Source organism: Niveispirillum irakense DSM 11586 (assembly GCF_000429645.1).
Lineage (GTDB): Bacteria > Pseudomonadota > Alphaproteobacteria > Azospirillales > Azospirillaceae > Niveispirillum > Niveispirillum irakense.
On sequence record NZ_KE386935.1, the window covers coordinates 120,946 to 236,288 of the forward strand.

At 63.3% G+C, this 115,343-nt stretch carries 100 protein-coding genes, 1 pseudogene and 1 riboswitch (1 of these 102 running past the window's edge); of the genes and pseudogenes, 44 read left to right on the top strand and 57 right to left on the bottom strand.

All coding sequences use genetic code 11. From position 1 onward, the window contains the following. Window positions 1-635 precede the first annotated feature (635 nt). Entirely contained in the window at window positions 636-2,888 is a 2,253-nt protein-coding gene (locus G473_RS0122560) for a helicase-related protein (protein WP_029014966.1), read from the bottom strand. A 172-nt stretch (window positions 2,889-3,060) separates the two neighbouring features. Between G473_RS0122560 and G473_RS28445 the strand changes: the two genes are divergently transcribed. Beyond that, window positions 3,061-3,681: a hypothetical protein gene (locus G473_RS28445; protein WP_051330616.1), complete on the top strand. Its 621-nt coding sequence runs from the start codon at window positions 3,061-3,063 to the stop codon at window positions 3,679-3,681. Between the two features lie 213 nt (window positions 3,682-3,894). Here the strand turns inward: G473_RS28445 and G473_RS0122570 are convergent, their stop codons facing one another. Further along, window positions 3,895-6,120 (bottom strand): TonB-dependent receptor domain-containing protein, encoded by a 2,226-nt coding sequence (locus G473_RS0122570; protein ID WP_029014967.1) that lies wholly within the window; start codon window positions 6,118-6,120, stop codon window positions 3,895-3,897. A gap of 483 nt (window positions 6,121-6,603) precedes the next feature. Between G473_RS0122570 and G473_RS0122575 the strand changes: the two genes are divergently transcribed. Both G473_RS0122575 and G473_RS0122580 read left to right on the top strand, forming a co-directional pair. Further along, window positions 6,604-10,200, top strand: a complete 3,597-nt coding sequence (locus G473_RS0122575; protein WP_035709015.1) for a DEAD/DEAH box helicase — start codon at window positions 6,604-6,606, stop codon at window positions 10,198-10,200. A gap of 306 nt (window positions 10,201-10,506) precedes the next feature. After that, complete coding sequence (locus G473_RS0122580; RefSeq protein ID WP_029014969.1) at window positions 10,507-11,817, top strand: cation:proton antiporter; 1,311 nt, start codon at window positions 10,507-10,509, stop codon at window positions 11,815-11,817. 174 nt (window positions 11,818-11,991) lie between these two features. Here G473_RS0122580 and G473_RS0122585 read toward each other — a convergent pair whose 3' ends face one another. The 4 genes from G473_RS0122585 to puuE all read right to left on the bottom strand — a co-directional run bounded on the left by G473_RS0122585 (window position 11,992) and on the right by puuE (window position 16,055). Then, window positions 11,992-13,173 carry an FtsX-like permease family protein gene (locus G473_RS0122585; protein WP_029014970.1) on the bottom strand — a complete coding sequence of 394 codons (1,182 nt, stop codon included), beginning with the start codon at window positions 13,171-13,173 and terminating at the stop codon, window positions 11,992-11,994. After that, window positions 13,170-14,234 carry an HlyD family secretion protein gene (locus G473_RS0122590; protein WP_029014971.1) on the bottom strand — a complete coding sequence of 355 codons (1,065 nt, stop codon included), beginning with the start codon at window positions 14,232-14,234 and terminating at the stop codon, window positions 13,170-13,172. The genes G473_RS0122585 and G473_RS0122590 overlap by 4 nt, the downstream gene beginning before the upstream one ends. 5 nt (window positions 14,235-14,239) lie before the next feature. After that, entirely contained in the window at window positions 14,240-14,914 is a 675-nt protein-coding gene (locus tag G473_RS0122595) for an ABC transporter ATP-binding protein (protein WP_029014972.1), read from the bottom strand. A gap of 214 nt (window positions 14,915-15,128) precedes the next feature. Further along, window positions 15,129-16,055 (bottom strand): allantoinase PuuE, encoded by a 927-nt coding sequence (gene puuE, locus G473_RS0122600; RefSeq protein ID WP_029014973.1) that lies wholly within the window; start codon window positions 16,053-16,055, stop codon window positions 15,129-15,131. Window positions 16,056-16,170: 115 nt separating this feature from the next. Here puuE and uraD point away from each other — a divergent pair, with 115 nt between their 5' ends. Genes uraD through uraH form a run of 3 tightly spaced genes read left to right on the top strand, consistent with a single transcriptional unit; the run spans window position 16,171 to window position 18,454 of the window. Continuing rightward, window positions 16,171-16,686: a 2-oxo-4-hydroxy-4-carboxy-5-ureidoimidazoline decarboxylase gene (uraD, locus tag G473_RS0122605; protein ID WP_029014974.1), complete on the top strand. Its 516-nt coding sequence runs from the start codon at window positions 16,171-16,173 to the stop codon at window positions 16,684-16,686. Further along, window positions 16,683-18,206 carry an NAD(P)-binding domain-containing protein gene (locus G473_RS28450; RefSeq protein WP_084438549.1) on the top strand — a complete coding sequence of 508 codons (1,524 nt, stop codon included), beginning with the start codon at window positions 16,683-16,685 and terminating at the stop codon, window positions 18,204-18,206. Before uraD ends, G473_RS28450 begins: the two co-directional genes overlap by 4 nt. Then, window positions 18,098-18,454, top strand: coding sequence for a hydroxyisourate hydrolase (uraH, locus tag G473_RS0122615; protein WP_029014975.1), 357 nt, complete (start codon window positions 18,098-18,100; stop codon window positions 18,452-18,454). The genes G473_RS28450 and uraH overlap by 109 nt, the downstream gene beginning before the upstream one ends. A gap of 40 nt (window positions 18,455-18,494) precedes the next feature. Here uraH and G473_RS0122620 read toward each other — a convergent pair whose 3' ends face one another. Genes G473_RS0122620 through G473_RS0122630 form a run of 3 tightly spaced genes read right to left on the bottom strand, consistent with a single transcriptional unit; the run spans window position 18,495 to window position 21,125 of the window. Beyond that, window positions 18,495-19,913, bottom strand: coding sequence for a helix-turn-helix domain-containing protein (locus tag G473_RS0122620; protein WP_029014976.1), 1,419 nt, complete (start codon window positions 19,911-19,913; stop codon window positions 18,495-18,497). Further along, window positions 19,910-20,083, bottom strand: a complete 174-nt coding sequence (locus G473_RS30930; protein ID WP_154667535.1) for an AbrB/MazE/SpoVT family DNA-binding domain-containing protein — start codon at window positions 20,081-20,083, stop codon at window positions 19,910-19,912. Before G473_RS30930 ends, G473_RS0122620 begins: the two co-directional genes overlap by 4 nt. 16 nt (window positions 20,084-20,099) lie before the next feature. Beyond that, window positions 20,100-21,125, bottom strand: a complete 1,026-nt coding sequence (locus tag G473_RS0122630; RefSeq protein WP_210163385.1) for a pentapeptide repeat-containing protein — start codon at window positions 21,123-21,125, stop codon at window positions 20,100-20,102. 612 nt (window positions 21,126-21,737) lie between these two features. On the opposite strand from G473_RS0122630, the gene G473_RS0122635 reads away from it, so the two are divergent. From G473_RS0122635 to scpA, 3 genes are all read left to right on the top strand, one after another. Then, window positions 21,738-23,270, top strand: coding sequence for an acyl-CoA carboxylase subunit beta (locus tag G473_RS0122635; RefSeq protein ID WP_029014978.1), 1,533 nt, complete (start codon window positions 21,738-21,740; stop codon window positions 23,268-23,270). Between the two features lie 193 nt (window positions 23,271-23,463). Further along, window positions 23,464-25,464 (top strand): acetyl-CoA carboxylase biotin carboxylase subunit, encoded by a 2,001-nt coding sequence (locus tag G473_RS0122640; RefSeq protein WP_029014979.1) that lies wholly within the window; start codon window positions 23,464-23,466, stop codon window positions 25,462-25,464. A gap of 219 nt (window positions 25,465-25,683) precedes the next feature. After that, entirely contained in the window at window positions 25,684-27,837 is a 2,154-nt protein-coding gene (gene scpA, locus G473_RS0122645) for a methylmalonyl-CoA mutase (RefSeq protein ID WP_029014980.1), read from the top strand. Between the two features lie 61 nt (window positions 27,838-27,898). On the opposite strand, the gene G473_RS0122650 is transcribed toward scpA, so the two are convergent. Both G473_RS0122650 and G473_RS0122655 read right to left on the bottom strand, forming a co-directional pair. Continuing rightward, the gene (locus tag G473_RS0122650) at window positions 27,899-28,474 is read right to left on the bottom strand and encodes a Fic/DOC family protein (RefSeq protein WP_029014981.1); all 576 of its coding nucleotides are present in this window, start codon (window positions 28,472-28,474) and stop codon (window positions 27,899-27,901) included. A 4-nt stretch (window positions 28,475-28,478) separates the two neighbouring features. After that, on the bottom strand, window positions 28,479-28,682 hold the full coding sequence (locus G473_RS0122655; RefSeq protein WP_035709019.1) for a hypothetical protein: 204 nt from the start codon (window positions 28,680-28,682) through the stop codon (window positions 28,479-28,481). A 227-nt stretch (window positions 28,683-28,909) separates the two neighbouring features. Between G473_RS0122655 and G473_RS0122660 the strand changes: the two genes are divergently transcribed. Then, window positions 28,910-29,131, top strand: coding sequence for a hypothetical protein (locus G473_RS0122660; protein WP_029014983.1), 222 nt, complete (start codon window positions 28,910-28,912; stop codon window positions 29,129-29,131). A 127-nt stretch (window positions 29,132-29,258) separates the two neighbouring features. On the opposite strand, the gene G473_RS30520 is transcribed toward G473_RS0122660, so the two are convergent. The 3 genes from G473_RS30520 to G473_RS31055 are packed head-to-tail and all read right to left on the bottom strand — an operon-like array spanning window position 29,259 to window position 29,757. Further along, window positions 29,259-29,441 (bottom strand): hypothetical protein, encoded by a 183-nt coding sequence (locus G473_RS30520; protein WP_154667536.1) that lies wholly within the window; start codon window positions 29,439-29,441, stop codon window positions 29,259-29,261. 12 nt (window positions 29,442-29,453) lie between these two features. Further along, window positions 29,454-29,603, bottom strand: coding sequence for a hypothetical protein (locus G473_RS30525; RefSeq protein ID WP_154667537.1), 150 nt, complete (start codon window positions 29,601-29,603; stop codon window positions 29,454-29,456). Window positions 29,604-29,640: 37 nt separating this feature from the next. Continuing rightward, window positions 29,641-29,757, bottom strand: a complete 117-nt coding sequence (locus G473_RS31055; RefSeq protein WP_245580275.1) for a nucleotidyltransferase substrate binding protein — start codon at window positions 29,755-29,757, stop codon at window positions 29,641-29,643. A gap of 406 nt (window positions 29,758-30,163) precedes the next feature. Between G473_RS31055 and G473_RS30535 the strand changes: the two genes are divergently transcribed. Further along, on the top strand, window positions 30,164-31,609 hold the full coding sequence (locus G473_RS30535) for a hypothetical protein (RefSeq protein WP_154667539.1): 1,446 nt from the start codon (window positions 30,164-30,166) through the stop codon (window positions 31,607-31,609). A gap of 5 nt (window positions 31,610-31,614) precedes the next feature. On the opposite strand, the pseudogene G473_RS31060 reads toward G473_RS30535, so the two are convergent. Further along, a pseudogene (locus tag G473_RS31060) lies at window positions 31,615-31,853 on the bottom strand (DUF29 domain-containing protein). A 638-nt stretch (window positions 31,854-32,491) separates the two neighbouring features. Between G473_RS31060 and G473_RS0122690 the strand changes: the two are divergent. From G473_RS0122690 to G473_RS0122715, 6 genes are all read left to right on the top strand, one after another. Then, a complete protein-coding gene (locus G473_RS0122690; protein WP_029014984.1) occupies window positions 32,492-33,610 on the top strand; it encodes a helix-turn-helix domain-containing protein in 1,119 nt (372 codons plus the stop codon). 335 nt (window positions 33,611-33,945) lie between these two features. Next, window positions 33,946-34,113: a hypothetical protein gene (locus tag G473_RS0122695; protein WP_154667540.1), complete on the top strand. Its 168-nt coding sequence runs from the start codon at window positions 33,946-33,948 to the stop codon at window positions 34,111-34,113. Window positions 34,114-34,192: 79 nt separating this feature from the next. Continuing rightward, window positions 34,193-34,408 (top strand): hypothetical protein, encoded by a 216-nt coding sequence (locus tag G473_RS0122700; protein WP_029014986.1) that lies wholly within the window; start codon window positions 34,193-34,195, stop codon window positions 34,406-34,408. 146 nt (window positions 34,409-34,554) lie between these two features. Then, window positions 34,555-35,835, top strand: a complete 1,281-nt coding sequence (locus G473_RS28465) for a diguanylate cyclase (RefSeq protein WP_051330617.1) — start codon at window positions 34,555-34,557, stop codon at window positions 35,833-35,835. Further along, window positions 35,835-36,674 (top strand): metallophosphoesterase family protein, encoded by an 840-nt coding sequence (locus tag G473_RS0122710; protein WP_029014987.1) that lies wholly within the window; start codon window positions 35,835-35,837, stop codon window positions 36,672-36,674. Before G473_RS28465 ends, G473_RS0122710 begins: the two co-directional genes overlap by 1 nt. A gap of 75 nt (window positions 36,675-36,749) precedes the next feature. After that, complete coding sequence (locus G473_RS0122715; RefSeq protein WP_029014988.1) at window positions 36,750-36,971, top strand: hypothetical protein; 222 nt, start codon at window positions 36,750-36,752, stop codon at window positions 36,969-36,971. Between the two features lie 5 nt (window positions 36,972-36,976). On the opposite strand, the gene G473_RS0122720 is transcribed toward G473_RS0122715, so the two are convergent. After that, window positions 36,977-37,459 (bottom strand): MarR family winged helix-turn-helix transcriptional regulator, encoded by a 483-nt coding sequence (locus G473_RS0122720; RefSeq protein WP_029014989.1) that lies wholly within the window; start codon window positions 37,457-37,459, stop codon window positions 36,977-36,979. A 263-nt stretch (window positions 37,460-37,722) separates the two neighbouring features. On the opposite strand from G473_RS0122720, the gene ectA reads away from it, so the two are divergent. From ectA to G473_RS0122750, 6 genes are all read left to right on the top strand, one after another. Next, window positions 37,723-38,286 (top strand): diaminobutyrate acetyltransferase, encoded by a 564-nt coding sequence (ectA, locus tag G473_RS0122725; protein ID WP_051330618.1) that lies wholly within the window; start codon window positions 37,723-37,725, stop codon window positions 38,284-38,286. A gap of 43 nt (window positions 38,287-38,329) precedes the next feature. Then, window positions 38,330-39,640, top strand: coding sequence for a diaminobutyrate--2-oxoglutarate transaminase (ectB, locus tag G473_RS0122730; RefSeq protein WP_029014991.1), 1,311 nt, complete (start codon window positions 38,330-38,332; stop codon window positions 39,638-39,640). A 141-nt stretch (window positions 39,641-39,781) separates the two neighbouring features. Continuing rightward, window positions 39,782-40,171 carry an ectoine synthase gene (locus tag G473_RS0122735; RefSeq protein WP_029014992.1) on the top strand — a complete coding sequence of 130 codons (390 nt, stop codon included), beginning with the start codon at window positions 39,782-39,784 and terminating at the stop codon, window positions 40,169-40,171. Between the two features lie 86 nt (window positions 40,172-40,257). Beyond that, complete coding sequence (thpD, locus tag G473_RS0122740; RefSeq protein WP_029014993.1) at window positions 40,258-41,175, top strand: ectoine hydroxylase; 918 nt, start codon at window positions 40,258-40,260, stop codon at window positions 41,173-41,175. Next, entirely contained in the window at window positions 41,172-42,632 is a 1,461-nt protein-coding gene (locus G473_RS0122745; RefSeq protein WP_029014994.1) for an aspartate kinase, read from the top strand. The genes thpD and G473_RS0122745 overlap by 4 nt, the downstream gene beginning before the upstream one ends. A 147-nt stretch (window positions 42,633-42,779) precedes the next feature. Next, complete coding sequence (locus G473_RS0122750; RefSeq protein WP_245580304.1) at window positions 42,780-44,018, top strand: MFS transporter; 1,239 nt, start codon at window positions 42,780-42,782, stop codon at window positions 44,016-44,018. Here the strand turns inward: G473_RS0122750 and G473_RS0122755 are convergent. The 8 genes from G473_RS0122755 to bioB all read right to left on the bottom strand — a co-directional run bounded on the left by G473_RS0122755 (window position 44,015) and on the right by bioB (window position 51,291). Then, window positions 44,015-44,281 carry a hypothetical protein gene (locus G473_RS0122755; RefSeq protein ID WP_029014996.1) on the bottom strand — a complete coding sequence of 89 codons (267 nt, stop codon included), beginning with the start codon at window positions 44,279-44,281 and terminating at the stop codon, window positions 44,015-44,017. The two genes, G473_RS0122750 and G473_RS0122755, sit on opposite strands and share 4 nt — an antisense overlap. Beyond that, window positions 44,278-45,081 carry an N-acetylmuramidase domain-containing protein gene (locus tag G473_RS28470; RefSeq protein WP_051330619.1) on the bottom strand — a complete coding sequence of 268 codons (804 nt, stop codon included), beginning with the start codon at window positions 45,079-45,081 and terminating at the stop codon, window positions 44,278-44,280. Before G473_RS28470 ends, G473_RS0122755 begins: the two co-directional genes overlap by 4 nt. Window positions 45,082-45,214: 133 nt before the next feature. After that, a complete protein-coding gene (locus G473_RS0122765; protein WP_029014997.1) occupies window positions 45,215-46,363 on the bottom strand; it encodes an EAL domain-containing protein in 1,149 nt (382 codons plus the stop codon). 57 nt (window positions 46,364-46,420) lie between these two features. Further along, complete coding sequence (locus G473_RS0122770; protein ID WP_051330620.1) at window positions 46,421-47,191, bottom strand: methyltransferase domain-containing protein; 771 nt, start codon at window positions 47,189-47,191, stop codon at window positions 46,421-46,423. Next, window positions 47,185-47,823, bottom strand: a complete 639-nt coding sequence (locus G473_RS28475) for an alpha/beta fold hydrolase (protein ID WP_051330621.1) — start codon at window positions 47,821-47,823, stop codon at window positions 47,185-47,187. Before G473_RS28475 ends, G473_RS0122770 begins: the two co-directional genes overlap by 7 nt. Further along, a complete protein-coding gene (locus G473_RS0122780) occupies window positions 47,823-49,016 on the bottom strand; it encodes an aminotransferase class I/II-fold pyridoxal phosphate-dependent enzyme (RefSeq protein WP_245580282.1) in 1,194 nt (397 codons plus the stop codon). Before G473_RS0122780 ends, G473_RS28475 begins: the two co-directional genes overlap by 1 nt. Then, the gene (locus G473_RS0122785; protein WP_029015000.1) at window positions 49,013-50,284 is read right to left on the bottom strand and encodes an adenosylmethionine--8-amino-7-oxononanoate transaminase; all 1,272 of its coding nucleotides are present in this window, start codon (window positions 50,282-50,284) and stop codon (window positions 49,013-49,015) included. The genes G473_RS0122780 and G473_RS0122785 overlap by 4 nt, the downstream gene beginning before the upstream one ends. Then, window positions 50,281-51,291 (bottom strand): biotin synthase BioB, encoded by a 1,011-nt coding sequence (gene bioB / locus G473_RS0122790; protein WP_029015001.1) that lies wholly within the window; start codon window positions 51,289-51,291, stop codon window positions 50,281-50,283. The genes G473_RS0122785 and bioB overlap by 4 nt, the downstream gene beginning before the upstream one ends. A gap of 99 nt (window positions 51,292-51,390) precedes the next feature. Between bioB and bioD the strand changes: the two genes are divergently transcribed. Next, window positions 51,391-52,062, top strand: coding sequence for a dethiobiotin synthase (bioD, locus tag G473_RS0122795; RefSeq protein ID WP_029015002.1), 672 nt, complete (start codon window positions 51,391-51,393; stop codon window positions 52,060-52,062). 15 nt (window positions 52,063-52,077) lie between these two features. On the opposite strand, the gene G473_RS0122800 is transcribed toward bioD, so the two are convergent. The 6 genes from G473_RS0122800 to xdhA form a co-directional block, all read right to left on the bottom strand. Further along, entirely contained in the window at window positions 52,078-52,728 is a 651-nt protein-coding gene (locus G473_RS0122800; protein WP_029015003.1) for a response regulator, read from the bottom strand. Window positions 52,729-52,906: 178 nt separating this feature from the next. Then, a complete protein-coding gene (locus G473_RS0122805) occupies window positions 52,907-54,625 on the bottom strand; it encodes an MFS transporter (protein WP_029015004.1) in 1,719 nt (572 codons plus the stop codon). A 587-nt stretch (window positions 54,626-55,212) separates the two neighbouring features. After that, window positions 55,213-55,599, bottom strand: coding sequence for a hypothetical protein (locus tag G473_RS0122810; RefSeq protein WP_029015005.1), 387 nt, complete (start codon window positions 55,597-55,599; stop codon window positions 55,213-55,215). 185 nt (window positions 55,600-55,784) lie between these two features. Further along, on the bottom strand, window positions 55,785-56,636 hold the full coding sequence (xdhC, locus tag G473_RS28480) for a xanthine dehydrogenase accessory protein XdhC (RefSeq protein WP_084438555.1): 852 nt from the start codon (window positions 56,634-56,636) through the stop codon (window positions 55,785-55,787). Then, window positions 56,633-58,981 (bottom strand): xanthine dehydrogenase molybdopterin binding subunit, encoded by a 2,349-nt coding sequence (gene xdhB, locus G473_RS0122820; RefSeq protein WP_084438557.1) that lies wholly within the window; start codon window positions 58,979-58,981, stop codon window positions 56,633-56,635. The genes xdhC and xdhB overlap by 4 nt, the downstream gene beginning before the upstream one ends. Further along, on the bottom strand, window positions 58,978-60,429 hold the full coding sequence (gene xdhA / locus G473_RS0122825) for a xanthine dehydrogenase small subunit (protein WP_029015007.1): 1,452 nt from the start codon (window positions 60,427-60,429) through the stop codon (window positions 58,978-58,980). The genes xdhB and xdhA overlap by 4 nt, the downstream gene beginning before the upstream one ends. A gap of 124 nt (window positions 60,430-60,553) precedes the next feature. Between xdhA and G473_RS0122830 the strand changes: the two genes are divergently transcribed. Next, on the top strand, window positions 60,554-61,813 hold the full coding sequence (locus G473_RS0122830) for a Zn-dependent hydrolase (protein WP_029015008.1): 1,260 nt from the start codon (window positions 60,554-60,556) through the stop codon (window positions 61,811-61,813). A 23-nt stretch (window positions 61,814-61,836) separates the two neighbouring features. After that, window positions 61,837-63,000 (top strand): M20 family metallopeptidase, encoded by a 1,164-nt coding sequence (locus G473_RS0122835; protein ID WP_029015009.1) that lies wholly within the window; start codon window positions 61,837-61,839, stop codon window positions 62,998-63,000. Between the two features lie 44 nt (window positions 63,001-63,044). Here the strand turns inward: G473_RS0122835 and G473_RS0122840 are convergent, their stop codons facing one another. Both G473_RS0122840 and G473_RS0122845 read right to left on the bottom strand, forming a co-directional pair. Next, window positions 63,045-63,332 carry a helix-turn-helix domain-containing protein gene (locus tag G473_RS0122840; RefSeq protein ID WP_029015010.1) on the bottom strand — a complete coding sequence of 96 codons (288 nt, stop codon included), beginning with the start codon at window positions 63,330-63,332 and terminating at the stop codon, window positions 63,045-63,047. Then, complete coding sequence (locus tag G473_RS0122845) at window positions 63,329-63,622, bottom strand: type II toxin-antitoxin system RelE/ParE family toxin (RefSeq protein WP_210163386.1); 294 nt, start codon at window positions 63,620-63,622, stop codon at window positions 63,329-63,331. Before G473_RS0122845 ends, G473_RS0122840 begins: the two co-directional genes overlap by 4 nt. A gap of 595 nt (window positions 63,623-64,217) precedes the next feature. On the opposite strand from G473_RS0122845, the gene G473_RS0122855 reads away from it, so the two are divergent. Then, a complete protein-coding gene (locus G473_RS0122855; RefSeq protein WP_029015013.1) occupies window positions 64,218-64,751 on the top strand; it encodes a hypothetical protein in 534 nt (177 codons plus the stop codon). 181 nt (window positions 64,752-64,932) lie between these two features. Here the strand turns inward: G473_RS0122855 and G473_RS0122860 are convergent, their stop codons facing one another. The 4 genes from G473_RS0122860 to G473_RS0122875 all read right to left on the bottom strand — a co-directional run bounded on the left by G473_RS0122860 (window position 64,933) and on the right by G473_RS0122875 (window position 70,235). After that, window positions 64,933-65,319, bottom strand: a complete 387-nt coding sequence (locus G473_RS0122860; protein WP_029015014.1) for a hypothetical protein — start codon at window positions 65,317-65,319, stop codon at window positions 64,933-64,935. A 179-nt stretch (window positions 65,320-65,498) separates the two neighbouring features. Continuing rightward, window positions 65,499-67,451 (bottom strand): ATP-binding protein, encoded by a 1,953-nt coding sequence (locus G473_RS28485; RefSeq protein WP_051330622.1) that lies wholly within the window; start codon window positions 67,449-67,451, stop codon window positions 65,499-65,501. A 258-nt stretch (window positions 67,452-67,709) separates the two neighbouring features. Next, complete coding sequence (locus G473_RS0122870) at window positions 67,710-69,086, bottom strand: L-serine ammonia-lyase (protein WP_029015015.1); 1,377 nt, start codon at window positions 69,084-69,086, stop codon at window positions 67,710-67,712. Between the two features lie 177 nt (window positions 69,087-69,263). Next, a complete protein-coding gene (locus G473_RS0122875; protein ID WP_245580285.1) occupies window positions 69,264-70,235 on the bottom strand; it encodes a KpsF/GutQ family sugar-phosphate isomerase in 972 nt (323 codons plus the stop codon). Between the two features lie 248 nt (window positions 70,236-70,483). Here G473_RS0122875 and G473_RS0122880 point away from each other — a divergent pair, with 248 nt between their 5' ends. The 6 genes from G473_RS0122880 to G473_RS0122905 all read left to right on the top strand — a co-directional run bounded on the left by G473_RS0122880 (window position 70,484) and on the right by G473_RS0122905 (window position 76,876). Continuing rightward, window positions 70,484-70,927, top strand: coding sequence for a hypothetical protein (locus G473_RS0122880; RefSeq protein ID WP_029015017.1), 444 nt, complete (start codon window positions 70,484-70,486; stop codon window positions 70,925-70,927). A 527-nt stretch (window positions 70,928-71,454) separates the two neighbouring features. Beyond that, window positions 71,455-73,062: a sigma-54-dependent transcriptional regulator gene (locus tag G473_RS0122885; RefSeq protein WP_084438559.1), complete on the top strand. Its 1,608-nt coding sequence runs from the start codon at window positions 71,455-71,457 to the stop codon at window positions 73,060-73,062. 22 nt (window positions 73,063-73,084) lie between these two features. Continuing rightward, a complete protein-coding gene (locus G473_RS0122890) occupies window positions 73,085-73,411 on the top strand; it encodes a hypothetical protein (protein WP_029015019.1) in 327 nt (108 codons plus the stop codon). 85 nt (window positions 73,412-73,496) lie between these two features. Continuing rightward, window positions 73,497-73,682 carry a hypothetical protein gene (locus tag G473_RS0122895; RefSeq protein ID WP_029015020.1) on the top strand — a complete coding sequence of 62 codons (186 nt, stop codon included), beginning with the start codon at window positions 73,497-73,499 and terminating at the stop codon, window positions 73,680-73,682. Window positions 73,683-73,820: 138 nt separating this feature from the next. Then, the gene (locus tag G473_RS28490; protein ID WP_051330623.1) at window positions 73,821-75,344 is read left to right on the top strand and encodes a tetratricopeptide repeat protein; all 1,524 of its coding nucleotides are present in this window, start codon (window positions 73,821-73,823) and stop codon (window positions 75,342-75,344) included. A gap of 98 nt (window positions 75,345-75,442) precedes the next feature. Beyond that, window positions 75,443-76,876, top strand: a complete 1,434-nt coding sequence (locus G473_RS0122905) for a mannose-1-phosphate guanylyltransferase/mannose-6-phosphate isomerase (protein WP_029015021.1) — start codon at window positions 75,443-75,445, stop codon at window positions 76,874-76,876. A gap of 66 nt (window positions 76,877-76,942) precedes the next feature. On the opposite strand, the gene G473_RS0122910 is transcribed toward G473_RS0122905, so the two are convergent. Together G473_RS0122910 and cobD are read right to left on the bottom strand one after the other, a co-directional pair. Next, window positions 76,943-78,184, bottom strand: a complete 1,242-nt coding sequence (locus G473_RS0122910; RefSeq protein ID WP_029015022.1) for an SGNH/GDSL hydrolase family protein — start codon at window positions 78,182-78,184, stop codon at window positions 76,943-76,945. 94 nt (window positions 78,185-78,278) lie between these two features. Next, entirely contained in the window at window positions 78,279-79,325 is a 1,047-nt protein-coding gene (gene cobD / locus G473_RS0122915) for a threonine-phosphate decarboxylase CobD (RefSeq protein ID WP_084438563.1), read from the bottom strand. On the opposite strand from cobD, the gene cbiB reads away from it, so the two are divergent. Continuing rightward, window positions 79,324-80,310: an adenosylcobinamide-phosphate synthase CbiB gene (gene cbiB / locus G473_RS0122920; RefSeq protein ID WP_245580287.1), complete on the top strand. Its 987-nt coding sequence runs from the start codon at window positions 79,324-79,326 to the stop codon at window positions 80,308-80,310. The two genes, cobD and cbiB, sit on opposite strands and share 2 nt — an antisense overlap. Here cbiB and G473_RS0122925 read toward each other — a convergent pair. The 7 genes from G473_RS0122925 to G473_RS0122955 are packed head-to-tail and all read right to left on the bottom strand — an operon-like array spanning window position 80,307 to window position 87,459. Then, window positions 80,307-81,794, bottom strand: coding sequence for a cobyric acid synthase (locus G473_RS0122925; protein WP_029015025.1), 1,488 nt, complete (start codon window positions 81,792-81,794; stop codon window positions 80,307-80,309). The genes cbiB and G473_RS0122925 overlap by 4 nt on opposite strands. A 22-nt stretch (window positions 81,795-81,816) precedes the next feature. Then, the gene (gene cobO / locus G473_RS0122930; protein ID WP_029015026.1) at window positions 81,817-82,434 is read right to left on the bottom strand and encodes a cob(I)yrinic acid a,c-diamide adenosyltransferase; all 618 of its coding nucleotides are present in this window, start codon (window positions 82,432-82,434) and stop codon (window positions 81,817-81,819) included. Continuing rightward, window positions 82,427-82,960, bottom strand: coding sequence for a bifunctional adenosylcobinamide kinase/adenosylcobinamide-phosphate guanylyltransferase (cobU, locus tag G473_RS0122935; protein ID WP_029015027.1), 534 nt, complete (start codon window positions 82,958-82,960; stop codon window positions 82,427-82,429). Before cobU ends, cobO begins: the two co-directional genes overlap by 8 nt. Further along, on the bottom strand, window positions 82,957-83,742 hold the full coding sequence (locus G473_RS0122940) for an ABC transporter ATP-binding protein (protein WP_029015028.1): 786 nt from the start codon (window positions 83,740-83,742) through the stop codon (window positions 82,957-82,959). The genes cobU and G473_RS0122940 overlap by 4 nt, the downstream gene beginning before the upstream one ends. After that, window positions 83,739-84,734 carry a FecCD family ABC transporter permease gene (locus tag G473_RS0122945; RefSeq protein WP_035709034.1) on the bottom strand — a complete coding sequence of 332 codons (996 nt, stop codon included), beginning with the start codon at window positions 84,732-84,734 and terminating at the stop codon, window positions 83,739-83,741. The genes G473_RS0122940 and G473_RS0122945 overlap by 4 nt, the downstream gene beginning before the upstream one ends. Next, the gene (locus tag G473_RS28495; RefSeq protein ID WP_051330625.1) at window positions 84,731-85,591 is read right to left on the bottom strand and encodes an ABC transporter substrate-binding protein; all 861 of its coding nucleotides are present in this window, start codon (window positions 85,589-85,591) and stop codon (window positions 84,731-84,733) included. The genes G473_RS0122945 and G473_RS28495 overlap by 4 nt, the downstream gene beginning before the upstream one ends. After that, complete coding sequence (locus G473_RS0122955) at window positions 85,591-87,459, bottom strand: TonB-dependent receptor plug domain-containing protein (RefSeq protein ID WP_161631032.1); 1,869 nt, start codon at window positions 87,457-87,459, stop codon at window positions 85,591-85,593. Before G473_RS0122955 ends, G473_RS28495 begins: the two co-directional genes overlap by 1 nt. A gap of 143 nt (window positions 87,460-87,602) precedes the next feature. Beyond that, window positions 87,603-87,808: riboswitch (cobalamin riboswitch) on the bottom strand. A 188-nt stretch (window positions 87,809-87,996) separates the two neighbouring features. Here G473_RS0122955 and G473_RS28500 point away from each other — a divergent pair. From G473_RS28500 to G473_RS0122975, 3 genes are all read left to right on the top strand, one after another. After that, window positions 87,997-90,072: a methyl-accepting chemotaxis protein gene (locus G473_RS28500; protein WP_084438569.1), complete on the top strand. Its 2,076-nt coding sequence runs from the start codon at window positions 87,997-87,999 to the stop codon at window positions 90,070-90,072. Between the two features lie 83 nt (window positions 90,073-90,155). Then, on the top strand, window positions 90,156-91,400 hold the full coding sequence (locus G473_RS0122970; RefSeq protein ID WP_029015031.1) for a metallophosphoesterase family protein: 1,245 nt from the start codon (window positions 90,156-90,158) through the stop codon (window positions 91,398-91,400). Further along, entirely contained in the window at window positions 91,400-94,918 is a 3,519-nt protein-coding gene (locus G473_RS0122975; RefSeq protein ID WP_029015032.1) for an ATP-binding protein, read from the top strand. Before G473_RS0122970 ends, G473_RS0122975 begins: the two co-directional genes overlap by 1 nt. A gap of 150 nt (window positions 94,919-95,068) precedes the next feature. Here the strand turns inward: G473_RS0122975 and G473_RS0122980 are convergent, their stop codons facing one another. Beyond that, a complete protein-coding gene (locus G473_RS0122980; RefSeq protein ID WP_029015033.1) occupies window positions 95,069-96,859 on the bottom strand; it encodes a gamma-glutamyltransferase family protein in 1,791 nt (596 codons plus the stop codon). Between the two features lie 168 nt (window positions 96,860-97,027). Between G473_RS0122980 and G473_RS0122985 the strand changes: the two genes are divergently transcribed. Further along, entirely contained in the window at window positions 97,028-98,026 is a 999-nt protein-coding gene (locus G473_RS0122985; RefSeq protein ID WP_029015034.1) for a bile acid:sodium symporter family protein, read from the top strand. Window positions 98,027-98,093: 67 nt separating this feature from the next. Here G473_RS0122985 and G473_RS0122990 read toward each other — a convergent pair whose 3' ends face one another. From G473_RS0122990 to G473_RS0123005, 4 genes are all read right to left on the bottom strand, one after another. Beyond that, complete coding sequence (locus tag G473_RS0122990; RefSeq protein WP_029015035.1) at window positions 98,094-98,621, bottom strand: cupin domain-containing protein; 528 nt, start codon at window positions 98,619-98,621, stop codon at window positions 98,094-98,096. A 125-nt stretch (window positions 98,622-98,746) separates the two neighbouring features. Then, complete coding sequence (locus G473_RS0122995; protein ID WP_029015036.1) at window positions 98,747-99,967, bottom strand: FAD-dependent oxidoreductase; 1,221 nt, start codon at window positions 99,965-99,967, stop codon at window positions 98,747-98,749. A gap of 88 nt (window positions 99,968-100,055) precedes the next feature. After that, a complete protein-coding gene (locus G473_RS0123000) occupies window positions 100,056-100,796 on the bottom strand; it encodes a GntR family transcriptional regulator (protein ID WP_210163387.1) in 741 nt (246 codons plus the stop codon). A 64-nt stretch (window positions 100,797-100,860) separates the two neighbouring features. Further along, window positions 100,861-101,667, bottom strand: coding sequence for an aspartate dehydrogenase (locus tag G473_RS0123005; protein ID WP_029015038.1), 807 nt, complete (start codon window positions 101,665-101,667; stop codon window positions 100,861-100,863). Between the two features lie 101 nt (window positions 101,668-101,768). Between G473_RS0123005 and G473_RS0123010 the strand changes: the two genes are divergently transcribed. The 5 genes from G473_RS0123010 to G473_RS0123035 all read left to right on the top strand — a co-directional run bounded on the left by G473_RS0123010 (window position 101,769) and on the right by G473_RS0123035 (window position 106,378). Further along, window positions 101,769-102,713, top strand: a complete 945-nt coding sequence (locus G473_RS0123010; protein ID WP_029015039.1) for an acetaldehyde dehydrogenase (acetylating) — start codon at window positions 101,769-101,771, stop codon at window positions 102,711-102,713. A 10-nt stretch (window positions 102,714-102,723) separates the two neighbouring features. Then, entirely contained in the window at window positions 102,724-103,752 is a 1,029-nt protein-coding gene (gene dmpG / locus G473_RS0123015) for a 4-hydroxy-2-oxovalerate aldolase (RefSeq protein ID WP_029015040.1), read from the top strand. A 194-nt stretch (window positions 103,753-103,946) separates the two neighbouring features. Then, window positions 103,947-104,684 (top strand): energy transducer TonB family protein, encoded by a 738-nt coding sequence (locus G473_RS29655; RefSeq protein WP_051330628.1) that lies wholly within the window; start codon window positions 103,947-103,949, stop codon window positions 104,682-104,684. A gap of 66 nt (window positions 104,685-104,750) precedes the next feature. Beyond that, window positions 104,751-105,638 (top strand): nucleotidyltransferase family protein, encoded by an 888-nt coding sequence (locus tag G473_RS28510; protein ID WP_154667541.1) that lies wholly within the window; start codon window positions 104,751-104,753, stop codon window positions 105,636-105,638. Continuing rightward, window positions 105,635-106,378, top strand: a complete 744-nt coding sequence (locus G473_RS0123035; protein WP_051330629.1) for a metallophosphoesterase family protein — start codon at window positions 105,635-105,637, stop codon at window positions 106,376-106,378. Before G473_RS28510 ends, G473_RS0123035 begins: the two co-directional genes overlap by 4 nt. 3 nt (window positions 106,379-106,381) lie before the next feature. On the opposite strand, the gene G473_RS0123040 is transcribed toward G473_RS0123035, so the two are convergent. The 5 genes from G473_RS0123040 to G473_RS0123060 form a co-directional block, all read right to left on the bottom strand. Further along, window positions 106,382-107,197, bottom strand: coding sequence for a DODA-type extradiol aromatic ring-opening family dioxygenase (locus G473_RS0123040; protein ID WP_029015042.1), 816 nt, complete (start codon window positions 107,195-107,197; stop codon window positions 106,382-106,384). Window positions 107,198-107,201: 4 nt separating this feature from the next. Next, complete coding sequence (locus G473_RS0123045; RefSeq protein ID WP_035709038.1) at window positions 107,202-107,474, bottom strand: hypothetical protein; 273 nt, start codon at window positions 107,472-107,474, stop codon at window positions 107,202-107,204. Window position 107,475: 1 nt separating this feature from the next. Beyond that, window positions 107,476-108,297 (bottom strand): alpha/beta fold hydrolase, encoded by an 822-nt coding sequence (locus G473_RS0123050; RefSeq protein ID WP_029015044.1) that lies wholly within the window; start codon window positions 108,295-108,297, stop codon window positions 107,476-107,478. A 160-nt stretch (window positions 108,298-108,457) separates the two neighbouring features. Beyond that, a complete protein-coding gene (locus G473_RS0123055; protein WP_029015045.1) occupies window positions 108,458-109,627 on the bottom strand; it encodes a Rieske 2Fe-2S domain-containing protein in 1,170 nt (389 codons plus the stop codon). 78 nt (window positions 109,628-109,705) lie between these two features. Continuing rightward, entirely contained in the window at window positions 109,706-110,494 is a 789-nt protein-coding gene (locus tag G473_RS0123060) for a 2-keto-4-pentenoate hydratase (RefSeq protein WP_029015046.1), read from the bottom strand. Window positions 110,495-110,567: 73 nt separating this feature from the next. Between G473_RS0123060 and G473_RS0123065 the strand changes: the two genes are divergently transcribed. Continuing rightward, a complete protein-coding gene (locus G473_RS0123065; RefSeq protein WP_035709041.1) occupies window positions 110,568-111,575 on the top strand; it encodes an FAD-binding oxidoreductase in 1,008 nt (335 codons plus the stop codon). Window positions 111,576-111,669: 94 nt separating this feature from the next. On the opposite strand, the gene G473_RS0123070 is transcribed toward G473_RS0123065, so the two are convergent. Both G473_RS0123070 and G473_RS0123075 read right to left on the bottom strand, forming a co-directional pair. After that, window positions 111,670-112,965, bottom strand: coding sequence for an MFS transporter (locus G473_RS0123070; protein ID WP_051330630.1), 1,296 nt, complete (start codon window positions 112,963-112,965; stop codon window positions 111,670-111,672). A 165-nt stretch (window positions 112,966-113,130) separates the two neighbouring features. After that, window positions 113,131-115,343 carry the 3' portion of a TonB-dependent receptor gene (locus G473_RS0123075; protein ID WP_029015049.1) on the bottom strand. The gene runs 49 nt beyond the window's last position, so only the last 2,213 of its 2,262 coding nucleotides appear in the window; the start codon falls outside the window, past its right edge; it ends in the stop codon at window positions 113,131-113,133.

Here is a 115,343-nt window from a genome sequence, read left to right on the forward strand (position 1 = left end):
GCTGCCCAACGCATTCCATTCTTTCCCCGGCTGAAACGCCGGGGCCTCATTGAAGCCCGTCATCGGCGGGGCGGGATCACCGTGGGATGCGTGCTTTCCCCGGCTGAAACGCCGGGGCCTCATTGAAGCCTGATAGGGGTGCGCATGTAGAGCCCCCCACCGGTGCTTTCCCCGGCTGAAATGCCGGGGCCTCTTTGAAGCGGGGGTACCACACCATGCACGAGCCCGACCTTACCCACCCTTTCCCCGGCTGAAATGCCGGGGCCTCATTGAAGCGTACGATGGGTGAATTTAACCATCGCGGCACCCTGCGCTTTCCCCGGCTGAAACGCCGGGGCCTCATTGAAGCATTCTGATATCTGGGTCGCGATCACGATGCACTTTCCCCGGCTGAAATGCCGGGGCCTCATTGAAACCGTCATAAACCCCGCTTTAGCGGGCTGCGGAGGCGATAGCACGGGCTGGTCTTCGCGAAACGGGGATCAATCGGCACGCAGTTGGGGATAGCGACCACGATACCGCCGGCAGACCGAAAGCCTGTGCGGGCCGGCTCGAAGACAGGATATGCCTATCCTCAATCCCGTTTCCGCACCCCTCCCGGACGCGGCAAACTTATCAACCGTCCGCCTCCCACCCTACCCCCGCTTCGGCCCATAGCGTTTGCGCGGTGCGCCACGGAATCCGGCAGGGGGTTTGGCGGGTTTGCCGCCGCCCCCGCCACCGGGGCGCGGGCCTTTACCCTGCTGGCGGCGGCGCGCCGTGCTGGCCAGCAGTTCCGACAGGCGGCCCGCCACCTGGGCGCGGCGTTCCTCCACCGCCTTGCGGTCGGGGAACAGGCGGGCGAATTTGCGGCTGGCCCAGTAATACAGGTCGCAGGACCGGGATAATTCCTCCAGCCCATAATCATCCAGCCGGTCCATGCGCAGCGGCACAACAAGGCCCAGCGGCACCGGCTCCCCGCTTTCCACCGCGCGCAGTATCTGCTGGAAGAAGCGGGCATCCACCTCCTTTTCCAGATCGCACGGCATGAACAGCAGGGACAGTTTCTCCTCAAAGCCGATATCCCGCTCGTCCAGCTCCTGCGCCAGCCGGCGTAAGGAAGACAGGTCGGACACGCGATAGGGGCTGCCCGCCGTCTTGGCGGCAGCGAAGCAATCCACCAGCAACTGCATATTATGGGTGCCGATGCGCCCGGCCAGCCGCGCCACCATGGCGCGGGTGGGCCGTACGGTCAGCGCCGTCTTGGCACCAAAGGCATTGTCCGGCCGGTTCCACAGCGCCTGCAGCCGGGCCGCCGTGCCCTTGCCGACAATGCCGAACTCGCCGGCCTCATGATGGCCATAGCGACCGGCACGGCCGGCAATCTGCTTCAATTCGGTCGGCAGCAATTCCCGCTGCTCCACCCCGTCATATTTTTCCAGCGTCGTGAACAGCACGCGGCGGATGGGCAGGTTCAGCCCCATGCCGATGGCATCGGTCGCCACCACCACCTGCGCCTCGCCACTGGTAAAGCGCTCGGCCTCCCGCCGCCGCACCTCCGGCGCCAGGGCACCATAGATCACGGCGGCTGTCAGGCCCTTGGCCTGCACAATATCGCGGACCAGATGCACATTGCGGCGGGAAAAGGCGATCAGCGCATCGCCCTTGCGCACATCCTCATATTCCAGCCGCTGTTCAATCATGTGCAGCGGCGATTTGCGTTCCAGCGTCACCACTTCCAGCGGTTCGTTCAGATGGTGCGCCACGCGCTTGATCAGGGGCAGCACCTCTGGTGCCCCCAGCAGATAGACGGTGCGCGCCGCCACGCCCATCAGCGCCGCCGTCCAGGCCCAGCCGCGATCCTTGTCGGCCAGCATCTGGATCTCGTCGATCACCGCCACATCGACGGGGATTTCCGGGTCCAGCATTTCGATGGTCGATGCCGTGTGCCGGGCGTCCGGCACACGGATTTCCTCCTCCCCCGTCAGCAGGGTGGTGGGCGTGCCCTCCCGGTTCAGCCGGTCCATCACTTCCAGCGCCAGCAGGCGCAGCGGTGCCAGATAGAACCCGGTTTCCGCCGCCCGCAAGGCCGCCATGGCCCGGTGCGTCTTGCCGGAATTGGTGGGGCCGATCACCAGCACCAGCTTGCGCCCCATGGTGCGGGCGCGCGGGAACAGCCGTTCAAACTTCGCGAAATCGAACTCGCTATTCACAAAATTGCGGCCGCGCGCCACGGCGCGTTCGCGCAGCCAGGTATCCGCCACCTCTTCCCAGCGGCGCAGAATATCGTTGGGCTGGTGGTTGTTGCGGCAGATGCGGTACAGCCGCTCCCCCAGATTCTCGAACGTCCAGCTATCGTCCGCCTCGCCCACCAGTTCGCGCAACTGCCACAGGCGCTGCGCCACGTCGCTGAGCGCCTGTTCCAGCGCCTGGGCCAGTTGCGGGTCACCCACCAGCCGGTCGCGCAGCTCCGCATCTTCCAGCCCGGTCAGCTCGTCAATATCCAGCGTCCGGCTGACCTCCAGCTTGATCGGGCCGGGCAGGTCGGGGAAATTCAGCTCATCCGCCGTGCGGGCGCGCACCCGCGTCTTGGCTTCCGCCGCCACCAGGGCGACGGGGGCACCATCCAGCGCGCGGCGGCCCTGTTCCAGCAATTCCCGCCGCCGGATCAGCCGGGCCACCTGGCCCTCAATCTCCAGCGCCACCGCCTCGCGCCGTTCCTCCATCACCACCAGATCGCGCTTGCCCTCTGGCAGCGGCAGGCCCAGCGGCACCATGCCATAGGCCAGCGCCTGCTCCACCCGGTCCAGCCCCAGCCGGCCGGCGGTGGTGATTTCAGGGTGATGGCGGGCAACAGCGAAAACCAGATCAGGGTCCAGAACATCCTGTTCCGGGGACGAAACATCCATTGGGCACCGGGCAAAGCGAACGATAACGATTTAGCAGGCGCACAATATGCGGCAGAAAGGCCGCTTTTCCCAGGGGGTGCGTTGGCATGGCTTGCTTGAATTCGCCAGCCCGCCCATGCCAGCCTATGCTGGACATCCCTTCCCGCCCCCTTGCTGCCGGTCCTGACACGCCATGGCGAAACCTGTCGTCCCCACCCATCTGGATGCGCCCCGCACCAACCTGCTGATGCGGTCGGGCCGCTGGGTGAACCTGTATGACCCCTCCCCCGCCGATATCATGCTGGAGGATTGGGTGACCGGCGCGTCGCGCGTGGCGCGCTGGGGCGGGCAGACGCGGGGCGACATCGCCTATAATGTGCTGCAACATTCGGTATTGGTGGAACAGGTGCTGGTCACCCTGCTGGCCCCCGATGCCCCGCCCACCCTGCGGCTTGCCGCCCTGATGCATGATCTGCATGAAGGGGGCGGCCTGGGCGATGTCGTCACCCCCTATGGCAAGCTGTTCGCCACGGCGGGGTTGAAGGAGGTGAAGGCACGGCTGGACCGGGCCCTGTTCCTGGCCGCCGGCCTGCCCTGGCCCCTGCCCGCCGAGGCGGAAGCCCTGATCAAGAAGGCCGACCGCATCATCGCAGTGTCGGAAGCCATCCAGTTGATGGGCTGGCCAGAAAAACTGGCCCGCCGCGACATTGGCGGCAATTATCGCGGCCGGCTCTGGACCGATCCCATCATCGTGCAGGATGAGGCCACGGCGCGGGCGGCCTGGTGGGAAAGGTATCAGGTGGTGAAGGGATAAGGTCCGTCGGGTTTAGACGGAATCGGGCATAGCTCTCATTCCCGTCACCCCGGCGAAGGCCGGGGTCCAGTTTCGTAGAGCAAACAGCCCGTGAGTCTGGACCCCGGCCTTCGCCGGGGTGACGGTACAGGTTGATCCAATCCAAACCTGAAAGACTCCAACCAAACGGGTGCGGGGGACCGCTGAAACCACAGCCCCGCCCGCCCCCTTGCATCAGAACCGCGACGTCACCTCGATGCCGTAGAACGGCGCTTCGGTGACAAAGCCGGTCAGGTTGTTGAAGTCGATGGCGCCTTCCAGTTCCTTGGCATTGGTGATGTTGCGGCCGAAAATGGCCACACCCAGCCGTTGATCCTCGGACTGATAGCCGATCTTCAACCCGCCCTCGATCTTCGGATCGCTGCGGAATTCCAGCGATTCATACAGGAAGAAATTCACCTTGGAGCGATAGTTCCAGTCGGTGAAGACATAGAATTCCCCCCCTTCCACCGGGATGCCATAGCGCGCCGTGGCGGTCATGATCCATTTCGGCGCGTTGGGGAACGGGTTACCGTTGATATCGGCCAGCCCGCCCGACACAGTGTCCGTCACGGTGCAGCCCCCGCCGCAGGGCGCGATGCGCAGGTTGGGATCTTTGATCTCGGTATGGTTATAGCTGCCGCCGGCGGTCAGCATCAGGTTCTCGGTCGCCAGCAATTCGGCTTCCACTTCAAACCCATAGCCTTCGCCCGCCTTGGCATTGACCAGGGTATTGTTGTTGCTGGCCCCGCCCACGGCGGTGAATTGCTGGTCCTCGATATCGGTGTAATAGGCGGTCACGTTCAACCGGGCACGCCGGTCCCACAGGTCGGACTTGATGCCCGCCTCGTAAGACATCAGCGTTTCCGCCGTGGCGATGGACAGGGCGTCGCGGTTGATATTATCGCCGAAATAGAACAGAGGCCGGCTTTGGATCGACGGCGCGCGATAGCCATTGGCCACACGGGCGAACAGGTTCACGTCCGGGGTGGCCTTGTAGGTCAGGCTGGCATCCCAGGTCACTTGCCCGTCCGACAGGTCGGCATCGCCATTGGTGGTGCCGGGCACGCTGGTCATCCAGCGCACCACGGTGAAATCCTTCTTCTCGTGGTTATAGCGGATGCCGCCGGTCAGGGTCAGTTGCTCGGTCAGGTCATAATTGGCCTGGCCGAAAAAGGCCCAGGTCTTGGTTTCCTGGTCGGTATCGGTCTGGATGGCGATGCCGCGCGGCTCCGTCGGGTCGCCATAGGAATAGCCCTGGGCGCTGACATCCTCGTTGAAATAGAACAGGCCGGTCTGCCAGCGGAAGCGGCTGTCGCCATTGCTGGACAGGCGGATTTCCTGCGTCCATTGCGAATGGCCGTCCAGCTCGTCCGCCGTTTCGCTGTCAAACGGCACAAAGCCGGGGCCCACGCCGGCCACCCCGCCATCAATATCGCCGCGCGTATAGACATAAACCGTCTCATAGCCGGTGATGGAGGTCAGCAGCACGCCGCCAAAATCATATTCCAGCTTCAGGCTGCCGCCCTTGCTGGTCAGGTCCAGCGCGTTGCGGCCATTATGGAAGATCTCGTTGCGGGAGAAATCCGGCGACAGATCATTGCCGCCGACCAGGATGGCATTGGCATGGTTCACCCGCGCCGTGCCGTTCAGGTCGCGGACATGGCCATTCAGCAGCGCCGTCAGCGGCCCGCCCTTATCATAAAGGAACTGTAGCCGCGCCGCAGTTTCATTATGCCCGCCCAGGGCGTCCTTCTCCCCAGTATAGGCATTGTCGATAAAATCATCCTTGCGGTCATGCATCAGCGACAGCCGCGCCGACAAGGCCCCTTCCACAACCGCCCCGCCCACAGCCCCTTCGGCCCGGATGGTATTCTTGCTGCCATAGGAGGCCTGGAGATAACCGTCGGTCTCTTCCGACGGTTTGACGGACACGAAGCTGATCGTGCCGGCCGGCGTATTGCGGCCGAACAGCGTGCCCTGCGGCCCGCGCAGCACCTCCACCCGCTCCATATCAAACACGGGGAAGCCACGCAGCAGCGGGTTTTCCTGCACCACCTCATCATAGACCAGCCCCACCGGCTGGGTGGAGGTCAGGTCGAAATCGCTATTGCCCAGGCCGCGAATGTAAAAGCGCGGGAAGGTGCGGGCAAAGGTGCTTTCGGCATAAAGGCTGGGCACCTGGCCGGACAAAGCCAGCAGATCAACCCCGCCCGACATGGCGACATCCAGCTTGTCACCGCTGATCGTGCCGACGGAGACCGGCACCTGCTGCTGGTTTTCCGCCCGCTTGGTGGCGGTAACGATAATCTCCTCCAGCATGGGCCCGGACTGGGCCAGGGCCGGCACGGCCCCCAACAAGGCCAGCGCACTGACGGCACCAGCCAGCATCCGCGATAAGGACGGATTGCTTACCTTCATTCTTTTTGCTCCTTCGGCCAGGGCGATTGATCGCTGTACCGCCGGGTGCTGATTCCCTGTTCACCGGCAGCCCCTCTTGACCGGGGGCCATCCGCACGTCACGCAACAAACGGCACCGGGTGGCGCGAAAGCCGCCCGGTGCCGTTCGTGCTGATGGGGTGGAGCATGGAAGAGGTGGGTGCGGCTGGCAAGATGGGGCGACAGCGGGCAGATGGGTTCCGGCGCGGTGGTGCAGTTTGGGCACAGGGGGCCTGAACGCTTTGTGTCTATCCGGTAAGCCTGCGTTTGCTGGACAGGGGCGGGAGAAAGAGACTTTCGGTGTGCGCCCGTCCCCAGCTTGTAAAAACTACTTATATCGCCTGAAGCGGACTCGGGCGGCTTTCTACCAGCTGATTGACATAAATTTCGGTCGTAGATTAAGGTGTATTACCTTTGAATATAATTAAGTCGCAATCACACCCAATAAGAAAAAAGGCGCTGGCAATGAACAACAAAAATGGACGCCAATACTTGAGCAAATCCGTAGAGCAATTAGAAATTTTATTTAGAGAAAACACCAGCAACATTGCCGTATTAAAATCTTTATATGACGAGTTAAATCACCGGACAACTGATAGGTCTGCGCGATTGCGTGTCCGTGTAGAAGAGGTGCTTGGACGAATTTCAGAAACACCGAAGAAGCCGGAACACAAATCAGCAGCGTCCCCCACGACGCCGAGACGGACAAATGAATCTGGCCATACCAGAGATTCTTTTGCAAGATGCACTCCCGCTTCCGGCCCCGCTCAGAAAGCTGCCGTCCCCTCAGCTATCGATCTGAATCGACTACAAACTGCGCAGCCACCTAACGGCACGAATCAGCCGACAGGAATTCTAGCCGCATGGATCGCCCTCGAAGCCCTCTCGCCACAGACCTACCGACGGCCTGAGGATCTGTCAGCAGGCGACAGGAGTTGCGTGGTAAGCCTGACTTCGGCCCCGTTACCCTGGGAGAAGGGGGAAAAATCCCGACCGAAGCGCCAACTCTACTATCAGGTCATCCTGGGCGCGATCCGTATGGATCAAGCGACCAATGAACTTGTGAAGGCATTTGGAGAAGATGAGGAGCGCGGTAGCCGCGCACGGGAGAAAGCTGCCATTGCCGCCATCCTTGTCGACAAGCATGGCGTGCCGGTGGAAGAGAACGGCATCGCCGTCTCCAGCTTCGCCTGGGCATTGCCGCTTGCACTTCAGCGCAAGCTGGAAGCGCTTGGGTCCTGGCCGAAGGTCGAGCCGAGAATCATCGAGAAACTGGACGAGATCGTGCGCCGACTGGACGATCAAGGCCAGCCGCTGCCGCTTGATCTGTCAACAATCCATAGGGCCCATTCATGGCTTATCAGCCAGTTCGGCCTACCTCCCCAACTGGTCGAGCCACCTGCGTTTGGCTTGCGCGTGTATCATTATTTCAAGGCACGGAATCCACCCGAAGCCACCCTCCTGAATTCGTTCTTCCTTGGGGACTTGGTTCTGGCGAATTCCATGATCGTTCAGGGAAAGGCACCTGTCGGTCTGCGGCGATATTTGGGCGCGGGAGGGCTTTCGCAAACCACCGACCTGTTTGCCGATCAGCAAGCCCTAGAGAAGGCAGTCGCGCCGGCCATGATGCCGGGGTCCAAATGGCCCAGCCCCGGCGGTCATCCATTGGTCCTGCTCCAGCAAGCGGCGGTCAACATCGCAAGATCGGAACTTGCTGGGGCCGAAGGCGTCGTGGCGGTGAACGGCCCTCCCGGTACCGGCAAAACAACCCTGTTACGCGATCTGGTCGCATCCTGTGTACTCGACCGTGCGATGGCGATGACCAGATACGACGATCCTGAAACGGCGTTCCGTCCTTCTGGGGAAAAGGTATCAGCCGGGGAGAAGGCGTTCTTCCATCTTTACTCCCTGGCACCGGAATTGAAGGGCCATGAAATTCTGGTCGCTTCCAGCAACAACAAGGCCGTGGAGAATGTGAGCCGTGAGTTGCCTGCCATGAAGGCGGTAGGCAGGGCCCCCTCGGAACTTAGCTACTTCAAATCCCTCGCCGATTTAGTTCATGGGCCGCGCGATGCTGACAACGAGGAACGGACGAAAGTCGAGCCATTGGAAACGTGGGGGCTGATCGCCGCCGTCCTCGGCAACGCGCGCAACCGGGCCGCGTTTCAGCAATCCTTTTGGTGGCATGATGATCGCGGCTTCCGGCTCTACCTCAAGGCAGCGAAGGGAGACCCGGTGGTTAGGGAGATAACGGACCCCGACACCGGAAAGATCATCGAGCGCCGGACGCCGGCGATTGTGCAGCTTGAACGTCCGCCCTCGCCAGCAGCCGCGAAGACCCAATGGAAGAAGGCCAGGGCACGCCTCATATTGCTGAAGCAGGAGATTGATGCCGAGCTGAAGGGATTGGAAGAGGTTCGACAACTCTGCTTCAGCCTGACGGACGCGAAGCGCGCTCTATCCGAAACGCAGGTCGCCCTTGAGCGGTTATATGCAAAGCGATTCGAGCCTGAGCAGCGCGTGTCCGAGTGCCAGTCCACCCTGGCGGGCGCAAGGGAAAGCCATGAACGAAGTGCTCGTGCGATGGCTGGTCACCGGGCCCTTCGTCCTGGGCTCTTCTCACGTCTCTTTCGGACACGCAGGTGGAAGGAATGGGCATCCTCGAATACACCGCTCGAAGTAGCGGCAAGGCGCGCACGGGAAGCAATGGGTTCAGCCGACCGCCAGTTGGCTGACGCTACCAAGGCCTTTGAGGCGCTGCTGTCGGCGATCCGAATGGCTGAACGGGACGCTGCTTCTGCATCCCGCAAGGTGGCTGACCTTTCCGGCCTTATTGAAAAGCATCGTGCGGTCATTGGTGGTGGCCTCATTGATGAGGCCTTTTTTAGTGCCGCACATGGGACACGCCACCTGACAGCGCCGTGGATTCCGGCGAGCCTGCATCGCAAGCGGGAGGACCTATTCATTGCCGCGCTTGCGGTGCATCGGGCCTTCATCGATGCGTCGGCACAGAAGGTGCTCCATAATCTAAGCATCCTCATGGATGTTTTCTCGGGGGGAGCGCCTCAGGATGAAGCCAAGCGCAAGCTGCTTGGCGACTTGTGGTCCACGCTCTTCATGGTCGTCCCGGTGCTATCCACGACGTTCGCATCGGTCGAGCGTATGCTGGGCGACCTACCGGAAGGCAGTATTGGCTGGCTTCTGGTGGACGAAGCCGGGCAGGCGTTACCGCAGGCCGCGGTGGGCGCGGTAATGCGGGCCAAGCGGTCGATCATTGTTGGGGACCCGCTCCAGATCCCGCCGGTGGTGACGTTGCCGGAACGGCTGAACACAGAAATCTGCCGATACTTCCGGGTTGAGAAATCCATTTGGGCAGCTCCCGAGGCCTCCTCGCAGTCTTTGGCGGATCGTGCCTCGGTATTCCAGGCTTCCTTCCGCTCTGACACCGGCCCGCGCCGCGTGGGCATTCCGCTTCTCGTTCACAGGCGGTGTCAGGACCCGATGTTCGGGATTTCCAACCGTATCGCTTATGACAGCCAGATGGTCCACGCCCCAGGCCCACGGAATCCTGGCGGGGTCGGTAAGGTCCTGGGACCCTCAGCCTGGTTCAATATCGATGGCGAGGCAAATTCCAAATGGAGCCCGGCCGAAGGCGAACTGGTGGTATCGATGCTAAGGAAGATTGCTGCATCCGGTGTCATCGAACCGGATGTCTTCATTATCACGCCATTTCGCATTGTTGCCCAGGAACTGCGGCGACGGCTGGAAGCCGAGGCTGCCCTTTTCGCCACGTTAAAGGTTGACCTCAATGAATGGATTGAGGATCGGGTCGGAACCATTCACACGGTCCAGGGTAGGGAAGCAGATACGGTTATCTTGGTCCTTGGGGCGCCAAAGGCCGCCCAGAATGGGGCCAGAAGCTGGGCAGCCGGGACTCCGAATATCTTCAATGTCGCGGTATCGCGGGCCAAGCAGAATCTCTACGTTGTCGGCTCACACGGCGCTTGGTCCGAAGTAGGAAATGGGCGGGAATTGGCGGTGATACCAAGACAATCTATTTAAAGATGTTCCGCTCTATGAGTAATTGATCGCTTAGCAAGCAGCTAAGCACAGTCTTCAGACAAAGTGAATGATTGCTAAAAGCCGCTGCTGCTAAAAGCCGCTGCTATTGATGACAGAAGCCATTATGTCGCTAGCGGCGACTAAAGCCGCGCCCCTGAGGGCGCTCACTGGATATGAGGTTGCCCCTTGCCCACCTATCCCCCTCCCCCTATCCCCCTCCCCCCACCTCTGCTATCCTCCGCCACCAAGGCCGGGCACTGATGACCCGCCAATAGACAACGTTGTCTGATCCGGGGGGATGGCTTTATGAGTGCGGCGCAGCTCAGCATCGTTTTCTTTCTGCAAATGGCCGTCATCATCGCGGCCTGCCGGCTGGTCGGCTGGGTGGCGAAGCGCTATCTGGGCCAGCCGCAGGTGGTGGGGGAGATGATTGCCGGGGTCATTCTCGGCCCCTCCCTGCTGGGCGCGCTGGCACCAGGGGTGCAGGGGATGTTGTTTCCGCCGGACAGTAAGAATGTGCTGTTCGTCGGGGCGCAGTTCGGGGTCGGGCTTTACATGTTCCTGGTCGGGCTGGGCTTTCAGGCAGGCCATTTCCGCGCCAATGCCGGCAGTGCGGCGGCGGTGTCCATCTCTGGCATGGCGGCCCCCTTCCTACTGGCCATCCTGGTCACCCCCTGGCTGATGGGCATGCCGGGCCTGTTCAACCCCGATCTGTCGCCCTATCAGGCCACCTTGTTCATGGGCGCCTGCATCGCCATCACCGCCTTTCCCATGCTGGCCCGCATCATCCATGAACGGGGGTTGAGCGGCACGCCGCTGGGCACCCTGTCACTGTCGGCCGGGGCCATTGATGATGCCGGGGCCTGGGTGGTGCTGGCCATCGTGCTGGCCACCTTTGGCGATGGGCCGATGGTGGCGGTGAAGGCGATTGTCGGCGGTGCGGCCTTCGCCCTGTTCATGCTGACCCTGGGGCCCCGGCTGCTGGCACCCTTGGGGCGGATGGCGGAACGTCAGGGCGGGGTGGGGCATGGGCTGCTGGCCATCACGCTGATCCTGTTCCTGCTCTCGGCCTTCGCCATGGACGCCATCGGCATCCATGCCGTGTTCGGCGGCTTCATCCTGGGCACGGTCATGCCGCGCGGCCTGTTCGCAACAGAGATCAAACGGCAGGTGGAACCGTTCGCCACCGTTATCCTGCTGCCCATGTTCTTCACCTATTCCGGCCTGCATACCCAACTGACGCTGGTGGATAATACCGGCCTGCTGCTGGCCACGCTGGTGATCCTGGCGGCTTCCATCCTCGCCAAAGGCGGGGCCTGCTGGGCCGCCGCCCGCCTGACGGGGCAGGATAATGCCACCGCCCTGGGGATCGGCGCGCTGATGAATGCGCGCGGGCTGATGGAGCTGATCATCATCAATATCGGGCTGCAGCGCGGCATTATCGGCCCGGCCTTGTTCGCCATGCTGGTGCTGATGGCGATCATCACCACGCTGATGGCCTCGCCCTTGTTTGAGCTTGTCCATGGCCGCAAGGCGCGGGCGCGGGGGGAACTGGGCGGGCTGACGGAGGCCGGCGACGATGCCGATACCGGGCTGAAACGGGCAACGTCGCCATAGAGATTATCGAGGTTACACTGAACCTTTCTTTCACGTCATTCCCGCGAAGGCGGGAATCCAAGCAATATAACGGATTATGGATTCCCGCCTTCGCGGGAATGACGGTAGGAAAACACCCCTGACTTTATCTCAGTCTGCCAAACTCTGAATGCACACCGCCCGGCGGCAGGCCCGTCAGGTGAACAGGTCCAGCGGGTTGCTGCGCCGCAATTTGCGCAAGGCCAGGACCACGGCAATGATGCTCATGATCAAGGTGGCCAGGAAGACGGTCAGGATCAGGCCGGGATTGAGGGCAAGGGTCAGGCCGGTGGCCGTGCTGGCCCATTGATATAACAGCATGGTCAGCAGCACAGAGGGTAGAAAGGCCATCACGGCCAGAACGGTTGCCACCTGCACCACCAACGCCAGGAAGAAATTGTCGCCATAGCCCATGGCGCGCAGCACGGCATATTCGGACAGGTTCGCCTCGATAATGCCGTGCAGCACCTGCAGCACGAACACGGCCCCGATCAACACCCCCACGCCAACGCCGAACATGAAGATGATGCCGATGGGCGTGCTGTGGGTGAAATAATCCCGCTCCGCCTGCATAAAAGCTTCCAGGGTGCGGACCTGCACTGCCTCGCCCAGCCGCGCCTGCAGCGCCGCCACCGCGCCCGCCTTGTCCACCCCCGGCGCCAGCGTCACCAGCCCCAGCGCCACCCGGTCCAGCGGCACGCCGAAGAACCGGTAATAATTCAGGTCGCTGGTGACAAAGGTGCCGGGCAGGGTGAAATCCGGCCCCAAGGCAAAGGTGCCGCGCACATCAAAGGCGGGCGCCAGATCGGCATTGGGGGTTTGCAGATAAACCCGCTGCATGCCGTCGCGCTGGTACAGCGCCAGCAATTGCTCAAAGCCCTGGCGGGACCGGCTGTCCATCAGCACGGCATCGGGCAGGCGCAATTCCGGCGTCTGGCGTTCAATCTCGGGGATGTTCAGGATGGGATATGCTGGATCAAACGCGATGAAGCGCGCTACCAGCGGGCGGCTATCGCTCACATCGCGGGTCTGCGCGATATAGATATAGGCCGGCAGGGCATCGCGCACCCCCTCCACCTCGCGCGCCGCATACAGGATATCGCGGGCAAACCAGGGTGGGGAATAGGCGATGGTTTCAAATTGCGGGCCGGTCAGCACGATATCGGCCTTCAGCGCGCGGCACAGGTTCAGCACACTGTTCACCAGCGCACCCTGAAAGCCCAGTTGCGCGAAGATCAGCACCACCGCCACGGCAATGCCGGCACAGGCGCCAATCAGGCCCCAGCCCTTGTACCGGATCTGCCGCAGGGCCAGACGGGTGGAAAAGGGCAGGTTCATGTGGCGGGCCGGGCCGCTTCGCGCACCAGCACCGTGGCTTCCGCCCCGATCAGCGGCGGCACGGACTGGCCGGGATCAAAGGCGATCTCCGCCTCCACAATCCGCGCATCCCGACCGTTCAGCACGTCCGATGTCGGGCGCCCTGCGCGGTTGATGCTGTTATAGATCTTGGTGACCTTGCCCGACAGGCTCTGGCCGTCGCTGCGCAGCGTCACCTCCACCGCCTGCCCCACCCGCACGCGCGGGGCCACCTGCTCATCAAACTCCCCGATCACGATCAGATTGTCCAGATTGCCCAACGCCAGCAGCCCTTCCCCGCCCAGCGTCTCGCCGGGGCGGGCATGGACGGCCAGCACCGTGCCCGCAACGGGGGCGGTGATGATCATCCGGTCGCGCTCCGCCCGGGCCTGATCCAGCCGGGCCTGGGCCTGGGCGATGCGCGCCTCGGCCACGGCGATGTCCGCGGGGCGGATTTCGGTCAAGGCCGCCAGCCGGGCGCGGGCTTCCAACAGGCTTTCCCGGCTACGGGCGGCCGCCAGTTCCTGCTCCTCCAGCGCGTCGGGGGACACAAACTTCCGGTCGCCCAACGTGCGGGCGCGGGCAAGCTGGCTTTCCGCGCGTTCCAGTTCGGCCTCACGGGTGGCGACGGCGGCGCGCTGGGCTTCAATCTCCGCCAGTTTGGCGCCGGCCTTCACCTGGCTCAGTTCCAGCCCCGCCAGTTCCAGGTCGCGCTCGGCCACCTGTACCGCCGCTTCCGCCTCCGGCAAGCGGTCCAGCACGGCCAGCCGGTCGCCTGCCGCCACGCGCGATCCTTCCCGGACCGCCAGCGTGGCGATGGTGCCGCCGCCGGTGGGGCCGCTGATGATATGCACCCGTTCCGCCGGCTCAATCCGGCCGCGCGCCAGGATGCGGTCGGTCCCGTCGGCCAGCACCGGTGCGGCCTCTGGCGCCGGCCATGCCCAGACCGCCAGCAGGGCCAACAAGCCCAGCAGCCCCACGGCACCGGCCGCCACCTGCCAGCCCCGGCCCGGCCCCGCCCATCCGTCGCGCAGCATGCCCATCGCCCTCACCCCACCTGCTCCAGCCGCCCGTCATTCATGTGCAACCGCCGGTCTGCGATATCGAACACGCGCTCATCATGGGTCGCGATCATCACCACGCAGCCCAGCTTGGTTGCCAGGTCGCGCATCGCCGCCATCACCAGCCGGCCCGATGCCGCGTCCAGGGACGCGGTCGGCTCATCCGCGATGATCAGGTCGGGCAGCCGGACCAGGGCGCGGGCCACGGCCACGCGCTGCTGTTCCCCGCCGGACATGGCGTCCGGATAGCCATGGCCGCGCCCTTCCAGCCCCACCGCCCGCAGCATGGCATGGGCACGGGGCCGGTTGGTTTCCTCAGAGGATTCCGGCAGCCCATGCAGGCTCGCCTCGACATTTTCGTAAACGGTCAGGGATTTCAGCAGGTTGTGTTTCTGGAACACAAAGCCGATCCGCTTGCGGATATCCAGCAGCCCCCTTGTGTCCAGCCCTTTCAGGTCAACGCCATGGATCTCCACCCGCCCCTGCGCGAAGGGGCGCAGCGCGCCGATGATGGTCAGCATGGTCGTCTTGCCCGACCCGGACGGGCCGGTGATGATCAGGACCTCCCCATCATTTGCCTGGAAGGAAACGCCTTTCAGCACCTGCCGGGACAGCGTGCCCTTGCCATAGGTATAGGTCAGATTATCAACAATTACAGGCATCAGCGGGAACCACCGCCCAGCGGCGCGCCCCGAAGGATGTCGCGATAACCGTCACCCATCATCAACGCCGTTGTTATGCGGTTTCAGGATGCGGGCCTGTAAGACCGCCTGGCGTCCCCAGTATCCTTGTAAGCTGATACCGAAGAATGGTCGTACTATTGCCATTAGATATTAAACAGGTAAAGAAGAAAGTCCGGCATATTTTAATCCCTCCTTAACCCTGCCACGGATGTAACTGCCGCCAATGGCGGGCAATATCCACCCGGCGGCATATCCATACCCTTTCATGCGCCATGACATGGTCCAGGAACCGTTCCAGCCCGCGCACCCGCCCCGGTCGGCCGATCAGTCTTGTATGCAGCCCGACCGACATCATTTTCGGTGCCGTTTCCCCTTCGGCGTAAAGCGCATCAAACGCATCGCGGGCATAGGTAAAAAAATCATCCCCCTGGTTGAAGCCCTGGGCCGTGCCGAACTTCATATCATTGACGTCCAGCGTATAGGGGATCACCAGATGCGGCGCTGATTGGCCCGGATAGGCACCGGGCGCGATCCAGTAGGGCAGGTCGTCATTATAAGCGTCGGCATCATAGAGGAAGCCGCCTTCCTCCACCACCAGCCGCCGCGTGTTGGGGCCTAAGCGTCCGGTGTACCAGCCCAGCGGCCGTTCCCCCGTCAGGTCGCGGATCGTGTCGATGGCGAGGCGCATATGCGCCCGCTCCACCTCTTCCGGCACGTTCTGGTAATCAATCCAGCGCCAGCCATGGGACGCCACCTCATGCCCCGCCGCCGCCAGCGCCTTGGCCGCATCGGGGTGGCGGGCCAGCGCCATGGCCACGGCATAGCAGGTGACCTTGATGCCATAGCGGTCGAACAGCCGCATCAGCCGCCAGAACCCGGCCCGGCTGCCATATTCATAAACGGATTCCACCGACAGGTTGCGCTGCCCCGCCAAAGGCTGGGTGCCCACCACCTCCTGCAGATAGGCTTCCGACTGGCCATCGCCATGCAGCAGGCAATTCTCGCCCCCCTCCTCATAGTTCATCACGATCTGCACCGCGATGCGGGCATCGCCCGGCCAGTGGGGATGTGGCGGGTGCGCGCCATAGCCGATCAGGTCGCGGGGATAGGGGGTATCCATGCCATCGCTCCAGCCGTGATAAACATGACAAGACAGCTTATGTCATTCATCCTTTCGCTTGCGCACAAAAAATTCCGTGACACACTGATTGCTGGTCGAACCTGTCACGGATGAGATGGAGAAACCGAGCCTCCCCCTGCTGAACGCCATGGATCGTGCCGCTTTCACAGCGGCGCTGGGCATGGTGTTCGAGGATAGTTCCTGGGTCGCCGATGGCGCCTGGGCCGCCCGCCCCTTCGCCAGCGTCACCGCACTGCACAATGCGATGGTGGCTGTGGTGGCACAGGCCGGGGAGGATCGGCAGCGGGCTTTGCTGTGCGCCCATCCCGATCTGGCGGGCAAGCTGGCCCGGGCCGGCACCCTGACCGCCCATTCCACGGCGGAACAGGCGGGCCTGGGGCTGGACCGGCTGGACGAAGGGGAATTCGCCTTTTTCGACCATCATAACCGCGCCTATCGGGAGCGGTTCGGCTTTCCCTTCATCATCGCGGTGAAGGAAAATACCAAGGCCTCCATCAAGGAAGCCATGACAAGAAGGCTGGCCCAGGATGCCGGCCAGGAAAGGGAAACCGCGCTGGGAGAAGTCGCCAAGATCGCCAAATACCGGTTGGAGGCCATGCTGGGATCATGAAACAGGATCGGCTTGCCGCATTGGAGGCATTGGAAGCCCAGGTCGCCCGCGATCTGGCCTATCTGGATTATCCGGCCCGCCCCTGGGTGCCGCCGCGTGCCCATCCCGACGCGCCCGTCTATGATGTGGTGATTGTTGGCGGCGGGCAGGCCGGCCTTGCCACCGCCTTCGGCCTGCTGCGGGAGAAGGTGGATAATATCCTGGTGGTGGACCGCAACCCCGCCGGCCAGGAAGGGCCCTGGACCACCTTTGCCCGCATGGTCACCCTGCGCACGCCCAAGCATCTGACCGGCCCGGATCTGGGCATCCCCTCCCTGACCCCCCGCGCCTGGTTTGAGGCACGGTTTGGCGAGGATGCCTGGATGGAGCTGGGCAAATGGCCCAAGGAGGTCTGGCAGGATTATCTGATCTGGTATCGCCGGGTGCTGGATATCCCGGTGCGCAATGAATGGGATCTGGTGGAGGTGCTGCCCGAAGGGCCGCTTCTGCGCCTGGCCATCGACACGCCCGCCGGCCCCCGCACCCTGATGGCGCGCAAGCTGGTGCTGGCCACCGGCATCGATGGCGCCGGCCGCTGGCATATACCGGATTTCATCCGCGGCGTGGTGCCGGAAAGCCGCTATGCCCACACGTCAGAATCCATTGATTTCAATCGGCTGCGCGGCAAGCGTATCGGCGTGCTGGGGGCTGGTGCCTCGGCGTTTGACAATGCCGGCACGGCGCTGGAAGCCGGCGTGGCCTCGGTTGATCTCTGCCTGCGCCGGGCGGATATCCCGCGCGTGAACCCCTATCGCTGGATGGAGTTCAGCGGCTTTCTCGGCCATTTCGCGGCGATGCCGGATATCGACCGCTGGCGTTTCATGAAACATATCCTGGACATGAACCAGCCGCCACCGCAGGACACGTTCCATCGCTGCGCCCGGCACCCCAATTTCGCCTTCCACACCGCCTGCCCGTGGGAATGGGTGCGGATGGAAGGGGACGGTATCCATGTCGCCACGCCGAAGGGCGTGATGATCTTTGACTTTCTGGTGGTCGGCACCGGCTTCCTGGTGGAAGCAGCCTATCGTCCGGAAGTGGCCGCCTTCGCCAATGTCATTGCGACCTGGGAGGATAAGTTCACCCCCCCACCGGGGGAGGCCAGCGCGGTGCTGGCCCGCTATCCCTATCTGGGCGATGCCTTCCAGTTCACGGAACGGCAGGCGGGCACGGCCCCCTACCTTGCCAACATCCATAATTTCACCTTCGGCGCCACGCTGTCCATGGGCCTGTCCGGTGCCTCGATCAGCGGCATGAAATATGGCGTGTCGCGGCTGGTCCAGGGCGTCGTGCGTGATCTCTGGATGGCGGATCGCCAGCATTTCCTGGATGATCTGCGCTGCTATGACCAGCCCGAGCTTGTGAGTACAGAATGGCCCGCCTCTCCACCCATATCCTCGACACCTGCCATGGCGGCCCCGCTGCCGGCGTCCATATCCAGCTTTTCCGCCTCCACCCCGATGGCACGCGCACGCCGCTGACGGAGCGGGTGAGCAACGCGGATGGCCGCACCGACCAGCCGCTTCTATCGGGGGCGGAGATGGCGGCCGGCCGGTACGAGCTTGTCTTCCATATCGGTGATTATTTCGCCGGCAGGGACGCCACCTTGGCCGAGCCCGCCTTTCTGACCGATGTGCCGGTGCGGTTCACGATCAGTGACCCCACCGGCCATTACCACATCCCCCTTCTGGCAACCCCCTGGTCCTACTCGACATATCGCGGCAGTTAGAAAGACGGCCAGTGACGGCAAAGGTTGCGGGCCGCCACCCTCACGTCACATTATACGGCACCGTCCGCCGTTCATGCGCATCCACGCGCAGCGCCTTGCCGATGGGCGGGAAGGCGCGGTGGCGGCAATCTTCCCGGTCGCAGACCTTGCAGTTGGACCCGATGGGCACCGCCGCATCGGCATCTTTCAAATCCAGCCCGGCGGAATAGACCAACTGGTCGGCAAAGCTGATCTCACAGCCCAATCCAACCGCCGCTTCCCGTGGACGCGACAGATAACCGCTGCCACCCGCCACCACCGTGCGGGCGATGCACAGATATGTGGCCCCATCCGGCATGCGCGCCTGCTGCACCAGAATGCGCCCCGGCTGGGCAAAGGCCTGATGCACATTCCACAAGGGGCAGGCCCCGCCGAACCGGGCGAACTGAAACCGGGTGGCGCTGGACCGTTTGGCGATATTGCCCGCCATATCCACCTTCATGAAGTAAAACGGCACGCCCGGCATCCCCGGCCGCTGCATGGTGGACAGCCGGTGACAGACCTGTTCGAAGCTGACCCCGAAATAGGCGCTCAACCGGTCAATATCATAGCGCATCCGTTGCGCCTCGGTCAGAAACCGGCGGTAAGGCAGGATCAATGCGCCTGCGAAATAATTGGCCAGCCCCACCCGGGCGATGGACCGTGCCTCCACACTGGAAAGGTTGGCCTCCGCCACCAGCCGCTCAATCTCCACCCCATAGGAGAGCAGGCCAATCTGGTGGGCGGCATAGAAAGTCCGGCTCTCCCGCGGGGCTGTTTCGGATACGAAAAGAATCCGTTCTTCCGGTTCATACCGCCACAGCACATCATGCCGGGCAAATCCCTGCGCCACCCGGATGGTCACGCCATGCCGGTCGGCCAGAAACTGCGCCAGATGTTCCAGCAGCCGGTCTTTTGAAAAGCCGGACGCCTCAAACAAATCCTCTGCCGCGTGATCCAGCCCTTCAAAATGGTTGCGCCGCGACTGCACGAAGTCGCGCACCTCATCATAGGGGAAGGCGGGGCCGTTCACCGTCTCCTCCCCCCCCACCCGATCCACCAGCGCCTGCTGTTCTTCCTCCAGCGAGCGATAGGCGCGGTAGAGTTTCAGGAAAGCGCCCATGATCTCCGGTGCCGCCCGCACCGCATCGCGGATGCCGGCAAACTTCACCTCCTGTTCGGCAAACAGCGGATCGCCCAGCGCCTCCCGCATCTCCGACGCCAGCCGCATATCCGCATCATCGGCGAAATGGCTGGGTTCAACGGAAAAGTATGACGACAGCCGGATCACCGCCGCCGCCGACAGCGGGCGCTGGTTATTCTCAATCTGGTTCAGATATGAGGTGGAAAGCCCCACCGCCGCCGCCAAGGCCGCCTGACTGATTCCGCGCACTTCCCGCAGGCGGCGGATACGTTCACCGGCGTAGATTTTGGTGCTCATGGGGGATTTTGCTCCGGCGTCACGTCGGGGGGTGTTGCCCTGAAATGCAGAATGCCGTTTGGGCGTTTTTCAATCCAAACAACACCGCCCTCTTCCAAGCCCAAATGGGCCAGCAGCTCGGCGGGCAAGGTTATTTCGCAATCGTCGGTCAGTGTCAGGCAATACCCCATGTTCGTCACCTGCGCCCTATTTCATCCGAAACCGGTTACGCAAACCCAAACCAATCAGAAATAACAGGATCAAACCGGCAACAGTCTGCGCCCCCGACACGATCAGGGCACCGGGGCCCAGATTGTCCAGAACCTTGCCCATCAATTCCTTGCGCATCCCCAACCCGGCCAGACAATTCACCGCACTCAACCCCACCGCCTTGCCCCACCCCAAATCGGGCTGCAGCAGCCACAGCGCCGGAACACCGATATCAAACAAGGCAACCATCCAGATCAGCGGCTTCACATAACTGCGCCCATAGCCGCAGAAACAGCCATAGGCTGCGATCGGCAACCCCTTGAACCATCCCGCCGCCACCCGGCGACATTCCAACTCCTTGGCAAAAAACATGAGCTCATCCTCATGCTTCTTCAACCGATCCATCTCCTGCTTCAACCGCTCATAGGCATCGGTGAACCGCCCGGCCTTACGTCGGTCCGCCGGTGCCGTTGGCCATTCCACCCCGCGCCACACCGTATCCTCATGCAGCTTGCCCCCATGAAAACGGGGCGGTTCCCCCTTAAACCGGCTACCCTCAAATTCGGTCGGGGCTTTTAACTCGCTGTTGGTAAAGCGTGCGGCCCCGTGGAACGTGGCGCTGCTGAAATTGGCGGACCCGGAGAACGTGGCGCGGCTGAAATCGGCGTACTCGGAGAACGTGACGCGTGGAAAAAGGACGACCCCGGAGAACGTGGCGCGGCTGAAATCGGCGAACCCGGAGAACGTGGCGCTAGGGAAAAGGGCGACCCCGGAGAACGTAGCACTGTTGAAAGAGGCGTACCCGGAGAACGTGGCACTGCTGAAATTGGTGCCCCCGGAGAAAGTGGCGCTCCTGAAATCGGCGTTCCCTAAAACATACTCAGAAAAGTGAACAGTTTGATCAAAGCGGCATTCGCTGAAGTCAACCCGCCGATAGGCCTCCGGCATCGCCGCCTGAACGTCCTTCGCCCTATCCTGGAACAGACGGCGTATTTCTATCAGCTCCGCATCATCAAACGGCACCAGCTCTGCCGCATCAACCCGCCCTTTCAGCGTCTCCCGCTGTTCATCCGTCCATGTCGACGCATAATACCGGTTCCACGCCACCCGGTTATTTGCCTGAAGCTCCTCATCACCCCACCCCGGCTCCCCATACAGCGTCGCCAGCAGATACCACGGGTTTTGCGCGGCTTGTTTCAGGGCGGGGGTGGCATTGCTGTCGGTCATGGGGTGGTTGCGTTTGGTTGTGGAACTAGCGGATGGTACGGAATAATGGGTCGTTGCGACAGAGTTGGTGTTGAGCGGCGGGGTCAAGATTGTGAACAGGTCCGAACATGGGCCTGAAAAGGCCGCTTGCTTCTGGGCTGCACCAATCCCAACCACGATGGCATCTCCCCGTCACCCCGGCGAAGGCCGGGGTCCAGGTTCGTAGAGCAAAGCGCCTGTGATTCTGGACCCCGGCCTTCGCCGGGGTGACGGTAGCAGGATACAGTATCAAGCCACCCTCTTGCAAATTTGCAAAATTTGCAATCCGCACCGATCCCCTTCGCATTTATGCACCTTTCCACGCCTGTTCACCACCCCGCATAATTTGCATAAACAACCCAACGAAACCGATCAGGGCGGGAACTTCCCATGCAGGATGTGCTGTTGAAGCTGGAACAGATGCGTGCCGGCGCCCGGCTGGGCGGCGGTGAAAAGCGGATCGCGGGCCAGCATGCCAAGGGCAAGCTGACAGCGCGGGAGCGCATCGACATTCTGCTGGACGAAGGTTCCTTCGAAGAATGGGACATGTTCGTCGAACATCGCTGCAGCGATTTCGGAATGGAAGGCCAGAAGGTGCCGGGTGACGGTGTGGTCACCGGCCATGGCACCATCAATGGCCGTCTGGTCTTCGTCTTCTCCCAGGATTTCACCGTCTTCGGCGGTTCGCTGTCAGAGGCGCATGCAGAGAAAATCTGCAAGATCATGGATCAGGCGATGAAGGTGGGTGCCCCCGTCATCGGCCTGAATGACAGCGGCGGGGCGCGCATCCAGGAAGGTGTCGCCAGCCTGGGCGGCTATGCCGAAGTGTTCCAGCGCAATGTGCTGGCATCCGGCGTGGTGCCGCAGATCAGCCTGATCATGGGGCCATGCGCCGGTGGGGCCGTCTATTCCCCCGCCATGACCGACTTCATCTTCATGGTGAAGGACTCATCTTACATGTTCGTCACCGGCCCCGATGTGGTGAAGACGGTGACGCATGAGGTGGTGACGGCGGAGGAACTGGGCGGGGCCGTGACCCATACGGCCAAATCCGGCGTGGCCGATCTGGCCTTTGAAAATGACGTGCAGGCCCTGCTGGAAACCCGCCGCTTCGTGGATTTCCTGCCTTTGTCGAACCGGGAAAAGCCGCCCGTGCGCCCCACGGCGGATGAGGCCGACCGCCCGGAAATGAGCCTGGATACCCTGATCCCGGCCAATCCCAATAAACCTTATGATATGAAGGAACTGATCTCGAAGATCGTCGATGAGGGCGATTTCTTCGAAATCCAGCCGGATTATGCGAAGAACATCATCACCGGCTTCGGCCGGATGCAGGGATCGACGGTTGGCTTTGTCGCCAACCAGCCGATGGTGCTGGCCGGGTGTCTGGATATTGACAGCGCCATCAAGGCCGCCCGCTTCGTGCGGTTCTGCGACGCCTTCAACATCCCCATCGTCACCCTGGTGGATGTGCCGGGCTTCCTGCCGGGCACCAGCCAGGAATTTAACGGCATCATCAAGCATGGCGCCAAGCTGCTGTTCGCCTATGCCGAGGCGACGGTGCCCAAGGTGACGCTGATCACCCGCAAGGCCTATGGCGGTGCCTATGACGTGATGGCGTCCAAGCATCTGCGTGGCGATGTGAACTATGCCTGGCCCTCGGCGGAAATCGCCGTGATGGGGCCGAAGGGGGCGGTGGAGATCATTTTCCGCGGCGATATCGGCGACCCGGCCAAGATTGAGGCGCGGACGGAAGAATATCGCCAGAAATTCGCCAACCCCTTCGTGGCGGCAGGCCGTGGCTATATCGACGACGTGATCATGCCCCACAACACCCGCCGCCGCCTGTGCAAGGCTCTGGCGATGCTGAAGAACAAGCAGCTCCAGAACCCCTGGAAGAAGCACGATAATCTGCCGTTGTGAGGGAAGGCGCTCACGGTTCCGATACCCCCCTGTCTCTCCCAATCCAACCGTCACCCCGGCGCAGGCCGGGGTCCAGGATCGTAGGGCGAGGCGCTGGTGAACTGGACCCCGGCCTGCGCCGGGGTGACGGTTGATGAAACGGAACCCTTGGCTCTCCCCCCCGTCTCGAACACGCCCCCAAGAGGCAGCACCCATGTTCAAGAAGATCCTCATCGCCAACCGTGGTGAAATCGCCTGCCGCGTCATCAAGACTGCCCGGCGCATGGGCATCAAGACGGTGGCGGTTTATTCCGATGCCGATGCCGGTGCCCTGCATGTGGAAATGGCGGATGAGGCGGTGCATATCGGCCCCGCCCCGTCCGCCCAATCCTATCTGCTGGCCGACAAGATCATTGAGGCCTGCCAGAAAACCGGGGCCGAGGCCGTCCACCCCGGCTATGGCTTCCTGTCGGAAAAGGCCGCCTTCTGCGAGGCGCTGAAGGCGGCGGGCATCACCTTCATCGGCCCCGACGTCCACGCCATCGGCGCGATGGGCGACAAGATCGAGAGCAAGAAGCTGGCCAAGGCTGCCGGCGTTTCCACCGTGCCGGGCTATCTGGGCGTCATCAAGGATGATGAGGAAGCCATCCGCATTGCGCGGGAAATCGGCTTCCCGGTGATGATCAAGGCATCGGCCGGCGGCGGCGGCAAGGGAATGCGCGTGGCCTGGAACGAAGGGGAGGTGGCCGACGGCTTCCGCTCCGCCACCAATGAGGCGCGTTCCAGCTTTGCCGATGACCGCGTGTTCATCGAAAAATACATTACCGAGCCGCGCCACATCGAAATCCAGTTGCTGGCCGACAGCCATGGCAACGCCGTCTACCTGAACGAACGTGAATGCTCCATCCAGCGTCGTCACCAGAAGGTGATCGAGGAAGCCCCCAGCCCCTTCCTGGATGAGGCCACCCGCCGCGCCATGGGCGAACAGTCGGTGGCGCTGGCCAAGGCGGTGCAATATCGCTCCGCCGGCACGGTGGAATTCATCGTCGACAAGGACCGGAATTTCTATTTCCTGGAGATGAACACCCGCCTTCAGGTGGAACATCCCGTTACCGAAATGATTACCGGCCTGGATCTGGTGGAACTGATGATCCGCGTGGCGGCTGGCGAAAAGCTGCCGCTGACCCAGGCGGATATCGGCATCCATGGCTGGTCGCTGGAAGCCCGTGTCTACGCCGAAGAACCCACCCGTGGCTTCCTGCCCTCCACCGGTCGCGTCACCCGCTACCGTCCCCCGGTGGAAGGCAAGCGTGATGATGGTGCCATCGTCCGCGTCGATACTGGCGTGTATGAGGGCGGTGAGATCAGCATGTATTACGATCCGATGATCGCCAAGCTGATCACCTGGGCCCCCACCCGTGACGCCGCCACCGACGCCATGTCGGATGCGCTGGACGGGTTCCAGATCCGGGGTGTCGGGCACAATATCTCCTTCCTCGCCTCCCTGATGCAGAAGCAGCGCTTCCGCGACGGTCGCCTGACCACCAACTTCATCGCGGAGGAGTATCCTGACGGCTTCCACGGCCTCACCCCGGATGAAGGTGCCCGGGACCGCCTGCTGGCGTTGGCCACCCTGTTCCAGCAGCGGGTGGCGGCCCGTGATGGCATGGTCTCCGGCCAGGTGCCCGCCCATGGCCGCCGCACCGCCCGCGATTGGGTGGCCCGTGCCGACCGCACCAACCACCCGGCCCATGTAACGCTGACCGATGACGGTGCCACCGTCACCCTGGGTGGCCGCGACCTTACCGTTATCGGCCCGTGGGAGATCGGCCAGTCCCTCTGGCAGGGCAGCATCGACGGCGTGGCGATGAGCGTGCAGGTCGATCGCAAGGGCCTGTCCTGGGTGCTGACCCATGGCGGGGCCGCCCTGGTGGTGGATGTGCTGACCGCGCGTGCGGCGGAACTGGCTGACCTGATGCCGGTGAAACTGCCGCCCGACATGTCCAAATACCTGCTGTCGCCCATGCCCGGCCTGCTGGTATCGGTGGCCGTGAAGGAAGGCGAGGCGGTGAAGGCCGGCCAGGAACTGGCCGTGGTGGAAGCGATGAAGATGGAAAACATCCTGCGCGCCGAAGCCGACGGCACAGTGAAGAAAATCCACGCCGCCAAGGGCGCCAGCCTCTCGGTGGATGAGAAGATTATTGAGTTTGATTGAGGGTTGTTTTCCTTTCCAGACTGATTCAACCCGCGCCCACCCCTTCCACCGTCATTCCCGCGCAGGCGGGAATCCAGACAACAGCGAAGCCTTCACTGACTTTCGAAGTTGAAGCGTTTCATGGATTCCCGCCTGCGCGGGAATGACGGTAGGGTGGGTAAGGCCGGGTGCCCATAATTGACCCAGTAAAAGCGTCCCCCCCTCCCCCGGAGACCCCCCATGACCCAGTTCCCCACCAAATCCCTCGCCGACTGGGAAGCCCTTGCCGCCAAGGATGTGGGGGCCGGTGCCTCTCTCTCCGACCTCACCCGCACCACGGCGGAGGGCCTGTCGGTCAAGCCGCTCTACACCGCCGAAGACCTCGAAGGCCTGGAAACCACCGGCACCCTGCCGGGTTTCGCACCCTTCACCCGTGGCCCCCGCGCCACCATGTATGCGGTGAAGCCCTGGACCATCCGCCAGTATGCCGGCTTCTCCACGGCGGAAGAGAGCAACCGCTTCTACCGCGCCAACCTCGCCGCCGGCCAGATGGGCCTGTCGGTGGCCTTCGATCTGGCCACCCATCGCGGCTATGACAGTGACCATCCCCGCGTGGTGGGCGATGTCGGCAAGGCCGGCGTGGCGATTGACAGCGTGGAGGATATGAAAATCCTCTTCGACGGCATCCCGCTGGATAAGATGTCCGTCTCCATGACCATGAACGGGGCCGTGCTGCCCATCCTGGCCATGTATATCGTGGCCGGTGAGGAACAGGGTGTGCCGACGGAGAAGCTCTCCGGCACCATTCAGAATGATATTCTGAAGGAGTTCATGGTCCGCAACACCTATATCTACCCGCCCGAACCCAGTATGCGGATCATCGCCGATATTATCGAATACACATCGGGCCACATGCCCAAGTTCAATTCCATCTCCATTTCCGGCTATCACATGCAGGAGGCGGGGGCCACGGCGGTGCAGGAACTGGCCTTCACCCTGGCCGATGGGCTGGAATATGTCCGCGCAGCGCTCGCCAAGGGCCTGAACGTGGACAAGTTCGCCCCGCGCCTGTCCTTCTTCTTCGCCATCGGCATGGATTTCTTTATGGAGGTGGCGAAGCTGCGCGCCGCCCGCCTGCTCTGGGCCAAGCTGATGGACAAGCATTTCCAGCCAAAGGACGCCCGCTCCCTGGCGCTGCGCACCCATTGCCAGACGTCGGGCGTCTCACTGACCGAGCAAGACCCCTATAACAACGTCATCCGCACAACGATTGAGGCGATGGCCGCCATCATGGGCGGCACCCAGTCCCTGCACACCAACAGCTTTGACGAGGCGTTGGGCCTGCCCACCCCGTTCAGCGCCCGCATCGCCCGCAACACCCAGTTGATCATCGCGGAGGAAACCCGCATCCCCCATGTGGTGGACCCGCTGGGCGGTTCCTATTACGTGGAACACCTGACCGCCTCCCTGGCCGAAGCGGCGGAAAAGCTGATCGATCAGGTTGAAGAAATGGGCGGCATGACCAAGGCCGTGGAAAGCGGCCTGCCCAAACTGATGATTGAGGAAGCCGCCGCAAGGCGTCAGGCCCGCATCGACCGGGGGGAGGAAGTCATTGTCGGCGTCAACAAGTACCGCCCGCAGAACCCGGAAAAGGTTGACGTTCTCGACATCGACAATACCGCCGTGCGCGAGGCCCAGGTCGCCCTGCTGCAGCGCATCCGCTCCACCCGCGACGATGCCAAGGTCCGCGAAACCCTGGCTGCCTTGACCAAGGCCGCGGCCGAGAAATCCGGCAACCTGCTGGCGCTGGCCGTGGATGCCGCCCGCGCCCGCGCCACCGTGGGGGAGATTTCCGACGCCATGGAAGAGGTTTTCACCCGTCACCGCGCCGTGATCCGCTCCGTCTCCGGCGTCTATGGTGCCGCTTACGAGGGGGACGAGGGCTTCAAACGCATCCAGCAGGATGTAGAAGCCTTCGCCGAGGCCGAAGGCCGCCGCCCGCGTATGCTGGTGGTAAAAATGGGCCAGGACGGGCACGACCGGGGTGCGAAGGTCATCGCCACCGCCTTTGCCGATATCGGCTTTGACGTCGATGTCGGCGCCCTGTTCCAAACACCGGAGGAAGCCGCCCGCCAGGCCATTGAAAACGACGTGCATGTCGTTGGCGTCTCCAGCCTCGCCGCCGGTCACAAGACCCTGGTGCCGCAACTGGCCGCCGCCCTGAAGGAACAGGGTGCCGGCGACATCCTGATCGTCTGCGGCGGCGTCATCCCGCCCCAGGATTATGATTTCCTGCTGAACGCGGGGGCATCGGCCATCTACGGGCCGGGCACCAACATCCCCAAGGCGGCGGCGGAGATCATGGAGATGATCAAGACGAAACGGGGGGCGTAACCGCCCCGTCCGGCGGGCGGATGGGGCAACGCCACCATCCGCATCCCCGCGTCGTCCCGGTTCAGCTGATATAGGCGAGGATAAGCGCCGCCAGCCTATCCTCCCGCCCGCCGAAGCTCTCGATCATGGCGGACAGAACCTCGGCGGGATCAAGCACCCCGTCATTGACCGCATAGCCCGCGTTGGCCGCGAGCAGCGTCAGAAAAGTCAGTTGGGTCCGCCCGTTCCCTTCACGGAAGGGGTGAACGGCATTGATCTCGGCCAGCAGATGCGCCGTGTGCCGCGCAAATTCGTCGGGCGGCAGTTCTGCAACCTTGTCCGGATCGCCATATTCCCGGAAGGCCCGCGCCAATTCGCCCGGTATATATTCCGGATAGCAAAACCAGTTGCCCGCCTTGCCCACGCGGATAGACCGGATTTCGCCCGCCCACGCATACACATCCTGGAACAGGTGGCGGTGGATACTCAGATAGTGCGCAACATCAAACTTGCCGGCTGGAAGCGGCTCATCGGCACGAATAAGGAACAGTGCCAGTTCCACCTCATCCAGCGTGTCCTGATCGGTGATCCCCAGCCGATTGCGAAGAACGGTCGTTCCCGGCAGCCAGAGCGGATCATCATCAGCGCTATAGAGCAACGCCCTACTTCCGTCGCAAAGTTTCCAGTACCATGGCCCGGCGCTGATCCCCGGAAAGCCCTTGTGCTGTTCCCTTGCTCAACAATGCCGCCATCCGGCCCGACAGGGTCAAGCCTTCGACAGCACTGATCTTCTCCCCCAGCGCGCTGGTGAGGATGAACTGGCCAGTCCGGGCCGCCCGGCGAAGGTCGGTGCGATGATCTTTCATGATGGGAAACTATCATAGTTGCTAGGTGGCCGCCATCCGTTCACCTCCGCCAGATGCCGATGCGCCGCCGCCGCCTTCAAAATGGCGACCGTGTCGACATTGGTCACGGATGGCAGGTCAGGCAGGGTGTAGGGCGGTTTTAATATGTCGCGCCCAATATGTTCGGAAACCCCGAATTTTTTAACACGTTTTCCCGGTCATGTTCGAGCTTTGAACGAGAGGCGAACATGTGGGATGGAAGCAGCCACAAGACCCTGGTGCCGCAACTGGCCGCCGCCTTGAAGGAACAGGGTGCCGGCGACATCCTGATCGTCTGCGGCGGCATCATCTCGCCCCAAGATTATGATTTCCTGCTGAACGCGGGAACGGCGGCCATCTACGGGCCGGGAACCAACATCCCCAAGGCGGCGGCGGAGATCATGGAGATGATCACGGCCAAGCGGGCGTAGCGCGGATAAAATCCGCGGGCGTCGCCCCCATCCGCCTCCCTGTCCCCCTTCCGCTGTCCCTTCACCTCGACGGAACGCGCAACCCGCCCTTATATGGTCCGTCCCTCAACGGGTGACCACGATACCCTCACGCCGCCGCTAGCATCTTACCCCGGTACAGCGGCCGCATCACCCGGTCGACATGCGCGCACAGCGGCGTGCCCACCAACTGGTCATAAAGGCAGACATCCACCCGTATCGGCAGATCGCTCTCCATGAACAAGGTGCGGATACGGTCGATATCGGCTTGCGTCAACGGTCCGTAGAGCACCAGATCGACATCCTATTCCGGCCGCCACGTCCCCGTCGCACGCGATCCGAACAGGCTGATCCGCCCGGCAAAGGGCATCAGCCCCCCCCGGATTACCACCACCTGCGCCGCGCTCAACCCATGGGGTGTCGGCGTGCGTAAGGCGCTTGGCTTGTCATCCATGTCCGGCCTCCAGCCCCGCCGCCACCCCCGTCATGCGCTAGCAAAACGCCTCCAGCACCGGGAAATAAAGCTCGGCGAGCTCTACCACCACCAGATCGAATTTGGACCGATCATAGGTATGGGCCATGTGGTTGCGCGCATCCAATGCCAGCATCCACAACCTCCCCATTCCCAATGATCCGTGCCGCGAAGCCCGCGCGGATGGTGGCCGCCGGTGTCACCGTGTCCAACACCAAGCCCGACTGTTACAGATAATCCTTCACCAACTTCCGGCTTAGCTCCCAGGTAAACGAGAACCGCTGGACCGCCTCCTTCTTCTCCAAGCCAACACTGGCACGCTAAACAGCAGCAGCCGCTTTTAAAGCCATAGCATCGGTCTATCATTCCCCCCCCAGCTCCTGCTGTAAGTAGCTCCTCCAGCCTGCTGGATTTCAATCCTGATCCATACTGTTTTATTCAAGATACAATATTCTCTGGCATGTGATTAGCAGTTCCTTGATCGACCAAAATTTATGCTAAGCTATCTTAAAATCTGATAAGCCGACGATCGGATATAAGAGATGAAAATCTTCTCAACAGAATTTCCCTTAGAAGCCAAGCCGAGCAACGCAGAAATTGTTAGTCGAGTGGTTGCGTGGCTTCGTGGCATGAGACGTAGCGTCGTACTAAGTGGTGATAATGAAGTTGACTTGGATAGCGACGCCCCGCTCTTAAAATCACCAAACGGTGAGGAGTTGCGATTCAGATTTCTGACTCTTGAGAATGGGGATCAAGCTATTGGATTTCGCCACGACATTCCAGATGATGATTCAAGGCTTTGGAGAACTGAAATGGTTCTCAAGAGAAAGCATGGCGACCAAGACATAGTTCGTCTACGAACACAATGCATTGCGCTGAATAGTGCCGCCAAGATAGAGACTCCAAAGAAGCCGTATTTAATTAAGTCAATACTACAGTCTAATTGGGGTGGAGATGATATTTTATTCAAAGTATCGGATGCGCCATTTTGGGCCAACGATACCAGCAAGGATCTTGAAATTGCGGAAGCAATTATAAATGGCAAATCTAGCAGTAAACTACCCGTTATTTATGTTTCTGCCGCTGGCAATAGAGCGTGGGATATTAAAGAAGACAGAATCGAAGACATGGCGTATCAGCTTGGAGGAATATCTCATGTATTTATAGAGCCGAGCCGATCATTTTCATATTTATTACGAGACAAAACATTCGGCAGAAATGTGTATGGCGGCGCCGTAGGTATATATCTACCGAATATAGGCCAATCGCGTCGATTTTATATTGGCGGATACATTAGAAATCAAGAAGAACTGATCGAGTCTGTTATAAATTATGCTGTTTTTATCAAAGGTCAGTTGCCGGCAGACGGCTGGGACTGGGCTGAACTCCAAGAACAGGCTCTTCGTCAGCAGCGAGAACATTCGAAAAGAAAACTTAAATTAAAAGAAATGCAATCTTTATACGAAGAAGAAATTTTTCATTTAAAAGAACAAATAGCGCAACTTAAAGACAAAGCATTTACCTCCACTTCTGCCGATGCACTTAATGACGATAAGTTGCATATCGATAGTGTTTTATTAAATTTCGCTGGGCCGGAGATATATCCAGGAGAGTTCATTGATCGCATTAGATTGGCATCACACCTAGCGATGAAACATAGTGAACACGAAGGACTTGACGCACGATCAATAGCAGTACTTGGATGTATTTCTAAAATAAACCCCACAACTGGTCTCAATGAGCTTTTACAAGATTTGGAAAGGTCAACAAAAGATCCGAATAGAATGGCTGGGCAACTGGTTAGCCTATTAAGCCGGCATGGATACCGCGAGAAGGATCAAAATAAACATATACGCTTAGAGTCTAAAACTGGATTTAAGGGGCTCCAAGCAATAACAATTGCGACTACCCCAAGCGACAATAGGGGTATAAAAAATGCAAGAAAGCAAATAGAACGAACCCTAGGGCTAACAAAACTTAAGGAATAAATAGGTCACCCCAGAACCTCCCACCACGGGCACACCTCCGGAAACCGTCCCTTCGACAGTCCGGTTTCCGCCACCGCCAGTAATACCGCCTTGCGATAGGCATCCCCCAACGCCGCCTCCAGCCCCACCCGCAGGCTGGGATTGTCCGCCAACAGATAGGCCAGATCGTCACGCTGGACGGCAATGGTAGCCTCCCAGTTTGCCCTCGCCGTTCCGGCTGATATTCCCATTTCAGCAAATGCATCAGCAGGACGGAGAGGCGGCTGATCAATTCCCGCTTTTCACGCCGCCCATGCTTTCAACTTCCTCGGTGAAATGGATTATATAGGCCTCGTCCAGTTTGCCGGCGCGCAGCAAGGCCACCTTTTACTGCGTCCAGGCGTAGAAGTCCCTCTCGTAGAGATCATGGAGCTTGCCATCCACGGCATCGCCCTCCGCTGGCTCGCCGATACCGCCAATCTGGCGCGAAAACCCGTTCCGTCCACCCCAGGTCGGGCCGATCTCGCCGCGCCTGCACCCTGACCAACACCTCTTTCACATCAAACAAGGCCCGTCCGCCACTCTCCTTACCCTCATTCCAGGCATCCTGGCGGTGGGCGCGTTTAAGCTACCAGTCGCGCACGATCTCGCTGGTGGTGGCGTAATCGCCGGTGGCCACGGCGTCGCGCATGGCCGAAAGCTGGTCACCCGTCACAGCGGTGCTGATCTTATGGATGTCCCGCATCGCCAGGGATTCTATGGTAGCAACAGGTAGTAAAATCTACGCCCACAAAGCACCTCCGTCGATCCCCAGCTTCAAAGCTCCTGCCCCACCCCGTCCTTGCCCTCCCCCACACACCATGATAGGATTAAATACCCCAAACCCAATCGCTGGAGCCTATCATGTCCTATAACCCCAACCTCCCGCCTCACCCGCTGGACCCTGCCACCATTGACCCCGCCTTTGCCGCCCTGTCGGAGCGGGAGAAGCGGGATGCGTGGTGGAAGGGGACGGGCGATCCGGAGGCGGAGCGGGCGGGGGATGATGTTAATTATGCTTATGACGATATGTTCATCGAAGGGCTGAACAGCCGCAACCGCACCGACCAGCAATGGGCGGAAGTGGCCTATTATCTGGCAACGGGCGCCACATTGACCGATGTGGCGCATTATTTCGGTATGGCGCGCAGCACCATCTGGCGGGCAATTCAGCGCTCCCCCGGCCTGCGTCGGCGCATCGTGGCGGAACGGGAAATGCTGCGGCGGGAAACGGACAGCCGCTTTGTCGCCCTGCGTCAGTCTGTGGTGGAAGGGCTGTATCAGGCCGTCAATGCCGGCAATATCCGCGCCATTCTCTGGGCCGCGAACCGGCTGGAACTGGGCGGCCCGCTGCTGCGGGGGGAAGAAGCGCCTGTTGAGAAGGAATTTCGGCCTATCCGCCGTCCCATCCCCCGCCCGGCACGCATCGCCCGGTGCCAGAAAAAGGCCACCCCGCCGGACGCCATCCCGGCCCCCCTGCCCGGCGAGGGCCTGCCGCCAATGCCGGCCTTCCTGTCGGACACGGTCATGCAACCCATGGCCACCGTGATGGCATCACCAATGGCCGAGACCTTGGCCCAAACCATGGCCCCGCCGGCCACCCCGCCCCATCCCGCGCATGCGCCCTCCCGCAGCATGGTGGATGGCGTGGGGAATGATCCGACCGAAGGTGCCGCCCCCGTACCCCCAACCGCCTCCTCCGCGGCTGACCCCTGCCCGCTTTCAGCCCCGGCGGCCCCTGCAGCACAGGGGGCGGATGAGGTCTCGGATCAGCCGCCCCCTCCCCCGGCCGGCGGGAAACCCCGGATGCCCGTCCGCCAGCTCTGTTTGCGGATACGCTGCCCGCTGGTGCTGGCGGATAAGCTGGCCGGCACATTAAACCCCTTCCCCAGCGCGGCCCATGTCCGCCTCACCCCGCCTTTGAAGCGGGATGGTGGGGAGGAATTGAATGTCTGGCGCCCCGCCACCCGCCGGTTCCGCTAAGGCGCATACGCAACAGAAACGAAAATCTGTTGCGTAGCGTTGCGTAAGCAGCGGAGGCCAGCCCGCCGCCCTTATGCCCCCTTGACCTTACACATCCCGTCAGATCGCCACCGCCTGCCCGGACCGGGAAAGGACGGGCGCTCCCCTGCGCCGCTGCTGGAAAATCAATTTTCCGACCACTCAAATCGCAAAATTCACCACACCCATATCCATTTTCACCACAGGACCGCCTGATATTTTCCAGAATATAGCAAAAATCCAGTTGGCACGCCCTTTGCTCTAATGGGTTCATCGGCGGATCACCCGCCAGCGACATTCCAAAGATGGAGATCACGATGACCCGCATGACCAGCACCGCCGCCGCCGACCGCTTCGCCGCTGAAGAAGGTTTCATGGGCCTGACCGCCGGCCTGATCCCGGCCAGCACGATGGAGCGGGTGGAAATGGCCCTGGTCCTGGGCTGCGGCATCATGATGACCCTGCTGCTGCACGCCTTCCTCTGATCCGACGGCCTGTGCCGGCGCTGCGCCGCCGCCCCTCGCCCCGGCCTTCCCCCCTCACCCCGACCCGACGGAACCTGCCATGTCCACCCTGTCCGCCCCGATGAACATCCCCACCGCCGCTGCCCGCACTGGGACCACCGGGACCACTGGCCTGTTCGCCAGCGGCTTCAGCTTCAATGGCCGCGCCCGCCTGCTGCGCACCATCATGCCGGCAGATGCGGTGGAGCGGGTGGAAATGGCGATGGTTCTGGGCTGCGCGCTGGCCATGACCTTGCTGTTGAACGCCCTGCTCTGATCCCAGCCTTCTATTCTCCCGCCAGCCAAGCCTGGAAAGACCACAGCACATCCCCATATCCGTTCGGCCCGGCTGCATTGGCTGTCCGTGCATGATATCAAGGCCCCCAGACTTTAAGGGCCTGTCACAATACGGACACGTGGTGGATGCAAAAGATTTATCTGCTGGATGAGGAAGCAGGTTCGGCAGAATCGCTTGCTGGCTATCTCCACCCCTATGGCTATGCGCTGCACCATTTCAGCCACCCGGTCGCCCTGCTGGAAGCCGTTGCCGCCGCCCCGCCGGATGCAGTGCTGATTGATCTGGAACTGGGCGGCAATGCCGATGGTGGTTTGGCGGTCGCGACCGCCCTGCCGCGGGGTGATGATGGCCGCCGGGCCTTCCCGCTGCTGTTCCTTTCCACCCGGCAGGATTTCGATGCCCGCCTGTTATCCGTGCGCGCCGGTGCCGACGCCTTCGTTGCGCGGCCGGTTGATGTGGCAAACCTGGTCGACCGGCTGGATCTTTTGACCCAGGTGAACCCGCCCGAGCCATTCCGCATCGTGTTGATCGAAGATGATCCGCTGATGGGGCAGCTTTATGAACATGTCCTGCACCGGGCGGGGATGGCGGTGTTCCGGCTGGCCGATCCCACCCGCGCCCTGGCCGCCATCCATGACCATGCGCCTGACCTGCTGATCACCGATCTCAACATGCCGCAATGCAGCGGGCTGGAACTGGCCGCCGTGCTGCGCGGGCATGAGGCGATGACGGCCCTGCCCATCGTCTTCCTGACCGCCGATGACCGTATCAGCAACCAGCGCAGCGCGATGAATGTCGGCGGCGATGCCTTTCTGATCAAGCCCGTCGCGCTGGCCGATCTGGTGGAAACCGTCCGGGCGCGGGCGCGGCGGGCCCGTCAACTCCGCTCCCTCATGGTGCGCGACAGCCTGACCGGTGCCTTGAACCACGCCATGATCAAGGAATTGCTGGCCTCGGAACTGGCGCGTTCCCAGCGCTCTACCCTGCCCGTCTCCTTCATCATGGTCGATATCGACCATTTCAAGCAGATCAATGATCGCTACGGCCATCCCGTGGGGGATCAGGTGATCAAGTCGCTGGCCCGGCTGCTGCAACAGCAGTTGCGCCGGACCGATTATATCGGCCGCTATGGCGGGGAGGAGTTCGCCGTCATCATGCCCCGCACATCGGCCGACGATGCCTATGAAAGGATGGAGGCGCTGCGCCAGGGCTTTGCCGCCCTCATCCATCATCATGAAGGCAAGGGCTTCAGCGCCACCTTCTCCTGCGGTATCGCCGACAGCGCCGGTGGCGCGGCGGAAGCCTTGTCCCAGGCCGCCGATCAGGCGCTTTATGCCGCCAAACATGGCGGCCGCAACCAGGTCCGCCTCTTTCTGTCGGAACAGCAGACCGGCAGCCTTTCCTGATGCGTCTGCTCGCCATCAGCGACCTGCACCTTGCCGCGGCGGAAAACCGTGCCGCGCTGGAACGGCTGCCCGCCGCCTCACCGGACTGGTTGATCCTGGCTGGTGATATCGCTGAACAGCCGGCGCATCTGGCACAGGCCTTCGCCTTTCTGGGCCAGCGCTTCGCCAAGCTGATATGGGTGCCGGGCAATCATGAATTATGGACCGTGCCCGGCGAGGAGGGCGCCTTGCGCGGGGGGGCGAAATATCAGGCGATGGTGGATGTCGCCCGGCGCCTGGGCGTCGTCACGCCGGAAGACCCGTTTCCCCTCTGGCCCGGTCCTGGCGGGCCTTTGGCCATCGTACCGCTGTTCCTGCTTTATGATTACAGTTTCCGCCCGGCGGATGTAGCGCTGGAACAGGTGCTGGGCTGGGCCTGGGAACACCGGCTGCGCTCAGCGGACGAGGTGCGCCTGTCGCCCACCCCGCATCGCTCCAGACAGGATTGGTGTGCTGCACGGCTGGCGGAAAGTGCAGCCCGCATGGAACGGGAATTGCCGCCCGGCCTGCCCACGGTACTGGTCAACCATTTCCCCTTGCGGGCCGATTTGCTGACCCTGCGCCGCATCCCCCGTTTCAGCCCCTGGTGCGGAACGACCGCAACGGAAGACTGGCACCGCCGTTTCAATGCCAGGGTCTGCGTGCATGGTCATCTGCATGTTCCCGGCACCTATTGGCGGGACGGGGTTCGGTTCGAGGAAGTGTCGCTGGGCTATCCAAGGCAATGGCAGCCTTTTGACCGCGGGCCGGAACGGGCCTTGCGCCAGATCTGGCCACCCCCGATGGTGGCGGAAGATTGATCGGACGCCGATCCTTATCCTATATCGGAAGGGACCGGGCCCCGCCCCGTCCGCCCCGCGACCGGAAAGCATGCCATGCGCGCGCCCCTTCTCATTGTGATCATCGCCGGCCTGCTGCTGTCGATCCTGGCCTATGCCACGTTCGGCCTGACCAGCGGGCTGGACCCGCTGCCTCTGGCGGCACGCGGGGCGATTGGCGCGGCAATTTTCGGCGCGTTCGGTCTTTTCGCCTTCTTCCTGTTCTTGCAGCACCGGCAGCGGCAACGCGACCGGCAGCACGATAGCAAGGACAGATAGTCCCCTCAGGACACCCGGTCGATCCGGCCCGTATCCAGCAGCGGCGCCGCGTCAATCTTTTCCGCATCCAGCAGGCTGCCCAACCGTTCCAGCATTGCGACAATCATGGCCTGTTCCCAATCCGGCAGGTTCTGAAACCGGCCAGAGAACTGGGCCTGCAGCATGTCAGGCGCCGTCTCCAGTATCTGTCGCCCCTTGGGTGTAATCGATACCCAGATCTGCCGCCGGTCCTGATCCCCGCGCCGCCGGGCGACCAGCCCCAGCGCCTCCAGCCGGTCCGCCAGATTGGTGACTGTGGCCTGACTGAACTGAACGGCGGCGGCCAGACTGCTGGGCGTCGCCTCCCCACGCCGCGCGACTTCCTGCAGCAAAAGTAATTGTGACGGGGTCAGCCCGGTTTCCGATGCCAGCCGGCGTTCCGCCATCTCTGCGGCGCGCATGATACGGCGAAGGCCGCGCAGGGCGGCGTCGGTACGCGGCTCAACCATGGACCTACCCTTACGGAATCCGGACTAGACGGTTGCTTTAGCCTGCTTCAGACAATGGTCGCAAGCTGGTTTATATTTTCATAAATAAAGTAATTTTGCGTCCCACCAGACAGGACGCTGCCCTGCAAATGCGTATTTTTTAGGCCGATAAGGTTGACTTATGAAGCATTTCTCACCAACCTTGAGCACCCAACCCGGCAGAGACCCGTCATGGATGCCTGCCATATGATTCGAGAGATAAAATATAAAGAGGGGGTGAAGACATGGTTCAACCAGACCACCGACCCGAAAGCGCCACCAGCGATGCCACCTCTTCCAAGGAGGATGCGACTACCATCACCCTTCGTCCGCCGGTGGCTGGCGATGGGACCGACATCCACCGGCTGATTGCCGCCTGCCCACCGCTGGACACCAATTCGCTGTACTGCAACCTGCTGCAGGCCACCCATTTCGCCCAGACCTGCATCCTGGCGGAACGGAATGGACAGCCCGTCGGCTGGATTTCCGGCTATGTGCCGCCAAACGATCCGCACACCCTGTTTGTCTGGCAGGTTGCCGTGCATGAGGTCGCGCGCGGCCAGGGGTTGGGACGGCGGATGCTGCAAGGTCTGCTGGACCGCCCGGCACTGGCGCGCGTGCGACATATCCAGACCACCATCACCCCCTCCAACCAGGCAAGCTGGGCCCTGTTCCAGGGCTTTGCCAAGGCGCGCGGCGCCAGCCTGAGCCACGAGGCCCATTTCCATCGCGACCGGCATTTCGATGGCGCGCACGAGACGGAACACATGGTCAGCATCACGCTGCCCAAAGCTGCCGTCGCCGCCTGATCCGGCCCCGCACCCTATCTGTAAATTTCCTTAGAGGAATCTCATGTCCATCATGCCGATGCCGACGGCCACCCCGCCGGACGTCTCCACTTTTGACCGTCTGGAATCACGGGTTCGCAGCTATTCCCGCTCCATGCCGCGCCTGTTCACCAAGGCAGAAGGTTCCTGGATGGAAGATGCCCAAGGCGGTCGCTATCTGGATTTCCTGTCCGGCTGTTCCAGCCTGAATTATGGTCATAATCACCCGGTCCTGAAGCAGGCACTGCTGGATTACATCGCCGCCGATGGCGTCACCCACAGCCTGGACCTGCACACCGAAGCCAAGGAAGAATTCCTGGCGGAGTTGGACAAGACCATCCTGAAGCCGCGTGGCCTTTCCTATCGCGCCATGTTCACGGGCCCCACCGGCACGAATGCTGTGGAAGCAGCCCTGAAGCTGGCACGCAAGGTGACCGGTCGGCAGAATGTCATCGCCTTCACCAATGGCTTCCATGGCATGACGCTGGGGGCACTGGCCTGCACCGGCAATGCCGGCAAGCGCGGCGGTGCCGGCGTGCCGCTGTCCCATGTCAGCCACGAACCGTTCGACGGCTATTTCGGCCCGGATGTCGATACGGCCGACCTGCTGGAACAGCGCCTGTCCGACCCATCCAGCGGGTTGGACAAGCCGGCCGCCATCCTGATTGAATCCGTGCAGGGTGAAGGCGGGTTGAACGTCGCCTCCACCCCCTGGCTGCGCAAGATCGCCGATCTGGCCAAGCGCCACGGCGCGCTGCTGATCCTGGATGATATCCAGGCCGGCTGTGGCCGGACGGGCAATTTCTTCAGCTTCGAGGAAGCCGGCATCAAGCCCGATATCGTCACCCTGGCAAAGTCCCTGTCCGGCATGGGGCTGCCTTTCGCGCTTACCCTGATCAAGCCGGAATTGGATCAATGGAAGCCCGGCGAACATAACGGCACGTTCCGGGGCAATAACCATGCCTTCATCACCGCTGCTGCCGCCATCCGCCATTTCTGGCGTGATGACAAGTTCGCCTCGGAAGTGAAGGCGAAGGGTGATTTCCTGGCTGAACGCCTGGCGGAAATCGCCGCCCCGTATGGCGATGAATTCCGGCTGAAAGGCAGGGGCATGATGCGCGGCATTGATGTCGGGTCCGGCGATCTGGCCGACCGCATCACCAGTGCCGCCTTCGCCCGCGGCCTGATCGTGGAAACCAGCGGCCCGCATGACGAGGTGGTGAAAATCCTGGCCCCGCTGACCATCAGCAGGGAAGAACTGGCCACCGGTCTGGACCTGCTGGAACAGTGCGTGACGGCGGCCATGTCGCGCCCCTATAGCGCCGCCGCTGAATAAACAAATCTCAAAGGGCGGAATGATCCGCCGCCCTTTTCATCCCATGCCCCAATGGCAGCGCCCCGCCCTTCTGGGGCGGGGCGGCAGACCGCCTCATGCGCTCATGGGGCCACTATCAAGAGCAATATCAGGAGATTTCACATGATCGTCCGCACGCTGGCCGACATTAAGGCTTCCGACAAGAACGTAGTTTCCAAAGGCTGGGAAAGCGCCCGCCTGCTGCTGAAGGATGATGGGGTCGGCTATTCCTTCCATATCACCACCATCTATGCCGGCGCCGAACTGCCGATGCATTACAAGAACCATCTGGAAACGGTCTACTGCATCAGCGGTGAAGGCAGCATTGAGGATCTGGCCACCGGTGAGATCCACGAGATCAAGCCCGGCACCATGTATTCCCTGAATAACCATGACCGCCACATCCTGCGCGGCAAGACCGAAATGATCATGGCCTGTGTCTTCAACCCGCCCGTGACGGGCCGCGAAGTCCATGACGATACCGGTGCCTATCCGGCCGACAAGGCGGCCTGATGCGCCGGCATGGCGGGGGAAAACTCCGCCATGCCCTGGCTGCTCTCCCCCCTTTTCTCCGAATGGCAACCCGATAGGAATGACCGATGACCGATCTATACCCGTCCCGATGTGAAGACCGCGCCCGGCTGCTGCCGCGCCAGGACCCCGTTGTGCATGGGCAGTGGGACGAAACGGCGCCGCTGTCCCGTGAACAGGCGGACCATTTCGACCAGAAAGGCTATCTGGTTCTGGAGGGCCTGTTCGGGGCCGACGAGATGGAAATCCTGCAATCGGAGGCGGCCTCGCTCCTGGCCCATCCGCAGGGTTTGAAGGATGAAACCGTCATAACCGAGCGTGGCAGCAACGAGGTGCGCTCCATCTTTGAAATCCACCGCCAGAACGCGATGATGGAACGGCTGGTGGCCGATGAAAGGCTGGCCGGCGTCGCCCGTTTCCTGCTGGGTGATGATGTCTATATCCACCAATCACGGCTGAATTATAAGCCCGGCTTCAAGGGCAAGGAATTCTACTGGCATTCCGATTTCGAAACCTGGCACGTGGAAGATGGCATGCCGCGCATGCGCGCCCTGTCCATGTCCATTCTGCTGGCCCGCAACACAGCCCATAATGGTCCGCTGATGCTGATCCCCGGCTCCCACAAGGAGTATCTGACCTGCGTTGGGGAAACGCCGGACAACCATTATAAAACCTCGCTGAAGAAGCAGGAATATGGCGTGCCGGATGATGACAGTCTGGCCGATCTGGCCAACCGCCATGGTATCGATGCCCCCACGGGTGAACCGGGCACAGTGGTGATCTTCGACTGCAACACCATGCACGGGTCGAACAGCAACATCACGCCCTTCCCGCGTGCCAACGCCTTTTTCGTGTTCAACGCCCTGTCCAACCGGCTGCAAAAGCCGTTCGGACCCGCCACACCGCGCCCGGAATTCATCGCCGCGCGGCAGGATATCCAGGCCATCCGGCCCGTATCCGGCCGTCTGACGCGGAGGGCGGCATGAGCACGGACATGACCAGCGCCAAGCCCTCCCATACGGTGGAAAAGATCGGCGGCACCTCCATCACCGCCACCAATACGGTGTTCGACAATGTGCTGATCGGTGGCCGCAGCGGCGCCGACCTTTATGGCCGCCTCTTCGTCGTCTCCGCCTATGCCGGCATCACCAACCTGTTGCTGGAACATAAGAAGACGGGCGAGCCCGGCGTCTATGCCAGCTTCATCGACGATACCGATGGCGAAGGCTGGATGGCCGCCCTGGCACGGGTGGAAGCGGCGATGTGCGAGCGCAATGGCACTGTCTTCGGGGACAGCCTGTCGCGCCGCATCGCAGATGCTTTCGTGGCCGAGCGCATCCAGGATGTGCGGGACTGCCTGTCCGACCTGCACCGGTTGCGTGGCCATGGCCATTTCCGGCTGGCGGAACCGCTGGCCGCCGTGCGGGAAATGCTGGCCGGGCTGGGGGAAGCGCACAGCGCCCATAATACCGCCCTGTTGCTGCGCGACAGGGGTGTGAATGGCCGCTTTGTCGACCTGACCGGCTGGCGTGATACCACCCAGCGCAGCCTGGATGAACGTATCCTGTCCGGGCTGGAAGGGATCGACCTTGCCACCTGCCTGCCCATCGTCACCGGCTATGCCCAATGCCGGGAAGGGATGGTCGCGCGTTATGATCGCGGCTATTCGGAGATGACCTTCTCCCGCGCTGCTGTGCTGACCGGTGCCGCCGAGGCCATCATCCACAAGGAATTCCACCTTTCCAGCGCCGATCCGCGCGTGGTGGGGGAGGAACAGGCCCGCAAGATCGGCCGCACCAATTATGACGTGGCCGACCAGCTCGCCAATCTGGGGATGGAGGCCATCCACCCCCGTGCCGGGCGCGGCCTGCGCCAGTCAAAAATCCCGCTGCGGGTGAAGAACACGTTCGATCCCGCCGATGATGGTACGCTGATCTGCGGTGATTATGTGTCCGACCGGCCAAAGGTGGAGATCGTCACCGGCCTGCGGAACTGCACGGCGCTGGAATTCTTTGAACAGGATATGGTGGGGGAAAAGGGCTACGATGCTGCCATCCTGGAAGCGCTGACCCGGCACAAGGTCTGGATCATCGCCAAATCCAGCAATGCCAATACCATCACCCATTATCTCTGGTCCGGCGGCACGCCGGTGCGCCGGGTGGTGGAGGAATTGGAAACCCGCTTCCCCAATGCGGATATCGCCACCCATGATGTCTCCATCGCGTCCATCATCGGCAGCGACCTGAACGAACCGGGGCTCGCGGCACAGGCCCTGTCCGCCCTTGGCGGGGCCGGCATCAATGTGCTGGGCATGCAGCATCAGGTCCGCACGGTTGATATCCAGTTCGTAGTCGCCCGCGACCAGTTCGACCGCGCCATCAAGGCCCTTCACCAGTCGCTGGTGGAACCGGCTGTCGATCAGCCGGCGGTGATGGCGGCATAAAGTCGGGGCCGGGCTAACCCGATCGAGGCCCGCAACCCGCCCGGTCCCGCCCTGGCCGGGTGGGACCGGCTTGCCTATGCTGGCCAGCCACCCCCCCGCCCGGCACCGCCGGGGTTCGGAGAAAGAAGGGAGTATATCCGCGTGATCATGGCATTGCGCCCGGTCCGCGCCCTGCTGGCCGCCATTTTCCTGGCCATGGCCGGCAGCGGCTTTGTCGCCACTTTACTGGCTTTGCGCCTGCAGGAGCAGGGTGCCAGTCCATCGCTGATCGGCATGATGGGCACGGCCTATTTTGTCGGGCTGGGGCTGGGCTCCGTTCTTTCCTTCCGGATTGTGCGGCGGGTGGGCCATATCAGGGGCTTTGCCGCCTTCGTGTCGCTGTTCTCAGCCACCATGCTTTCCTACGCGCTGGTGGAACAGCCGGCCCTATGGGCCGTGCTGCGCCTGCTGGACGGGCTGTGCATGGCCGGGATTTTTGTCTGTCTGGAAAGCTGGCTGAATGAACGTGCCCCGCCGGAAGGGCGCGGCAGCGTGCTGGCCTTTTATATGATCGCCCTTTATGTCGGCCAGGCGGTGGGCCAGCCGATCCTGACCCTTTCGGGCGAACAGGCGCTGCTGCCGCTGGCCGCCGGTTCCATCCTGATGTCGCTGGCCGTGCTGCCGGTGGCACTGACCCGAATGCCCCCGCCCGGCCTGCCGGAAGGCGGGGCGATGAAGCTGCGCGCCCTGTATGAAGCCTCACCGCTGGGCGTGATCGGGGCGCTTTCCACCGGCATCATGCTGGGGGCGTTCTATTCGCTGGGCGGGCTGTTCGCGGCCGGGATCGGCTTTGATCTCGCCCGCACCTCGGGCTTCATGAGTGCGGCGATTTTGGGCGGCGTCCTGCTGCAATGGCCTTTGGGCTGGATGTCCGACCGGTTTGACCGGCGGCAGATCATTGTCGGCTCGCTGGCCGCCGCCCTGGGCCTGTCGCTGTTGATCATCCTGGCGGCCCTGGCCCTGCCAGATTTGTTATTACCGGCAGTGGCGCTGTTCGGTGGGGTGGCCTTTGCGCTGTATCCGTTGTGCGTGGCCCATGCCAATGACCGGCTGCCATCGGAAAAGCGCGTCGGCGCCACTGGCGGGTTGGTACTGGTCTATTCCGGCGGGGCAATCCTGGGACCGCTGGCCGGGGCGGCAACCATGGAATTGCTGGGTGCCACCGGCCTGTTCGCCCTGATCGGAATGGTCGCCATCCTGACGCTGGGCTTTGCCTTGCGCCGTGTCCGCATCACCGATCCGGTGCCCGCCGACCAGCAGATGCCCTATCAGGTTCTGCCGCGCACCACACCCATGGCCGCCACCGTGCTGGAACCCGGCGACGGCCCGGTGGAGGAGCCAGTTTAGTCGGTTGGTGTCGCCCCCTTCCCCTGCCCCCGCAGGCTGAACCAGCCGCCAATCCGTTCCCCCGACGCGCCCAGGACGAAAACACCGGCCCCGGTCCAGATCAGGTCGGTGCCATGGCCGATCAACAAGGAAGCCCGGCCATCGGACAGCCACGGCGCCGTGGCGCACAGCACCATCAAGGCCCCGATGATCACCACCATCATCGGGGCCGCCCGGCGCAGGGGCGACCAGGCCGGCGTATCGGGAAGCGTGCCCATCATCATGCCTCCGCCAATGCCGTTATGGCCGCCTTGTCCAGATAATCGGACGCGGGCAAGCCGACCCGTTGGCGGAAGGACTGCACCGCGCGGGCCGTCATGCCGCCATAAACCCCATCCATCTGAATGGGGAACCCCGCCCGGACCAGATCCCGCTGCGCCCGCCGGACCATACTGCCCCGGTCCCCCGGCCCCAGCAGCCCATCATCGAAAGCCCGGATATTGCGCTGATATTCATCAGCCAACCGCTCGGCATACCGGTTCAACCGATAGGCCGAGCCGTTGTATCCACGGGCAAACCGGTCCCAGTCGCGGGCACGCAGCGGCACCATCAGACGGCTATGACGGATGAAAGCCAGGAACGCATCCAGGTGCCGTTCCTCACTTTCACACAAGGCCGCCACCATGGCATCCACGGTCTTGAACCCCGCCTGCCGGTGATTGCAGCCCAAAATCTGGCATCCGCCCCAACTGGCGGCCATCAGCGCTGCCGTGCGGTCCAGCGCCATGGCAGCCCCCAGCCGCTCATATTCCCCGGCCCGGCTGCCGCTATAAAGCGCGCGGTTCCAGGCATCGGCTGACAGGGTGGGATGGGAGCGGTTGAAGCGGCCATCGGTCAGGCGGCTGAAAATATGGGCCTCGAACAAAAGGGCCGGGCGCCCATCGGCCAGAAAAGGCTCACCACCACATTCGACATACCACACGGCCAGCAAGGCCTCCGGTTCAAGCCCGTTCAACAATCCGGCCACATCAAACCCACCCAAGGGCAGGCGCGCGGCACGGCCACGGAAATTTTCCGGGATCATGATCAACCTCCATCCAGGCAATAAAAAAGCCCGCCGGGAGGGCGGGCTGGGGGAGAGAGCGGAAGGGGGGAAGACACGTGCGGTCACACCCCTGGCTCTGACAGGCACAGGATGGAAGCTGTCTGGATCAAAATCAAGGATAATAATCCTTGTATGCGGAATTTTCTCCCCGCCCGATCGGCAGGGGACGCTCCTGCCGTTCCACAAGCTGGAAGCCCAAGGAGAGACAGGCCCGAAGCTGGTGCGGCGCTTCCGGACACAATGCCACCAGCTTGCCCAGGCCAAACCGGGCCATCCAGTCCGGCACACGCGGCAGGTCGGTGCCTTCCGCGCCCAGCCCGCCAATATCGATTTTCAGATAGTCAATCTCGTCCAGTGGCAGGAAGCCGGGATCGGCATGGCGCAGTGACAGATGGTCAATCGCCACCCGGCAATCCCACAGGCGCAGGGTTTCCAGCGCATCGTTCAGGCCCGCTTCCGTCAGGTCGGGGTCGGTGGCGGACAGTTCCACGATCAGGTTGCGGCGCTGGTCATAGGTCAGCTCGCGCACAAACTCATAAAAGGCCGGGTCCTGCACCGAGGCCGGCAGCAGGTTCATGCTGCGGGGGGAGGAAAGGCGCGACGGTTCATACTGGAAATGGCGGATGATCCGCCGATCCAGAATGGGGGTGATCTGCTGCAACAGCCAAGGGTCACGCCGCAGCGGCGTGCCAACGGCGCGTTCCAGATTATCCAGAGCGACGGTCACTTCACTGAATGCCGTTTGCCAGTGCCCGTCCTGCAACTGCCAGACCGGTGATTCACGCACCAGGGCGGAGACATCGGCGGTCAGCAGCACCCGTTCATATGTCGCCAGCTTGTGCAGGGAAGCCAGTTGCTGCATCTCCTCCGGCGAGAGCGTCGCCACAGGCGCAGGCGGTTCCGGCTCCGCCCCGGCATTGCGCAGCAATACCGCCAGCCGCCCACTTTCTGCCGGCAGGCGGAAGATGCTGACGCGCGGGGCTGTCACATGCTGTTCAGCGAAATTGGCGGCAACAGCCTGCAATTTCGCGACAAACCCCTCTGCCTTGTCACTTGAGAACAAAAACACCTGGGCATAGCGGCCGACATCCACCACCTCCGGCTCAAACTGCGCGGCGAACCGGTCAATCAGGTGGATGATGGATTGGCGGAACAGCGGGTTTTCGGCATGCGGCACGGCGCGCAGATCGACCAGCACGGCCACGCCGCTGATATCACCGGCATTCAGAAGCTGGATAAGACCCGTCGCACCCGTCAGCATCTGGAAATGTCCCGCCTTTCCACACCCGGCGTCCGCTGGTGGCGGTACCGCCCTCCCCTACGCATTATCAATAGCATCGGCGGCGGCATGAAGCCACGCCACCTGATAGGTGACTGCCACCGGTCCTGCCGCTTCCAGCGCGCGCATGGCCCGGCGCAACGTGCCGGCACCGGCATGGCGGGGGCTGTAATCAGCGCCGATCCGGCGCAACCCGTCCAGGAAGGCGCGGGCACTGGCATGACGTTCCCGCAAAGCCATCGGCTCCACCGACAGGCCGGGCAGCCAGCCGCGCATGGTTTCCACCGCCGCATAATCCGGGCCGACGGGCGTACCACCCGCCTGCCGCTGGGCATCATGCCATTCGGCAAAGGTGCCATCGGCCAGGGTGGCGACCAGCAACCGCCCGCCCGGCCGTAACAGGCGACGCCATGCCGCCAGGGCCGCCGCCGGATCGGGGAACCATTGCAGTGCCAGGCTGGAGCAAACAAGGTCGAACCCGCCGGCAAGCGCCGGCCGCTCCCCATCCATGGCCAGTACCAACAGCCGCGCATCGTCCGGCAGATGGCCCCGCGTGGCGGCCACCATGGAGGGCGAGAGGTCCGTCGCCAGCCACTGGCCGATATCCAGGGATGCCAGCGCCCCCCGCGTTACCAGCCCTGTACCACAGCCAATTTCCAGCACCCGCGCCGCTGGCGGCAGGCCAAGGGTCGCCAGCCGGGCGACCATCTGGGCGGCGACCTGTGCCTGGATATGGGCCGATCCATCATAAAGGGCGGCGGCCCGGCCAAATTGCCGGGCAATGGCCTGCTTGTCCAAGGGGCTCAGCACGATGACGCCGCTTCCAGTACCAGATCGGCGCAAAGGTCCGGGGCCGTCACGGGCAGGGCATGGCCACCGGGAACCAACCGCAGGGCCGGGCCGAAACAGGCAACCCCATGGGCGGGCGGGACAATCGCATCCTCCTGACCCGCCAGCGTCAGCAGCACAGGCGGGGCGGGATATGCCCGCACATCCACCCCATCCAACATCTCAAGCCCCGCTGCCAGCCGATCGGCCTGGATCGGCCCGTCAGGCAAAGGCAATCCTGCCCGCGTCGTAAAATCCGCCAGCACTGCTGCCGGCGTGACGGCGAAGCGGCGGCGCATCTGCGCCAGCAGGCGGGGGGGCGTCCCGGTCGGGCAATCCGCCGTTGCCGTGAAGCGGGTAAAGCCATTGATGGCAACCAGGGCCGCCAGATCGCCCCGCGGCCACAGCAACGGCACCCCTAGCGAATGGCCGATACCGATCACAGGCCGCCCCACTGGCAGGGCGGGCAGGGTGGCGGGGCCGAAATAGCCCTGGTCCCAGAAATAACAATCCGCCGGATCAACACCGCGCCCCGCCAGCACCACCACCAGCCCGGACCAGATGGAAGGACTGCCCGCCCAGCCATGGGCGAACAGAAAGACAGGGGCTGCCATCACGCCCCCCGCTGGGCAAGGGGGCCGGGCGGCAAGGTGGCAATGGCCGCCACCAGCCCTGCCACCTGGTCCGCCGACAGGGCGGAAGACAGGCTGATCCGCAGCCGCGCCGTGCCCGGCGGCACCGTCGGCGGCCGGATGGCAACCACCAGAAAGCCCGCTGCTTCCAGGCGCGCCGCCAGGGCCAGCGCATCGGCATCGGTCCCGGCGACCAACGGGATGATCTGGGTCGTGCTGTCCAGCACATCATACCCGGCAGCGGTAACAGCCGCGCGCACCTGATCGCCATAGGCGGACAGGCGGTCGCGGTCACTCTCCAGCGCCGGCATCAGGTCCAAAGCCGCATCCAGCGCCCCCACCACCGCCGGCGGCGGGGCGGTGGTATAGATGAAGCCGCCGCAGCGATTGACCAGATAATCAATCAACAGGCGCGATCCGGCGACATAGGCACCAAACCCACCAAAAGCCTTGCCCAGCGTGCCCATGGTCAGTGCCACACGACCGGGTGTGCCTGCTGCCAACCCCCGCCCACCCGGCCCCAGCGCGCCAATGGCGTGTGCCTCGTCCAAATAAAGCGGGGCGTTGAACCGGTCGCATAAATCCAGCAAGGCCGGCAGGTCGCAGCGGTCGCCATCCATTGAGAAAACCGTTTCCGTCACCACCAGTGACCGGTCACCCCGCCGTAGCAATTCTTCCAGATGGTTCAGGTCATTGTGGCGGAAGCGCCGTGCCTTGATGCCCTGGCCGAAACTGCCCTGCAGCAGGCTGGCATGGGCCAACCGGTCCACCAGCAATTCCGCCCCCGGCCCCATCAGTTCAGCCAATGCTGGCAGCAGCGTGGCATTGGCCTGGAAGCCCGTGCCCAGCAGCAGGGCCGCTTCCGTCCCCAGGAAAGCAGCCAACTTTTCTTCCACCGCACGGTGGATGGGCAGGGTACCGCAGACCAGCCGGGACGCACCGGAACCAGCCCCGTACCGGGCGGCGAAATCAGCCGCCCTGGCCATCACGCGCGGATCATGCGCCAGCCCCAGATAATCATTGGATGCCATATCCACCAGCACGCGGCCATCCGGCAAGGTCAGCATCACGCCATCGCGGGCCAGGGCGCGGGCGGCGCGGCGGCGATGGGCTGCCTCCAGCCCGGCCAGCGCCGCCGCCGCCATGCCATCCAGCATGGTCACCGGCCCGGTCATCCCGGCAGCCCCGGTACCACGGTGCGGATGGCGGCCATCAACCGTTCCAGATCCTCCTCCCCGATGGTGAAGGAAGGGGTCAGGTATAGGACACGGCCAAAGGGGCGCACCCACACACCCTGCGCGACCAGCTTTTCCTTCAAGGTCCGCAGGTCGGGTGCCTGTTTCAACTCCACCACACCGATGGCGCCCAGCACCCGCACATCGGCCACTGCCGGCATGTCGCGGCACGGCTCCAGCCCCCGATGCAGGGCGGCCGAAATGGCGGCCACCTGTTCCAGGCGCGGTTCCGTCTCAAACAGATCCAGCGAGGCATTGGCCACCGCACAGCCCAGCGCATGGCCCATATAGGTGGGGCCGTGCATCAGGGCGGCATTGGCATCTTCAGACCAGAAGGCATCAAATACGCGGGCACTGGCAATGGCGGCGGATAGCGGCAGCATGCCACCGGTCAGCGCCTTGGACAGGGTGACGATATCCGGCACAACGCCGGCAGCCTCGCACGCGAACATCGTGCCGGTGCGACCGAAACCGGTGAAAATCTCGTCAAAGATCAACAGAATGCCGTACCGGTCCGCCAGTTCCCGCAGCCGCCGCAGCACGGCGGCATCATGGAACAGCATGCCGCCAGCACCCTGGACCAGCGGTTCCACCAGCATGGCCGCCAGTTTGTGCCCATGCTGATCCAGGAACAGGTCCAGCGCCTCCAGGCTCTCCTCATCCCGCGGCAGGGGCAGCACCGGATGTTCAGGCAGCAGGCCGCGGAACTTGGCATGCATCCCTTCTTCCGGGTCGCAAACGGCCATGGTGGCGATGGTGTCGCCATGATAGCCGCCGGTGAAGGCCAGGATCTTGGACCGGCCCCGCTCCCCTTTGTTCAGCCAGTATTGCACCGCCATCTTCATGGCGACTTCCACGGAAACCGAACCGGATTCGGCCAGGAACACCCGTGTCAGGTCACCCGGCAGCAATGCTGCCAGCCTTGTTGCCAGCCGGTATGCCGGTTCATGCCCCAACCCGCCGAACATGACATGCGGCATGGCTTGGGCTTGGGCCTGCAGGGCCGCCAGCAGATGGGGGTGGTTATAGCCGTGGCAGGCCGTCCACCAGGAGGCAATGCCATCCACCAGTTCCCGCCCGTCGGCCAGACGGAGACGAGTGCCACTGGTGGAGACCACCGGCAAGGGGGTGCCGGCTGTGCGCATCTGGGTATAGGGCAACCAGATATGCCCCAACCCCTCCGTCAGCCAGCCGGGCTGACCGCTCATTCGCTGACTTCCACCTGCATCGGACGCAGGCCCAGCCGGCTGAACAGCTTCATGTCGCGTTCCTGCGCCGGGTTCACCGTGGTCAGCAGCCGCTCACCATAGAAAATGGAATTGGCACCGGCCAGGAAGCAGAGCGCCTGCATCTCATCGCTCATATCCTCGCGGCCCGCCGACAGGCGGACGGCGCTGGACGGCATGGTGATGCGGGCAACCGCGATGGTGCGGACGAACTCGATCGGATCGACCTCTTCCGCCTTGTCCAGCGAGGTGCCCTTGACCTTGACCAGCAGGTTGATCGGCACGCTTTCCGGATGCTTGGGCAGGCTGGCCAGGGTCTGGATCAGGCCCACCCGATCCTCCCGGTCTTCGCCCAGCCCCAGGATGCCGCCACAGCAGACATTGATGCCGGCATTGCGGACATTATCCAGCGTGTTCAGCCGCTCCTGGTAGGTGCGGGTGGTGATGATGTTGTTGTAATGCTCGGGCGAGGTGTCGAGGTTGTGATTGTAGTAATCCAGCCCCGCATCCTTCAGCTTTGTCGCCTGATCCGGGCGCAGCATGCCGAGCGTGACACAGCTTTCCATGCCCAGCGACTTCACGCCCTCAATCATGGCGCAAACCGTATCCAGGTCGTGATCCTTGGGCGAGCGCCAGGCGGCGCCCATGCAGAAGCGGCTGGCCCCGCGCTCCTTGGCGGCGCGCGCTTCTTCCAGCACCTTCTCCACTTCCATCAGCTTCGACGCCTTCAGGCCGGTATCGAAGCTGCTGCTCTGCGGGCAATAGCCGCAATCCTCCGGGCAGCCGCCCGTCTTGATCGACAGCAATGTAGAAATCTGCACTTCATTGGCGTCGAAATATTGGCGATGCAGCGTCTGCGCCTTGAACAACAGGTCCATGAAGGGCATGGCGAAAAGGGCCGCCACCTCTTCCCGGGTCCAGTCATTGCGGATGGCCGCCGGGGCGGATGCGGTGGTGATCGTATCCCCCAACAGAGCGGTATCGGGCATGGCGGTTCCTCACATGACGACTTAATGAACGTTGCTGTATGACTGGCCCTTACCACATAGCGGGTCAAGCGAAACTGCTTGGCATGCAAGGGATGGAAGATGACCGGCTTTTTCATAACCGCCACCGGCACCGATATCGGCAAGACCTTCGTCACCACCTCGCTGCTGCGGCACTGGCGAAATCAAGGGCTTGCGGCGGAAGCCTTCAAGCCGCTGGCCAGCGGGCTGGACCCCGGTAATCCCGCCGGGTCCGATCCGGCGGAAATCCTGGCCGCCCTGGGACAGGATGTCACGCCCGCCAGTCTGGACCAGATATCGCCCTGGCGATTCCGCGCACCCCTGGCCCCCAACATGGCCGCAGCATTGGAAGGCAAGGCGGTGGATTACGCCGCCATCATCGATGCCTGCCAGCAGAAGCTGGCCCAGGCGCCGGGACCGATGCTGGTGGAAGGGGTGGGCGGCCTGATGGCCCCGGTCGATGATGATCGCACGGTGCTGGACTGGCTGACGGCGCTCGACCTGCCATCCATCGTGGTTGCCGGCTCCTATCTTGGCAGCATCAGCCATACGCTGACGGCCTTGACGGTGCTGAAGGATCGGGGCCGTCCCATTGCGGCGTTGGCGGTCAGCGAAACGCCGGGGGCCACCGTGGCGCTGGAGGCGGTGGAAATGGCCGTGAAGCGGCATTTCCCCGACCTGCCCGTGGTCAACCTGCCCCGCGCAGACAGCCGGGCCGGGGTGGCGGCCCTAGCCGCTTTGTTGCTGGGTTAAACCGGGAAGCGGCGATCAGGCATCCGCCGTATCGCCACCATTGGACAGGGCCAGGCGGCTGGCGACAATGGCCGCCTGGGTCCGGCTGACCACGCCCAGCCGGCGCAGGATCACCGTGACATGGGCCTTCACCGTCGTCTCCACCACGCCCATTTCATAGGCGATCTGCTTGTTCAGCTTGCCTTCCGCGATGCCAGCCAGAACGCGCAATTGCTGCGGCGTCAGCCCGGCAACGCGGGACGCCATGTCAGCATCACCATCGGCCGCTGGCCCCTCGGTCGGGGGCAGCCAGATATGACCATCCATCACCGCCTGGATGGCTTCACCGATATGGGTGATGGGGGCGGATTTGGGCACAAAACCGGACGCGCCATAATCCATGGCACGCTGGATGGTGGTCGCATCCTCCATCGCAGAGACGACGATGACGGGGATGGCCGGGTGTTCGTTGCGCAGCAATGCCAACCCGATCAGCCCATTCATGCCCGGCATATGCAGGTCCAGCAGGATGGTGTCGATGGCGCCTTCCCGCTTCAACGCCGCCTCCACCTCCCCGAAATTGGAGGCTTCCACCGTGGTCAGGCCCGGCAAGGCGCCGGCGACGGACTGGCAGAGCGCCGCGCGCATCAGCGGATGGTCATCAGCGACCAGAATGCGAAACGCCATGCCCGTTCTAGCTCCCCGTCTGATCGATTTTTATTACCGGTGGCTGGAAAGGTGCCGCCGGGTTCGCCAGGATTGATGCGCAAAGCCGGCCCCGACGCAAGCATCCTGTTGCGAAAAAAGAAAGGGCGGGTCCACGCGGACCCGCCCGAGAGAGGCTTCAGGGGTTACTCAGAACCGGTCAATCATGCTCGTAAATGTCCACATCCTTGGTTTCGCGGACAAAGAGCAGGCCGATGACCAAGGTCACAGCGGCCACAATGATCGGGTACCAGAGGCCGGAATAGATGTCGCCGGTGGCTGCCACGATCGCCAGGCTGGTGGCCGGCAGGAACCCGCCGAACCAGCCATTACCGATATGGTAGGGCAACGACATGGAGGTATAGCGGATACGGGTGGGGAACATTTCCACCAGCATCGCGGCGATGGGGCCATAGACCAGGGTCACATAGACGACCAGGATCCAGAGCAGCACCACAACCATCACATGGTTGATCTTTTCCGGGTTGGCCTTGGCCGGGTAGCCGGCCTCGTTCAACGCCTGGCTCAACGACTTGTCGAAGGCAGCAGCGGCAGACGCCGGATCAGCCGGGGCGGCACTGCTATGGGCCGGGCCATGCAGCGACACTTCCGTCTTGGCCACCTGACCGGAGCCGTCATAGCTGGTGATGACCGTGCTACCGACCCGGATCTGGGCGACCGTACCGGCAGGGGCTTCCTCGTTGCTGTAGGGGATACCCTTCTTCACCAGCGCCGACTTCGCGATATCGCAGGAAGAGGTGAATTTAGAGGTACCGACCGGGTTGAACTGGAAGGAACATTCTTTGGGATCGGCGCTCACCACCACCGGGGAAGAGGCGACCGCCTGTTCCAATTCCGGATTGGCGAAGTGGGTGATGCCCTTGAAGATCGGGAAGTAGGTGATGATCGCCAGGATCAGGCCGGCCATGATGATCGGCTTGCGACCGATCTTATCCGACAGGGTACCGAAGATGACGAAGAAGGGGGTGCCCAGCAGCAGGGCCGCGGCAATCAGCAGGTTGGCGGTATAGGCGTCAACCTTCAGTGTCGTGGTCAGGAAGAACAGGGCATAGAACTGACCCGTGTACCAGACCACTGCCTGACCGGCGACCAGACCCAGCAGCGCCAGGATCACGATCTTCAGGTTTTTCCAGTTGCCGAAGGCTTCCGTCAGCGGGGCCTTGGAGTGCTTGCCCTCCTCCTTCATCTTCTTGAAGGCCGGGCTTTCGCTCAGCATCAAGCGAATCCAGACCGAAATGCCCAGCAGCACAATGGACAGCAGGAACGGGATACGCCAGCCCCAGGTATCGAACTGTTCCGGGGTCATGGACATGCGGCAGGCCAGGATGACCAGCAGGGACAGGAACAGACCCAGCGTCGCCGTGGTCTGGATCCAGGAGGTATAGTTGCCACGGCGGCCGTGCGGGGCATGTTCCGCCACATAAGTGGCAGCACCGCCATATTCACCACCCAGCGCCAGACCTTGCAGCATGCGCAGGCAGATCAGGATGATCGGGGCGGCAATACCGATGGTGGCGTAGTTGGGCAGAATACCGACGATGAAGGTCGATGCGCCCATGATCAGGATAGTGACAAGGAAGGTATATTTGCGGCCGATCATGTCGCCCAGCCGGCCAAACACAAGGGCGCCGAAGGGACGGACGAAGAAGCCGGCCGCGAATGCCAGCAGGGCGAAGATCATCGCCGCCGTCTCATTGACGCCGGAGAAGAACTGCTTGGCGATCACCGCCGCCAGCGAGCCGTATAGGTAGAAGTCGTACCATTCAAAGACGGTCCCAAGCGAAGAAGCGAAAATCACCTTCCGCTCTTCCTTGGTCATCGGCGGTGGATTCGCCGCGCCTGCTGCTACATTGGCCATATGCCCTCCCAGATTGGCGATAGGTCACCGATATGAGTCGCGTCGGCATCTTGATGGTGCCGTTCAAACGGCGGCGGAAACACCGTCGCCACGCCGCTCGATGCTCAACGATGGTCCAGCACAGCCCGGGAGGCAGCCCCGACCTTGGTAGCGGCAAGCCTTCTACATGTCATTGAGATGACAGGATTTTTTGATGCGCCGCAATAGAACACGGGGAAAAGGTGGCCCGGCGCCATGTCAAAGACCCGTATCGCGCGCAGGCCATAGCCGGACAAAACCGGGTATATCAACAAGATAGACCCATTGATGAATGGTGACGCCGGACCAGTTTGCAAGCCGCCGGGTATCAGGCTGCGCGAACGCCGGCTCTCCTTTATGTTGCAATGCAGCACAAGAAAGGTGCCTTCACAGGCATCACCGGTGGAGGTGCGACCGACGCTCAGCCCGAAAAGCAGGAAATCCCGTAACCTGAAAACAGAAAAGCCAGCCGCAATGGCTGGCCTGGGCCGGCTGATTCGCCGGGACCTGCGCCATGACGCATGCGGGTACCCGGTAAGGTCACCCGCATGCGATGGCGGCATCTGTCATCAGTTCGTGGCAGCAACCTGGGACTGCTGCGCCTTGAAAGCACGCAGTTCAGCATTGTAGCTGTTCACGGTGATTTCCAGGCGATCGGCAGCCTGGTCACGCATGGCGGCCATGGAAGCGCGATAAGCCGGCTGCGACAGGTAGCTGGAGGAAACCGGATGGCTGTCCAGGCAGGTCAGGTAGCCAATGGATTCCTTGGCGAAGCCACGGACCGAAGCAGCGGTGGAGCGCATGGCCTGCTCGCTGGCGGACTTGCCTTCGATCAGGGCCGGGGCCTGCGGAGCCTTACCGCAAGCGCGGTTGACAGCGGCCGGATTGGCCTGGGACTGACCAGCGGCGAGCAGGGCCAGGGCGGAAATGAACAGAGCGGAATAGAGCTTCTTCATAGCGATACTCACAAAGCTGAACGGGGCGGGATTGCCACCGATTTCGGGCCTTGTACGTTCGCTCCCCATGTAAATTCGGAACCGGCTTTAAGATGCGTCCCGTTGTTGTGCTTTGCACTATAGGGATGTTGCGTCGCAGCGAAAAGCAGATTCTGCATGTATAAACTCGGTAACCATATTACCGACTATGCACTATCTGCATGACAAGAATTAGAGTTACCGCAAGAATCACAGGCAGTTTTGTTTGTAACAATACTACTTTTCGCAGTCGCGGTAACTTCGAGAGGTCGGGTGACGATCTGGGCCGCAACCGCCAGCGCAATTTCACCCGGATGTTTGCCCTTTATCGCCGGCAATCCGATCGGGCAGATCAGCCGGCTGGTGTCGATTTTCTCCGCCGTCAGGCGACGGACAAAGCGCGCACGTTTGGTGGCCGATCCGATCAAGCCGACAAAAGCCGGACCAGGCCCCGCCAGCGCCGTTCGCACCAGCCGGTAATCCAGCGCATGATCATGGGTCATGACCAGGACATGGGTGAACCGGGCTTGCAATGTCACCTGCTCCTCCGGCTGGTCGCTGGCAAGGGCGGTTACATTGTCCGGCAGGGTGGTCGGGAACATGTCCGGGCGGTTATCCACCCAGACCACGCGGGCCGGCAGCGTGCCCAGGATGGTAACCAGCGCGCGGCCGACATGGCCGGCGCCGAACAGCAGCACCCGCAGCGGCGGCGGCAGGATCGGCTCCAGCATGACGCTGACCCGCCCGCCGCAACATTGCCCCAACGCGGGACCCAACGGCAGGGAATGTGTCTGCATCTCCCCCTCCCGCCGGTCCAGCATGGCGCGCGCCATCTCAATCGCGGTGAATTCCAACGCCCCGCCGCCGATGGTGCCATGCACGCTGTCCGCCCCCACCAGCATCTTGGTCCCCGCCGCACGGGGGGTGGAGCCTGCCGCCTCTGTCACCGTAACCAGCACGCACGCCTCCCCCCGCCGGTCGAAGCCGGCCAGGGCCTGTATCCAATCGCCGCCGCTCACGCCGTTCCCTCCGCCAAGGGGCCGGTTGCCTGCCGTTCCATCACCGCCATCAGCACCCGTTCCGGTGTCGCCGGCGCATCCAGTTGCACCGGCCCGCTGCCACCGGCAGCAGCCACCGCATCCTTCAATGCGTGCAGGACAGAAATTGCCAGCATCAGCGGCGGTTCCCCCACCGCCTTGGACCGATGGATCGTCTCCTCCCCATTGGGTTGGTCATAGAGCGTGACATTGAAATGGTCCGGCACGTCCCCGCAGCCGGGTATCTTATACGTAGAAGGGGCATGGGTGCGCAGATGACCCTGATCATCAAAGACCAGCTCTTCCATGGTCAGCCAGCCCATGCCCTGGATGAAACCACCCTCAATCTGGCCCTTGTCCAGGGCTGGGTTCAGCGAACGACCGCAATCATGCAGGATATCCACCGCCAGCAGCTTATGTTCCCCCGTCAGCGTGTCGATCACCACTTCTGACAAGGCCGCGCCATAGGCGAAGTAATAGAAGGGGCGACCGATCAGCGTCTCCTTATCCACGTCGATCTTGGGCGTGGCATAGAAACCGGTGGCAGACAGGGATATCCGCGCCAGATAGGCCTGACGGGCCAGATCGTCGAACGAAACCGTCTGCCCACCCGCCATGGCCATCCCGTCCACGAAACGGATATCCTTCGCCGCCACATCCCAGCGGTTGGCCAGGAAGGCGGCCAGCCGGTCCCGGATCGTGATGGCGGCATTATAGGCGGCCATGCCGTTAAGGTCGGTGCCGGCAGATGCCGCGGTGGCGGAGGTGTTGGGCACTTTATCCGTGCGCGTGGCGCTGATCCGCACCCGGTCCAGCCCAATGCCGAACGCATCGGCCACCACCTGCGCCACCTTGGTGTAAAGCCCCTGCCCCATCTCCGTACCGCCATGGTTCAGCAGCACAGACCCATCGGCATAAAGATGTACCAGCGCCCCACCCTGGTTCAGAAAAGACGTGGTGAAGGAGATACCGAATTTCACCGGTGTCAGTGCCAGCCCGCGCTTCAGCACCGGCGATGTGGCATTGAAGGCGGCGATGGCGGCCCGCCGCTCCGCATAGCGCGCTTCCGCCGCCAGCTTTTCAATGAGGGCGGGGGCGAGATTATCTTCCACCCGCATGCCATAAGGGGTCAGGTCACGCCCCGGCCCGCCATAAAGATTGACGCGCCGCACCGCCAGCGGGTCCAACCCCCGATGGCGGGCAATATCATCCATCACCTGTTCAATCCCCACCATCCCCTGCGGCCCGCCAAACCCCCGGAAGGCGGTGTTGGACACGGTATGGGTCTTGTAGCGGTAGGAAGTGATGCGGACGGAAGGAAGGAAATAGCAATTATCACTATGAAAGACGGCACGGTCATTGATGGCACCGGATAAATCCGTGGACATGCCACAGCGCGATTCCAGCGTGATGTCCAGCCCCAGGATATGGCCCTGATCATCGAAACCGACGCTGTAGCCGGTTTCGAAATCATGTCGCTTGCCGGTCATCACCATATCGTCATCGCGGTCCAGCCGCAGCTTGACTGGCCGACCCGTGCGGTCGGCCAGCAAGGCGGCGGCGGCGGCCACCAGACTGGCCTGGGTTTCCTTGCCGCCGAAGCCGCCACCCATGCGCCGCACCTCCACCACCACCGCATTGTCAGGGCGGCCCAGGGCGCGGGCGACCAGATGCTGCACTTCCGATGGATGCTGCGTGGAACAGAGCAGGTGCATATCCCCGCCCTCCCCCGGTATGGCCAGGCTGATCTGCCCTTCCAGATAGAAATGGTCCTGTCCGCCCATGGCGATATGGCCGGACAGGCGATAAGGGGCAGCGGCAATGGCAGCATCCGGGTCGCCCCGTTCCACCCGCTTGGGCGGCAGGATGTGGCTTTGCGCCGCCCGCGCTGCCGCGATGGTCACCAGGGGCGGCAACGGATCATATTTCACCTTGGCCAGCCGTGCCGCCGCCCGCGCCGCCTGCCGGCTGGTCGCCGCCACGGCGAACAGGCATTGGCCGGCATATTCCACCAGACTTTCGGCAAAGATCGGATCATCCGGTACCACGGGGCCGACATCATTCACCCCCGGCACATCCCCCGCCGCGATCACCGCCACCACGCCGGGATATGAGGCCACGGCAGACAGGTCCATGGACAGGATGCGGGCATGGGCATGGGCACTTTGCCCCAATGCCGCATGCAGGGTGCCAGCCGGTTCCGGCACATCATCAACATAGCGCGCCGTGCCCGTCACATGGGCCGCACCGCTTTCATGGCGGATATCGCGATGGGTGGCGGGAAAGGGCACCGGGTCGGGTGCGCGCAGGGGGCGGGCTGCACTCATACCTCACCTCCCGGCGCGAAATTTGTCACGCGCACCGCGCCCAGCGGCATCGTCTGCGCCAACTGGAATTTCACAATCAGGTTGCCGGCGACCGCCAGCCGATAGGCGGCACTGGCCCGCATATCGCTAAGCGGCTGGAAATCCTGTGCCAAAGCCGCCGCCGCATCGCGGGCGGTCTCCGCATCGAAGGGCCGGCCCGTCAAGGCTGCTTCCGCCGCCCGCGCCCGCTGCGGCGTGCCCGCCATGCCGCCAAAGGCCAGCCGGGCCGCCACCACCTTCCCCCCTGCCATATCCAGGCAGAAGCCGGCCATGACGGCGGAAATATCCTGATCGAAGCGTTTGGAAATCTTGTAGCAGGCAAACAGCCTGTCTGGCCGGGGCAAGGGCACACGGATCGCCTCGATAAACTCCCCCGCCGTCAGGGCCGTGCGCCGATAGGCCAGGAAAAAATCCTCCAGCGGCATTTCCCGCCTGTCATCGCCCCGGCGCAGGACAAGGCGGCTGCCCAGCGCGATCAGCACCGGCATGCTGTCCCCGATGGGGGAGCCATTGGCGATATTGCCCCCCAGCGTGGCCGAGTTGCGCACCTGGGCCGAGCCGTACCGCCGAAACAGTTCGGCCATTTCAGGATAAAGGCCCCCCAGCCTTTCAGCGGCGCGGGCCACGGTGACGGCGCTGCCAATGGTCAGCCGGCCATCGGCAGCATCCATCCGCTGTAGATCGGCAATACCGCCCACATGGATCAATAAACCCAGATCACGGAACTGCTTGGTCACCCACAGCCCGACATCGGTTCCCCCTGCCACCAGCCTTGCCTCAGGATGGCGCAGCAGAAGGGCCGCCAGATCATCGGCACTGGCTGGCAGCAGAACCTTCCCGTCCTTGATTTGGCCGGTTTCCCGCCGCTGAATGCTGCGCAGCAATTCTTCCGTTGCAGCCCCCTTTCCCACCGGTGCCGGATCAGCCCCCATACGGCAGGCCGCCTCAATGATGGGCCGGTAACCGGTACAGCGACAGAGATTACCGGCCAGGGCCGTGTCCACCCGCTGCCGCTCCACGGCCCCGCCTTCCGCCTGAAGTGCGAAAAGCGACATCACGATTCCCGGTGTGCAGAAGCCGCATTGGCTGCCATGGCAATCCACCATCGCCTGCTGCACCGGGTGCAGCGCGCCATCCGGCCCCGCCAGATCCTCCACCGTCACCAGTTCCTTCCCGTCCAGCGCGGACAGGAACAGGATGCAGGCATTAACGGCGCGATAGCGCAGCCGTCCCTCTTCCAGACCGCCCAGCACCACGGTGCAGGCACCGCAATCACCTTCGTTGCAGCCCTCCTTGGTGCCGCACAGGCCCCGATCCTCCCGCAGATGGTCAAGCAGGGTGCGTGTGGGCGGGAAGTCACCCAGATGCTGCACCTGCCCGCGATGGAGAAAACGGATCTGATCGGCCATGGGCGTCCGTATGTTCCAAAAGAAAGCATGGCAGAACAGGAAACGATCGCTGTCAAGCCGCTTTACAGAACAATGATGCAATGCAACATTTTTGTTCTCCATCCATCAGCGCAGGAATGACCGCATGGCCCTGTCCCCCGCCCCCGCCGGAACCGTCTCCCGTTTCGTCAATCAGGCGCGCCTGGCGCAAAGGCTGGCCGACATGGCCCGCATCGGGGCGACGGCCAAAGGTGGGGTCAACCGACAGGCTTTATCGGTGGAAGATGGGCAGGCCCGTGCCCTGCTGACCGGCTGGGCCGTGGCGCGGGGTTTTGATGTGGCAACCGATGGCATCGGCAATCTGTTCGTGCGCCGCGCCGGCAGCAACCCCGATGCCGCACCGGTCATGACCGGCAGCCATCTGGACAGCCAGCCGACCGGCGGGCGCTATGATGGGGTCTATGGCGTGCTGGCCGGGTTTGAGGTGCTGGAGGCGCTGGAGGATGCCGGCATCACCACCCGCCACCCGGTGGAGGTGGTGGCCTGGACGAATGAGGAAGGCTCCCGTTTCCAGCCCTATTGCATGGGGTCGGCCCTGTTCGCTGGCAAGATGGACCTGGAAATGGTGCTGGCCTGCACCGACCCCAAAGGGATCAGCGTGCGCGACGCGCTGGCTGAAACCCTGGCCCTGGCCCCGCCCATGCCGTCGCGCCCCTTCGGCACGCCAGCCGCCGCCTATGTGGAAGCCCATATTGAACAAGGCCCCCGCCTGGAAGCCGAAGGGCTGACCATCGGTGTGGTGCAGGGTATCCAGGGCAGCCGCTGGTTCCAGGTGGAGGTGACAGGTCAGGAAGCCCATGCCGGCACCACACCGCACGGCGCGCGCAAGGATGCGTTCCAGACGGCGCTGCGCATGGTCACTGCGCTGAACGATCTGATGCACGATCCGGACGATATTATCCGCTGCACTTTCGGCCGGTTCGAGGTTCTGCCCGGTTCCCCCAACACGGTGCCGGGCAAGGTGATCTTCACCATTGATTTCCGCCACCCCGATGCCGGCGTGGTGAAGGAGAAGGGCGACGCCATTGCCCCGCTGCTCCACTCCCTGGCCGCCCCCTGCACCGTGATGGTGAAGGAAACCTCCACCACCGCCCCGGTGGATTTCGATCCCCTGGTTGTGGAAGCGGTGCGCGATGCCGCCGGCTTGCTGGGATTGAGCCATCGGGACATGCCGTCGGGTGCCAATCACGACGCCAAATTCATGGCACCGCGCTGCCCCACCGGCATGATCTTCATCCCCTGCAAGGACGGGATCAGCCACAATGAGGTGGAATATGCCAGCCCCGAACATTGCCATGCCGGTGCCGCCGTGCTGGCGGAAACGCTGGTAAGGCTGGCGGTGTGACGGGTAGAGGCGGAGCAAAATCCATGACCCACAAAGACCACCCCGTCCTCGACATCCTGTCCGACCTGATCGCCATCCCCAGCACCTTCCCGCCGGGGGATACCAGTGCGATTGCCGATTATGCCGCCCACCGGCTGCGCGCCGCCGGCTATCAGGTGGAGGTGCTGGACCGCAACCGGCCGGAAATCGCCAATGTCGTGGCCCGGATGGGCCATGGCTCCCCCTCGCTGGTCTTCAACGCCCATGCCGATACGGTGGGCATTGGGGAGCGGGCCTTGTGGGAAACCGACCCGCTGGTCGCCACCCTGATTGACAACCGCGTCCATGGGCTGGGGGCCGGTAATTGCAAAGGCTCCATGGCGGCCCAGCTCTGGCTGGCGGAACAGGTGGCCCGGCGCGGCGGCCCCGTGAAAGGGGAAATCACCTTCACCTTTTGCGGGGACGAGGAAAATCTGGGGCCAGACGGTGCCTCTTTCCTGCGGGAGATCGGGGCCGTAAAGCCCGACATGCTGGTGGTCGGCACCCAGACGGAAAACCAGTTGATCACCGCCGAGCGCGGCGTGATGTGGGTGGAACTGACAGCGCGCGGCCAATCCGCCCATGCCGGCAACCCGGATGCGGGCGATAATGCCATCCTGCGCCTGATGCGTCTGGTCACGGTCCTGGATGCGGAAATGCGCACCCGGCTGGCGACCCGCAAGGTGGGGGAGCAGCAATCAACCCTGAATGTCGGCCTGTTCCGGGGCGGCGAGAACACCAATGTCGTCCCCAGCTTCGCGCGGGTGGAAATCGACCGCCGCCTGCTGCCGGAAGAAAAGGTGGAGGATGCGTTCAGGGAGATCGACGCCATCGTGCAGGCCCATCCGGAGGCGGAACATCTCTCCTGCCGTCTGTTGACGGGCACCAACGGCTTCCGCGCCCCGCATGACGGGCCGCTGGTCAGCGCCCTGGCCGCTGCCATCCAGCAGGTTACCGGCGCACCGGCCCGCTTCCTGAAGGATACCGGGGCCAGCGACGGGCGCTATTTCGCCGATGACGGAATCGAAATCGTCAATTTCGGCCCCGGTGCCGGCTGGCAAGGCCACCGCGCCAATGAATTCGTGCCGCTGGATGAACTTGTCGCCGCGACGGCCATCCTGGAAGGGCTGGTGGAGCGGGTGCTGGGGCTGGAGGGGGGCCTATGGTGACGGGGCATTGCCGCTACCGCTGGGCTAGAAACATCGTCTCGTGTTCACGTCAGCGTCTCTTCCACGATCCGCGGATTTCGGTCGAGCAGGGCCAGAAGGACGCGTGCGGGGCCCTCGGGCGTTCGGCGACCCTGCTCCCAGTTCCTCAACGTTCCCAACGACACCCCGATACGGCGGGAGAACATATCCTGGGACATGCCCGTCCGCCGGCGGACCGAGGCCACATCCACCGTGGCGGGCACATGTACCACCAGGCCAGGGACATCCTCCCCTCTGGCATGTGCAATCGCCTCCTGGAGTCCCTGCATGATACGGTCGGCGCTGCTGCTCATTTTCCATTCCTTTCGCGCCATTGTCTGGCGATAAGCGTCGTCAGGGACTTGAAGGCGGCGATCTCTGCGTCAGAGAAATTGGCCCTGTCCCCTTTCGACAAAAGAGCCAGGAGATAGACCGGCACATCAGGCCCGAAATAGGCGGCAATCGCCCGGTAACCACCGCTCCTGCCTTTGCCACGACCGGCTATGCGTATCTTCCTGACACCACCCGATCCCTGGATCTCGACACCTTGTTGCGGAGATGCGGCAACAAGATCAACGAAGCTCTTTCGCTCCACCTCGGGCATTCCAGCACTTGCGGCATCCCGGACAAATTGCGCTGTCTCGACGACAGTGTGGAGAGGGCTATACGTCATTGGCGCATGCACATCAATGACGTAGTTAGAGATGATCGACCGGTTTCATGTGCGTCCTATGATGACAGACGCGGAGGATGATCTTCTGGAGGCAGAAACTATCGATGTTCGTTCAATCAACCCGGCCCTGTGCAGCTCCGCGCCCTACGGCGGTAAGTGCATACTTTGTCGGGCCGCTGAGAGGCCGGAGAGCAATCCTCACGAAGCCACGACGCTCGAGGCTGGACATGACCTCACCGGCACAACCACAATCCGCGGCGCTACGGACCCGGTTTGGGATCAAGGCTTTCAATACCGTAAGTTCTTCATCGCTAACCATATCGTGGTCCCTCACCTTGTGGTCTGGATATGATCTTGTCACCGCCATTTTGTCAGCATCTACGAATTGCAGATCGCTTTTTATTTAAAGCGCACCAAATCGCGCTCAAAAGGCGGAAATCCCATTTATTTTAACGCGTAAAATATAATATTCTATATATTATACAGTAAAAGGGAATTATTCTCATCGCAAAGAGGGGGAATCTGAATGGAAGAGTGGCAAGCCGCATGGGGAATTTGGTTGAGCGGCAAGAAGGTTTACGATGAGTGTCCCTTATTTGGCCACACCGTGATTTGGTGGAATAGGGCGGGGCAGATGTTTCAGTTCCTGGCTGCGTTGATTGTGGTATTCGAAGTTATTGGGAAAGAAAAGTGCTTGGAGTACGGGAAGAAGTTTTTGTTCTTGGCTGGCGACGATTTTATTGACATTTGGAAGGGGATGGGCGTTGTCTCGTTTAATTGGTTCTATGGATCTTCGATTGTTTTAGTAATTTTAGGCGGCTTAATCATAAATATTTTTGGAAAAGATTCAGTTGCAGCTTCTGTCGTGAAAGTTATTTTTTATGTATTTGTTTTGCCTGGATTTATTGGATTGTTTATATTTGTAATTATGATTCCTATATCTATATTTCTTGTGGCTATTGGATACGTAATGAGTCGAAAAACAAGCGATAAAATATTCAAAATAATTGGCATTATATTGGCTTTATTAGGATTTCATTTCACCTTGCTAGCCTCATAGACGGTCACGACACAGGCCGCCCCAAATGCCGTGACCGCCCCCGCCGTGGTCATGGTTGTCGCATCACCCAGTGACCTCAGCGTCGCCCAGGCGTCCCGGATTGTGAGTGCAGCCCTACCCGTGCGCCCGCGCCGACCGATCGGAGGGGGCTAATAGGGGATAGTCTGACATCTCGGCTTCCTCACCTTGTGGTCAGACCGGCGTCAAAGTAGCCGATATAGAGTGGCTGCCCCGCCATGAAAGGATTTTCCCACATCGACCGCGCATTGCCCAAGTGCGGCCCCTTGTCCGTGAACACGAAATAGGGATTTCCCGGGAATATCGCCAGAACAGTGGCTGGATCTGAGAGGGGCACTTCGCGCTCGTGACCGCGCCGCCCGCTTGTTCCCTTGCCGTGAAGCTGTTGGCCGACCGTAGCGGTCCATATGTCGCCGTTGTGCTGAAATATGATGGAAGAAATGCGCTGACCATGCACAGGCACGGGCGAACGCACCATCTCTGACATCTTCACATAGAGAGCTTCTTGCTCATCTGGCGTCCGACCAGGAATGTGGAATGACGCTGCCATGTCGGCGCTCCTCACTTTGTGGTCCTATGGTGACACCCTGTGCCACGTTTCACAAACTGGAACGTGGCCCAAGATAAGCCCCGGCCTGTCGCCGCCTGTGACACGTTTCACAGATGCAGCTTCCGGGCCTGGCACGGGCGGGGTAGCTTCGTGACGGATATGCAGCGCACGTGCAGGCATCAGCTATTGCAGGCATTAGCGATCAAAGCGAAGACGTCTATGATCTCGTGGACTTCACCGCCTTCGTCTCCGGTGGTCACGCTGCGTTCACGGAGTTCGGGCGCCGACATCATCGGCATCACGAACGCGCAGATGATCTCTTTGGCCTTATTCTTCCTGATGGGGATACTCTGCTGCTGGTGGTTGACGGGAAACATCTTGAAGTCGCCATTATGTATCCGTTTCAGGACGTGGTTGTCGAACTCAGCTTCCATGTCGCAATAGTCCAGGTCCGCCACCACTTTGGCAAAATCGACAATACCATTCGTTGCTCGGCCGATAGCAGCGGGATGCAGGTAGTTCTCGATCTCCCGCTTCTTTAGGACGACCACCTGCCCGCTTCCTTGTTTCCGGATCGTTTCAGCGAGTTTGAGGGTCGCCTCCTTGACCGGGCCAATGGCGGTGGTCTTATCGGAATCGACGATGTAGATTTGGGGGATGTTCAAGGCATCCAGGTAACGCCGCTCAACCCATGCGTGAAGCGCGCTACCGCCGCCCGAAACCCAAAAAATCTTGGACAGGTCGAAACCAAAGGGCAACTCCCCCGCAGTGTCAAGTACCTTGGCCAGTGAGCGGAGAGCGCTTTCGTCGGTATACCCCTCCACGCAAACTGCGACCCTTGGAAAGTTTGGGTCCTCCCGCCCTTGACGTATCGCAGTGGGAAACACACCAAGCGCTTCGGCCGCCTCCCCCAACACATCATCCGTCCCTGAACGAACCCGGGGAAGCCCAGTCGCCGCATAGGTGTCCACGAAGCGGATACTGTCCACGGGCACAAGACCGGCGAGGGCGGGAACATGGGTGGTAAGAATCACTTGGTCGCCTGCGTCCGCGAGGGCTATCAGAGCCTCAATGATCCTGCGCTGATTGTCGGGATGCTGGGATGTTTCCGGCTCTTCAACAGCGTAGATGATCGGTGTAGCCGCGCCCTGAGCCTTTTCTCGTTCAGTTCGCTTGCGTCCGGCCTCAGCCTGAAAGAATGACATCAGTACCAGCCGTCGCACACCAGATCCTCTCTTATTGAGGGGGACGTCGTCGTCGCTGGCGAGATCCAATTTGAACACGCCGTCCCAATTCGGCTTGCGAAAACGTGGCGTAAGGGTGGAGGCCAGTTCGGGATAGCTCGCCCTCAGTTGCTCAAGGGTGCGGGTCGCCGTCTCTTCGGCAACGGTTTCGATCCTCTTGGCGATCCCCTCAAGTTCGTCTTCGATATCCGACATCGCCCGCCGGATGGCTAGCTTCATCGGATCCTGCACTTCTTTATCCTGGTCGCTGTTTACACGGTCGGATTTGAACAGAGCATATGAGGGCAGGTGGCGTTCCAAGGCAGCCCAGATGGACTTGGCGTCATCTGTCCCCGCGAGGGCGACTTCTCGCTCCTCCAGCTTAAGCCCCCCGTTGCCCTTGCAGTGTTCGTAAATCGCAGCTCGCATTGAGGGGTTCTCGGTCTGGTCGCAGTTTCCCTCCAGGCCCAACTCCTTCACGAGTTTCTTAAGGTCGGTCTGCTTCTTACCCAACAGCCCTTCGGCCTTCTCCGCAGTCGGGGCATTGGCGAATGCTGCGACAGTCGGCGCCTTCGGCTTCGTTCCCGAAAGATCCCAGCTCTTGCGGATTTCCAACTTGTCGTCCGCCCGCAGCAAGTGCTCCGCCTTAAAGGAGGTGATAGCCCCACGATCAAGGATGATCTCCTCAGGCAGTCCCGAAAACACACATGTTACGGTGGCCGTCCCGCTGCCGCCGACTGTAGCGTCGCCGATGTCGATAGTACCGTTGAAGAATGCGTCAAGGGCTTCGAGGGCCGTCGACTTGCCAATGTCGTTCCGTCCGATCAGGGCGGTGAGCTGCGAAATCGGGATGCGGACGGTCTCGCGGTAGCGACGAAAACCGCTGATAGCGACTTCTTCGAGTTTCATGTCTCCACGCCCTGCGTTATCGGTTGCGCTGACCCGCCCAACATAGCGCAAAGGACGTGTATTCTGAACCTTGGGATGGTGAATAGTGCGAGAAATTATAGTAGCTTGTGATCGGCCCGACGCCCCCCGGCTTCCTCCTTCCCGTTTTAACGGCCCGCTCCCTCGAAGCAATCCAGAGGGCTGCAAATGGTGGCTCGCTTGCAGGCGCCCGAACCCGGCAAGCTGTCCGCCACCCCCCCACACTACAGCACCTCCCCCTCAACATTCCGGCAGGTTGACGGCCAGCCCGCCAAGCGACGTTTCCTTGTAGCGTTCGCTCATATCCGCCCCGGTCCGGCGCATTGTCTCGATCACCCGGTCCAGGGAGACATGGTGCGTGCCATCGCCCATCAGGGCCAGCCGCGCCGCGTCGATGGCTTTGATGGCCCCCATGGCGTTGCGTTCGATACAGGGGATTTGCACCAGCCCTTTGATCGGGTCGCAGGTCAGGCCCAGATTATGCTCCATGCCGATCTCGGCGGCATTTTCGATCTGGGCATTATTGCCACCCTGGGCCGCAACCAGACCGCCCGCCGCCATGGAACAGGCCACGCCCACTTCGCCCTGGCACCCCACCTCCGCAGCGGAGATGGAGGCGTTGCGCTTGTAAAGCCCGCCAATGGCCGCCGCCGTCAGCAAGAAGGTATGCCGCCCCTGGCGGGTGCCGCCGCAGAACCGGTCATAATAACGCAAGACCGCCGGCACGATGCCCGCTGCCCCATTGGTCGGGCTGGTCACCACCTTGCCGCCGGCGGCATTCTCCTCATTCACGGCCAGAGCCCAGAGGTTGATCCAGTCCAGCGCCGACAAGGGATCGGTCAGCATCCGTTCCTGTTTGGCCTGCAACTCGGCCAAAAGCCGGGCGGCACGGCGTCGGACATTCAAGCCACCGGGCAGGATGCCGGTCTGCCGGCTGCCGCGTTCGATGCAGGCATCCATGGCCGCCCAGATCCGGTCCAGCCCGTCCCGCACCTCGGCTGGGGAGCGCAGGGCGCATTCATTCTCCATCACCAGTTCGGCAATGGTCAGCCCCTTCTCCGCCGCCAGCTTCAGCAACTCATCCGCCGTGGCATATTGATAGGGCATGGCCGGGCCGGCCTCGGCGGGCTGGTTGGCCCGCGCCTCATCCTCATCCACCACGAAACCGCCGCCAACGGAGAAGAAGGTGCGCTGGGCCAGCATCTCCCCGTCCGCATCATAGGCGGTGAACAGGATGCCATTGGGATGGTAGGCCAGCCGTTCGCTCCCCAACCACAGGATATCCCGTTCCGGTTGGAAGCTGATGGGATGGCGACCGGCCAGCATCATCGCTGCCCCGCCTTCGATCCCCGCTACCAGCAGGTCCGACGCATCGGGATCGACATCGGCGGGCAGGAAACCGGCCAGACCGATCATCGCCGCGCGGTCGGTGGCATGGCCTTTCCCGGTCAAAGCAAGCGACGCATAAAGCGCCACGGTCACGCGGCTTGTCCGCTGCAACAGCCCCTGTACGGCCAGCCGGTCGGCAAAGCGCCATGCCGCCGTCATCGGCCCCATCGTATGGGAGCTGGAGGGACCGACACCGATCTTGAACAGATCGAACACACTGACGGTCATTTCATTCCACCCTTCTTGGGTATTCTTAAGGGCCCGTTGACCGGGCTTGGCATATGGATTGCGAAACGGGCGCAAGCACCCGCTTCCGCCCGCCTCTTAGCATGGGTGGCTATCAGCCGTCACCGCCTGTCGGACAGGCGAGTGATGGTATGGTGGTGGGGAACGGAAGCGCCGCGCTTAGCTGAAACCGGCGCGCAGGCAATCATGCATCGTGATGATGCCAATGGGCTTGCCTTCGGCAGCAACGAACAGGTTGGTGATACCTTCCCGGTTCATCCGGGCCAGCGCCTCACCCACCAGCGCTTCGGGGCTGGTGGTCCGGGGACGGTTGCTCATCACGTCCGATGCTTTCAAGGAAAGGAGATCGGGCCGCATGTGGCGACGCAGATCGCCATCGGTAATGACGCCAACCAGATTTCCACCTTCATCCAGAATGCCGGCACAGCCCAGGCTTTTAGATGTGATCTCCAGCAGCACGTCGGACATGCTGGCATCACGGGAAGACAGCGGCAGCGCCTCGCCACTGCGCATCAGGTTATCAACCCGCATCAGGGTCTGGCCCAGACGGCCACCGGGGTGGAAATTGCGGAAATTATCAGCGGTGAAGCCGCGCCGCGTCATCAATGCCACCGCCAGCGCGTCGCCCAACGCCATCATCATGGTGGTGGAGGTGGTGGGCGCCATGCCCACGGCACAGGCTTCCGGCGCGCGCGGCACGATCAGCGGATGGGTGGACGCCTTGGCCAGCGCTGAATCCCCCCGGCTGGTCATGCCGACCAGGGGGATGTTCCAGCGACCGCAATAATGCAGCAGGTCGGAAAGCTCCTGCGTTTCGCCGGAATTGGAGAGCGCAATCACCAGATCATCCGGGCCGATCATACCCAGATCGCCATGGCTGGCCTCTGCCGGATGGATGAAATAGGCCGGCGTGCCGGTGGAAGCGAGCGTGGCGGCGATCTTGCGCGCGACATGGCCGCTTTTGCCGATACCAGCGACAAAGCTGCGGCCCCGGCGGGCCAGGATCATCTCCACCGCCTGATCAAACCGATCACCCAGGCTTTCCTGCAGCAGACGCAGACCTTCGATTTCCGCCGCGATGGCCTCCTGGCCAATGCGATGCGCCGGCTCCTGCATGCCCTGCCCCGTCATTCTTTGCAAAACCTCTTCCCATCGTGCCGGACCTGCCGGCACCTATCCATGGCCGCTTATATGGGACCGGATTGGAATTTCCACCAGCTTCCGTTCAGCCCCCCTGATGTGCCGCGCAGAGACGGCGGAAAAAAGGCGGCGAACAGAATGAATGGTTGAAGATGGCAGGCCGCTTGATCGGGAACGCTGTTCCATGCACCCTTGATCGCCCACCCCACCGGATATCACGGACCGTCACGGTAGCTGGAATGAATCATCGTCAGATTCTCGACCTCGCCCTTCGCGACCTGCCGGCCGACCGGGCCATCTATCTGTCCAAGGTGGCCGACGCGCTGGCCCAGCATGCCGGGATGGATGAACGCACCCACCTGACCTTTCCCGTTCTGGCCGCCGCCGCAGCGGGCATAGAACCGGTACTGGAACCAGCAGAATGCGCCGATCAAGTCGTCCGCTTCATGAACCAGCATGCCGAGGGCGTGGCCCATACCCTCTATTCCGCCGCCTATCTGCACAGTCCCGCCAAAGCCATGGCGCCTTGGGCCGCCAAGCTGAAAGCGGCCATCGCAATAGCGATCATGGACCAACTGTCCAGCGGCCAACTGGAATTCACGGAGCGGAAGGTCTGGCGCTTCCGCTCCGACAGCCGCACGCCCCCCGGCGCCTTCCCCTATGCGGATGCGGAGGAGGAGTGAGAGCATCGCCTCATCTCAATGATTGCCCCCCCGGCAAATTTTTCCGCCCGCCAAGCTGTTGCCCGACCATACTGCCGGGCAATAATTGCAGCCCCCTGCCGGGAAAATCGGGGTGCGGTTACGATCTGACGACAGCAACCGCACCCCAGTTGGTGCTTTCGCCCTGAACCGAAAAGTGGGCCCGGCAGCACAAAACCGGCCAATGCCGAGGGAGTGATCCCCCGACCCGGCACCAATCCGCAAGGGAACCGGCACCGGAAACAGAAAAGGCGAAGGACACGCCGCTTTCCCTTGGGGCGGTCGCCAGCAGGAATTGGTATAATCACCCACCCCTGCCGGTCGGCAAAACGGTATGCCCTTCCAATCCGGTTCCAAGCAAGAACCGGGCCGAAAACATCGGCACGTCAAGTCGGGGGCTTTAAGCGCCTGCAGGCAGCCAATGAGGGGAACCCTTTGCAATTCGCAAAAACAGTTCTGGAGATCAACAGATTGTTGCCTTTTGCAATGCCGCGTGAAAATATATGGTCATGAGCAACGCCCCGCGCATCCTGATCGTTGAACCGGCGCCGTCGCTGGCGCTGGCGTATGTCAACGCCCTGAAACGCGATGGATATGACCTGTCCGTCGTGGAGAATGCGCGGGCTGCCCGGCAGGCGCTGGGAAGCGATCTGGCTGATCTGATCCTCGTTAACCTGCAATTACCCGACCACCCCGGCACGGAACTGGTGCGCGACCTGATAAATGCCGGCCAGGCGGAGCGCGCCATCGCCCTGACGGCGCAGGGGTCGGTACAGGTAGCGGTGGAAGCGATGCGCGCGGGGGTCAGCGATGTCCTTCTGCTGCCCGTTGGCACAGATCGATTGCGCAGTGCCGTCAGTGCCGCGCTGGCAACCGCCAGTGCCGCGGCCAGCAGCGCTGCATCCCCCCGTAAACGGCGGGGGGCCAAGGCGGCGGTTGCGGAGCCTGCGGTCGGAGATGGCAGCTCCTTCTACGGCTTCATTGGCGCGTCCCCACCCATGAAGGCTGCCTACCGGCTGATTGAGGCGGCAGCCCCTTCCAAGGCCACCGTCTTCATTACCGGGGAGAGCGGTACCGGCAAGGAAGTCTGTGCTGAGGCCATCCACCGCCGCAGCCCGCGCGGGGGCGGACCTTTCATCGCCGTCAACTGCGCCGCCATCCCCAAGGATTTGATGGAATCGGAGATTTTCGGCCATGTGAAAGGGGCTTTCACGGGCGCGACATCCGATCATGCCGGCGCAGCCCTGCAGGCCGATGGCGGCACCCTGTTCCTGGATGAGATCGGGGAGATGGACCTGTCCCTGCAGGCCAAGCTGCTGCGTTTCCTGCAGACCGGCATGGTCAAGAAGGTGGGGTCGGAGAAGCTGGAACCGGTGGATGTGCGCATCGTCTGCGCCACCAACCGCGACCCTTATGCCGAAGTGCAGGCCGGCCGTTTCCGCGAAGATCTTTTCTATCGCCTGCAGGTAATCTCCATCGAACTGCCCCCCTTGCGGGAACGGGGGGAGGATGTGCTGCTGATCGCACGGCATTTCCTGACCCGGTACGGTCGGGAAGAGAGCAAGGCATTCAAGGGTTTCAGCCCTGAAGCAGAAGAAATTCTGCGCACCTATGGCTGGCCCGGCAATGTACGCCAGTTGCTGAATGTCGTGCGCAATGTGGTGGTGCTGAATGAGGGGGAGGAGATCCAGCCCTTCATGCTGCCCCCGCCCCTGAACAAGCCAACCATGATCGTCCCGCCTTTATTGCAGGACCCGCGCTGGGCTTCCATGGTGGGGCCGCTGGCCGGGCCGATGGGGCTGGCGGGCCCCGGCGGCAATCCCTTTGCCGCGTTGGGCCTGCCCGGCACGCCGGTGACTGTGCCGGGGGCAGGAGCACCGCCACCGCAGACGCCGCCAGGGCCGACACAAACAGCCATATCCCAACCCCCTCTTCCTCCCCCCCCTCTTCCTTCCAATGATCCGGAACGACAGATCCGGCCGCTTTGGATGGTGGAAGAAGAGGCGATTGAAAATGCGATCCAGTTGTGCGGCGGCAATATCACCCGCGCTGCCGTCCTGTTGGAAATCAATCCCTGCACCATCTATCGTCGTCGCCAGAAGAAACGGGCGGGTTGAGCCCGGGGGTCAGAGAGCAGCCATGATCACCGAGATCCGGCACATCATCTTTTCCAACGACGAACTGAAGCTCGTCTTCCAGTCCGTGCCGGTCGATGGATTCGACCGCAGCCGCCGGATCACCCGCATCCAGGTGGTGGAAGGGCCGCCCCCGTCCATCCGTATCCAGAGCGAGGCGGCCCAGCGACCGGGTCACTATGCCGAATTGGAGGTGGAGAGCTATCAGCTCGCCCGCCTGATCGTGGCCTATTGCCGGGAAAAGAAAATCCCTTTGCCCAAGGATGCGCTGAAGACCATCCACGCCCAGGGCGATGCGCTGTGCTTTTCCATCATGAGCACGCTGGGCTGAGCCGCTGATATATCCGTTCCCGCTGGTTCACGGCCGGGAACGGATGGGCTATGATGGCGATGCTTCATTATCGAAGGGAGGGGTCATGAGCGTTTCATCCACAGCCGGCTATGCCTCAGCCCTCAGCCTGCTGCAGACGCTTGGCAATGTGCAGGTGGAGCAGTTACGCCAGTCCGCTGACCAGATGCAGCAGACAACCCAGGCCCTCCAGACCGGCACAATGCCAGCCGCCACCGAAGGGCGCGGCCAGATCGTCGATCTGCTGGCCTGACCCCAGCGCAGCGCGGCTGGGTCCCCTGTCTTCGCAGGGTACTATCATCCCGCGCTACAACCCGTTATCCTGGCACGCATTTGGCGGTTCAGCCGACCGGACAGAGCATCCGGTGGCCGGGATGAGGGGACGTTGGCAATGAGCGATTTCGGTTCGGGCGGCGGCACGGCCAACCCGGTGCAGGCGGCGCGTGCGGCACTGGATGCCAGTGATTTCGCCGCCGCAGTGCCGCTGCTGCGGGAAGCCATCCTGGACGATCCCGGCGACGCGGCCCTGCGCGCCGATCTGGGTGTGGCCCTGGAATCGCTGGGCGATCTGGATGGGGCGACGCAAGCCTATGCCGCTGCCGCCGCGCTGGAGCCGGAAAACCCCATCTACCATTTCAACCAGGGTGCCGTGGCCCAGGCCCAGGGCCGCGCCCATGATGCCGCCACCCATTATGTGGATGCGCTGGAGCGGGAGCCGCTTTTTGCGGAAGCCTATTATAATCTGGGCACCCTGTTCTTTGAGATCGGGGAGTTCGAGATTGCCTGCGAGCATTACGGCAATGCCCTGAAAGCCAGGCCCGACTATGCCGAAGCCGCCAGCAATCTGGGGCTGGCCCTGCGCCGCCTGGGCCGGCAGGAGGAGGCGGTAATCCAGTTCCGCCACGCCCTGGCCCTGCGCCCCGATCTGGCACAGACCCATTCCAATCTCGCCGTCGTGCTGCTGGAGGTTGGAGAGTTCGACGAAGCGATCGCCTGCTATGGCCGGGCCTTGTCCTTCGAACCGACCAACCCCTCCATACATGTCAACCTGTCGTTGGCCTGGCGTGGACGTGGGCGCACCGATCTGGCTGCGGAATCGGTGCTGCGTGCGCTGGTTCTGGCCCCGGACCATGCGGCCGCACAGATTGAGCTTGGTTCCGTCGCGGCCGCCCTGGCCAAGGAAGGTAACGAAGCCGGCCTGCGCGATCTGCTGGATCGCTGGCGGCGCGTGGCCGGGGAGACACCCGTTCTCACCCACACGATGGCGGCCCTGGGGCTGGCGCCCGTCCCGGATCGGGCCGCCGATAATTACGTGGCCCAGATGTTCGACGCTTCTTCCAAGCGGTTCGACGAGATGATCGGCTCGCTTGGATATCAGGGACCAACCCTGATTGCCGGGGCCATGGCCCGCCATGCCGGCGAGGCCACGGGCGCGCTGGACGTGCTGGATGCCGGTTGCGGCACGGGCCTGTCCGGCACCGTCCTGCGTGATTATGCCCGGCAATTGATCGGTGTGGATTTGTCACTGGGCATGCTGCGTCAGGCTGACCGGCGTGGCATCTATGACCGGCTGGAGCAGGCGGAACTGGAAGCCTTCCTGATCGCCTGCCCGGATAGTTTCGATGTTGCCGCGTTCGGTGATGTGCTGTGCTATTTCGGTGATGTGACCGCCCTTTTCCGCGCCGCCGCCGGCAGCCTGCACAAGGGGGGTCTGATCATCGGCACCGTAGAGGCGACAAGCGGCGAAGTTCCCTATCGCCTGGGTCCCAGCGGACGCTACGCCCACCAGCCAGCTTATATCCAGCAGACCTTGACCGAGGCCGGTTTCCAGATCCTGGAAATCACGCCATGTGTGCTGCGCCATGAAAGCGGCCAACCTGTTGAAGGGGTAATCGCCGTGGGCCGCCGCCTCTGACGAGAGGCCGGGGAAACCCCACTCATAAGGCTTGCCTTTCACTAAAACGGCGGGGCACTCTCCCGCCGCCTGACCTTTGCTGAATGCGGTTTCTATTCATGAGCAACGAGAATTTTGCCGCGCCCATCATTCCGGTGCTGCTGTCCGGCGGGTCAGGGTCCCGCCTCTGGCCTGTTTCCCGCGAGCGGTATCCCAAGCAGTTGCTGCCTTTGTGCGGCGACCAGACGATGATCCAGGAAACGGCATTGCGGGTTGGCCGGGACCATGGCTTTGCTGATCCGATCATTATCTGCAATCAGGAACATCGTTTCGCCATCGCCGAACAGATGATGCAGGCTGGCGTGCAGCCAACCCATCTGGTGCTGGAACCGTGCGGTCGTAATACGGCGCCGGCTGCCGCCATCGCCGCATTGCTGGCAAGGCGGGAACATCCGGATGCGATGGTTCTGCTATTGCCCGCTGATCATGCGATTTTGAATGCCGCCGCCTTTCATGAAGCGGTGATGGCGGGTGCACAAACGGCGGCGACAGGGATGCTGGTCACTTTCGGCATCCGTCCGACCAGCCCTGAAACCGGCTATGGCTATATCGAGAAGGGCGACGCGCTGTCCGACAAGGCTTTCCGCGTGCAGCAATTCGCGGAGAAACCTGCTCTTACCGTGGCTCAATCCTATGTAGCCGGTGGCCGTCATCTCTGGAACAGCGGCATGTTCCTGTTCCGGGCCCAAGATTTCCTGGAGGAGTTGGCGCGGCTGGCGCCGGAAGTTGCATATACGGCGGAAATTGCGCTGGAAGCGGCATCGCATGACCTGGACTTCCTGCGGCTTGAGAACAAGACCTTTGCCCAGGCACCCAATATCTCGCTTGATTTCGCGGTGATGGAAAAGACCGACCGCGCCGCCGTCGTGCCCTGTGATATCGGCTGGACGGATGTTGGTGCCTGGTCGGCCCTGTGGGACATCGCGCAAAAGGATGAGACGGGTAACGCCGTCAGCGGCGATGCGATCCTGGTCGATGCCCATGACAATCTGGTCCGCAGCGATGCCGGCCTGACCGCCCTGGTTGGCGTGGACAATCTGACCGTCGTGGTGACGGAGGATGCGGTCCTGGTGGCCAACCGCTCCCGCGTGCAGGAGGTGAAGGCCGTCGTGGACCGGCTGAAGCATGAAGGGCGGAAGGAACGGCTTGAACATCGCCGCACCTATCGCCCCTGGGGCTATGTTCACCGGTTGCATGACGGACCGGGTTTCCTGGTCAACCGGCTGACCATCCATCCCGGCCATAAGATTTCCCTACAACGCCACCAGCACCGCGCCGAACATTGGGTCGTGGTGCGAGGGGAAGCCCTGGTGACACTGGGGGACGAACAGCGCGTGCTGCATGTGAACGAATCCCTATTCATCCCCGCCGGCATCCCCCACCGGCTGGAGAATGCCGGCACCAGTGACCTCTGTCTGGTCGAAGTGCAGACCGGCGATTATCTGGGCGCCGATGATGTGGTCCGGATTGAAGACCATTACGGCCGTATTTGATAGCTCCCCCTTGTCCGGCCTGTCAGCGGGCCGGACATCAGCGGGCCGGACAAGGGCACCGACACGTCACCTCCCGAACAGGGCGCGATCCACGGCTTTGGCCATGGCGGCATAGCCGGCATCGCTGGGGTGCAGCTTGTCACCCACATCATAGGCCGGCAAAAGCTGTCCGGGCTTGGCAGGGTCGCGCATCGCCTCGTCTAAATCGACCACACCGTCAAAGCCCTCGTTCCGCCGTATCCAGGCATTCACCTCCTGCCGGATGGCTTCACCCTGCGGGGAATAATAGTTCGCCCCCTCATAAGGCATGATGGTGCCGATATGGATGCGCACGCCCTGGGCGTGGGCGCGGTCGCGTAATTGCGACAGGCCATGGATCAGTTCAGAAGCCGTTACCGCTTCAGGCGGGCGGCGGAAACCATTGCCGATATCATTGATGCCGATCAGCAGCACGATATCCGTCACCCCGGCCGGGGCCAGGGCATCACGATCGAAACGGGCCAGCAGGTTGGCGCCGGCATTGTCGCGCAGCAGACGGTTACCGGAAATGCCCTGGTTCAACACGACAAGGCGACCGGCATCGCCACCGCGCGCGGCCAGCAGGGTCGCCAGCTTGGCGGGATAAGTGCCAGCCGGCTTGGCATGGGTCACGTCGCCTTCCGTGATGCTGTCACCAATGGCGACCAGCACCGGCGCCGGGGCGGCTGCCTGCACCTCCACCGACGCCACCAGCGTCGGCGACCGCTTGGTTTCACCCACCAGCACCGGGGCCTGTGTCAAATCGCCAGGACCGGCAATGGTGACATTGGGACGATGGCCCGCCACGATGGCCGGGCCCGGATAATGGATGGAGATGGCCAGCCGGTCGCCCGCCGTCACCGGAATCGCCACCGGATCACTCAACAGCGGTGCCCCCGGCGGCAGCACGCCACCCACCTGCCCACCAAACAGTAGGGGGCGGTCCGTGCCGGGCCGGATGGTGCCATCCGCCCCCACCAGGGCCAGACGGGCGGCACCAAAGCGCACATCCTGCCGGCCCAATTCATTGGAAAGACGCAGGCGAACAGCCTTGCCGGCCACGGCAACCGGCAGGATATGGCGGACGGTCTGATTGTCGTAGGTCGCTGTATCTCCGCCCGGCAAGGGCGACAAGGCCCAGGCCGGAACCCAGCTTTCCTTGGCCGCAATAGCCACGGGTGCCGCGGCTGAACCTTTGCCGGCGTTCGGGGCGGCGCTGCATCCACCCAGCAACAAAAGACTGGCCAGGGCAGCGGCAATGCCACTCCGCAGGGTGCCGTTCACGCGCATGGTCTTTCCTTCCCCATGGAATCTTATTGACGGGCGGGAGGATATATTAAGCATATAATTACCGCCAAGCCGGATTGGCCCGGCGGTGGAAAAATCACAGCCGCAAAACTCCGGCCAGCCGTTCCATCGCCGCCACGTCCGGGGGCAAGCCCAAGCGCAGCCAGTCCGGGCGGTCCGGGAACCGGCGGACCCAGATAGCCGCCTGTCCCAACCGGGTGAACAGGTCGGGCGCGTCTTCCAAACGGATCAGGCGATAGAGGTCGGTGCCGCCGACAATCTCCCGCCCGCCACCGGCAAGGATCGCATCCAGTCCCGCCCGTGCCTGTGCCAGCTGACCCCGCATCCTGTCTTGCCAGGGCCGATCCGCCAGGGCCATGGCCCCCAGCTCCAGGGCCGGCCCCGGCACGGCCCAGGGGCCAAGCCTCCCGGTCAACGCCTGCACCAGGGAGACGGGCGCTGCCAGAAAGCCCAGCCGCAGCCCGGCCAGCCCGAAAAATTTACCAAAGGAACGCAGGATCACCAGCCCTTCCCGCCCGGCATACGGGGCAAGGCTGCTTTCCGGCACCAGATCGGCAAAGGCCTCATCCACCACCAGCCATCCGCCTCTGGCGGCCAGCCTTTCCTGCCAGCGCAGCAGGATATCCGGGACGATCAGCCTGCCATCCGGATTGTTGGGATTGACCAGCACCAGCACATCGGGCAGCGGCCCCTTATCCGGGTCGGGCAAAGTGTGGATCAGGCTGACCTGATGCCCTGCCCGTTCCCAGGCCGGTGCATGTTCACCATAGGTGGGGGACAGGATGGCAACCGTGCCCGGCAGGCGGAGGAAAGGCAGGGTCTGGATCAGGATCTGCGATCCGGGGGCCGCCGCCAGCAAGGCAGGGTCCGGTACGCCATAGGCATCCGCCGCAGCACGCAGCAAGGCCGCTTCCGCCGCCTTGCCCGGCAGACGGGTCCAGCTCGCGCCCGGCAGGTCGGGCACAGGATAGGGCCAGGGGTTGATGCCGGTGGAAAGGTCGATCCAGGGGCCGGGCGCCTGGGGGAACAGGGAAGCGGCATCGGCCAGATCGCCACCATGCACCAGCACGCCCTGACGGGGCTGCACTGCCGGCTGATCCATGCTAATGGCTGGGCCCATCATGACCGATTCCCTTCCCCTGGCTATATTGCTGTCGCTCGCCCTGCTGCTGGAAGCATTGGCCGGATATCCCGATCCGCTCTACCGTGCCATCAGGCATCCGGTGGTCTGGATCGGCGCAGTTATTTCTGCCCTGGACCGGCATCTGAACCAGCCAGACCAAGCCCCCGCCCGCCGTCGCGCCGCCGGCATTGTCAGCGTGGTGATCCTGGTTGGAGGGGCTGTTGCCATCGGTATCAGCCTGCAAGCCCTTGTGCTGGCACTGCTGCCCGGATGGCCGGGCATGGTGCTGCTGGCGCTGCTGGCCTCCAGCCTGCTGGCCCAGCGCAGCCTTTACCGGTTTGTCGCCGCCGTGCCGGCAGGGTTGCGCAAGGGCGGACTGACCGGCGGACGGCAGGCCGTGGCCCATATTGTGGGCCGCGATCCGGAAAGCCTGGACGAGGCCGGCGTGTCCCGCGCTGCCATTGAAAGCCTGGCGGAGAATTTTTCCGACGGGGTGGTGGCACCGGCCTTCTGGCTGGCCGTGGGCGGGCTGCCTGGCATCCTGGCCTATAAGGCGATCAATACCGCCGACAGCATGATCGGCCACCGCACGCCACGGCATGAGGCGTTCGGCTGGGCGGCCGCCCGGCTGGACGATCTGGTCAACCTGCCCGCCTCCCGCCTGACGGCGCTGCTGCTGGCGGGGGCCGCCTGCATGACCAGGGGAGCCAGCGCGGCCGCCGCCCTGGCTGCCGTTCGCCGCGACGCCCGCCACCATCGCAGCCCCAATGCCGGCTGGCCGGAAGCGGCCATGGCCGGCGCGCTGGGGTTGAGGCTGGCAGGACCGCGCCGCTATGCCGGCCATGTCGTGGATGATCATTGGATGGGCGATGGAAGGGCCGATGCCGGGGCCACCGACATTGAAAAAGCGCTGCGGCTTTACGTGCGCTCGCTGGGCCTGCTGTGGCTGCTGGCGCTGCTCTGGGCCTGGGGGGGCTGGGTTTAACATCCCGGCTGGCGGGCACAGCGCAGCAGCCCGTCCATATCCAGATGCCGTTCGCACGCCGCCGCCAGTTCATCCAGCGCAGCATCCACCGTGCTGTCATAGGCAAGCCCGGCGATGGTGCCAAAGCCGGCCAGGAAATGGCGGCGGAAGCCATCATCATTGAACAGGCCGTGGATATAGCAGCCCGCGATCCGGCCATCGGCACTGCGGGCCCCTTCCGGCCCGCCCGGCAGATGCAGCAAGGGCCGGTCGCGGCCCGGCCCCTGGGTGACGCCGACATGCATTTCATAGCCCGTGAAGGGGACGGTGCCGCTGGCATCGATACCGGATACCGCCGTCAGCACCTTGGTGCCGGTCAGAACCGTGGTGACATCCAGCAGGCCCAGCCCCGTCACCCCGCCGGGCGGCCCCTCAATCCCGTCCGGATCGTCAATATGGCGGCCCAGCATCTGGTAGCCGCCACAAATGCCCAGCACATGGCCACCGCGCCGGACATGGGCCATCAGGTCGATATCCCAGCCCTGGGCACGGAAAAACTGAAGGTCGGCAATGGTCGCCTTGCTGCCGGGCAGGATGATCAGATCGGCATCCAGCGGCAGCGGTCTTCCCGGCGGCACCATGGTGATGGCAACCGACGGTTCCAGCCGCAGCGGATCGAAATCATCGAAATTGGCAATGCGGGACAGCATGGGAACGGCGATGCGCAGTTGCCTGCCGTCCTTGCCCCCCAATGGCCCGCCGGTGCGCCATTGGTCCAGCACCACCGCATCTTCCGCCGGCAGACGCGCGGCGGCAGGCTGGAAGGGCAGCACACCGAAGGAGGGCCAGCCGGTACGGTTGGTGATCTCCACCAACCCATCATCGAACAGGCTTATATCACCCCGGAATTTGTTGATCAGGTACCCCCGGATCATGGCCCGGTCTTCCGGTGCCACCACGGCATGGGTGCCGACGATGCTGGCGATCACCCCGCCCCGGTCAATATCACCGGCCAGGATCACCGGCACATTCGCGGCCCGGGCAAAGCCCATATTGGCAATGTCTCGCGGGCGGAGATTGATCTCCGCCGGGCTGCCGGCCCCTTCCACCAGCACCAGATCGGCCCCCTCCCCGACGCGGGTGAAACTGTCCAGCACGGCAGCCAGCAATTCCCCCTTGCGACGCTGGTAATCGGCAGCGCGCGACGTGCCCACCATCCGCCCCTGCACAATGACCTGGGCGCCGATATCGCTCTGCGGCTTCAGCAGCACCGGGTTCATATGGATAGAGGGCGCAACCCCGCAGGCCCGCGCCTGCAGGGCCTGCGCCCGCCCGATCTCCCCCCCGTCCGGGGTGACGGCAGCATTATTGGACATGTTCTGCGGCTTGAAGGGCCGCACCCGCAATCCGCGATGCACAAAGGCCCGCGCCAGGGCTGCCACCAGCAGCGACTTGCCAACATCCGATCCGGTGCCCTGGATCATCAAAGCGGGGGGGCGGGTCATGACAGGCCTGATTGTGAAAGGATCAAAACTCAATACCCGCCTGCGCCTTGATGCCGGCATTGAACGGATGTTTGACGGCCTGGAACTCCGTCACCAGATCGGCAGCGTCCATCAAGGCCGGCTTGGCATTGCGGCCGGTAACCAGCACATGCAGGTCGGGCCGGCGGGAGACCAGGGTCGCCACCACCTCTTCCACCGGCAGATAATCATAGCGCAGTGCCAGATTGATCTCGTCCAGCACCACCAGCCGATAGCGCGGATCGGCCATCATGGCGCGGGCCTTGTCCCAGGCCCGGCCAGCGGCGGCGATATCGCGCGCCTTGTCCTGCGTTTCCCAGGTAAAGCCTTCCCCCATCGCGTAATGGTCGATCAGATCGTCAAACCGTTCCAGCGCCACCTGTTCTCCCGTCGCCCAGGCACCCTTGATGAACTGGATGAAGCCGACGCGGAAGCCATGGCCCGCCGCCCGCAGCATCAGCCCCAGGGCGGCGGTGGATTTGCCCTTGCCCGGCCCGGTATGGACCATCAGCAGGCCCTTTTCGTGCTGGCGTTCGGCAACCCGGCGATCCATCAGCGCCTTGCGCTTCTGCATCTTCAACCGGTGGCGCTCCGCCTCGGCGGTATTGACGGGATCAGCCATGGACGGGAACTCCCTTCAGGGTCAAAGGCAGGCCGGCGGCAACAAACAGCACGCGACCAGCGATGCGGGCAACATCCTGGTGCAGCCGGCCCGCCCGGTCGCGGAATTCCCGCGACAGACGATTATCGGGCACGATGCCCAGCCCCACCTCGTTGGAAACCAGGATCACGGGCACCCGCAAGGTGGGCAGCACGGCCAGCAGGGCGGCACTATCGGCATCGACATCGCCTTCCCGCAAAATCAGGTTGGTCAGCCACAGGGTCAGGCAATCCACCAGCACGGGATGGCCGGCCTCATCGGCGGCACGCAGCGCACCGGGCAGGTCCAGCGGCTCCTCCACCGTGATCCAGCCGGGCACCCGGCTTTCGCGATGGTGGCGCACGCGCTGGCGCATCTCCTCGTCCCAGGTCTGGGCGGTGGCAATATAGGTCCAGGGGGATGGCAGGGCCGTCACCAGCCCTTCAGCCAGCGCACTTTTACCCGACCGGGCACCACCCAGGATCAGGGTCAGGTCAGACGCACTCATCCCATACCCCGCTGCTTCCAGGGCAGGACATAAGGGATGCCGTCGCGGCTGCCGCGCAGCAGCTCAATCCCATAGACCTGCTCGATAATCCCGCTTTCAAGCAGGCTTTCCGGTACCCCGTCGGCGGCCACGCGCCCGGCCTCGTCCAGCAGGCACAGCCGGGTGCAATAGCGCATGGCGAGGCTGAGATCATGCAGCACCACCACCACGCCCATGCCCCCGGTCGCCAAACCAGCCAGCAATTCCATCACCTGAAGCTGGTGGTGGGGGTCCAGGCCCGCCGCCGGCTCATCGGCCAGCAGGATCGACGGCTCCCCCGCCAGGACGCGGGCCAGCATCACCCGCGCCCGCTCCCCGCCGGACAGGGTGGTGACGATGCGCTCAGCCAGCCCTTCCACCTCGCATTGGCGCATGGCGCGGGTGATGGCGGCACGGTCGCCCGCCCCTTCCCCACCCCAGGGGCCGGCATGGGGCAGGCGGCCCAGGGTCACCACCCGGTCCACGCGCAGCGGCCAGTGGCTGGCGGCCCCCTGTTCCAGATAGCCGATGCGGCGTGCCCGCTCATGGCGGGGCCAGTCGGCCAGCGCGCGGCCTTCCAGCGCCACCTCCCCCGCCGCCGGGGGCAACAGGGCGGCCAGCACGGAGAGCAGCGTGGATTTGCCCGCGCCATTCGGGCCGATCAGGCCCACACATTCCCCGCCCGCCACGGCGAAATCCACACCGTTCAGAACCGGGCGTCCCCCCCGCGCGACGTGAAGCCCAGTGGCCTGCAGCATACTCATCGCATTTCCGCCCTTGTCTTCAGCAGCAGGTGGAAGAAGAAGGGGGCGCCCACCAGACCGGTGACCACGCCCAGCTTCAACTCGTCATTCGTCGGCACCAGCCGCACGCCCAGATCGGCCGCCAGCAGCAGGCAGGCCCCGGCCAGCGCACTGGGCCAAAGCAGGCGGGAAGGTTGATGCCCTGTCACCCGGCGCAGCAGATGCGGCACCACCAGTCCGATAAAGCCAATGGCCCCGGTAACTGACACCGCTGCCCCCACCGCCAGCACCGTGCCCAGCACGGTCCGTCGCCGCAGGGAGGTGAGATCCACACCCATGCTGGCCGCCGTCCGCTCCCCCAGGCCCAGCGCATCCAGCGCCTTGCCACTGGAGGCCAGCAACAACAGCCCCGCCAGGATGAAGGGCGATGCCACGACCAGATGCTGCATGGTGCGGTCGGTCAGGCTGCCCAGCAGCCAGAAGGCGATTTCCAGGGCCGCATGCGGGTTGGGGGCGAGGTTCAGCGCCAGCGAGGTCAGCGATGCCGCCATGGTCTGCACCGCCAGCCCGGCCAGGATCAGCATCAGCACCGACGCATCACGCCCCGCCAGCCCCTGGATCAGCAGCACCGCCACCCCGGCCCCGGCAATGCCCGCCAGCGGCAGGGCCAGCGGATAGGCAGCCGACAGGCCGAAATAGATCACCAGCACCGCCCCGAAGGACGCAGCCGATGAGGCACCGATCAATCCCGGTTCCGCCAGCGGGTTGCGCAGATAGCCTTGCAAGGCCGCCCCCGCCATGCCCAGCGCGGCGCCGACCAACGCGCCCAGCAAGGCGCGGGGCAGGCGGATTTCCTGGGCGATCAGGGCCACCGGCCCTTCCTGTCCCCCCATCAGTCCGGAAAGCAGATCCCCCGCCGCAATCGGTGCCGGGCCGACCAGGAAGGAGGCAACCAGCAGCACGGCCAGCAACAGCGACAGGCCGCCGATCAGCATCATGTCACGGCGGTTCATTGTGCCCCCTCCCGCATCGCCAGGGCCTGGGTGGCGCGCCCGGCCAGCACCCCCACCCCGTCGATGGAAGCCGGGCTGCTGCACAGCCAGTACAGCAGCGGAAATTCCGCCACCGCCATGGCACCGGCGGCATGCTGGCCCGACAGGGCCGGATGTTCCATCACCGACTGGCCGATGCCGGGCCGGTCGGGGCGGCGGCTATCCACCACCAGCAGGTCGGGCGGGTCCAGCACCAGGCTTTCCACCGCCACCCTTCCATTGGGCCGACCGCTGATCCGCCCGCCAATATTGGTCAGCCCGGCGGCTGCCATCATGTCATTGACGATGGATCGGGTGCCCGGCACTTCTCCCCCTGGCCGGTAAAGCGCCGCCGTGCCCAGGCTATGGCCGGATGGCACCAGCCGGGCGCGCAGGTCAGCGGCCAGGGCCGCCCCTTCCTGCCCTCGCCCCAAGGCATTGGCCACCTGTTCCACCTGCGCCGGGATATCGGCCAGGGTCCGGGCCGTTTGCAGGCGCAGCACCGGCACGCCCAACCGTTCCAGCATCGTGACCGTCTGTCCGCGGGAGAAGGTGCCGGCAATGACCAGATCGGGCTTCAGCAGCAGCACCGTTTCCGCCGTGCCATCATGCAAGGGCAGGCCGGCGGCACGGGCGGCATAGGGTGACAGGACGGGATCGCCCACCTTGGCCGTCAGCCCGGCAATCTGACCGGGATCGGCCAGTGCCAGCACGAACTGGTCGGTACAGAGCGAGAGGGAGACGACGCGGGGATGCGCCGCCCCCTCCCCCGCCAACGCCAGGGTACTCCCCGCGACCGACAGGGCGGCCGCGAGGAAATATCGGGCCGCCCACCGCATCAGAAGCTCACCGACACGCCGCCATAGGCCGACCGGCCCGGCGTGCGGTAGGTGCGAACTTCCTGATACTCCTTGTCCGCGATATTCTCGACCCGACCGAACAGGCTGACACTCTCCCGCAGCTTCCACCGCGCGGTGACATCCACCGTGGTGTAGCGGTCCAGGATGGCGGTGGTAGCCGAGGCCGTATCCCGCTGCTTGCCGACATGGCGCAGGGCCGCCCCCAGCAGCAGCGCATCGGTGGCGTACCAGTCGATGCTGGCATTGACCGTATTGCGCGGGCGGCGGGGCAGGTCACGGCCCGATATCCGGTCCGTGGCGTCAAGATAGGTATAATTGGCGGACAGCAGCAGGCTTTCCAGCGGCTTGGCCTCAAAGGTCAGTTCCACGCCTTCCGTCCGGGCCTTGGCGACATTCACATAGGCAGAGGAGAAGCCGATGAGATTGTCATAATGGGTACGGAAAAGGCTGGCGCCCAGCGTCACCTTCCCGTCCAGCAAAGGCTGCTCGATGCCGGCATCCATGCCCCTGGCCTCTTCCGGTCGCAGGTCGGCATTGCCATAGCTGGGCTCGTAAAGCTGGTACAGCGTCGGTGCCTTGTAGGCAGTGCCGTAGGAAGCACGCAGGATGGTGCCGCTTGCCGGGACGATATAGGCCCCCGTGAACCGGTAAGTCGCCTTGGACCCGAAAGCCTCATGATCATCCACGCGGCCACCAGCCGTGACGGTCAGATCATCGGTCAGTTGGGCCTGATACTGGATGAAGGCGGATTTGGTGGTCACGTCATCGTCAATGCCGGGTTCAAGACCAAAGGCGCTTGTATTGGTGGTCTTGGCATCCTCCTCATCCACCGACAGGCCGAAGGTGGCCGTATCGCGCCCGAAATGCAGATTGCCCTGATAGTCCAGCGCCTTGCGCAGGCTGTCGAAGGTGGAGGCAACGTACCAGCCGGTCGGTTCGTCGAAATCACGCTTGGTGCTGGCGAGAGAGACGGCGAGATTGCTGGTGAAGCTGCCTTCCAGCAGTGACAGATCAGCCGCAGCGCGGCCCTGCCAGGTCTCTTTCTCCTGCGCGGCGGCACCATCGGCGCCAAACGGATCATATTCCGTATCCAGCCAGGACCAGCCGCCGCTGAAATCGAAGCGCAGCAGCTCCGTCGCCTCAACCCCCAGCTTGCCGCTGACGGAGCGGGCATCGCTGCCATCCTTTTCCGGCCCGGCGAAAGTGCGGGAGAAACCGTCGGTGGTGAAATTGCTCCCGGTCAGCGCGAAGCTGGTATTGCCGCTGCGGCCCGACACGCCAGCCTGCTGGCGGAAGGTACCGTAGGAACCGGCTTCGGCCAGGGCCGTGAAGCGGAGGGCGCCATCGCCGCTGCGGGTGATGATATTGATCACACCGCCCATGGCGTCATTGCCGTAAAGCGCGCTCTGCGGGCCTTTCAGCACCTCGATCTTCTCGATATCAACCGTCAGCAGGCTGTTGAAATCGAACTCATTATTGGCACCGGCGGCGTCATTCACCTCCACCCCGTCGATCAAAACCTTGACCATGCCGGCTTCCGACCCGCGCAGCCGCAGGGTGGAGGTGGAGCCGAAACCGCCATTGCGGGAGATGGAAACGCCGGGCACGCGCTTCAGCATGTCCAGCACCTGCACCTGCTGGCGCCGCTCGATCTCCGCCGCATCGATGATGCTGACGCTGGAGCCGACGCGCGACGCCTCGGTCGGGATGCGGTTGGCGGTGACCACCAGTTCCGCCACCTCGGTCGTGGCCTGGGCGGCGGCATCAAGGGCAAGGGCGGGAGCCATCAGCACACCCAGCCCCAGGGCAGGCAGCATATGCCGGCGGAAAGTCTGTGAAGTACGCATGAACTCAGGAACTCCGTTCGCAAAAGGACGAATTCGGAGCCTGGAAGGAAGGTGCGGGTAGTCATATCCGCCCCGGCCAGGACTGCCGAAGCGCCAACGCGAAACGGTTGACCGTCCCACCGGGGCACCCCGCCCAATGGCCGCGCGACGCATTGCCGATGGCAGGTCTCCTGGCTTGCGGGTCACGGCATTTACCCGGCCTTCCCAGTTTCCCAGTGGCCATGTCGGGCAACGCTATCCGCTTACAGTTGCGGGGGCAGCCACGGATTTGGCGCCCTTTTAGGGGCACCGCACCATGTTCCCTTTTCACCCCCCGCTGCCGGGGGGAACCATCGATGGTCCGGTATTAGCGCGGGCATCCGGGGGGATCAAGGGAAAGCCCATGGGCTGGCATCATGGCAACAATGACCAAAAGTTTCAGGATGGGCTCAAGAAGGGCTGTTGCGATGCAGCGACTGTCATAATTCTATGTAATCTGAACACCCCGCAGCAGCGGACCGCCTTCACCGATCAACCAATGGTTCAGGGGGGCAGCACATGATTGGGTTGTTACGTTCATCGTTGAAAACGCGGCTGGTCCTTTCCGGGATCGGGCTTTGCATCGTGCTTGGTGCCAGCCTGACCGCTGCTTCCGCCTTCCTCACCTACCGGTCCACAAAGGCCGATGTCACCCAGACCCTGCAAGAGGGGACAGAAAATTATGCGCTGATTGCCGCCAACACAGTCGAACGGGCACTGCGCAATGTCGCCCTGGTGACCGCCACCGCAGAGGGTGGTCTGGGCGATCCCGGCTTCAGCCGTCCCCTCCTGATCAACCAGGCAACCCGTCTCGTGGCCGCAGCGCCTGGCATCGTCGGTGTGACAATCGCTTTTGAGCCGGACGCCCTGGACGGCCTGGATGCCGCCAGTGTCGGCACGCCGGGGGCGGATGAAAAAGGCCGCTTCGCACCTTATTTTTTCAATAAAAGCGACGGCACCGTCGGCATTGAAGCCCTGGTGATGACGGTGGAGGCGGGTATCCAGCAATGGTATCTGGACCCGCTGCAACAGAACCGGTCACTGCTGACCCCACCCTATATCTACCCGGTGGAGGGAAAGGACGTCTTGATGGTCACGGCCTCCGCCCCCATCCGCAGGGACGGCAAAGCCGTGGGTATCGCCACCACCGATCTGGCGCTGACCGATCTGCAACAGCAATTTGCCAGCATGCACCCTTTGGGGGCCGGCGATGTGCGCCTGCTGGCGCAAAACAACCATTGGGTTGTCCATCCTCAGGCGGCGGAACTGAACCGCCCGGTAGAAGCGCCTGGGCTGATGGCGCTGATCAACAGCGCCAGCCCCGGTCAACCCGCCATGGACACGCTGGAACTGGAAGGGCAGGAACGGCTGGTCCTGGCCTATCCCATCCGTTTTGCCGGCGTGCCAGAGCAATGGACCCTGCTGGTGACCCTGCCAACGCAGGTGATTACCGACGCGGTGACACAAACCCTGACGCCGATGATCGTGATTGCGCTGGTCCTGACCGTACTGGCGGCCGCCGCGTTCTACGGGCTTGGCAATGGGGTGGCCAACCCGATCCTGCGCCTGACCGGAACCATGCGCGCCATCGCGCGGGGTGATTTGAAAGCCGACATCCCGCATCTGGACCATCATGACGAGATCGGCCACATGGCGGAAGCCCTGCGCGACATGCGCGACGGGCTGAAGGCGGCAGAACAATTACGGGCGGAGAATGCGCAGCGCGAAGCCGCCATGTCGGAACAGCGCCGCATGGAGCGGCAGTCCCTGGCCGCCCAGTTCGAGCAGGAGGTGGGCAGCCTGTTGAGCCGGATGAGCGGGGCCGCCGCATCGCTGGTGGACCAGTCCAACATGATGTCGCAGGATTGCGCCGACACCCAGCAGAGCGCCGCCTTGGGTGCCGCCGCGGTGACAGAAGCCGCTGCCAATGTGCAGACGGTGGCGGCGGCGGCCGAACAGCTTCGCGCCTCCATCGCGGAGATCGGCACCCAGGTGCAGATGTCCGCCGGCATCGCCGCCCGCGCGGCGGAAGAGGCCGGGGCCGCCACTGGCACCGTGGACCTGCTGACACAAAGTGCCGACCGCATCGGCAATGTGGTCGGCCTGATTTCCGAAATTGCCAGCCAGACCAACCTGCTGGCGCTGAACGCCACGATTGAGGCTGCGCGTGCCGGGGAAGCCGGCAAGGGCTTTGCCGTCGTCGCGGCGGAGGTGAAGAATCTGGCGACCCAGACCGCCAAGGCGACGGAGGAGATCGCTGATCTGGTGGGCAGTATCCGCCAGACCTCCGCCCATGCCGCAACCGCTATTGGCGGTATTGCCGGCACCATCCGCACCATCAACGAAACCGCCACGGCCATTGCCGGGGCGGTGGAGGAACAGACCGCTGCCACCCAGGAGATCGCGCGTAATGTGGATGAGGCAGCGCGCGGCACCGATGATGCGTCGCGCGCCATCCAGGGCATTGCAGAGAAGGTTATGATGGTGACGGAGGCCGCTGCAATGGCCCTGGACAGCGCCGCCGATGTCCGTGACCGCGCCAAGGAAGCGGATAATGAGGTGGAGGCTTTTGTCGGGCGTATCCGCGTCGGGTGATGAAAGCCGTGGGAAGCCCCTATTGATCCCAGGGGCTTTCAACCGGTAGGTATGGGGACCGCCCGTCACCCCGAAGGGTTTTGATGCGCTTTCTTCATGCCGCCGATATCCATCTCGACAGTCCCCTGCTGGGGCTGGCAGCCCGGGCCGGCGCCCGCGCCGACGACCTGATCGGCGCCACCCGCCGCGCCCTGGTGCGGCTGGTCGATACCGCCCTGGCGGAGCAGGTGGGTTTTCTGATCATCGCCGGTGATCTCTATGATGGCGACTGGCGCGACTTCATGACCGGCCTGTTCTTCGCTGAACAGATGGCACGGCTGGAACGGGCCGGCATCCCGGTCATTCTGCTGCGCGGCAACCATGATGCCGAAAGCCTGATGACCCGGCAATTGACCCTGCCGGCCAATGTGCAGACCTTCACCACCCGCAAGGCGGAAACCATCCGGCTGGAGGCGTTGGGCGTGGCGCTGCATGGCCGCAGCTTTCCCACCCGCCATGTCACCGATAATCTGGTGACCGGATATCCCCCGCCCGTGGCGGGCATGCTGAATATCGGCGTGCTGCACACGGCCCTGGATGGCCGGCCGGGCCACGCGCCCTATGCCCCCTGCACCCTGACCGACCTGACGGCAAAGGGCTATGATTACTGGGCTTTGGGCCATGTGCATGAGCGCGCGGTCCTGTGCGAAGACCCCTGGATCATTTTTCCAGGCAACCTGCAGGGCCGCCACGCTAATGAGGCCGGGCCGAAAGGCGCCACCCTGGTCCATACCGATCAGGGCCGGATCACCAAAGTGGAAGCCCTGGTATTGGACGAGGTGCGCTGGGCCCGGCTGGAGATCGCCGCGGACGGGCTGGACAGTCTGGAAGCATTGGGGGAGGCGCTGTTGGCGTCCTTTGCCCGCGCCACCACCGATGCCGATGGGCGCGGCCTTGCCGCCCGGCTGATCCTGACCGGCCAGACGCCCCTTCACGGCTGGCTGAAATCGGAACCGGAACGATTGGCGGCAGAGGTTGAGGTCGCCGCCAGCCGCGCCGGCGGCGATATCTGGATTGAGAAAATCGATGTCCGTACCCGTGACCCGCACCCCCATGGCGGGCTGGGTGGGGATGCGCTGGCCGAACTGGCCGCCACCATCCGCGACCTGCGCGCCGATGGCACCGCCCTGGCCCCCCTGGCCGACGATCTGGCCGCCTTGCGCCACAAACTGCCGCCAGGGGCGCTGGCCGCCGCCGGCTGGGACGGTGTGGACGATGGCGAATTGCTCGCCACCATTCTGGAAGATGCGGAAGCCCTGCTGCTGGCCCGCCTGTCGGGGGACCGGTAATGCGTATCGACCGTCTGGACCTTGAGAAATACGGCCATTTCGATGGCTATAGCCTGGACCTGTCCGGCGAGGCGCGGCTGCATATCGTGCATGGCGCCAATGAGGCCGGCAAATCCACCGCCCTTGCCGCCATCTGCGACCTGCTGTTCGGCGTGCCGGAACGGACCCGCCTGGGCTTCCGCCACGGCAATGCCGCACTTCGCATCGGCGCCAGCCTGCGCAAGCCCGACGGGGATGTGCTGGACATCAAGCGCCGCAAGGGCCGCACTCGCACGCTGCTGGCCGGGGACGGTATCACCGAACTGCCGGATGGGCTGCTGGCCCCCCTGCTGGGCGGGATCGACCGGGGGGATTTTGAACGGCTGTTCGGCCTGGATCATCCGCGCCTGCGCCAAGGCGGGGAGGCAATGCTGGCAGCCGGCGGCGATCTGGCGCGCATCCTGTTCCAGGCCGGCAGCGGCCTGACCGGCATCACCGACCTGACGACGGCCCTGGCGGCGGAGGCCGACCGGCTGGGCTCCCCCGCCCGCAAGCAGGCCAGCAAGCCGCTTTACGAGGCACTCGACGCCCATCAGGCCGCCACCGCCCGCATGCGGAACGAGGCAACCAAAGCCGAAGCCTGGGCCACCGCGCAAGCCCAGCTTGCCAGTGCCACGGAAAAGCTGGCGCGGGTCCAGGCCGATCTGGCCGCCGCCCAGCAGGAACGGTCGCGGCTGGAACGCCAGCGCCGCGTCCGACCCATCCTGGCCCGGTTGGTGGACATCGGGCAGGAACTGGCAGGGCTGGCCGATGCGCCCGACCTGCCGGCAACGCTGGATGCCGACTGGCGCCGCGCGGAAACAGGGCTGCGGGAGGCGCATCGCCGCGCGGATGAGGCGGTGGAACGCCATGCCCAGGCCGCCGCCGATCTGGCCGCCGCCGGCCCCGCGCCGCGCCTGCCGGACCTGGCAACCGCGATTGAGGAACTGTTCCGGCAGGTTGGCACCATCGACAAGGCCCGGGCCGACCTGCCCCGCCGGGTGCGGGAACAGGAACAGATGGATGAAAGGCTGGCCCTGCTGGCCGCCCGGATTGGCCGGACCGGGACAGATGCCGCCAGTCTGGAACAGGCCCTGCCCGCCCCGGTACTGGCTGCACGCATCCGCGACCGGATCAAGGGGCTTGCCCGGCTGGAAGGCAGCCGGGACGCGGCGGAAAAGCGGGCGCAAGCCATCGCCCAACAAGCGGAACTGGCCGAACAGAGCGATATCGGTACGGTGGAGGGTGATCCTGCCGCCGCCGAAGCCGCGTTGAATGCAGCCTTGCCCCTGCTGGGCGCGGAAGCGCGGCTGCAAGAGGCCGAACGCCAGATGGCGGAGCGGGAGGATCAGCTTGCCCGCCTGTGCCGGCGGCTGACCGGCTGGCAGGGCGATGCCCGCGCCCTGTCAGCCCTGCCTTTGCCGGCCCTGACGCTGGTGGAGCGCCATCTGGCCCGACACGACCAGATCGCCAAATCCCGCCAAGACCAGCAGGCGGAAGAAACCGCGCTGAAGGCGGAAATCACCCGCCATGAACGGACCCTGGCCGCCCTGAAGGCGGAAGGCGATGTGCCCACCCCCACCGCCATTGCCGAGGCGCGGCGCGACCGGGACCAGAGCTGGACCCTGATCCGCCGGCGGTTCCTGGACAAGGCAGATGTTCCGGTAACGGAATGGTCAGCCTTTTTCGGGCCTAATGACCCCGCACCCCGGCTGGAAAATGCTCTGCGCACAGCCGACGATCTGGTCGATCGCCGGGCGCGGGAGGCGCAGCGCGTGGCCGACCATCTGCGCGCGGAAGCCGATCTGGCCGACGCCCGCACCGGGCTGAAAGCCGTTGAAGCGCTGGGGGAACGGCTGACCGCCGAACAGGCGGCCCTGGCAACCGAATGGCAATCCCTGTGGGCACCCAGCACCGTGACGCCGGGGGAGCCCGCCGCCATGGTGGAATGGCTGCGGCTGGCGGGCGATATCCTGTCCCGGCTGGAAGCGCAGGAACAGACCCACGCCTTGCTGGCCGAGCGGCGGCGGGAAATGGCGCAATGCGCCGATTATCTGCACCAAGCCCTGGTCCTGGCGGGCCAAGCCCCGGCGGCGGGTGAAACCGCCCTGTCCCAACTGCGCATCCGGGCGGAAACCGCCGTCAAGCAATGCCGGCAGCATTATGACCAGCATCACCGCGCCCTGACGGAGCGGCAGCGCATCCACCGGCAATTGAAGGATGCGGAAAGGGAAAAACAGGCAGCACAAGACGCCCTGGCCGACTGGCGCCAGGGCTGGGCCGGCGACATGGCCATTCTTGGCTTGCCCGCCCAAGCGGGGGCGGCAGAGGCGGAAGCCGCCCTGGATGCCTGGACGGACATCGCCACCCAATTACAAGCCCGGCACGATCTGGCCCACCGTATCGACCGGCTGCGGGAGGATATTGCCGCCTTCACCACCCAGGCCCGTGATCTGGCGACCAAGGCCCTGGCGCTGGAGCCGCGCCTGGATGCACAGGCCGCCGCCGACCCGGCCATCCTGTTCAACGCGCTGCGTGATGCGCGGGAGGAAGCTGCCCGCCATGCCGGGTTGGTGGAAGCATTGAGCAAGGCGGAAGCGGCGGAAAAGGCGGCCCGCACCGCCCTTGCCACCGCACAGGCGACATTGGACGATCTGCGCACCCTGCACCGGTTGGACGCGCAAGCCGATATCCCCGCCCTGGTCGCCCTGTCCGCCCGCCGGCGGGAACGTCAGGCCGCAGAAAAGGCGGTGCTGGATGAGTTGGCCGGCGCCGGCGATGGGCTGACCCTGGCCGAGCTGGAAACCGATCTGGCCGATAGCGACCCCGACGCGCTGAGCCGCCATCTGGCGGAAAAAGCGATGATGATCGGGGAATTGCAGAAGGACCTGCCCGACGCCTCCGCCCAGGCGCGCGATGCCGAACGGGCGCTGGAGGCCCTGCGCCAGCGCGCCGGGATCGGGGAAGCTGCCCATGATGCGGCCGCGGCAGAAGCGAAGGCGGCGGATGTGGCACAGCGCTGGCTGCGGCTGCGCGCTGCCGGCCTGCTGCTGGGGCTGGCGGTGGAGCGCTATCGCGACCGGAACGAGCATCCGCTGCTGCGCCGGGCCAGCGCCGTGCTGGCCGCCATGGCCGCCAGCGGCGGCAACCCGGTCACACATCTGAAGGTGGATTATGGCGATGCCGACCATCCGGTGCTGCTGGGCGTGCGCGGCGATGGCAGCGACGCCCATGTGCAGGATATGAGCGAGGGGTTGCGCGACCAGCTATTCCTGGCGCTGCGCATCGCCGCCGTGGAAGCGCATATCGCCCAGGCCACGCCCCTGCCCTTCATCGCCGACGATCTGTTCATCACGTCGGACGAGCCGCGCACTGCCGCCGGGCTGGTAGCGCTGACGGAACTGGGCGCGGCAACCCAGGTGATCCTGTTCACCCATCATCGCTATGTGGTGGATGCCGCCAGGGAACTGGACGGGGTGCGGGTGCATCATCTGGGGTAATACCGTCGGTTTGGATCAACCTCCACCGTCACCCCGGCGCAGGCCGGGGTCCAGGTTCGTAGAGCGCGGGGCTTGTGATTCTGGACCCCGGCCGCAGCATGGGTGACGGTAGTGAGAACGATGTCCAATCCCATTCAACCCTGACAAACTCTACCGCCCCACGGCATAGGCCTGCATCAGCCGGGGGGTGGCGGCGGCGCGCAAGATGCCGTCGGCGTCCCGCTCCGCCGCCGTCAGCCGGCCGGCGGACCAGGGGGGGGCGATTTCCACCTGATGGCCGCGACGGCGCAGTTCCGCAATCGTATCGGGACCGAAACTTTCCTCCAGCACCGCGACGCCCAGCATTGCCTCCCGCGGGAAGAAGCTGGCCGGGAAATGGACGCTGTGGAACAGCGGCATGTCGATGCCCTGCTGCAATCCCAGCCCGTGATGGATACGGCGCAGCAGGAAGATCAATTGCCATTGGTCCTGCTGGTCGCCGCCGGGCGTGCCACAAATCAGGGCCGGGCGGCCTTCCTTCAAGGCCAGAGTGGGGGTCAGCGTCGTGCGCGGGCGCTTGCCCGGCGCCAGACTGCCGGGCAGCCCTTCCTCCAGCCAGAACATCTGCGCCCGTGTGTTGAGCGCGAAGCCCAGGCCCGGAATGGTGGGGGAGGATTGCGGCCAACCGCCGGACGGGGTGGCCGACACCATATTGCCGAACCGGTCGATCACATCGAGATGCACCGTGTCGCCGGGCTTCACGGTCGGTCGCAGATGGGCCATGGTCGGTTCCCCAATGCCCAGCCCGCCGGCTGTGCTGCCGGCCATGCGCACGCCGGCCAGCATGCGGTCCACCTGATCGCCATAACCGGGCAGCCGGCCCGGCCGCAATTCATGCGATGCCATATCGCCGATCAGCCCCCGCCGCGCCACGCCATAGGCCGGGTCCAGCAAAAGGCCCAGCGGCACATCCACAAAATCAGGGTCGCCGTAATAGGCTTCCCGGTCGGCGAAGGCGAGCTTGATCGCCTCCAGCACCAGATGGATGAAATCGGGATCGTTGGGGCCAAGGGCGCCCAGATCGAAGCCCCGCAGAATATCCAGCGCCTGCAACAGCACCGGCCCCTGGCCCCAGGGGCCGGTCTTGCACAGGGTCCAACCGTGGTAATCCAGGGTCACCGGCTGTTCATAGGTCGGCTGCCAGCCGGCCATGTCCGCCCCGGTCAACAGGCCCCGATGGCGCCGGCCGCTGGCATCCATCAGCGGTTCATGGGCGCAGAAACCGTCAATCGCCTCCGCCACGAAGCCTTTGTACCAGGCATCATGGGCGCGCAGGATCTGCTGTTCCCGGCTGCCCTCCCCCGCTTCCCGCAGGATGCGGCGGTAGGTGGCGGCAAGATAGGGGTTACGGAACAGGCTGTGCGGCGGCGGCGCCTTGCCGCCGGGCAGCCAGACCGGGGCGGAACTGGGCCATTCGGTGTGGAAAGCCTGTTCCAGCTCCGCCAGCGCCCGGGACACGCCGGGCAGCAGCGGGTGCCCCGCTTCCAGATAATGGATCGCCGGTTCCAGCACGTCGGCCAGCCGCAAGGTGCCATGGTCCAGCAGCAGCCGCATCCAGGCCCCAAATGCCCCCGGCACCACCGCCGCAATCAGACCGGAGCCAGGCACGAGATCCAGTCCCAGATCGCGAAACCGCCCGATGCTGGCAGCCGCCGGGGCCGTCCCCTGGCCGCACAGCACGCCCGTATGGCCGCTGGCGGCAGCATGGAACAGGATCGGCACCTCCCCCGCCGGGCCACAGAGATGCGGTTCCACCACCTGGAGCGTGAAACCCGCCGCCACAGCGGCATCGAAGGCGTTGCCGCCCCGTTCCAGCATCGCCATCCCCACCTGGGACGCGATCCAATGGGTGGAGGTCACGGTGCCGAACGTGCCGCGTATTTCCGGACGGGTGGTGAACATTTGCAAAGACCCCCTGAAAGGCTTTCACCGGCTGCATCATTCACCAACCGATGAGATTGACGTAGACTTTGTATGACAATAATACCAACATCTGCAAGCACGGGCTGGCGCATGACGCCGGATCGGGGTAAAGCCAATCGACTGTCAGAAAGCGTAGGGTCCCGCGTCATGAAGCGTTCTGTCTTTTCCGTCCTTGATCCTTTCCTGCTGATCCTGCTGGGTGTGCTGGCGCTGGCAGCATTGCTGCCGGTACAAGGACAGGCGGCGGAGGTGACGGATATCGCCGCCAATATCGCCATCGCGCTTCTGTTCTTCTTCCATGGCGCCAAGCTGTCGCGGGCAGCGATCATGGCCGGCATCGGCCATTGGCGCCTGCATCTGACGGTAATGGCGATGACTTTCGCCGTTTTCCCGCTGCTGGGGCTGGGAATGGGTCAGTTGCCCCCGTCCATCCTGTCGCCTGCGATCGGTATGGGTATCCTGTACCTGTGCCTGCTGCCCTCCACGGTGCAAAGCTCCATCGCTTTTACCTCCATCGCCGGCGGCAATGTGCCGGCGGCGATCTGCAGCGCGTCAGCGTCGAACCTGCTGGGCATTTTCCTGACGCCGGTGCTGGTCGGGCTGCTGATGCACACGACGGGGCAGCCCGGCATCTCGTTGGACGCGCTGGAATCCATCATGCTGCAATTGCTGGCCCCGTTCGTGGCCGGCCACCTGCTGCAGCCGCTGATCGGCCGTTTCGTGCAGAAGCACAAGCAACTGATTTCCTATACCGATCGCGGCTCCATCCTGCTGGTGGTCTATTCCGCCTTCAGCGCCGCCGTGGTGGACGGGCTGTGGCACAAGGTGGAATGGCGGGATCTGGCGGTGATCACCCTTGCCAGCCTTGTCCTGCTGGGCATTGTGCTGGGCCTGTCCATGCTGATCGGCCGGGCCATGGGCTTCAAGCGGGAAGACCGGATCGTGCTGATCTTCTGCGGTTCCAAGAAAAGCCTGGTGTCGGGCGTGCCCATGGCCGGCGTGCTGTTCCCTGCCGCCCAGGTCGGCATGATCATCCTTCCGCTGATGATGTTTCACCAGATCCAGTTGATCCTCTGCACCTGGCTGGCCGGGCGCTACCGGCAGCAACTGGAACAGGAAAAGGCGGCCGGAGAAATTGCCGGATAAAGGCAATAAAAAGCCGCCGGCCCTGTGATCAGGGGCCGGCGGCTGAACGGAAATGGTACGCTGCCGCTTAACCCTGGAGATGCGCCTCGCGCCGCTCGAACAGGGACTGGTCGGCAAAGCCGGCCACGTCCGGTCGGCCCCGGCCCAGCACCACCTGCAGGTGGCAGGGTTCTTCCGTCTCGTTCACATAGCCGTGGATGACCCCGGCAGGGCAGGAGATCATCTCCCACGGCCCCAGTTCCTTTGACAGGCGGTTGCCGTCCTCATCCTCGATAAAGACCACGCAACGCCCCTGAAGGATGAAGAAAACTTCCTCCACCTCATGCGTGTGCGGTGCGTTGCCCTGGCCGGGGGGCACCAGCATGATGGAAAGCGTGAAATTGCCGGCCGGGACGATGCCGGCATCGTCATGCTTGCCTGAAGCGCCGGCGCCGATGAACCGGTGCTGCGCCCGACGATAGCCTTCGATATTCGCGTCGGAAAAGGCATTCCAGTCCGGCACACGATCGCCGAAACGGGCGACATAGCGATCCATGATCTGTTCCAGCGTCGCGTCCTGCAGCTCCGGCGGGCGGGGGTGGCGGGCAATGCCCATCTGCTCTCTCCTGTTCGGGTTTGGCCTGTTCGGCGTTGATTTATCGGCGCAAAGGAAGGGCGCGGCGGCGGCCCATGCCGCTGAAGCCTTTAATCCCGAAGGGTCGGGATTAAAGGCTTCAGGAATCACAAGGTCGCGTCAGCGTCGACCATGCTGTCGATCAGGCAGGCACGCCGGATGAAGGCATCATGCCGGTCAGGGTCCAGTGAGGCGGCGCGGATATCGGCCAGCTTCGCCTTGCGCGCCACCGGGTCTTTTTCCCCCAGGGTGTTCTTGTTCTGGATGCTCTGTGCCTGGACATAATCGGTCTGGGCCTTGCGGCGCTGGCGGCTGTAACGGTCGAACAAGGCAGGCGCGTCGCCGCCATGGAACCAGACCTGCTCCAGCTTCTCCGCCAGATTGACGGCATCATGGATGCCGCCATTCATGCCCATGCCGCCGACGGGATTATTCACATGCGCGGCGTCACCGGCCAGCAGCACCCGTCCCTTGTTGAAGGTGGCTGCCACGCGCTGATGCACCTTGTAAAGCGCGATGGTGACAATCTCGTACCGGCCCGGCTGGGGGCAGAATTTCTGCAGCCGCGCCTCGATGGCGTCGGGTGACAGCAATTCCTCATCCGTCTGTTCCGGCAAGGTCGGGCTGACGGCGCGCCACATGCCATCCCCGTCCGGGCCGCGCGCCTTGAACAGATTCATCCATTCATCAGGATCAGAGAAATAATTGCGGTTGGAGAGATCACCGCGCAGGCCGAAAAAGTCGAATCTTGTATCGACCTTCAGGAAACGTTCCGGCCAGGTGAAGCCCTCGAACCCGATCTCCGCCAGCTTGCGGATGGTGCTGCGGCCGCCATCGCAGCCCACCAAATAACGCCCCTCGATAATTTCCATCCCATCCGGGCCGGAAACGACGGCGCGCACCCGGTCGGAAGTCTGCTCAATGGCGGTGACGCGGGTGGACATGCGCACCTGCGCCCCATCATCCCCTTCCAACCGCTTCAGGATGGTCTGGACGATCTTGTACTGCTCCCATTGCAGCACATAGGGGTGCGACGGCACCTGCCGCATCTCGCGGATATCGAAACGGCCAACCAGCTCACCCGACACGCGGTCCAGGTAATGGAAGACAGGCGAGACCAGACCCTGGTCCAGCCCGTCCTGCAACAGACCCAGTTCATCCAGCATCGCCACCGTCGGCGGGTGGCAGGAGGCGGCCCGGCAATCAATCTCCGGCTCGGGCAGCGCCTCGATCAGGCAGACCGGAATATGCCGCTGACGCAACGCATAGGCCAGCACGGCCCCGATGGGGCCGGCACCGACGATGATGACCCGATCCAAAGACTGCATGGACTCCGTCCTTCTGTAACGAGAAGGGCAGAGTAATCTTTGTATGTTTGTATGACAAACATAAAATCAGTCAGTGAATGGTTTGCCCTCAGGCTGCCGTCCCGGCACTGCGCCGTGTCGGCACGGGGGCCCCGTCCGCCGCTTCCGCCTCAAGCCGGGCGACAATGGCATTGCGGGAATTGGCCAGATGGGTGCGCATGGCCTCCACGGCACGGGTTGCATCACCGGCCTGGATGGCCTCCATCAACCGATCCCATTCCTGCATCCCCTGTTCCAGGCGGCCCGGTTCCCCCATCGACCGCAGGCGCAGGTAATTGACCCGGGCCAGCAGGGGACGAGCGACATCATGGATAACCTTGGAACCGCTGCCCTGGAGAATCGTCTCGTAAAATTCCGCGGCCATCAGGGAGAGTTGCTGGACATTGCCCTTGTTCAGCGCCTTTTGCAGATCCTTGTGGATGCGGGTCAGGCGCTTGACCAGTTCCGCATCGCCGCGTTCCACCAGCCGGCGCACGGCTTCTGTCTCCAGCATCTCACGCACCGTATAGATGTCGTGGGCATCCTGGGCGGTGACGATGGCAACGGCGATATTGCGACGCTTGCCGACCTCGATCAGGCTTTCCGACTGAAGCTGGCGCAACGCCTCGCGCACGGAAGTGCGGCTGATGCCCAGCGCCTCACACAATTCCCGCTCCACCAGCCGGGTACCGGGCGGGTACAAGCCGGTGGAAATGGCTGTGCGCAGCCGCTCCAGCGCGTGATCGCGGACCAGCATGGGGTTATCGATGATCTTCAGGTCGCTGTAATCCACGATTTGGGCCTCTGACATACTTTGTTACACGACTGCCAGGGCCCTTTTACCACAGTTTGGCGCAACAAGCTGCGAACGAATATCATATGACATCAGACAAAAGACGGAAGATGGGCAGACCATTGCCCAGACGCGCGCATTGCAGCAGGCTATAGGCGGTCAGCGCCGATGTTTTGGGATTATCCGGCGCGGCGCGGGCAAAGATATCGAAATGGAAGCGGCCGAACGGGCCTTCCGCCTCGATCAGCCCCACCGGATCGGTGACCAGACGGGAAGAGACCAGCCGCACCCGCGTACGTTCCATCCCGATGCCCGCCAGGGCGATGGCAACGGAGACATTGGCATTCTTGGGGTATGAGAGGGCGGCCTCCCGCGCATTGCCTTCAAAGAAAACACGCTCCGGCTCCGCATGGCCCAGATCCAGCACCTGTTCAGCCGCCGTGCCGGCCCAGGCATGCGGCGGCTTGTAGGAGGTGTAGGTCACATGATCAATGCCCATCAGGCGGGCGGCGGCCAGCCCGTCCAGCCCGGCAATGGCACCGGCCGGCAACAGCGCCCGTCCACCGCCCGCCTGCTCTGCGGCGTGCAGATGGTCGCGCAAAGCCGGATCGGCCAGCGCCCCGACGGAAGAGATGACAAGGTCGATGCCAGCGCGCAGCACGGCAGGTCCATAGTCAGTGATCGCCCCATGGCCAGCACATTCCAGCACCACGGACGGGGCCGTTGCGATCAGGGCCTCCACATCGAATACGGGCTTCGGCGCACTCCGGCCAGGGCGGACCAGGATGGCCTTGCATGTGTCCGCCTCCCCGATCCGGTTCAAGGTCGCGGCAATTTCGGCCCCGATGGCGCCGAAACCGATCATCGCGAAACCCGCTTTATCCGGCATCCTGCAATCTCCCCTTTTCCCGATGGATTTGTCGCTGTACGATTGTCCGACAATATTACATGTCGTGTTTGCGACGCCAACGGGAAATGGGGAGCCAGGGTTTGGCCAGAACCGCACCGGGGGACAAGATCCCCGTCGCCATTATCGGATCGGGCAATATCGGCACCGACCTGATGATCAAGATCATGCGTTTGTCGGATGTGCTGACGGTGGGTGCCTTTGTCGGCATCGACCCGCAGTCAGACGGGTTGAAGCGCGCGGCACGCCTGGGCGTGCCGGTCACCGCCGGCGGTATCGACGGGCTGGTGGCAATGCCGGGCTTCGCCGATATCCGCATCGTCTTCGATGCCACCTCCGCCAAGGCGCATGCCCATCATGATGCGGTGCTGCGCGCCCATGGCAAGCAGGTGATTGACCTGACGCCCGCCGCCATCGGCCCCTATGTCATCCCGCCTGTGAACGGGGCGGCGCACCTGTCGGCGCCCAACCTGAACATGGTGACCTGCGGTGGTCAGGCGACCATCCCCATGGTCGCCGCCGTGGCGCGGGTGGCCCCGGTCCATTATGCGGAGATCGTCGCCTCCATCGCGTCCAAATCCGCCGGGCCCGGCACCCGCGCCAATATTGATGAATTTACCGAAACCACCAGCCGCGCCATTGAGCAGGTGGGCGGGGCCACACGCGGCAAGGCCATCATCGTGCTGAACCCGGCGGAACCGCCGCTGATCATGCGCGACACGGTCTATTGCCTGTGTGACACAGCCGACCGGCAGGCACTATCCGACAGCATCAAGGCGATGGTGGCAGAGGTGCAATCCTATGTGCCGGGCTACCGGCTGAAGCAGGACGTGCAGTTTGAGAGCATCGGCGACAACGCCCCCCTCTTCATCCCGGAAATGGACCGGCATTTCACCGGCCTGAAAGTCTCTGTCTTCCTGGAGGTGGAAGGGGCAGCGCACTACCTGCCGGCCTATGCCGGCAACCTGGACATCATGACGTCGGCCGCGCTGAAAACGGCTGAGCGTCTGGCGATGCAGCAGGCTTGAGGGGGAAAACATGACCGCAAACACAAAGCCCCAGGGCAAGCTCTATATCCAGGACGTCACCCTGCGCGACGGCATGCATGCCATCCGCCACAAATACAGCCTGGACCATGTCCGCACCATTGCCCGCGCCCTGGACGCGGCCAAGGTGGATGCGATCGAAATTGCGCATGGCGATGGTCTGTCCGGCTCCAGCTTCAATTACGGTTTCGGCGCCGCCACCGATTGGGCCTGGATCGAAGCAGTGGGCGAGGTGGTACGCCATGCCAAGCTGACCACCCTGCTGCTGCCCGGCATCGGCACGGTGCATGATCTGAAACGGGCCTTTGATCTGGGCGTGCGTTCCGTGCGGATTGCCACCCATTGCACGGAGGCCGATGTCTCCCGCCAGCATATCGAAGCAGCCCGCGCCCTTGGCATGGATGTCGCCGGTTTCCTGATGATGAGCCATATGAGCAGCCCGGAAGCATTGGCCATACAGGCCAAGCTGATGGAGGAGTATGGCGCCCAGTGCGTCTATGTCACCGATAGTGGCGGCGCCCTGACCATGGAAGGGGTGACAGCCCGGCTGCAGGCCTATGACCGGCTGCTGAAACCGGAAACCGAACGCGGCATCCATGCCCATCACAACCTGTCGCTGGGCGTGGCCAATTCCATCGCCGCCGTGCAGGCGGGCGCCATCCGCGTGGATGCGTCCCTGGCCGGCATGGGGGCGGGGGCCGGCAACGCCCCGCTGGAAGTGTTCATCGCCGCCGCCGATGTCTATGGGTGGGAGCATGGTTGCGATCTGTTCGCCCTGATGGATGCCGCGGAAGATCTGGTGCGGCCATTGCAGGACCGCCCGGTACGGGTAGACCGGGAAACGCTGAGCCTGGGCTATGCCGGCGTCTATTCCAGCTTCCTGCGCCATGCGGAGAAGGCGGCCAAGGACCATGGGCTGGATGTACGCACCATCCTGCTGGAACTGGGCCGCCGCCGCATGGTCGGCGGGCAGGAAGATATGATCACCGACGTGGCGCTTGATCTGGTGAAGGCAGGCTGAACGCCATCACAACAGGGGTTCACATCTGGTCCTGCGGGTGGGGGATACCGTTCCCCCCACCCTTTTCCTCCAGTTTCTGCGTAATAACCTGTCGTTGCTTCATGTCACCCATGATCGGGCTACGGGTGCGATGTGCAATATGTTATGATATTGAGAGTCGTTATAATTACCACCCGATCCAGAGAGCAAGGCGGATGCCGGCCGATCACGCGATGGCAATGGATGTTTCCAGCTTCAAGCCACAATGGTCGTTGACGGTCGATCGGTCGACCCCGGCCGGGCGGCGGGTCTTTTCCATGGCCCTGGTCATCGCCGGCCATGTCGCCGTGGGCATCATCGCCTTTTACCAGGGCGTAGTCGTCCCGCAGCAGGTGGATATCCCCCTTACCGTCACCATGGTGGAAAATCCGGCCCCGGATCTGCCCTTACCGGAACCGCCGGCCCCCACCCTGGCGCCCGACATGATGAAGCCGCCGCCGGTCCAGGTGGCGATGCCCATCATCCCGCTGGCGGTGGAAGCGCCGCCACGGCCCAACGCAATCACCGTCGCCACCGCCCCGCCGGCACCGAAGCAGAACGCCACCAGCGACGCTGGCCCCACGCCTGTCACCACCGCTGTGTCTCCCCCCAGCCAGGGCACCCCGCCGGCGGATTACATGTCACGGCTACTGGCCCATCTGAACCAGGCCAAACGCTATCCCATGGCCGCGCGCCGGCTGCGCCACCAGGGCGTGGTCATGGTCCGCTTCACGATGGATCGCGGCGGCCATGTCGTTGCCGCCCGTCTGGAACAGCAATCGAACTACAAGCTGTTGAATGACGAGGCAATGGAGCTGCTGGCCCGCGCACAGCCCCTGCCGCCCCTGCCCGAGGATATGCCCGACCGGATCGAACTGGTGGTGCCGATCGACTTCTCCCTGAAAGCAGCCTGACCCCCGGGGAACCCCGCCTCCCCCTGCCCCGTTGCCAGCCCACAGGCATGTCGGCCAGGAAAGGGTATGGCGGTGGTGGGACCGGAAACGATAAGGACAGCGGATATCGGGGCGGCCAGTCCGTCCCTGCCCCTGGCATCGGGCGACTGTCTGCGCGGGGAACCGCCACCGGATAGCGGGCTCGCCCCGCCAGATGCAGACCTGTTCTATGCGGAAAGCCTGCGCATCCTGACGGAAAGCGGCATCCCCTTCCTGGTGGCCGGCACCTTTGCCGTGAATGTCTATACCGGCATCAACCGCGCCACCAAGGATCTGGACATCTTCTGCAAGGCGGGTGACTTCCCCCGTATCCTGCTGCATTTCAAAAGCAAAGGGTTCCAGACCGAAATCGAGGATGAACGCTGGATCGCCAAGGTGCGTCGCGGCGACTGCTTCTTCGACGTGATCTTCGCCAACGGCGCCGCGGTCGTCCCCATCTCCGACGCCTGGTTCCATGAAAGCCACACCGCCACCTATTATGGCGTGGAGGTGCAGCTTACCCCACCGACAGAGATGATCTGGTCCAAGGCCCTGCTGCAACTGCGCCACCGCTATGACGGGGCCGATATCGCGCATCTGATCCTGAAGCAGTCCGATCGGATCGACTGGCAGCGGCTGTTGAATCACATGGAGCAATATTGGGAAGTATTGCTGATCCATGTGCTGAATTTCCGCTTCATCTACCCGTCTGAACGGGAAAACGTGCCGCGCTGGCTCTATGCGGAATTGCTGCGCCGGGCCGCCGAACATGCGGACCTGCCGATCCCGCAGGTGAAGATTTGCCGAGGCCGTCTGTTCTCCCCCGTGGATTACGAGATTGATGTGGCGGAATGGGGGTTTGCCGATCTGATCGGCGCCGCCCGCCCCCAGCCGGTACAGCCCGCCCAAACCGATATCGCGGAGCAAAAGCCATGAACGACCTTCAGCTTGATGAGGCCCCTGAGGCGAAGCTGCGTGTGGCGGCCATTGGCGATGTCCATGCCGCCCCCAGCCAGCGCGGGCAATGGCGCGACATGTTCGCGGAGATCTCCACCCGCGCCGACGTGCTGTGCCTGTGCGGCGACCTGACCAATATCGGCATCGCGGCAGAGGCCGAAGCCCTGGCCGATGATCTGCGCGCCTGTTCCGTGCCGGTGCTGGCCGTGCTGGGCAACCATGACCATCAAAGCGGCCAACCGGCGGAGGTGGAGCAGGTGCTGCGCGAGGCCGGCGTCAAGTTCCTGGAAAACGAGGTCTGCACCATCAAAGGTGTGGGGTTTGCGGGGGTGAAGGGCTTTGGCGGCGGCTTCGACGACAAGATGCTGGATGCCTTCGGGGAAGCCGCAACGAAAGCCTTCGCCCAGGAAGCAGTAGACGAAGCGCTGCGCCTGGAACATGCCATCAAAATGCTGGATACGCCCGACATCGTGGTGATGCTGCATTATGCGCCCATCGCCGCCACCGTGGCGGGGGAGCCAGAGGCAATCCTGCCTTTTCTCGGCTCCTCCCGCTTTGCGGAAGCCATCGACCGGTTTGACAATGTGCGGGCCGTTTTCCATGGCCACGCCCATCGCGGCGCCTATGCCGGCCAGACGCGCCGCGGCATACCGGTCTATAATGTCGCCGCTCCCGTGGAAAAGCCGGACGGCAGGCCCTATGCGCTGATAGAGGTGTGATGGTCACCCTTGGTCAGGGGTGAGCGATACCCCCGCCATACCGCTGGCCCAGGCGGGAATAGCCTCGTAAAAGATCACTTCGCCCACAGCACCGGGAACGGCGCCGGCCATGGCGATCCAGGCATTGACCTCCAGCCCGCCATTGCCGCCATCGCGCAGGATGGCATCATTCTCCAGGGCTGCCAGTTCAGCCCCGCGCCCGCTGGTCAGCACCTCCATGATCCATCGGTCCCATTCCTCATTCACCTGTCCTTCCTCCGGCACACCCAGCCAGTGGGACAGGCCACCGCCGGCCAGCAGGGCAACGCGGAAATCACCGGGCAATTCCTCTTCCACATAGCGGCGCAGGACGGTGCCCAGTTTCCAGCATTCCGCCGGGGTCGGGGCAGGATCGCAGACCGTGTTGACGTAAAGCGGAATGGTGCGGATGGCGTGGGCGGGATCGACGATCCCCAGCGGGATCATCACCCCATGATCGGGCTTCACCGCCGCCGGCTGCATGTCAATGCCAGCGGCCTGTACCGCCTTCAACAGCCCCTGTGCCACCGTGGCATTGCCGCGGAACGGCGTGGTGGGCAGACCCATATCGCCATAGGGCGTGAAGCTGTCAGCCGTGCCAATAGCCAGCGGCTTGGGCTTCCTGATTTCAAAATTGTTCAGATGATCACTGGTCAGCACGATGATCAGTTCGGGATCGGCGGCGCGCAGGCGGCGGCCAATCTCCTTCATCCCCTCGAACACCCGCTCCGATGGCTCGGCCAGCCCTTCGGGCGTGCCCAGGACATGCGACATGGCATAAGTGCCGACAATCCTGCCCATGACCTCACCTCCGGTCGAAATAATGGCTGATGGCGAAGAAGGGCATGGTCGGCCGGCCCGACCAGATCAGCCATTTCACCACCATGTTGGGATGGATGCCCAGCGCCGACAGTTCATCCCGGCTGCCGCTGCGCAGGGTCGGGCGTACCGTTTCCGGCACGCCGAACCGGTCGAACAGGGCGTCCGGCCCGCTTTTCACCAAGGGCCGATCGGCGGGGGAACGGATCAGATGCTCGATCAGTTCATGCACGCCGGGCGGCGCTTCACGGGCCAGCATCTCAAACCTCCAGATCCAGGAAATGATCGACGGCGGCGCAGAAATCAGCCTGCGCCTCAATCATCGCCCAATGGCCACAGTTCGGCACGATATAGCCCCAGCTATTCTCGAACAGATCCAGGAACCGGTAGGCGCGGGCCAGGGTGGAGACGCCATCCTGCTTGCCATTGACCACCAGCACCGGATGCTTGATCGACCGCAGATCATCCTCGGCGAAATTCAGCGTGCCCTTGCGGGTCCAGCCATTGATGGCGGCCAGGGCAGCACGGGCTTCCGGGGGATCGACGATATCGTAGCGGTACTGCACCATCTCGTCCGACGGAACGAATCCGGGGGCCGTCAACCCGCCGATCACACGGCGCATGCCGTCCAGGGTGAAATCATAATTGAGATTATGCAGCAGATGGGCCGAGGGCTTTTCCGGGATCGGCAGGCCGGCACTGCCCATCAGCACCAGCTTGGAGACCCGGTCCGGATCGGCCAGCGTAACGCTGATCGCCGTGGCACCCCCCATGGAATTGCCGACCAGGGCGGCCTTCTCAATCCCCATTGCCTTCAGGAAAGCCAGCAGGTGGCGGCCGCGGCCGGGCTGGTCATATTCATAGGCTTCCGGCGACGGCTTGTCGGTCTTGCCAAAACCGATCATGTCCGGCGCGATGACGCGGAAGCGCTTGGCAAAATGCGGGATGCAATCCTTCCAGTTGCCCCAGCTATCCGCCCCGGCCCCGCCGCCATGTACCAGCACCAGCACGGGGCCGGACCCGGATTCCAGATAATGGGTGCGGATGCCATCCGCGTCGATGAAGTTTGAAGTGATGGTCATGGGGGTGATCCTTTGGGGGCGGGGGGCTTAACGTTGCACTTTCCGTCACCCCGGCGCAGGCCGGGGTCCAGACTGCCAATCGCTTCGCCCTACGAAACTGGACCCCGGCCTGCGCCGGGGTGACGGCAGAGAGGAAGGGCGCCTATCGGCGCCCCCCTCCTCAGCGCAGATGCGCGGGCGTCTGGATGCCGCGGCCGTGGCGGGCGGCCAGGCGGCGCCATTCCAGGATGGTTACATCCGGCTCGCACAGCATCTCGTCCACCCAGCCGAAATCATCGGCGTAGAAGGGTTCCGTCACCTCGCGCGCCCAGATGTCATCACCGTTGAACCCATCCAGCCCGTGCGGCTTCCAGACAGATTCGAACTCCCCGGCGAAGGTCAGCTTATCCTCTTCCGACGCGACCGGGCAGCCGATGGTCTGGACGTAAAGATGCGTCTTGTCATCCATCGGCACATACCATTCAAACTGGGTCAGGCCGGGACCGGGGAATTCCGCGACCTTCAGCACACCCGGCAGCCAGATGGAAGTGCCGACCGAAGCCGAGGTACCGGAGACGTTGGGCGTGCGCGGCCCGCGCACCACGACACGGCCATCAATCACGCCTTCCCACACCGGATGGTGCTGGGCGAAATCGTCGATCACACCCTTGGGCCCATCGGCCTCTTCCACCAGTTCCACCGCCCCCGGCAACGGCGTGTGGCCGATGGGGAAGTTGAAATGCCGGTAGTGACGCAGCGTCGTGTCCTTGTGAATGAAGATATGCAGGCTGTCGAAGCCGTTCTCCGCGCCCAGTCGCCAGTTGGAGTTCACGACCCGGTGCTTGCCCAGCACCATGATATCCTCATCCAAAAAGCCCGGCGGCACATCCTGGGCCAGCGGCGGCGGGGGATTATCCTCATCCGTATCACCGACAAAGACGAAGACCAGACCCTTTGCCTCCTCCACCGGATAGGAGACGATCTTGCGCCGGCCGATCAGGCGGCTGTCCGGCACGGCCAGGATATTGACCAGTTCCCCGGTCTGGAAACGGTAGGTATAGCCGTGATACCAGCAGGTGATCGTGTCCTTGGTATAGCAATCGGGCTTGCGCGACAGCGGCACGCCGCGATGCAGACACCGGTCGCGGATCGCATAGACCTTACCGTCGATCCGCTTCAGCAGAAGCTGCTCGCCCAGCACCTTGACGATCTCGATCTGGCCTTCGTCGATCTCCTTGGAGAAGCGGACCGGGTACCAATGGTTCCGGAAACCCATCTTGGCTTCCACATACCCACCCCAATCACCCACGGCCTTGGCAACGTCCGGGTTCACCAGATTCTCATCCGTCATGTCGCGTCCCTGCTGCTGGATCATACTTTGTGTGATTGTATGACAAACATTTTGTAATGCAATGCTTGTGTTGGAAAATCATGCGCTCAGGCTGAAACCCACGCGGCCAATCCCGTCGATGCTGGCTTCCACCCGGTCGCCGGCCTGGACGCCAACCATGGGACCCAGGGCGCCGGACAGGATCAGTTCGCCGGCGCGCAGCGGTTCCCCAAAACTGGCGGCACGGCGGGCCAGCCAGGCGACGGCATTCAGCGGGCCGCCCAGACAGTCCCGTCCCCGCCCGGTGGAAACCACCTTGCCGTTGACCGACAAAGACATGGCGCACTCCACCAGATCCAGCCCGTCCAGCCGGCGCGCCGGGCCGCCCAGCGCCAGCAAGCCGGAAGAAGCATTGTCGGCAATGGTATCGACGATGCGGATGTCCCAGCCGGCGATGCGGCTGCCCACAATTTCAATGGAAGGCAGCACCCAGTCGATGGCGCGCACGACATCGGCGACACTCGCATCGTGATAAGGCAGATCTTCCTTCAGCAGGAAGGCGATCTCCGCCTCCACGCGCGGCTGCTGCAGGCGGGAAAACGGCACCTCGTCGCCATCGCCATAGACCATGTCAGCGAAGAGATAGCCGTAATCCGGCTCCCCCACCCCAAGCTGAGCCTGCACCGCCTTGTTGGTCAGCCCGATCTTGCGCCCCACCGGCCGGCGCCCGGTAGCCTGCCATTCAGCGACCTGTATCTGCTGGATGGCATAGGCGCTGGCCACGTCACCGGCGGCAAAATGCTCCCGGATAGGGGCAATCGCGCCGCTGTTATAGGCCGACAGAAGCGCACCGGCCATCTGCCTGATCTTGTCCTGATGTTCGCTCAATTCCCTGTCCTCCTGTTTCATTCATGTTATATGATTGTCATACAATCATGCAAGCTAACGGTTGGGTGACGGCATGTTCAAGGCGACCTTCCTTTTCCAGGACGGGGGTGAAGTGGCGGTGGATGTGGCGCCGGATCAGACGGTGCTGGAGGCGGCAATCGCCGTGGATGCCCCGGTCCGCCATGATTGCTGTTCCGGCAGTTGCGGCACCTGCATCGCGGAACGGCTGGACGGGGATGCCACGCTGGAAGCGGGGGACATGGCCCTGCCGCTGACCCCGTCGGAACTGGCCGGCGGCCTGATGCCGACCTGCCTGACCCGGCTGGCGGGTGACACCCGCTTCCGCCTGCCCTATCCGCTGCATCCGGCAGCCCCGGAGCCGGCGCGCCATGCCGCCCATCTTCTGTCCGTCACCGCGGCCAGCCCCACGGTGCATCGCCTGCTGCTGGAGGTGGAGACGCCGGAGGATTTCGATTTCCGGCCCGGCCAGTATCTGCGCATCCGCCCGCCGGGGCTGCGGGCCGTACGCGCCTATTCCATCGCCAGCCGGCCTGCCGATTTGCCGCTGGTGGAACTGCTGGTACGCCATGTGCCGGGCGGCCAGATGTCGGAATGGCTGCGTGAAAAGGCCCAGCCGGGTGACCGGGTGGCCCTGCACGGGCCGCTCGGCTCCTTTGCCTATGATGATCGCGCTGCCGCCCATCTGTTCATTGCCGGTGGCACCGGGTTGGCACCTGTCCTGTCCATGATCCGCAGCCGCAGCGATGACAGCCCGGCCCTGCTGTGCTTTGGCTGCAGCAAGCCGGAGGATCTGTTTTATCTGGCGGAGTTGCGGGAACTGGCGGCCACGCATCCGAACCTGTCTGTCCGCGTGGCCCTGTTCGACACGGGCGGTGGTGCGGTGCCGGAAGGGGTGGCGCAGGGCACCGCCCTTTCCGTTCTGACCGACGCCGATCTGGTACCGGGCACGACCGCTTATCTCTGCGGCCCGCCGGGCATGATCAATGCCGCCAGCCAGTTCCTCGCCGGCAACGGCCTGCCCCTCTCCGCCATCCGGGCCGAGCGGTTCCTGCCAAGCTGACGGCGGGGACACGGGAAAGGCCAATAGAAAAGCCGGGAGGAACCACCCTCCCGGCTTTTCTTATCTCGATAACAGGTGTGGCGATGATCGGCTGTCACGTCACCGAGAGCGGGGCGCCACGGCGCTTTTCCGCATAGGGGCGCAGCAGCGTGACAAGCACAATCGCCATCAGACAGATCGGCACCCCCAAGGCCAGCATGGAATTGTAAGAGCCGGTCTTATCGAAGACGAAGCCGAAAATGGCCGGCCCCAAACCCATGCCCATCATCACCGCCCCGAACAGCACGCCGAAAATCGCGGCGAAACTGCGCAAGCCGAAATAGCGGCTGGTGAGATAGGCCAGCATATCCACTTCCGCCCCCAGGCTTCCGCCCAGCAGCAAGGCCGCCACCAGGAATGCCCAGGTCGGCAGATCCATCGCCAGCACGCCCAGCCCAAGGGCGGAGAGCGAAAAGAAAATGAAAGCGATCAGCCTTGCATCATGCCGGTCGATCAGGAAACCGATCAACAGCCGCCCGCCAAAGGTCGCCAGACCGAAGATGGAGGCAATCTGGGCCGCATCACGGGTGGACAGGCCCCGATCCGTCAGCATGGGCACCAGATGCGGGATCAGCCCGTACAGCACGAAGGCCAGGCTGACAAAGATCGTCACCAGGCTCCAGAAATCGCGCCGGGTCAGCGCTTCGCGCAGCGTGTCGCCGGTTTGGGCGGCAGGCGTTACCGGCGTACCCGCCGCATCCAGGGCGGGCGGCAGGCCATCAGGGGTCAGCCCCATGGCAGCGGGGCTTTCCCGCAATAAAAACAGGATCATCGGCAGGGTCAGGCAGAGCATGATCAGCCCCAACCCGACATAGCCCGTGCGCCAGCCATGGCTGGTCACCAGCCATTCGGTGAGAACCGGCACATAGGCGAAGCCCAGACCGGTACCGCTACCGGCAATGCCGATGGCCAGCCCGCGCGACCGGTCGAACCAGGAAGCCAGGACGCGCATATAGGGTACGCTGTTCGACCCCACCGCCAGCGTGCCCATGACTATATAAACGGCAACGAACTGCCACAATGCCGTTACCAGAGGCAGGGACAGCAGACACAGACCCATAATGATGATGGAAGGAATCAGCACCCGCCGCACCCCGAACCGGTCCACCAGCCGCCCTACGAAGGGCAGGGACAGGGCGGTGCAGATCATCATGATGGATACGGCACTGCTGGTCTGGGCGCGGTCCCAGCCAAATTCCTGTTCCAGGGGGCCGATCATCAGCCCCAGGGAAGCCAGCCCGAAGGCGGCCGGGCCGGTGGAAATGCCCAACAGGCTGACCAGTACCACCACCCAGCCATAGAAAGGCCGCCGGGCGCCGGCTGCCCCGTCAACTCGCGTTTCACTGTTCATCGCGTGTGCGCCCTTCTGCTTCCAGAATCCAATGATGAACCCGCAGAGCTGTTTGGCTTGCAGATTCCATGCCTATGTATGGCAGGCAGATAATTGGCAGAGGGGACGGAGCCTGTTTCCTCTCGAACCTGAAAGGAAACAGGACTTCCGCTTCCCCACTCTAGATCAGAAAGTGGTGGAAAGGGTGCCGCCGATGGTGCGCGGGCGGGTGGTATAGACACGGTAACCGTCACCCGTGACACGCAAACCAATCTCTGCGGCCTTGTCAGTCAAGTTCTCGACATAGAGGCTGGCATCCCAGGTGCCAAAGCGCGCACCCGCCCGCAGGCCCAGCAGGAAATAATCATCCAGCCGCTGGTAATTATCGTTGGTGTCGTTGAACTCGCTATAGGACGACCCGCGATAATTGAAGTTGGAGGTCAGATAGCCCTGGATATCCGGGGTCAGGTCTGTCTCGTAGCTCACCTGCCCACCGAAGGACCATTTCGGCGTATAAGGGATGCGATCCCCATCAAAGCCACCCGTTGCCGCCGTATCCGGCAGATCCTCTGACAGTTTGCTGTCGGTGTAGGTGATGCCGAAATTGAACGACAATTCCTGCGTCGCGCGGGCATTCACCTGAAACTCCACGCCATTCACATAGCTTTTGCCGGCGTTGGAGATATAGGCGAAGGTGCCGCCCGGATCGGTGACAGAAATCTGCTGGTTGGACCAGTCGATCCGGTAAACGGACAGTTCGGCGAACACCGCCCGGTCAAGCAGGTAGGATTTCACACCGGCTTCGTAGTTCCACAGCGTATCCGACGTGTAGCGCGCCGGCACGACGACGCCATATTGCGCCGCGCCATCAGCATCATTGGTGCCACCGGGGCGGAAACCAGACGCCGCGCGGGCATAGAAGCTGGTGTCCGGCGTGGCGGCATAGGTCAGCGCGAAATTATAGCTGATCTTGTCTTCCGCCGTGCTTTCATCCAGCGCCACAGTCGGCGCCGTCTGGATTGGCGAGCTGGGGAACCGCAGGCTCTGGGTTGTGACCTTATACTCTTTGATATCGGCATCATAATACCGGATACCCGCCGTGGCGGTGAGCTGGTCGGTTACCTGATAATTGCTTTCCGCGAACAGCGCATATTGGTCGATTGCGGTCTTGGAATAGGCGGAATTGATATCGTCCCGCGCCAGTCCGGAAGCAACGCAATCATCATGGAACCGGCAGAGCGCCATACCGGAAACCGGGTCGGCCACCAAGGCGGCGCTGATGCTGTCCGCCCGCTGTTCGGCATAGAAGCCGCCGACAACAATCTGCACCGGACCGGAGAAATCAGACGCGAAACGCAGTTCCGATGACCAGTTGGAGAGATCCTGGGCCTGATGGTAATCGAGAAGGGCCGGGATATTGAAGCGCCGGGCCGTCGGTGTACTGTCACGCGCCAGGAAGAAATTACGATCCAGATAGGATGTGGTCGCCGTAATGGTACCGAAATCCAGGCTGTAATCAATGACCGCGCTGTAAAGGTCGGTATTGTCATTGAAGGGCTGGAGCGTGTCCGCCTCGGCAATATAGGGGCCGGCGGAATAATCATAATATTGCGTGCCGTCGACATCGATCTTCTGATGCAACGCGGTCAGCAGGATGGACAGCCGCTCGTTCGGGGTGGCCTTAATGCTGAAACGGCCGCCGCTTACGGCCTGGTCATTGGTGTTCTTCAGCGACCGCGTGCCGCTGACCTGGTCGATATAACCGCCCCCATTATCACCCCAGACCACAGCGCGGGCCGCCAGCTTATCCTCCACGATGGGGGCATTGACCATCGCCTCCCCCTGGAAAAAGCTGTTGCCCCCCTTGACCCCGGCCACCGACATGCTGGCCCGGCCTTCCATCTCGTTCATCACCGGCTTGTTGGTGATGACGCGGACCGTACCGCTCATCGAACTGGCGCCGAACAGGGTGCCCTGCGGTCCCTTCAGCACTTCCACCCGCTCAACATCATGCAATTGGATGTTTGGTTGGTTATCGGAACCACCATCAAGACCAAGCCCAGTGATGACCGTCTCATCGAAATAAAGACCAACCGTCGGCTTGCCGGCCGAGGAAATACCGCGGACAATGATCTGGTTATCGCCAGCGCCACGATTGTTGATCTGGATGGAGGGGTTCAACCGGGCGAAGCTTTCCATACTGAAAGCCTGGCTCTTTTCAATCGCATCGCCGGCAACGGCGGCGATGGCGATAGGGGTGTCTTTGTTGGTCGTGGCGCGTTTGGTCGCCGTGACGATGATTTCCTCCAGGATCAGCCCGCCGGCTTCATCCTGGGCGAAGGCGGTGGCGGGAATTGCCGCCAATGCACATGCGAGGGCACCACATTGGAGAAGGCGTG

Bases quoted from the DNA above. Each gene is read 5' to 3' on its own strand.
- G473_RS0122560 (WP_029014966.1), bottom strand. From the start codon at position 2,888: ATGGATGTTTCGTCCCCGGAACAGGATGTTCTGGACCCTGATCTGGTT.
- G473_RS28445 (WP_051330616.1), top strand. From the start codon at position 3,061: ATGGCGAAACCTGTCGTCCCCACCCATCTGGATGCGCCCCGCACCAAC.
- G473_RS0122570 (WP_029014967.1), bottom strand. From the start codon at position 6,120: ATGAAGGTAAGCAATCCGTCCTTATCGCGGATGCTGGCTGGTGCCGTC.
- G473_RS0122575 (WP_035709015.1), top strand. From the start codon at position 6,604: ATGAACAACAAAAATGGACGCCAATACTTGAGCAAATCCGTAGAGCAA.
- G473_RS0122580 (WP_029014969.1), top strand. From the start codon at position 10,507: ATGAGTGCGGCGCAGCTCAGCATCGTTTTCTTTCTGCAAATGGCCGTC.
- G473_RS0122585 (WP_029014970.1), bottom strand. From the start codon at position 13,173: ATGAACCTGCCCTTTTCCACCCGTCTGGCCCTGCGGCAGATCCGGTAC.
- G473_RS0122590 (WP_029014971.1), bottom strand. From the start codon at position 14,234: ATGGGCATGCTGCGCGACGGATGGGCGGGGCCGGGCCGGGGCTGGCAG.
- G473_RS0122595 (WP_029014972.1), bottom strand. From the start codon at position 14,914: ATGCCTGTAATTGTTGATAATCTGACCTATACCTATGGCAAGGGCACG.
- puuE (WP_029014973.1), bottom strand. From the start codon at position 16,055: ATGGATACCCCCTATCCCCGCGACCTGATCGGCTATGGCGCGCACCCG.
- uraD (WP_029014974.1), top strand. From the start codon at position 16,171: ATGGAGAAACCGAGCCTCCCCCTGCTGAACGCCATGGATCGTGCCGCT.
- G473_RS28450 (WP_084438549.1), top strand. From the start codon at position 16,683: ATGAAACAGGATCGGCTTGCCGCATTGGAGGCATTGGAAGCCCAGGTC.
- uraH (WP_029014975.1), top strand. From the start codon at position 18,098: ATGGCCCGCCTCTCCACCCATATCCTCGACACCTGCCATGGCGGCCCC.
- G473_RS0122620 (WP_029014976.1), bottom strand. From the start codon at position 19,913: ATGAGCACCAAAATCTACGCCGGTGAACGTATCCGCCGCCTGCGGGAA.
- G473_RS30930 (WP_154667535.1), bottom strand. From the start codon at position 20,083: ATGGGGTATTGCCTGACACTGACCGACGATTGCGAAATAACCTTGCCC.
- G473_RS0122635 (WP_029014978.1), top strand. From the start codon at position 21,738: ATGCAGGATGTGCTGTTGAAGCTGGAACAGATGCGTGCCGGCGCCCGG.
- G473_RS0122640 (WP_029014979.1), top strand. From the start codon at position 23,464: ATGTTCAAGAAGATCCTCATCGCCAACCGTGGTGAAATCGCCTGCCGC.
- scpA (WP_029014980.1), top strand. From the start codon at position 25,684: ATGACCCAGTTCCCCACCAAATCCCTCGCCGACTGGGAAGCCCTTGCC.
- G473_RS0122655 (WP_035709019.1), bottom strand. From the start codon at position 28,682: ATGAAAGATCATCGCACCGACCTTCGCCGGGCGGCCCGGACTGGCCAG.
- G473_RS0122660 (WP_029014983.1), top strand. From the start codon at position 28,910: ATGTGGGATGGAAGCAGCCACAAGACCCTGGTGCCGCAACTGGCCGCC.
- G473_RS30525 (WP_154667537.1), bottom strand. From the start codon at position 29,603: ATGGATGACAAGCCAAGCGCCTTACGCACGCCGACACCCCATGGGTTG.
- G473_RS31055 (WP_245580275.1), bottom strand. From the start codon at position 29,757: ATGCTGGCATTGGATGCGCGCAACCACATGGCCCATACCTATGATCGG.
- G473_RS30535 (WP_154667539.1), top strand. From the start codon at position 30,164: ATGAAAATCTTCTCAACAGAATTTCCCTTAGAAGCCAAGCCGAGCAAC.
- G473_RS0122690 (WP_029014984.1), top strand. From the start codon at position 32,492: ATGTCCTATAACCCCAACCTCCCGCCTCACCCGCTGGACCCTGCCACC.
- G473_RS0122695 (WP_154667540.1), top strand. From the start codon at position 33,946: ATGACCCGCATGACCAGCACCGCCGCCGCCGACCGCTTCGCCGCTGAA.
- G473_RS0122700 (WP_029014986.1), top strand. From the start codon at position 34,193: ATGTCCACCCTGTCCGCCCCGATGAACATCCCCACCGCCGCTGCCCGC.
- G473_RS28465 (WP_051330617.1), top strand. From the start codon at position 34,555: ATGCAAAAGATTTATCTGCTGGATGAGGAAGCAGGTTCGGCAGAATCG.
- G473_RS0122710 (WP_029014987.1), top strand. From the start codon at position 35,835: ATGCGTCTGCTCGCCATCAGCGACCTGCACCTTGCCGCGGCGGAAAAC.
- G473_RS0122715 (WP_029014988.1), top strand. From the start codon at position 36,750: ATGCGCGCGCCCCTTCTCATTGTGATCATCGCCGGCCTGCTGCTGTCG.
- G473_RS0122720 (WP_029014989.1), bottom strand. From the start codon at position 37,459: ATGGTTGAGCCGCGTACCGACGCCGCCCTGCGCGGCCTTCGCCGTATC.
- ectA (WP_051330618.1), top strand. From the start codon at position 37,723: ATGGTTCAACCAGACCACCGACCCGAAAGCGCCACCAGCGATGCCACC.
- ectB (WP_029014991.1), top strand. From the start codon at position 38,330: ATGTCCATCATGCCGATGCCGACGGCCACCCCGCCGGACGTCTCCACT.
- G473_RS0122735 (WP_029014992.1), top strand. From the start codon at position 39,782: ATGATCGTCCGCACGCTGGCCGACATTAAGGCTTCCGACAAGAACGTA.
- thpD (WP_029014993.1), top strand. From the start codon at position 40,258: ATGACCGATCTATACCCGTCCCGATGTGAAGACCGCGCCCGGCTGCTG.
- G473_RS0122745 (WP_029014994.1), top strand. From the start codon at position 41,172: ATGAGCACGGACATGACCAGCGCCAAGCCCTCCCATACGGTGGAAAAG.
- G473_RS0122750 (WP_245580304.1), top strand. From the start codon at position 42,780: ATGGCATTGCGCCCGGTCCGCGCCCTGCTGGCCGCCATTTTCCTGGCC.
- G473_RS0122755 (WP_029014996.1), bottom strand. From the start codon at position 44,281: ATGATGATGGGCACGCTTCCCGATACGCCGGCCTGGTCGCCCCTGCGC.
- G473_RS28470 (WP_051330619.1), bottom strand. From the start codon at position 45,081: ATGATCCCGGAAAATTTCCGTGGCCGTGCCGCGCGCCTGCCCTTGGGT.
- G473_RS0122765 (WP_029014997.1), bottom strand. From the start codon at position 46,363: ATGCTGACGGGTGCGACGGGTCTTATCCAGCTTCTGAATGCCGGTGAT.
- G473_RS28475 (WP_051330621.1), bottom strand. From the start codon at position 47,823: ATGGCAGCCCCTGTCTTTCTGTTCGCCCATGGCTGGGCGGGCAGTCCT.
- G473_RS0122780 (WP_245580282.1), bottom strand. From the start codon at position 49,016: ATGACCGGGCCGGTGACCATGCTGGATGGCATGGCGGCGGCGGCGCTG.
- G473_RS0122785 (WP_029015000.1), bottom strand. From the start codon at position 50,284: ATGAGCGGTCAGCCCGGCTGGCTGACGGAGGGGTTGGGGCATATCTGG.
- bioB (WP_029015001.1), bottom strand. From the start codon at position 51,291: ATGCCCGATACCGCTCTGTTGGGGGATACGATCACCACCGCATCCGCC.
- bioD (WP_029015002.1), top strand. From the start codon at position 51,391: ATGACCGGCTTTTTCATAACCGCCACCGGCACCGATATCGGCAAGACC.
- G473_RS0122800 (WP_029015003.1), bottom strand. From the start codon at position 52,728: ATGGCGTTTCGCATTCTGGTCGCTGATGACCATCCGCTGATGCGCGCG.
- G473_RS0122805 (WP_029015004.1), bottom strand. From the start codon at position 54,625: ATGGCCAATGTAGCAGCAGGCGCGGCGAATCCACCGCCGATGACCAAG.
- G473_RS0122810 (WP_029015005.1), bottom strand. From the start codon at position 55,599: ATGAAGAAGCTCTATTCCGCTCTGTTCATTTCCGCCCTGGCCCTGCTC.
- xdhB (WP_084438557.1), bottom strand. From the start codon at position 58,981: ATGAGTGCAGCCCGCCCCCTGCGCGCACCCGACCCGGTGCCCTTTCCC.
- xdhA (WP_029015007.1), bottom strand. From the start codon at position 60,429: ATGGCCGATCAGATCCGTTTTCTCCATCGCGGGCAGGTGCAGCATCTG.
- G473_RS0122830 (WP_029015008.1), top strand. From the start codon at position 60,554: ATGGCCCTGTCCCCCGCCCCCGCCGGAACCGTCTCCCGTTTCGTCAAT.
- G473_RS0122835 (WP_029015009.1), top strand. From the start codon at position 61,837: ATGACCCACAAAGACCACCCCGTCCTCGACATCCTGTCCGACCTGATC.
- G473_RS0122840 (WP_029015010.1), bottom strand. From the start codon at position 63,332: ATGAGCAGCAGCGCCGACCGTATCATGCAGGGACTCCAGGAGGCGATT.
- G473_RS0122845 (WP_210163386.1), bottom strand. From the start codon at position 63,622: ATGCCCGAGGTGGAGCGAAAGAGCTTCGTTGATCTTGTTGCCGCATCT.
- G473_RS0122855 (WP_029015013.1), top strand. From the start codon at position 64,218: ATGGAAGAGTGGCAAGCCGCATGGGGAATTTGGTTGAGCGGCAAGAAG.
- G473_RS0122860 (WP_029015014.1), bottom strand. From the start codon at position 65,319: ATGGCAGCGTCATTCCACATTCCTGGTCGGACGCCAGATGAGCAAGAA.
- G473_RS28485 (WP_051330622.1), bottom strand. From the start codon at position 67,451: ATGAAACTCGAAGAAGTCGCTATCAGCGGTTTTCGTCGCTACCGCGAG.
- G473_RS0122870 (WP_029015015.1), bottom strand. From the start codon at position 69,086: ATGACCGTCAGTGTGTTCGATCTGTTCAAGATCGGTGTCGGTCCCTCC.
- G473_RS0122875 (WP_245580285.1), bottom strand. From the start codon at position 70,235: ATGACGGGGCAGGGCATGCAGGAGCCGGCGCATCGCATTGGCCAGGAG.
- G473_RS0122880 (WP_029015017.1), top strand. From the start codon at position 70,484: ATGAATCATCGTCAGATTCTCGACCTCGCCCTTCGCGACCTGCCGGCC.
- G473_RS0122885 (WP_084438559.1), top strand. From the start codon at position 71,455: ATGAGCAACGCCCCGCGCATCCTGATCGTTGAACCGGCGCCGTCGCTG.
- G473_RS0122890 (WP_029015019.1), top strand. From the start codon at position 73,085: ATGATCACCGAGATCCGGCACATCATCTTTTCCAACGACGAACTGAAG.
- G473_RS0122895 (WP_029015020.1), top strand. From the start codon at position 73,497: ATGAGCGTTTCATCCACAGCCGGCTATGCCTCAGCCCTCAGCCTGCTG.
- G473_RS28490 (WP_051330623.1), top strand. From the start codon at position 73,821: ATGAGCGATTTCGGTTCGGGCGGCGGCACGGCCAACCCGGTGCAGGCG.
- G473_RS0122905 (WP_029015021.1), top strand. From the start codon at position 75,443: ATGAGCAACGAGAATTTTGCCGCGCCCATCATTCCGGTGCTGCTGTCC.
- G473_RS0122910 (WP_029015022.1), bottom strand. From the start codon at position 78,184: ATGCGCGTGAACGGCACCCTGCGGAGTGGCATTGCCGCTGCCCTGGCC.
- cbiB (WP_245580287.1), top strand. From the start codon at position 79,324: ATGACCGATTCCCTTCCCCTGGCTATATTGCTGTCGCTCGCCCTGCTG.
- cobD (WP_084438563.1), bottom strand. From the start codon at position 79,325: ATGATGGGCCCAGCCATTAGCATGGATCAGCCGGCAGTGCAGCCCCGT.
- G473_RS0122925 (WP_029015025.1), bottom strand. From the start codon at position 81,794: ATGACCCGCCCCCCCGCTTTGATGATCCAGGGCACCGGATCGGATGTT.
- cobO (WP_029015026.1), bottom strand. From the start codon at position 82,434: ATGGCTGATCCCGTCAATACCGCCGAGGCGGAGCGCCACCGGTTGAAG.
- cobU (WP_029015027.1), bottom strand. From the start codon at position 82,960: ATGAGTGCGTCTGACCTGACCCTGATCCTGGGTGGTGCCCGGTCGGGT.
- G473_RS0122940 (WP_029015028.1), bottom strand. From the start codon at position 83,742: ATGAGTATGCTGCAGGCCACTGGGCTTCACGTCGCGCGGGGGGGACGC.
- G473_RS0122945 (WP_035709034.1), bottom strand. From the start codon at position 84,734: ATGAACCGCCGTGACATGATGCTGATCGGCGGCCTGTCGCTGTTGCTG.
- G473_RS28495 (WP_051330625.1), bottom strand. From the start codon at position 85,591: ATGCGGTGGGCGGCCCGATATTTCCTCGCGGCCGCCCTGTCGGTCGCG.
- G473_RS0122955 (WP_161631032.1), bottom strand. From the start codon at position 87,459: ATGCGTACTTCACAGACTTTCCGCCGGCATATGCTGCCTGCCCTGGGG.
- G473_RS28500 (WP_084438569.1), top strand. From the start codon at position 87,997: ATGATTGGGTTGTTACGTTCATCGTTGAAAACGCGGCTGGTCCTTTCC.
- G473_RS0122970 (WP_029015031.1), top strand. From the start codon at position 90,156: ATGCGCTTTCTTCATGCCGCCGATATCCATCTCGACAGTCCCCTGCTG.
- G473_RS0122975 (WP_029015032.1), top strand. From the start codon at position 91,400: ATGCGTATCGACCGTCTGGACCTTGAGAAATACGGCCATTTCGATGGC.
- G473_RS0122980 (WP_029015033.1), bottom strand. From the start codon at position 96,859: ATGTTCACCACCCGTCCGGAAATACGCGGCACGTTCGGCACCGTGACC.
- G473_RS0122985 (WP_029015034.1), top strand. From the start codon at position 97,028: ATGAAGCGTTCTGTCTTTTCCGTCCTTGATCCTTTCCTGCTGATCCTG.
- G473_RS0122990 (WP_029015035.1), bottom strand. From the start codon at position 98,621: ATGGGCATTGCCCGCCACCCCCGCCCGCCGGAGCTGCAGGACGCGACG.
- G473_RS0122995 (WP_029015036.1), bottom strand. From the start codon at position 99,967: ATGCAGTCTTTGGATCGGGTCATCATCGTCGGTGCCGGCCCCATCGGG.
- G473_RS0123000 (WP_210163387.1), bottom strand. From the start codon at position 100,796: ATGTCAGAGGCCCAAATCGTGGATTACAGCGACCTGAAGATCATCGAT.
- G473_RS0123005 (WP_029015038.1), bottom strand. From the start codon at position 101,667: ATGCCGGATAAAGCGGGTTTCGCGATGATCGGTTTCGGCGCCATCGGG.
- dmpG (WP_029015040.1), top strand. From the start codon at position 102,724: ATGACCGCAAACACAAAGCCCCAGGGCAAGCTCTATATCCAGGACGTC.
- G473_RS29655 (WP_051330628.1), top strand. From the start codon at position 103,947: ATGCCGGCCGATCACGCGATGGCAATGGATGTTTCCAGCTTCAAGCCA.
- G473_RS28510 (WP_154667541.1), top strand. From the start codon at position 104,751: ATGGCGGTGGTGGGACCGGAAACGATAAGGACAGCGGATATCGGGGCG.
- G473_RS0123035 (WP_051330629.1), top strand. From the start codon at position 105,635: ATGAACGACCTTCAGCTTGATGAGGCCCCTGAGGCGAAGCTGCGTGTG.
- G473_RS0123040 (WP_029015042.1), bottom strand. From the start codon at position 107,197: ATGGGCAGGATTGTCGGCACTTATGCCATGTCGCATGTCCTGGGCACG.
- G473_RS0123045 (WP_035709038.1), bottom strand. From the start codon at position 107,474: ATGCTGGCCCGTGAAGCGCCGCCCGGCGTGCATGAACTGATCGAGCAT.
- G473_RS0123050 (WP_029015044.1), bottom strand. From the start codon at position 108,297: ATGACCATCACTTCAAACTTCATCGACGCGGATGGCATCCGCACCCAT.
- G473_RS0123055 (WP_029015045.1), bottom strand. From the start codon at position 109,627: ATGACGGATGAGAATCTGGTGAACCCGGACGTTGCCAAGGCCGTGGGT.
- G473_RS0123065 (WP_035709041.1), top strand. From the start codon at position 110,568: ATGTTCAAGGCGACCTTCCTTTTCCAGGACGGGGGTGAAGTGGCGGTG.
- G473_RS0123070 (WP_051330630.1), bottom strand. From the start codon at position 112,965: ATGAACAGTGAAACGCGAGTTGACGGGGCAGCCGGCGCCCGGCGGCCT.